Consider the following 113,132-nt stretch of genomic DNA (forward strand, 5'->3'; position numbering starts at 1 on the left):
GCGTGCTGGCGCCTCCCTCAGCCGGTGGCCGGGATGTCGGCAACCACTCCTGGACCGCGCTGCCCCTGCCCCCGCTGCTGGGGGCGGCACCGCCCTTCGTGCCGGACCTGCCCGTGTGGCACGACCGGTGAGCCTCGCCACGTGACCGGCCCGAACCGAGCTCACCGCCCATGGCCGGGTGATACCGGCGAGAGCGCTTCCGACGAGCGCAAGACGTGTCCGGATCGCCTGCCCTCCAGGCCGGCATGGGGCCGGGAACACCGCAGGCAGGTCGGCGGAACGCGCCTTCACGTCCTGCCGCTGGCCCCAACACCCCGGCGGCACTCCGGCGAGGAGCCCGCCCCCGTCCCGTCCCGCGCCTCCCACCCGGTCGGTGGGCGGCCACCACCGCGAACGCGCCCGCCCGGCCCGACACCCGGTCGCTAGGCTGGGGAGGTCCCGGTGGGGATCACGTCCAACCACCTGCAGACCGGACCGGGAGGCGCCGCGGTGCCACGACTGCGGAAGCGCGGGGGGGCCGCTGAGAGCGAGAAGCGGGCCGCCCTCGCCGGGCTGGCCTCGGCCGAGGCCGCGGTGGCCGGGGCGGCCCCCGAGACGGGGGGCTCGCCCGAGGCGCCGACCGACCTCACGGCCGCGGCGTTCTTCGACGTCGACAACACGATGATGATGGGCGCGTCGATCTTCCACTTCGCCAGGGGGCTCGCGGCGCGCAAGTACTTCACCACCGCGGACCTCGCCGGCTTCGCCTGGCAGCAGGTGAAGTTCCGGATCGGCGGCCGGGAGAACCCGGACGACGTGCGGGCCAGCCGGGAGCAGGCGCTGTCGTTCGTGGCCGGCCGGCGGGTCGACGAGCTGGTCACCCTCGGCGAGGAGATCTACGACGAGCTGATGGCCGACCGGATCTGGTCGGGCACCAGGGCGCTGGCGCAGATGCACCTCGACGCCGGTCAGCGGGTCTGGCTGGTCACCGCGACCCCGGTGGAGCTGGCGCAGATCATCGCACGCCGGCTCGGCCTGACCGGAGCGCTGGGCACGGTCGCGGAGAGCGACGACGGCGTCTACACCGGGCGGCTCGTCGGCGACCTGCTGCACGGCAGGGCCAAGGCCCACGCGGTGCGGGCCCTGGCCGCCAAGGAGGGCCTGGACCTGCGGCGCTGCACCGCCTACTCCGACTCGGTCAACGACGTCCCCATGCTGTCGGCCGTCGGCACCGCCGTGGCGGTCAACCCGGACGCCGGGCTGCGCGACGTCGCACGGTCCCGGGGATGGGAGATCCGCGACTTCCGGACCGGCCGCAAGGCCGCCCGCATCGGGGTGCCCTCGGTGCTGGGCGCCGGCGCGCTCGCCGGCGCCGTGGCGGCCGGCCTCGCCTACCGTCGCCGCAACGTCTGAGGTCGCGAGGCCCGAGAACGACGCCGTCGACGCCGCCGACGCCAAGGCCGCCGGGGGCGCCAAGGCCGGCGGTCGCTCCGACCGGCGGCGGAGGAACATCCGCAGTCGACGGACGAGGGAGACGGCGAAAGCCCACGTGCGGGCGCTGAGGAAGAAGGTCATGGCCGCGACGGTAGGGACAGCGCTCGCGCCCCGCACGACAACGGAACCCGATTGTTCGCGTGTCCAGCGAATCTGACACCTGGGGTAGCCCTCGCGGACACCACCAGTGCGGTTTTCTGCGCACAGCGTGCTAAATCCCGCGCCGGTCCGGCCGGGGCCCCGGCGAGCGCCGTCCGAGGAGCCCGGGTGCGGCTCAGCCGAGGAAGGCGTTGTCCCGCTGGGACAGCAGCCGGTAGAGCGTCTGCTGGATGGTCTCCCGCACCTGGTCGGTGAGGTTGAAGACCAGCATCGGGTCGTCCGCGGCGCCCTCGTCGTAGCCGGTCGTCGGGATGGGCTCGCCGAACTCGATGGTCCACTTCGAGGGCAGCGGGATCGCCCCCAGCGGCCCGAACCACGGGAACAGCGGCGTGACCGGGAAGTACGGCAGGCCGAGCAGACGGGCCAACGGCCGGATGTCGCCGATCTTCGGGTAGATCTCCTCCGCGCCGACGATCGAACAGGGCACGATCGGCACCCCGGTGCGCAGCGCCGCGGAGACGAACCCGCCCCGGCCGAAGCGCTGCAGCTTGTACCGGTCGCGGAACGGCTTGCCGATGCCCTTGAACCCCTCGGGCCACACCCCCACGAGCTCGCCAGCGCGCAGCAGCCGCTCGGCGTCCGGGTTGCAGGCCAGCGTGTGCCCGGCCTTGCGGGCCAGCGCCCCGATCACCGGCAGCCGGAACACCAGGTCGGCGCCCAGCATCCGGAGGTGCCGGCGCGCCGGGTGATCGTCGTGGACCGCGACCGCGGTCATCAGCGCGTCCAGCGGCAGCGTCCCGGAGTGGTTGGCGACGACCAGCGCGCCGCCCTCGCTCGGCACGTGGTGCAGGCCGATCGTCTCGACCCGGAACCACTTCTCGTACAGCGGGCGCAGCGGCGGCAGCAGCACCGACTCGGTCAGGTCGGGGTCGAAGCCGAACTCGTCGACCTCGTAGTCGCCGGTGAGCCGGCGCCGCAGGAACGCGAGCGCCTCGGCGAGCCGCCGCTCCAGCTCCGACCCCGGCGCGGACGGGGCGGGCTCGTCCGGCGGGACCAGGTCGGGCCGCAGCGGGATGACCCTGGCCCCGTCCGTCCGCTCCGCTGCGCGGTCAGCTCCACCGTGCGACGACATCCCGAATCCCCCGCTCCACCGCGGCGAGCCGCCGCGCGCCGACCAGCGGGCGCAGACCGCGCCCCGTGACGAAGTCGTCGAACGCCTGCCGGGTCGTCCAGCGCGGCGTGAACCCGAACTCCGCCCGCAGCCTGGTGGTGTCGAGAACGCGCCCGAAGTTCAGGAACCGCACCTGCTCCGGAGAAAAGTCGACCAGACGCGCGCCGCGCACCAGCCGTCCGATGGGCCCGACCGCGGCCGCCGGCACCGGCGCCGGCACCCGACCGGCCCGCCGGATCGCCTGGGACAGCATCAGGACGCCGTCGCCGCCGACGTTGAACACCCCGGGCAGGTCGTGCAGCGTCGCCCGCTCCAGCACGGCCAGTGCGTCCTCGGAGTGCAGCAGCTGCACCCGCGCGTCGTGGCCGAGCACCGTCGGCACGACGGGGAGGGCGAAGTACCTGGTCAGCACCGTGTCGACCCGCGGCCCGACGATGTTGGCGAAGCGGAGGGTCGTGACCAGGACGTCCTGGCGGCGGCGCGCGAACGCGCGGACGTAGTCCTCCACCTCGGCAGCGTCCTTGGCGTACCCCGAGGTCGGCAGGTCGTTCGACGCCATGTCCTCGGTGAACAACGCGGGGTCGCGCGGACTCGCCCCGTAGACGGCGGCGGTCGACTTCACCACGAGCCGACGCACCCGCTCGGACTTCTGGCACGCGGCGAGGAGCTGCATCGTGCCGATGACGTTCAGCTCCTTCATCGCGGAGCGGGGCCCGTGGGGGTTGGCGGTGACCGACGCGTGGACGACGGTGTCGACCTCGGCGCGGGCGATGACCTTGGCGATGAGCGGGTTGCGGATGTCGGCCCGCACGAACTCGGTGCGCCCCATGCGGCGCAGCAGGTCGGGGGGCGGCGGGACCGCGTCGACGCCGAGCACGCGGTCGACGTGGGGGTCGGCGGCGAGGCGGGCGGCGAGATGACCACCGAGGAACCTGCTCACCCCGGTGACGAGGACGATCCTGGGCGCCATGGGACTCCCTGAGCACGGGCGGTGACCAGAGGCGATGCTACCGGCCACAAGGAGTGGCAGCCGTCCGCACCACCCGCCAGGACGCCCGCCGGCGGGAGATCACGACCCGGCGGTCGGCGCCCGGCCCCGGACATCCTCCGGTCCACCCGACCGAGCGCCTTGTCGCCCCACCTGGCCGCACGAGATCATGAAATTGGGGGTTCCCCCAGATAACACCGTTTTGGACGAAACGACGGGCGACCATCGCCGTTCCGACGCCCTCCGGTCGGCCAGGCACGCCGGGGTGTCAAACCGTGCGCCCTCGTGCTCCCCGTCCGCCCCCGGGCGCCGAGCGGGGCCGCGAACGCCGCGGCCGGCGGGGCCGTGAGGCACCGCCGGCCGCTGGCTCGGCTCCGCGTCGGAAGCGAACATCCGACACAGCGCTGCCCGGACCACGCCGAGCAGCGCGCAAGCTCACTTCTTCAGCTTGCGCCGCTGCACGCGGGTCTTGCGAAGCAGCTTGCGGTGCTTCTTCTTGGACATGCGCTTGCGGCGCTTCTTGATGACGGAGCCCATACGCCGTTCCCTCGCTAGTCAGTCGTTGTCGGTGTTTGGTCCTCGCGCTCCGGCCAGCCGCTCGGCGCGCGCAGAACCAGGCACGAACGGCCTCCCAGACTACCGGTGCCCCCGGGAGATCGACGCAGACGGGGGCACCCGTCGCCGTCCGAGCGACGACGGACACCCCCGGGAAGCCCCTCAGCCAGCGCTGAAGTAGGCGTTCTCCAGGTATTCGTTGACGGCCTTCTCCGGGACTCGGAACGAGCGCCCCACGCGCACCGCGGGCAGCTCGCCGGAGTGCACCAGGCGGTACACGGTCATCTTCGACACGCGCATGATGGCGGCCACCTCGGCGACCGTGAGGAACTGCACCTGGCCGAGCCTGCCTTCGTCGGCCTCCTTGTTCGACGGCATGTGTCACCGCGTCCTTCGGCACATGTCGTGCCACCGGCTTCCCCTCCGGCGGTTCGACACGCACGTGCTCTGTCGAGAGTAGCGGGACGACTGGGACGGCTGCGACGGTCGGATACCCGCCCGGCCGTGCGACAACACCCGGTCGGTCGCGCCGACCGGGTGGCTGGTCACACGGATCGGGGGATGGCGGCCCGGGCCGCCATCCCCCGTTCGTTCATGATCAACCCCATCGGGGGTCGAGGGTTGCACGTTCCGCTGTCCGCCGGCGCCGGACGGCGGCCCGGCGGTCAGTCGCGCTCGTGCTCCCGCCCCAGCTCCTCGGAGCGGTCCCTGGCGGCCTCGATGGCGGCCAGCAGCGCCGCCCGCACCCCGTGCCGCTCCAGCTCGCGGACGGCCATGATCGTGGTACCGGCCGGCGAGGTCACCGCCTCGCGCAGCGTGACCGGGTGCTCGCCGGAGTCGCGCAGCATCGTGGCCGCGCCCACCGCCGACTGGATGATCAGGTCGGTGGCCACCGCCCGCGGGATGCCGAGCAGGATCCCCGCGTCGATCATCGCCTCGACCAGGTAGAAGAAGTACGCGGGTCCGGAGCCGGACAACGCGGTCACCGCGTCCTGCTGCGACTCGGGCACCCGCACGACCTTGCCCACGCTGCCCAGCAGCTCGGCCACCAGCGTCAGGTGCTCGGGCCCGGCGTGCCGGCCGCCGGAGATCGCGCTCATCGCCTCGCCGACCACCATCGGCGTGTTCGGCATGACCCGCACGACCGGGACGCCCTCCGGGAGCCGCCGCTCGAACAGCGCGGTCGGCAGGCCGGCGCACAGCGACACCACGAGCGTGCCCGGCCCGACCGCCGGGGCGAGCTCGGTGAGCAGGGGCTCGATGTCCTGCGGCTTGACCGCGACCACCAGGACGTCGGCCTCGGCCGCCGCGGTGGCCACGTCGGTCCCGCGGATGCCGTAGCGCCTGCTCAGCTCGGCGCTGCGCTCCGGGTGGCGCTCGGTGAACAACAGCCGGTCGGGCGCGCGTCCGGCCTGGAGCAGGCCGGACAGCAACGCCTCACCGATCTTGCCAGCACCCAGCACGGCGATGGTCGTCATGGCGAACAGGGTGCCATCGACCCCGACGGCGGCCGGCGGCGGTCAGCGCTCCTGGCGGAACGGGCGGTGCTCCGCCGGGGTCAGCGCGAGCTGCCTCGCCTGGCAGACCAGCCGCCCCGCCGCGTCCACGACCGTGAGGTCCTCGTCGAACCACTGGCCGTGCACCGCGCGGCTCCTGGCCTCCACCCGAAGCCAGCCGGGCGCCGGGCGGGCCCGGAGCAGGGCGGTCAGCTGCACCGTGGGCGACCAGCCGATCCGACCGAGGTTGAAGGTGACCGGCGGGGTGATGTCGCCCGCGGCCAGCGCGAACAGCGCGTCGGGCTCCTCCCCCCTCGGCCGGACCCACAGCCGCAGGACCGGCTCGGCCCCCGGCCGCTCGGCGAGGAAGGCCGCGGTGTCCGGGTCGAGCCGCAGGTCGCAGCCCTGGGCGACCCGGAACACCTCGGCCATCGGCGAGGCACCGACGTCGACCGCCCGTGCCGGCGGGGTGGCCGGCATGGACGGCAGGTCCGCCCACGCCGGTTCCGCGTCCGGCAACGCGCCGGCCGTGACCGTGGCGTCCACGCAGACCCGGCCGCGTTGCTCCAGCACGGCGTGGACGACGTTCACGGTGCGGCCGGTGCGGCGCACCTCGGTGCGCAGCAGCACCGGCCCCACCTCGGGCGCGTGCAGGAACTGCGCGCTGACCGCGAGCGGGTCCAGGGGAGTGGGCCCGTCGCGGTCCACGGCGGCCAGGGCCGCCCTGGTCAGCACCGACAGCAGGTAGCCGCCGTGCGGGCGGCCGCCGATCGTCCACACGGCGGACAGCTCCGCGGTGAAGCTGCCGTCGCCCAGCGGGCGCACGGCCGAGGCCGAAGAGAACGCTGCGAACGCCGTGATCGACGGGGACGCCGAGGACGCGGACGCCGACGCGGTGCGGGACGCGGGCAGCCCGGTGGTCACGACTTGCTGACCAGCGACCTGAGGAACAGCGCGGTGTTGGCCGGCTTCTCGGCCATGCGGCGCATCAGGTAGCCGTACCACTCCTCGCCGTACGGGATGTAGACGCGGACGGTCTCCCCCGCGCCGGCGAGCCGGCGCTGCTCCTCGGGGCGCACGCCGTAGAGCATCTGGTACTCGTAGCTGCCGGGCTTGCGGCCGTACCAGCGGGCCCGCTCGCCGATGACCTCGACCAGACGCGGGTCGTGCGTGGCGAACATCGGGTAGCCGTCGCCGGCCAGCAGCGCGTTCACGCAGCGGACGTAGGCCAGGTCCACCTCGTGCGGGGCGACGTGGGCGACGGTGTCCGGCTCCTTGTAGGCGCCCTTGCACAGGCGGATGCGCGAGCCCTCGGTGGCCAGCGCGGTGGCGTCGTCGAAGGTGCGGTGCAGGTACGCCTGGAGCACGCCGCCGGCCCACGGCCAGGTCCGGCGCAGCTCGCGCAGGATGCCCAGGGTGGAGTCGGTGGTCGTGTGGTCCTCCATGTCGAGGGTGACCGTGGTCCCGGCCTGCTCGGCGGCGGCGCAGATGCGGGAGGCGTTGTCCAACGCCAGCCGCTCGTCCAGCGCCTGGCCGACGGCGGAGAGCTTGACGCTCACCTCGGCCCGGTCGGCGAGGCCGTCGGCCCGCAGGCGGTCCAGCAGCTCCAGGTACGCCTGGACGGTCTTCTCGGCCTGGGCTCGGTCGGTGGTGTCCTCGCCCAGGTAGTCGAGGGTGACCGAGAGGCCGGCGGCGACCAGGTCCTTGGTCGCGGTGACGGCGTCTTCGGTGGTCTCGCCGGCGACGAACCGGCGCACGACGTCGCGGCTGACGGGGGCGGTGGCCACCAGGCGCCGGATGGTGTCGTTACCGGCCGCGGCAAGGATCAACGTGCGCAGCGGATTCACGGCCGCACTGTACGTCTTCTCGGGGGTCGGTTTCTCACCCGGTGGTACGCCGCATCCCCTGCCGGGCGCGACGGCCGTGTGCGCTGAGTGTCCGAATTGGGCAGGAAAGCGCTTGCCAGCCGCCATCCGGGGGCAAATTGTCCAACGTGGACGCTCGGACAGGCGGGGTCGAGCGCCGCCGGCGGGCCCGGGAAGAGATGTCCGACACGTGCGGGCGCGCGGGCGCGCGTCATGGCCGGGCGCTCGTCAGGGTCGGGCGAGGTGCCGGCGGGCGAAGGCCAGCGACTCGGCGAGCATCCGGGCGCGCTCCGCCCGGTCCCGCGCCTTGCGGGTGTTGACCTCCAGCACCACGGCCCCGTCGAAGTCGCCGAGCGCCAGCTCCTCGCACAGCTCGGCGCAGGGCTGGGTGCCCCGTCCCGGCACGAGGTGCTCGTCGACCGGCGCGCCCGTGCCGTCGGCGAGGTGCACGTGCGCGAGCCCGCCGCCCATCCGCTTGGCCAGTTCGAGGGCGTCGACGTGCGCGGCGGCGCAGTGCGAGAGGTCGAGCGTGTAGTTGGCGTAGCCGACGTCGGTGGGGTCCGGTGAGGGCCGGAAGCCGGAGACGCTCAGCGGGCGCCTCCTGCCGAGCGGGCGCATGGGGAACATGTTCTCCACCGCGACGCGGACGCCGTCGCGCTCCTCCAACCGGTCCACGATGCGCGGGAAGTTCTCGGCGTAGCGGCGTTGCCACCGGAAGGGCGGGTGCACGACCACCGTCGGCGCGCCGAGCTCCACCGCGGCCGAGACCGCCCGGTCCAACCGCACCTCGGGGTCGGCGGACCACACCCGCTGCGTGATCAGCAGGCAGGGCGCGTGCACGGACAGCACCGGCACCCCGTGCTTCTCGGCCAGCCGGGCGACGGCCCGCACGTCCTGGCTCACCGGGTCGGCCCAGACCATCAGCTCGACGCCGTCGTAGCCCAGCTCGGCGGCCATGGCGAAGGCCGCGCCCACCGGCTGCGGCCACACCGAGGCGCTGGACAGGCCCACCGGCACGGCGGCCCGCCGCCGCGCCTCACCGGCGCTGGAGACCGCGAACACGGCGCGGCGCGCCCCGCCCGCCCCGCTCATCTGTGGACGAGCAGCAGGGCCGCCGGCGACACGGTGACCACGAGTCCGACCAGCACCGCCAGCACCGTGGTCTGCACGTCGTCGGCCTTGCGGATCACCCGGACGACCAGCACCAGGCCGACCGTGACCACGAGCGCGGCGATCAGCGCCACCGCCGCGAACGTCTGCCACAGCCACTGGAAGCCCAGCCACAACGCGCCGCCGCCCAGCAGGCCCACGCCGAGCTGGGAGACCATCACCAGCCACTCCTTGCCCGGCGACCGCTCCTGCTCGGCCTCCGCCGCCTCGTCGAGCTCGTCGACGTCGGCGAGCCCGGCCGGCGGCTCGTCCGCGAGCGCGCCGTCAGCGTCGGCGTCGGCGTCGGTGCCGTCCGCACTGGCGCCGACATTCTCGGCGCGCTGCTCCCGAGCGGCGGGCGCGGCGGCGGCGGGCGAAACGCCCGCGGTGCCCGCCCCCGGGGCCCGGTCCGGCTCGTCGTCGTCCTCGTCGTCGAGGTCGTCCGGGTACCAGCGGGCGGTGGACGGCCCCTCGTCGAGCTCGTCATCGGGCGGCGCGGCGGCGGGGGGCTCGGCGATCCGCGGGAGTTGCTCGGTCATCGGCTCGCCGTCGCGCGCCGGTGGTGCGACAGGCGCGGGCACCGGCGGGATGTTCTGGAGCGTGCCGTCGAGCGCGGCCAGCACCCCGCCGACGGCGGTCTCGGCGACGGCGTTCGCTCCGGGCGCGTCGTCCCGGATCTGCGGGACCTGCGTCGTGTCGGTGAGGTCGTCGGGCACCCCCGCCATCCGCGGCGGCGCCTCCGGCGGGACCCCCTCGCCGGGACCGGGACCGGGGATCGGCGGGACCGGCGCGGTGTACTCGGCCGGGTTGGCGTCGTCGTACGGCACGGGCGGCAGCGGCGGGGGCACCGCCTTGGCCGCCGGCTTGGGCACGGACTTGGCGACCGGCTTGGGCGCCGCCTTCGGCACCGGCTTGCGGGTGGGCCTGGGCGCGGGCTTCGGGGCCGGTGGCGCGGGCGGCTCCGGCTCGGGGGGTGCCATCCGGCCGTGCGACGGCGCGTCGTAGTGCGGGTAGGCCGGCTGGGTGGCCGTCACCGCCGTGTCCTCGACCGGGGGCGCGGGCGGGGCCGGCTCCGGATCGGCGTCGGGCGGCACGTCGGTGATCGGCCGCATCCGGCCGCTCTCCGACAGCACCCTGCCGATGATGGCCTGCGGGGCGGTCTCGCTGGCGTCGTCGGCCCGCCGCCGACGCCGACGCGGCGCCGCCGCGCCCGGGCTGCTCCCGTACTGGGCGAGCAGCTCGGCGACGGTGCGCTGCCCCTGGTTGTCCTCCGGGCCGCTGTCCCGACTCATCGCTCCCACCGTGCCCCGTGATCGCCGGTCCGTCCAGTGACGACGACCGGGTCCTCCTCAACCCGCTCGTCGGGTCCGACCCCCGTCCCCGCCGCGGCGGTCCCCGCTCCGCCGGGCGCGGTGTGGTCGGTTCCGTTGGTGTGGTCCAAGCGGCGCAGGATGACCCCCTCGCGCAACGCCCACGGGCAGATCTCCAGCTCGGGCAGGGACAACGCGCGCATCGTGGCCTCCGCGACCAGCGCGCCGGCGACGAGCTGGTGCGCCCGGCCGGCGCTCACCCCCTCCAGCTCGCCGAGGTCGGCGGCGGACATCCGCGAGACGAACGCGATGAGCTGCCGCAGGCCGGCGTCGGTGAGCACCCGGCGCACGCGCGGCCCGGCGGAGGAGGGTGCGGCCCCGGTGAGCCGGGCCAGGGTGCGGAAGGTCTTCGAGGTCGCCACGGCGCGGTCCGGGCTGCCGGCCCGGCGCAGCTTCCTCGCCACCGGCACGAGCTGCGCGTCGAGCCAGTCGCGCAGCGCGCCGACCTCGCGTTGGCTGGGCGGGTCCCTGCGCAGCCGGGTGCGGGCCAGCCGGCCCGCGCCGAAGGGGACCGACAGCGCCAGGTCCGGGTCCTCGTCGATGCCGGTGGCCAGCTCCAGCGAGCCGCCGCCGATGTCGACGACCAGGAGCTGACCGGCCGACCAGCCGAACCAGCGCCGCGCCGCCAGGAAGGTGTAGCGGGCCTCGTCCTCACCGCTGAGCACCCGCAGCTCGACGCCGGTCTCGGCGCGCACGCGCTCCAGGACCGCGCCGCAGTTGCGGGCCTCCCTGACCGCCGAGGTGGCGAACGCCATCAGCTCCTCGCAGCCGTGCTCGTCGGCCGCGTCCCTGGCGTCGGCGACCGCGCGGACCAGCCGGTCCGCCCCCGCCGCGGTCAGCTCGCCGCTGTCGTCGATCTGCTCGGCGAGTCGGAGCACCGTCTTGTCCGAGCTCATCGGCGTCGGGTGGGCACCCCGATGTGCGTCCACCACCAACAGGTGGACGGTGTTCGACCCCACGTCCAGCACCCCGAGGCGCACGTGTCGCACGGTACCGGTCGGTTCCGTCGCGTGTGCCCAGCACCCGGAAACCGGGTGAGTCGCGTCGCGTCCGGGTGGCCGCCGCCCGTACCGCCATCGGCCCAGGCAGCGGCGCTCCCCACCGCCTGGGGACCGGTCCACGCGGGGTGACCGTCAGGACTCGAACTTGTAACCCAGGCCACGCACCGTCACCAGGTGCCGGGGCGCGGACGGGTCGGGTTCGATCTTCGAGCGGAGCCGCTTGACGTGCACGTCGAGCGTCTTGGTGTCGCCGACGTAGTCCGCGCCCCAGACCCGGTCGATGAGCTGGCCCCTGGTGAGCACCCGGCCGACGTTGCGCAGCAGGTACTCCAGCAGGTCGAACTCCTTGAGCGGCAGGTTCACCTCGCGGCCGGCGACGGTGACCACGTGCCGCTCGACGTCCATCCGGACCGGCCCCGCCTCCAGGACCTGCGGCAGCAGGTCGGAGTCCAGGCCGGGCTCCCCGCCGCGGCGCAGCACCGCGCGCACGCGGGCGATGAGCTCCCTGGCCGAGTACGGCTTGGTGACGTAGTCGTCGGCGCCCAGCTCCAGGCCGACCACCTTGTCGATCTCGCTGTCCCGCGCGGTGACCATGATCACCGGGACGGCGGAGCGCTGGCGGAGCTGCTTGCACACGTCGGTGCCGCTCATGCCGGGCAGCATGAGGTCGAGCAGCACGATGTCGGCGCCGTTGCGGTCGAACTCCTCCAGCGCCTCCTGGCCGGTGGTGGCGATCGCCGTGGTGAACCCCTCCTTGCGGAGCAGGAACGCCAGCGGGTCGGCGAAGGACTCCTCGTCCTCGACGATCAGCACCCTGGTCACAGCACTCCTCCATGGTCGACGCTGTTGGTGCCCGTCCCGCCGGGGCCGGGTTGGCCGGCGGCCGACGTGCTGGACGGGACGAGGGAGGGGGCGCGCGCCGGTCGCTCGCCGTCGCTTTGGCGGGGCTGCTCGGCGGGGGCGGCCGGGTGCTCGGCGCCGTGGGCCGGGATGCGCAGGGTGAAGGTCGACCCGGTGCCGGGCCGGCTCCACAACCGCACCTCGCCGCCGTGGTTGGCGGCCACGTGCTTGACGATGGCCAGGCCGAGCCCGGTGCCGCCGGTGGCGCGCGACCGGGCCGGGTCCACCCGGAAGAACCGTTCGAACACCCGCTCCTGGTGCTCCGGGGCGATGCCGATGCCCCGGTCGGTCACCGCGATCTCCACGAAGCCCTCGGCGGCCCGCCGGCTCACCGAGACCGGGCTGCCGGGCGGGGAGTAGGAGATGGCGTTGTCGACCAGGTTGGTCAACGCGGTGACCAGCAGGGTGCGGTCGCCGTCGACCTCCGTCCCCGACGGCTCGTCGACGGTGATCTCGATGCCCGCCGACTCGGCGGCCAGCCGGCAGCGGGCCAGCGACTCGCGGACCATCTCGTCCACGTCGACCGTGGCCAGCTCGGGCAGCCGCTCGGCGCCCTGCAGCCGGGACAACGCGATCAGCTCGGTGACCAGCGAACCCAGCCGGGTCGCCTCGTGCAGGATCTTGCCGCCGAACCGGCGCACCTCGTCCGGTTCGTCGGCGGCGTCCAGGACCGCCTCGGCGAGCAGCGCGAGCGCGCCGACGGGGGTCTTCAGCTCGTGGCTGACGTTGGCGACGAAGTCGCGCCGGGTGGCCTCCAGCCGGACCGCGTCCGACTCGTCGCCCGCGTCCACCACGACGAACCCGTCGCCGAGGGGCCGCGCCTCGCCGAGCACCGCGGCCGGGTTGCGCCCGGACAGGGTGCCGCGCTCCAGCGGCGAGAGGTCCACGTGCACCACGTCGCCGGTCTCCAGCACCTGTTCGGCGGCCTTGATCGCGCGGGCGTCGGCCCGGTTGGAGCGAACCACGCCCAGCTCCGCCGACCGCGGGTTGTGCAGCACCACGTCACCGAAGCGGTTGATCACGGCAATGCCGTTGTGCGACGAGAGCACGACCCGCTGGACCAGCTCGGCGACGGTCACCCCCGCTGGTGGGCGCGGGTGCCGGGCGCCGTGCGCCCGGCCGAGCAGGAAGGCGACGACCGCGGCGGCGAGCGCGGCGCCGAGGGTCAGGGCGAGATAGCCCGATGCGGTCACGGCCGCATCGTAAGCAGCGCGGACCCCGGTCCGACCAGTCCGAAGGGGCCATCCGTGATACCGGCGACACCGCCATCACCAGCTGTTTTGTCCCGCGTCACGCGCAGTTCACCCATTCGTGTCATCGGGGTGACGCTGCCCGGCCCAACGCGCCGTACCCCGTGCCGCCGCCGGCGTGCTCGGCGGACGGCCGCGGTGACCTGCGGGAAGTGCTGGAGCGCCGCGGCCCCCTCTGCGCTCCGCGACGGCCGCGGCCGCGCCGGGTGACGGCTGCCGACCCCGACCGGACACCCGGAGTTCCACCTGAAGTGGTGAGTGGGTGACGCTCGGGGTGTCCGAATTGGCGACGTGCCCGTGTGACACGCCGGAACGCGTCACACGGGCACGGGCGGACTCGGGAGCGGAGCGCTCAGCGCCCCTGGTTGGCGACCGCCTTGATCGCGTTCGCGGCGGCCTCCGGGTCCAGGTAGGTGCCGCCGGGGTTGGTCGGCCGCAGCTCGGCGTCGAGGTCGTAGCGCAGCGGGATGCCGGTCGGGATGTTCAGCCCGGCGATGGCCTCGTCGGAGGTGCCGTCGAGGTGCTTCACCAGCGCGCGCAGCGAGTTGCCGTGCGCGGCGACGAGCACGGTCCGCCCGGCCCGCAGGTCCGGCACGACGGCCTGCTCCCAGTACGGCAGCAGGCGCGTCACGACGTCCTGGAGGCACTCGGTGAGCGGGAGGGCGTCGCCGAGGTCGGCGTAGCGCGCGTCGGCGTCCTGGCTGAACTCGCTGCCACGCTCGATCGGCGGCGGCGGCGTGTCGTACGAGCGGCGCCAGAGCATGAACTGCTCCTCGCCGTACTCCTCCAGGGTCTGCTTCTTGTTCTTGCCCTGGAGCGCGCCGTAGTGCCGCTCGTTCAGCCGCCAGTCCCGGCGGACCGGGATCCAGTGCCGGTCGCAGCCGTCCAGCGCCAGGTTGGCCGTGGAGATCGCGCGCCGCAGCAGCGAGGTGTGCACGACGTCCGGCAGCAGGCCGGCGTCGCGCAGCAGCACACCGCCACGCCGGGCCTCCTCCTCGCCCCGCTCGGAGAGCGGCACGTCCACCCACCCGGTGAACAGGTTCTCGGCGTTCCACACGCTCTCGCCGTGGCGGAGCAGCACGAGCGTCCCGACAGCGTTTGCCATGCCTACAGCCTGCCAAACCGGGCGCGGAACGCCGGCACGACCCGCGTGCGCCGGGCGCGCCGGCGGCGCGGCCGGTCGTCAGCGGGCCGGAGCGGCCCCCTCCGCGGCCCGCAGCTCCCGGCGGAGGATCTTCCCGGACGCCGACCTCGGGATGCGGTCGACGAACTCGACCAGCCGCACCTTCTTGTGCGGGGCCACGCGGGCGGCCACGAAGGCCATGACCTCCTCACCGGTCAGGTCCGCCGCGGCGGGCTGCCGCACGACGAACGCCTTGGGCACCTCCTCCCCCGCGTCCAGGACCCCGACCACGGCCGCGTCGGCGACCCCCGGGTGGGTGAGCAACAGGGCCTCCAGCTCGGCCGGCGGCACCTGGTAGCCCTTGTACTTGATCAGCTCCTTCACCCGGTCGACGATGCGGAAGCAGCCCTGCCCGTCGACCACGGCCACGTCCCCGGTGCGCAGGAAGCCCTCGCCGTCCAGCGTCGCCCCGGTCGCCTCCCGGTCGTTCAGGTAGCCGGCCATCACGTTCGGGCCGCGCAGCAGCAGCTCGCCGGGCACGCCCGGCCCGACGTCCGCGCCGGTGTCCGGGTCGACGATCCTGGCCGTCATGTTGGGCAGCAGCAGGCCCACGGTGCCGGGCGGGATGTCGTCCCGGTCGCCGGGGATGGCGTGGCTGACCGGGCTCAGCTCGGTCATGCCGTACCCCTGCCGGACGCGGCAGCCCAGCCGGGCGCGCACCGCCGCCGCCAGTTGGGCGTCCAGCGGCGCGGCGCCGGAGAAGAGCGTCCCGAGCGCGGACAGGTCGTGGTCGTCGACCGCGGGGTGCTTGGCCAGCGCGACCACCACCGGCGGCGCGACGTAGACCTGGTCGGTGCGGTGCTCCGCGATCACGCGCAGGAACTCGGCGAGGTCGAACCTCGGCAGGGTGACCACGGTCGCGCGGTTGTGCAGCGCGTGGTTCATGGTCACCTGCATGCCGTAGATGTGGAAGAACGGCAGCACGGCCAGCACCCGGGACCGCTCGGTCAGCTGGATCACGGACTGGCACTGCACGATGTTCGCCACGAGGTTGCGGTGCGTCAGCAGCACGCCCTTGGCGTGCCCGGTGGTGCCCGAGGAGTAGGGCAGGACCGCCACGTCCCTGGCGGGGTCGAGCCGGACGTCGGGCGCGGGGGCGTCGGTGTCGAGGAGGTCGGCCAGCGAGAGGTGGCCGGCGGCCGCGTCCCCGGCGTCGGCCGCACCGCCGTCAGCGCCGTCAGCGCCGTCAGCGCCGTCAGCGATGACGACGATCTCGCTGACGCCCGCCGCCCCGGCGGCCGCGGTCGCGCGGTCCAGGAGCGGCGAGGCGGCGAACAGCAGCCGCGCCCCGGAGTCGGCGAGCTGGGTGGCGATCTCCTCCGCGGTGTACAGCGCGTTGATGGTCGTGGCGGTGGCGCCCGCGCGGAGCACGCCGTGGAAGACCACGGCGTAGTCCGGGGTGTTGGGGCTGAGGATGCCCACGACGTCGCCCCGGCCCACCCCGCGCGCCGCCAACCCGGCCGCCACCCGGTCGACCCCCGCGGCCAGTTCCCCGTAGCTGAGCGAGCGGCCCGTCACCCCGTCCACCAGCGCGGTCCGCCGCGCGTGCCCGCCCAACGCGCCGAAGAGCAACTCCGGCAGCGACACGTCCGGGACGACCACGTCGGGGAACGAGCTGCGCAGGATCACGGGCCACCTCCGGCACGGGCGGCACTGCCGCCACTGGGCACCCAATCGTGTCGGGGATCACACCGGGCGGTCAAGCTCGGCCGTTCCGAGATCGGGCCGTTACTTCGCAGACCTAAGAACACTCGAATGGAGTAGCGAAGCAGGCTTGTGGGGGCCTCCCGGCTTCTGCCAAGTTGACATCGCTCTTCGAGATCGGCTCCCACGCACTCCCCGGTCTCGCGAGGGCGAACGCCGTGGTTCGTCTCCCCCGTCGGACCACGGACCCGCCCGGATCCCGGGGTGCCCCCCGCCCATGGGATCCGCCGCGGCGGGACCTGACGCGGGGCGGCTCGAGCTCGCGACTCCCCCCTCTCTCCGAGCCGCCCCGCGCCGCCCCCCGGCGACGCGGTCCCGGTCACGACCCGACCGGCGAACACCACCGCCGCGTCACGCCTCCGGATTCGGGGCGAGGGCGGGGCGAGCCGTCCGACGCCGACGGCGGAGCACCCAGAGGACCCCGGCGGCCGGCACCCCGAGCGCCACGAGGAACGGCAGCATCGCGCCCAGCGCCGTGAGCGCAGCGCCCACGGCAGCTGTGAACGCCCGCCACCCGGCGCCCAGTCCGCCGACGAACCCGTCGGCGTCACCACCCGACGTCGGCGCCGACGCCACTCGGAAGACCACAGTGGACAGTGCGACCTGACCGGCCAGGCTCTCGTTCCTGCGCTGCAACGACTCCAGCTCGGCCTGGCGCTTGGCCAGCTCGCCCTCGACCTGCACGACCTCGGACACGGTCCCCGCGCGCTCCAGCAGCGCCCGCACCCGGTCCACGCTGGCCCGCTGCGCCGCGAGCCGGGCCTGCACGTCCACGAGTTGGTCGGTGACGTCCTCCGCGCGCTGCTCCCGGCGCACCAGCTCGCCCAGCCGGCCGAGCTCGTCGAGCACCCCGTCGAGCCGGTCCGCCGGCACCCGCAGGGTCACCCGGCCCTGACCGCCCCGCGTGTCCTCCGCGGCGGCGAAGCCACCTGCCCTGGTCCCGACCTCCCTGGCCCTGGCCACGGCCGCGACGGCGTCGTCGTGCCGCACCTCCAGCTCCGCGGACCGGATCACCCGCCGATCGGCCTGCGCGGCGGCGCGCACCGCGCCCTCACCAGGGGCCTGCGCGCCCCCCTGACCAGCGCCGCCGCCCGGGACTGCGTTCTTTTCGGGGTTCTGCCCCGGGTTCCTCTCCGGGTTCTTCCCCGCCGGCGCGTTCCCCGCCGCCACCTCGGCCCGCTGGGGCGCCGACGACGGGGAACCCGTCCCCGTGCACCCGGCCAGCCCCAGCAGGAGCACGGCCACAGCGGCCGGCCGTAACCAGCGCCCACCCATGACAACCTCCCCGTCCACCTGGCATCTCGTGGGGCCGCCAACAGGAGAGCGGCGTCCGGGGCGAGCGGAAGCGCTCACCCCGGACGCCGCCGCGTCCCACGGCACACCACACCGGTCGAGCTCCGCGGGCGAAGGAGGAGCGCTCGCCCGCGGAGGTCTCCGCCATGGGACGGGATGATCGGTGGTGATCGTTGCGGGAACCCGGGTATCGGCGGGGAAAACGGCCGGGCGGCCTACTCGGCCACGGCGCTCGGACCGCTGCCCGCCTCCTCCCGCTCGACCAGGTGGCGGAACGGCTGGAGGTTCGCCAACGACTCGCCCCGCGAGACCCGCCAGTCCCACTCGCGCCGGATCGAGGTGGAGAAACCCAGCTCCAGCAACGTGTTGAAGTCGCCGTCGGCGGCCTCCAGCACCTGGCCGAGGATCCGGTCCAGCTCGTCGGCCGTCACCGAGGGCAGCCCGATCCGGCCGACGAGGTAGATGTCGCCGGCCCGGTCGATCGTGTAGTGCACCCCGTACAGCCGGGCGTTGCGCCGCAGGAGGAAGCGGTAGACCTCCTCGTGCGCCTCGTCCGGCCGCCGGCAGACGAACGCCTCGACCAGCAACGCGTGCCGGTCCAGGACCAGCCAGCAGTTGGTCTGGAGCTTCTTCACGCCGGGCAGGGTGACGAAGTACCGGCCGGACTCCCTGCGGTCGTACCGCAGCTCGCGTTCGTCCAAAGTGGACGCGATCACCCGGTCCAGCGCGTCCCGCCGGTCCGGCCCCGCCCCCTCGGTCGCCGTCACACCGCCACCTCCTCCGGCCGCGTCGCGGCGTCGATGGCCCGCACGCGCGAGCTCGTCTCCCTGCGGAAGACCCGGGCCGCCTCCGCATAGGTTTCCAGCAGCGCCTCGGCGGTGCGATCCCAGGAGAACCGGGCGGCGTGCCCGGCGGCGCTGGCGGCCAGCGCGTCGCGCCGCCCGGGGCGCGTCACGTCGGCGAGCACACCCGCCCACTCCACCGGGTCGTGCGAGGGCACCAGGACCCCGGAGACGCCGTCGGCCACCGCCACCGGCAGGCCGCCGACCGCGGCCGCGACCACCGGCGTGCCGCACGCCTGCGCCTCCAGCGCGACCAGGCCGAACGACTCGTTGTGGCTGGGCACCGCCACCACGTCGGCCGCGCGGTAGACCTGGGCCAGCTCCGCGCCCGACCGGGGCGGCAGGAACCGGACCAAGTCCGACACGCCCAGCTCGCCGGCGAGCCGGCGCAGCGCCTGCGGCTGCTCCAGCCCGGTTCCCGACGGGCCGCCCACGACCAGCACGACGAGCCGGTCCCGCAGCGCCGGGTCGCGCGCCAGCATCTCGGCGGCGGCGCGCACCAGCACGTCCGGCGCCTTCAACGGCTGGATGCGGCCGACGAAGGCGAGCACGACCGCGTCCCGCCGCAGGCCGAGCGCGGCCCGGGCGACGAGCCGGTCGCCGGGCGTGAACCGCTCCAGGTCCACCCCGGGCGGGATGGTCGCGACCCGGTCCGGCGCGGCCCCGTAGAGGTCGACGAGCTGGGTGGCCTCGACCTCGGTGTTGGCGACCAGCCGGTCGGCCTCGGCGACGACCTGCTCCTCGCCGATCACCCGGGCGCGCGGCTCCGGGGTGTCGCCCCGCGCCAGCGCGGAGTTCTTGACCTTCGCCAACGTGTGCGCCGTGTGCACCAGCGGCACGCCCCAGCGGTCCCGCGCCAACCAGCCCACCTGCCCGGAGAGCCAGTAGTGCGAGTGCACGACGTCGTAGTGCCCCGGGCTGGAGAACGCCTCGGCGCGCAGCACACCCGCGGTGAAGGCGCACAGCTGGGAGGGCAGGTCGTTCTTGCTCAGGCGCTCGAACGGCCCCGCGACGACGTGCCGGACGGTCACGCCGGGCGCCAGCTCGGCCGACGGCGGCAGGTCCGACGAGGTGGCCCTGGTGAACACCTCGACCGCGACGCCGCGACGGGCCATCCGCACGGCGGTCTGCACGATGTAGACGTTCATGCCGCCGGCGTCCCCGGTGCCGGGCTGCTCCAACGGCGAGGTGTGCACGGACAGCACCGCGACCCGCCGGGGTCGACGGCTGCCCCCGACGGCGCGGACCGACCCGATCACCGCGTCGCCCCCGTCAGGCAGCGCCGGGCGAAGGCGGCCAGCTCGGCGTCGAACTCCGTCGGCCGCTCGGCGAACGGGGCGTGCCCGACGCCGTCCCACCAGCTCAGCTCCGCGCCCGGCACCTGCTTCGCGGCGAACTCGGCGCAGGACGGGTCCACCACCGTGTCCGCCCGGCCGTGCACGACCAGGGTGGGCACGTCCAGCGCCGACAGCACGTCCGCGCTGTCCTGCGTCCTGCGGAACAGCGCCGCCCGGACCCGCGGCGGGGTGCGCAGGGCGGCGGCGAACAGCCGCTGCCGCACCTCGCCGGGGATCTCCGGGCTGATGTCGGCGAAGAACCCGGTGAGGGCGGGCACCGCCACCGCGTAGTCGTCGGAGAGCGCGGCCGGCAGCGCGCCGCGCATCGTGGCGCCGACCGCTCCGCCCCTCCGGTCCCGCCCGATCTCCGTGATCGCGCCCACGAACACGACTCCAGCCACAGAGCCCGTGCCGTGGACGCGCAGGTAGTCGGCGACCACCAGGCCGCCGTAGGACCAGCCGACCAGCACGGCGGGCGCCCCGACGTGCGCGAGCACCGCCGCCAGGTCGTCCGCCCACACCCGCGGGTCGGCGTACCCGTCGGCCGGCGCGTCGGAGTCCCCGTGGCCGCGCAGGTCCACCGCGACCACCCGGAACTCCTCGCTCAGCACCGGGTCGGCGAGCTGGGCCCGCCACGACTCCGCCGACTGCGCCCAGCCGTGCACCAACACCACGGCGGGGGCGTCGACCGGCCCCGCCTCGGTCAGGGCCAGCCGGGCGTCCCCGGAGCCCTTCACGTACGTCCGCATGTACACGCCACCCACTCCCAGTCCGGACGTCACCTCAGAGCATCAACCGCGCGCGCGAAGCGATGCTTCCCGGGTGGGGAGTCTCACCCGGGTTCCCGCCGGCACTCCACCGGCGCCCCGTCCCCGGGGCCGCGCGTCCGCGTCCCGGCTCGGGGCTTCGCTTCGGGGCCCCGCCTCAGGGCCTCACTTCAGGGCGGACTTGGACTGCCAGGTCGGCCAGTCCAGCTGCCAGTCGTAGACGTCGAACTGGGCGGGCAACGTGTACGACGCCCCGGTCACCTCGACCGGGTCGCCGATCATCGCGCTGTTGTAGTAGGCCCTGGCGTCCGGCTCGGTGAGGTTGGCGCAGCCGTGCGAGGTGTTGGCACGGCCGATGTTCGCCCGGTTGTCCTCGTTCTCGTGGATGAACTCGCCGTGGTTGGAGAACCGGACGGCCCACTTCTTCAGCACGTTGGTGTAGCCGTACTTCGGGTTGTCGAAGCTGTGGACGTCCTTCTTCTCCATGACGATGTACGTGCCGTTCGGCGTGTTCAGGTCGGGCACGGCGTCCTTGCCGAAGCTGGCCGGGTAGCTGGCCACCTTCTGCCCGCCGCGGTAGACGTCCATCTGGTGCGTCGGCGTGTTGATCTTCACGACCTGGTTGCGGCCGATGGTGAACTCGCCCGACACGTTGTCCGCGCCCCACGACCCGTCCCCGTAGGGCACGCCGTACAGGTTGACGTTGACCTTCACCCTGGTCCCCGCCGGCCAGTAGTTCCTCGGCCGCCAGTCGACCTGGGTGCCGCTCAGCCAACCCCAGGAGCCCTCGACGGGCACCGAGGTCTCCACCTTCAGCGCCTTCTCCGCCGCGGCCCTGTCCCGCACCGGCTGGTCGAACTTCACGCTGATCGGCATGGCCACGCCGACCTCGCCCTGGTACGGGAACAACGTCGCGCGCACGGTGCTCTTCGGCTTGACCGTCGTGAAGGAGCCCTCGACCGGGGCCTCCTTGCCGTCGACGCCCTTCGCCTTGCCCGACCACGTGTAGGTCTTGGCGTACCCCAGCGGAGTGCTGGTCGACCAGCTCTTCTTGTCCGCGGCGAGCTGGCCCTCGACCGGCTTGCCCTCCGGGTTGGTGAGCCGGACCTCCTCCAGCGTCCCGTCGTTCACCGCGAGTCGGACCGGCGAGACCGGGTTGACGTCGGCGGCCCCGTTGGCCGGCTCCGCGGTCACCTTCGGCGGTGGCGCGCTCGACGTCTCCGGCGCCGTCGACCCGGACGCGCCACCGGAACAGCCGGCGACCAGAAGGGCCACCACGGCCACCGCACCCGCCAGACCGGTGCGGCCACGCCCCCTCAGAAACACCACCGACCACCTCCCATGCACGACTCGGACCAGAGTGCCCTCTTCTGATGACGTGCGACCACCTGCTTCCTATGTCAAGCATGTGGGTGGCGGTTCTCACAGGGACCCCGGCGGGCACGGCCGCCCGAGGTTGGGGAGGATGCCGCACGTGAGCTCTGATCAGCGGGTTTCCCGCCGTACCGCGGTCGTCACCGGAGCCAGCGCCGGCATCGGCGCCGCCACCGCCCGGCGCCTCGCCGCCGACGGTTTCCACGTCGTGCTGGGCGCCCGCCGGGCCGACCGGTGCCAGCGGATCGCCGAGGAGGTGGGCGGCACGGCGCTGCCGCTCGACGTGACCGACCCCGAGTCGGTGCGGGCGTTCTGCGAGCAGGTGCCCGAGGCGCACGTGCTGGTCAACAACGCCGGTGGCGCGTTCGGCCTGGAGCCGGTGGCGCGGGCCGACGAGGAGAACTGGCGGCGCATGTGGGAGAGCAACGTGCTGGGCACGCTGCGGATGACCAAGGCGCTGCTGGACAAGCTCGTCGCCTCCGGCGACGGGCACGTCGTGACGGTGACCTCGATCGCCGCGCACGAGGTCTACGACGGCGGTTCCGGGTACACCGCGGCCAAGCACGCGCAGTCCGCGCTGCACCGGACGCTGCGGGGCGAGTTGCTGGGCCAGCCGGTCCGGTTCACCGAGATCTGCCCGGGCATGGTGGAGACCGAGTTCTCCGTGGTCCGGTTCGCCGGCGACGAGGACCGGGCCGCCGCCGTCTACCAGGGGCTGACCCCGCTGACCGCCGAGGACGTCGCCGACACGATCGCGTGGGCGGTGACCCGCCCCTCGCACGTCAACATCGACCAGATCGTGCTCAAGCCCCGCGACCAGCACTCGGTCACCCGCGCGCACCGACGCTGATCACGGCGGCGGAGCGACAGGGAGGCGCCGGTGCGGCGCCTCCCTTCTTCTTGTGACGTATTTCTTGCTGGCGCATGAGTGGCAATGCCCACGGTGATGCGCGAGGTGTGGCCCGGGACACGCCGAGCTGATGGATTCCGGTCGCGGAGGTTGGTCAGTCGGTCGGGGGGCGGTGGTGGCACCGCCGTGGCGCGGGGTGATCGGGGCGGGGCGCTTCGCGCGTCTGAGTGAGGGCGGCTCGTTCTGTGGTGGCCTGTCAGAGAAAGCCGTGTCCGGCAAGTCGTTTTGCCGTGTTCGGCGGGAGTTGTCCACAGGCGCTCTGGTTGTCCACAGGGCGCGGTGATGCGGTTTTGTGGCGGGGTGGGGGCCGATAGGCTGGAGCAGGGCTCGCCCCCCCAGGGCGGGTGGGGGCTGACCACGGGTGGGGCGGACGGCTCGGTCGCCGGCTCCGCCCGACCCCGCGCCGAGCAACAGGGGCGGGGAGCGCTGCCCCGATACGTTCCCCGCCCCTGTCGTCCCGGCGTCGGACGACACCGGGACCCCCGGTCCTCGCGACAGCCGTGACCGCCGGTCACGGCTCCGCGCGCTCGGCGAGGTCCGGGGTGCGTTGGCGCGGCGGCTGCGTGCACAGCCACACGTCCAACTCCGTCAGCACGGCGGCGATCGGGTTGGCGAACCCCACCCCGCCGTCGACGGTGCCAGCAAAGTACAGGCCCACGACGCGCTGCGCGGCGTCGACGATCACCGCGCCGGAGTCGCCCCGGTCGCCGAAGCGGTCCCCGTCGGCGACGATCCGGATCTGGTCCCGGAGCGTGCGGACGCCGAGGCCGTTGCCGTAGTTGACCGACAGGGTCGCGTCGACCGAGGCGATCCGGCCGGTGGTCAGCCCGGTGGTGCGCCCCCGCTTGCGCACGGCCATGCCGACCGCGGCCGGGGCGTCGCCGTGCACCGGCCCGATCTCGGCGACGGCGTTCTGGTGCGGGCGCACCTCGGTCAGCTCGACGATCGCGCCGTCCACCCGGCTCGACAGCGCCGCCCTGGCCAACGTGCCGAAGACGTCCTGCGGGCACCGTCCACCGTCCATCCTGGACGGTTGGGCCATCGTGTCGCCGACGGCCCACGCGTCGTCCACGCAGGCCACGTGGAAGTTGGTCACCACCATCGCGGCTCCGCTGCCGCCGCGGTCCGTGACCAGGGCGCCGATCGTGCCGGCGGTGGTGTAGTCGCCGGGCCGCGGCACGTCGGGCGGCGCCAGCCGGATCGGCCGGCACGGCCCCATGCTGAGCCCGCCGACGATCGTCCGGTCCGGCGGCGGGACCGACCCCGCGTCGGCCTCCTCCTCGCCGAGCGGGATGACCGCGGGGTGCAGGACGTAGTCCTCCTCCACCACGTCGGTCGGCACGCCGTCGACCTCGGGTGGGACGAGCTGGTCGGGCGGCACCTCGGCCGCCGGGAGCTTTCGGCGCACGGCCACGACGATGGCCGGTCGACCGGTGGGCCGGCCGGCGGTCACCTTCTCACCGATGTCGACGCCGACCACGCCGGGCCGCACGATGAGGTCGTCCTCGACCCGCCGCTTGACCGGCCGGATCTCGTCCCTGCGCATCGGGTCACCCGCACTGGCCATGATGGGCCTCCTCCAGAAGCGGCACGAAACAGCACGGAGGCAATGCCGCTACCACCATGGAACACGTGCGGTAAGTACTCCGTCACCAGACGTCACCCGATCGGCCGTTCAGCCGATTGGCTGAGATCGCCGGATGGGGTACTTTTCGCAGCCTTTTCGCAACCTGGACGCGACGTTTCGTGGGACGGGGGCGTCCCTCACAGGCGACAGCCGACGAACACCGGCTCGGGGTGCAACACCACGCCGAAGGCGTCCCGCACCCCGTCCCGCACCTCGCGCGCCAACGCCAGCAGGTCCTCGGTGCACGCGCCGCCCCGGTTGGTCAGCGCCAGGGTGTGCCTGGCCGACAACGCCACCCGCCCGCCGGGGCCGGCGTGGCCGCGGCGGAACCCGGCCCGCTCGATCAGCCAGGCCGCGGACAGCTTCGTGCGCCCGGGTCCGCCGGGGTAGGTCGGCACCCGCACGTCCGCGCCCACCCTGACCGCGATCCGCCCGAGCACGTCGGCCAGCTCGGTGTCCGGCACCACGGGGTTGGTGAAGAACGAGCCGGCGCTCCACGTGTCGTGCTCGTCGTGGTCCAGCACCATGCCCTTGGCCCGCCGCAGCTCCAGCACGGCCTGCCGCGCCCGCGCCGCCGGCACCCGGGCGCCCGGCTCGACCCCCAGCGCCCTGGCCAGCTCGTGGTAGCGGATCGGCGCGGACCGGCCGTCCTGCCGCAGCGCGAACCGGGCCCGCAGCACCACGGCGCTGTCGGTTCCCTTGAGCAGGCTGGTCCGGTAGTCCAGGCCGAGCCCGGCGGCCGGCACCTGGTTGACCTTGCGGGTGCGCCGGTCCAGCACGTCGACCGAGACCAGCAGGTCGGCCACCTCGACGCCGTACGCGCCCACGTTCTGCACCGGGGTGGCGCCCACCAGGCCGGGAATGCCGGACAGGCACTCCAGCCCGCCCAACCCGCGGTCGACGGTGTCGGCCACCACGTCGTCCCAGTTCTCACCGGCCTCGACGGTCAGCTCGACGACGCCGTCGCCGACCAGGTCGAGGTGACGTCCCGTGGTCGCCACGCGCACCACCGTGCCGGCGAAGCCCTCGTCGGACACCACCAGGTTCGACCCGCCGCCCAGCACCAGCACCGGCTCACCGGCGTCGTCCAGGGCGGTGACCGCCTCGACGAGCTCCCTCGGCCGCTCGGCCAGGACGAACCGGGCGGCGGGGCCGCCAAGGCGGAGCGTGGTGTGCTCGGACAGCGGCACGGCCTGCCGAACGGCGCAGCCGGCCGCAGCGGTGCTGGACGCGCTCGGCAGGGGGGTGGTCACGACGCCCAACGGTAGCCTGCGGGGCATGGCGACCAGCACGGAGACCACGCACCGTTACCCCCGTCCGGCCGCCGAGGTCCTCTCGGCGCTGGTCGACGAAACGTACCTGCGTGCCCGGCTGGCCGCGCTCGGCGGCGCCGGCGCCGAGTTGGTCGAGCACGCCCCCGCGCCGGAGGGCGGCGGGAAGGTCGTGCTGCGCCAGGGGATCCCGGGTGACCGGCTCCCGTCGTTCGTGCGCTCGCTGGTGTCCGGCGACCTGGTCATCGAACGCACCGAGCGGTGGCGGCCGGCGGCGACCGGCGCCAGCGGAACGGTCGAGGCGAGGGTGCCCGGCGCTCCCGCCACCATCGACTGCGCGGTGGACCTCACCGACGAGGACGGCGGGTCGCTGGCCCGGGTCCGGCTGGTGGCGAAGGTCTCGGTGCCGTTCGTGGGCGGCAAGGTGGAGAAGGTGATCGTGGAGCAGGTCGGCCAGCTCCTGGCCGCCGAGCACGCGTTCACCGTGGACTGGCTCACGCGCGGCGCGCCGTGACCGCCCCGACCACCAGGAAGAAGGCCCCGCGGCTGGCCGCCGGTCGGGCGCGGGCGCTCGGCGTGCCCACCAGGGGCACGACCAACCCGAACCGGTTGCGCCGGGTGGACCGGTGGGTGGCCGGCACGCCGTGGCTGGCCGACCGGCTGCGGGCCAGCGCCGACCCGCTGGTCGTCGACCTCGGGTTCGGCTCCTCGCCGGTGACGACGGTGGAGCTGGCGACCCGGCTGCGGGTCGTGCGCCCCGACCTGCGGGTGCTGGGGCTGGAGATCGACCAGGAGCGGGTGGCCGCCGCCGCGCCGGCCGCCGACCCGCCCCGGCTGGAGTTCCGCCGGGGTGGCTTCGAGCTGGCCGGGCGTCGGCCGGTGCTGGTCCGCGCGTTCAACGTGCTCCGCCAGTACACCGAGGAGCAGGCGGCGGAGGCGTGGCGGACGCTGGTCGACCGGCTGGGGCCCGGCGGCGTGCTGGTCGAGGGGACCTGCGACGAGATCGGCCGGCGGTGCTGCTGGGTGTCGCTGGACGCCGACGGCCCGCGCACGTTCACCCTCGCCTGCCGGCCCTCCGACATCGACACCCCGTCCGACCTGGCAGAGCGCCTGCCCAAGGCGTTGATCCACCGCAACGTGCCCGGCGAACGGGTGCACGCGCTGCTGGCCGAGCTGGACGCGTGCTGGGCCGCCGCGGCCCCGTTCGCCCCGTTCGGGCCCCGCGCGCGCTGGGCGGAGACCGCGCGGCTGCTGGCCGGGCGGGGCTGGCCGGTGCTGGACAACCGCCGCCGCTGGCGGCTCGGCGAGCTCACCCTCCCCTGGTCGGTGGTCGCGCCCGCCTGAGCCGGCCGGCGCCCCGGGGCGCCGGCACGAGGCGGCGCCGCGCGCGAAGCGCGACCTAGGCTGGGGGCGTGGAGCACGCCGACTTCGTCACGGAGATCCGCACGCAGTCCGAGGCGCTGCGGGCCGCCGCGGTCGCGGCCGGCCCGGACGTGGAGACGCCGACCTGCCCCGACTGGACCGTGCGGCAGCTCGTCGACCACGTCGCCAGGGTGCACGCGTGGGTGGCCGAGAACATCGCGACGGGTGACCCGGAGAACCCGCGGCCGGCGCCCGCGCCGCCGGCGGAGTGGGGCGCGTTGCTGGGCTGGTGGGACGACCACCGCGACCGGATGCTCGACGTCCTCGCCGCCACCGACCCCGCCGCGCCCGCCTGGGTGTTCTCCCCGGTCGCACCGCCCGAGGTGGGTTTCTGGTCCCGGCGGGCCGCGCACGAGACCGCGATCCACCGGCTGGACGCCGAGCACGCCCTCGCCATGGCCGAGGGCGGCCCCCGCGCCGAGCCCCAGGTGGCCTTCGCGCCCGAGTTCGCCGCCGACGGCGTCGACGAGCTGCTGGTCCGGGTCCTGCCCTCGCACGTCACCACGTGGGCGCGCTCCCCGCTGCGGGGCAGCGTCCTGTTCCACGCGGTGGACGTGGGCCGCGCCTGGCTGGTGCGGCTCGAACCGGAGCAGTTCCCGCAGACCACCCACCACTTCGAGGGACTGGACGCCGAGGCGGGCGTGGTCGGCAACGCCGACGCCGTCTACCGCGCGGCCTGGGGCCGGCCACACCATGCGGTGACAAGTGGCGACCCGGCGCTGCTCGAGGCGGCCCGCGGCCGGTGAGGCCCGGTTGAGCTGCGAGAATCGCACGCGTGTCGCTGCCTGAACGTCGCTACGTGATCTCCTTCGGCTGCCCGGACCGGACCGGCATCGTGGCCGCCATCTCCGGATTCCTCGCCGAGTTCGGCGGGTGGATCGTGGAGGCGGCGTACCACACCGACCAGGAGACGGGGTGGTTCTTCACCCGGCAGGAGGTGCGGGCCGACTCGCTGCCGTTCGACGTGGCGGAGCTGCGCGAGCGCTTCGCCGGGGTGGCCGAGGAGCTGGGCGGCCGCACCGACTGGCGGATCACCGACACCGCCGAGCGCCGCCGGGTGGTGCTCCTGGTGTCCAAGGAGGGCCACTGCCTGTACGACCTGCTGGGGCGGGTCGCCTCGGGCGAGCTGGACGTGGACGTCCGCGCGGTCATCGGCAACCACGCCGACCTGGCCGGGATCACCAGGGCGCACGGCATCCCGTTCCACCACGTGCCCTTCCCCCGGCCGGGCGGCGACCCGGAGGGCAAGGCGGCGGCCTTCGCGCAGGTGCGCCACCTCGTCGAGAAGCACGACCCGCACGCGGTCGTGCTCGCCCGGTTCATGCAGGTGCTGCCGGCCGAGCTGTGCGTGGCCTGGGCCGGCCGGGCGATCAACATCCACCACAGCTTCCTGCCCTCGTTCGTGGGCGCCCGCCCGTACCACCAGGCGCACACGCGCGGCGTGAAGCTGGTCGGGGCGACCTGCCACTACGTCACGGCGGAGCTGGACGCCGGCCCGATCATCGAGCAGGACGTGATCCGGGTGGACCACACCGACTCGGTGCCGGACATGGTGCGCAAGGGCAGGGACATCGAGAAGGTCGTGCTGGCCCGCGGCCTGCGCTGGCACCTGGAGGACCGGGTTCTGGTGCACGGCAACCGCACCGTCGTCTTCCGCTGACGTCTTCTTCCGGGCCACCAGGAACAGCCACGGCCGCCGCGAGGGACCGCCAGGCGACGGCCGTGGCTGGTGGTCACCACCGCGTGATGACCGGCTCGCACCCGTCGGAGGAGAGTCCGGGGATCTGCCCGGGACCAGCGGGCGGACGTCCGATGGGCGGGCGGCCCGGCGGGCGAGCGCCGGCTCGTGGTGACCGGTGGCGGACAACCGCCGCGGACTCGGCGGCTCCGTTCCTGGCGAGGCCGACGAACCTCGCCAGGTTCATCCATTGTGGACTGTCCACTGAGGACTTTGAGCCGGCGGGTCGACGGTGACGCGCCCCGTCAGGACACGGGCACGCCCAAGCCCGGGAGGACCTCCGCGCCCGGGAGCGCGGCCAGGATCTCCCCGGGCACCAACAGCTTCCCGCGCCGAGTCCCGCTGCCCACGACCGTCAGCGGGGTCGCCGCGACCGCGGGGTCGACCAGCAGCGGCCAGTCGGCCGGCAGGCCGAGCGGGGTGATCCCGCCGTACTCCATGCCGGTCAGCCCGACCGCGTCCGCCATCGGCGCGAACGACGCCTTCCGCACGTCCAGCCAGCGCTTCACCGCGCCGTTGACGTCGACGCGGGTCGTGGCCAACACCAGGCAGGCCGCGTACCGCGTCTCGCCCGCCCGCTTCCCCGACACCACCACGCAGTTCGCGGAGGCCGACAACGGCACGTCGAACCGGGCGCACAGCTCGGCGGTGTCCGCGAGGGTCGGGTCGATCTCCGCCACCCCGCACCGCGCGGCGGCGTCGGCCGGCAGGGCGCGCAGCGCCTCCGCCACCGGCTCCGCGAGCAGGTCGAGCCGGTCGGTCGCGGGCACCACGCTCAGGCGCCCCGCGGCGGCGTTCTCCGTCCAGGTCGAAGTCATGGGGCCGAGCGTAGGACCAGGGCCCCGCCTCACCCCGAGAGCCCGAACGCCCGCAACGCCTCCCGGTCGAACGCGTCGAGGTCGTCCGGCTTGCGGCTGGTCACCAGCGTCCAGCCGTCCGCGTCGCAGACGACGACCTCCTCGTCCACCCACTCGCCGCCCGCGTTGCGGATGTCGGTCGCGAGGCTGGCGTAGGAGGTGAGCCGCTTGCCCCGGACCGCGTCCGCCTCGACCAGCGCCCACGGGCCGTGGCAGATCGCCGCGACCGGCTTGCGCGCGTCGACGAACGCCCGGACGAAGCGGACGGCGTCCTCGCTCTGCCGCAGCGCGTCGGCGTTCGCGGTGCCGCCCGGGATCACCAGCCCGTCGTACACGCCGGGATCGGCCTCGGCGACGGGCAGGTCGACCTCGAACTCGTCGCCGGGGTCCAGGTGGTGGACCGCCTGCACCTTGTCCGGGACCGTCGCCAGGAGCTGCGGGGTGCCCCCGGCGTCCCGGACCGCCTGCCACGGATCGGTCAGCTCGACCTGCTCGATGCCCTCATGCGACACGAGAAAAGCGATGCGGGTCTGCTCAGCCATGCGGCGGGAGTACCCGGGACCGGCCCCCGGCCAATCACCCGGTCCCCTGGTCGGGTCGGAGGACCCCGCCGGCGACGGGCGTCCGCGCGACTAGTCGAGGAAGGCGCTGATCGCCGCGCGGAGCTCCCTGCGGTGGGTGACCAGCGGCGCCGGCGAGTCGACCAGCTCCAGCCGGCCGGCGGGCAGGGCCGCCGCGGTGGCCTTCGCCACCTGCTCGGCGTGCAGCGGGTCGCGGGTGGCCCCGACGACCAGAGCGGGAGCGCGCACGGCGGCGAGGACGGCCCCGGCCTCGCCCACGTCGGCCAGCGGCACCTGGTCGGGCATCGCGCGGAGCGCCGCCCCGAGCCGGAGCAACGCGGCGCACCGCTGGTCCACGTAGTCGCCGACGGGCACGCCCGGGGGCAGTTCGGCGGCGACCAGCTCGCGCAGCGGGTCGGTGTCGCCGGAGTCCTCGGCGTGCGCCACCGCCTCGGCCAGGCGCTCCAACGCCCACACCGCGGGTGTCGCGCGGGGACGGTCGAGCACGGCCGGGAGGAGGAGGACCAACCGCTCGAACCGGTCGGGGCGCTCGGCCAGGAGTCGGGTCACGGCGCCGGCGCCCAGCGACGTGCCGATCACCCGGGTGGCGGCCACCTCGTCGGCGACGGCCAGCACCTCGGCGGCGAGCCGCGGGTAGGACCAGAAGTCGGGGGGCGCCGCCGGCGCGTCGCCGTGCGAGGGAAGCGTCACCACCACCCGGGTGCCCCGCACGCCGGAGGCGGGCACCCGCGCCTCGCCCGGCGTCGCGCCGAGCCCGGGCACCACCAGGGTGACGGGATCACCCGCCCCGTACGCCTGCCAGCGCGCGGTCACCACCGGGGACCGCGTTGGACCTCGGTCACCCGGGGGCGCACGTCCACGATGTAGACCAGCACGGCGACGAGGCCGGCGATCCAGAACATCACCCCGGCGCCGCCGAGGGAGAACAACAGCATCGCGGCGGTGCCGCCGGCGGTGATGCCCAGCCAGGCCGGCTTGGTCAGCTTGCCGGCCGCGGGGAACGCGTCGGCCCGCTGCATCAGCGCGTGCACGAAGGCGTAGATCCCGACCGGGAGCACCGCCCAGTCGATGATCAGCAGGATCAGGTGGTCCAGCCGCGGCACAGGCCCAGCGTACGGGGAAGCGCCAGGGGTGGGGAGCGGCGGAGGTCGGGCGCGGGGGCGGCGGCCCTCCCGGCGACCGCCCCCGCGCCGTCCGTCAGCTCGTGCTCCTGCCGTTCTCCTGCGCCGCGCCCGACCTGCGCCCGCCCGACTTGCGGGACGTGGCCTTGGTCACCGCCTCGGCGGCGTCCTTGTCCGCCTTCCCGTTGGCGGCGGCCGCTCCAGTCTCGGCCTCCCCCGCGGGCTCGGCGGGCTCGGCCGCCTTCGGGGGCGCGGACTCGGCGCGCTCGACCTTCGCGGGCGCGGGCTCGGCCGTGTCGGCATCCGCGCTCGGCGTGGCGCGGTCCTCGATGCCGCTCTCGGCGGTGTTCTGGGTGGAGGCGGCCACCGGCCGGGACCGGCGGGTGACCTTGCCGAGGACGTCATCCGCCAGCTCGCGGGCCTCGCCCGCGGCCTCCTCGGCGCGGTGCTGCGCGGTGTCGGCGACGGTGCCCGCCTGCTCCACCAGCCGCTCCACCTGGGGCCGCAGCCGCTCCAGGGTCTGCTCGCCCCGCTCGGCCAGGTACTCGTAGAGCTGGGTCGCCGCCTTCGCGTACGCGTCGACCAGCTTGCGCAGCTCGGCCGGGTCCAGCCGGGAGCGCAACTCGTCGAGGTCGTGCGGCAGGTCGTCGACGCTCGACCTGGCCGCCTCGGCGCGCTCGGCCACCTGCTCCCGCATCTTCTGGAACAGGCTGACCACCGAGCGCGCCGCCACGTCGCCGGCGCCCAGCACGGCCAGCAACGGGGTCCTCGCCTGCTCCAGCACGCCGCTCACCGCGGCGGCCGCCTGCTCGCGTGCCTTGCGCACGTCCTCGCCGTTCGGCATGGGATCACTCCTCGGGCTCCTGGTCGGCGGGCCGCGCCGCGGCGTTCTCCCGCCGGAAGGACTGGTAGACGTCGAGCAGCACCTGCTTCTGCCGCTCGGTGAGCTCGGGGTCGGCGAGCACGGCGTCGACGACCGGTCCGCCCTCGCGCTGCTCCAGGATCCCGGCCCGCACGTACAGCGCCTCGGCCGAGATCCGCAGCCCCTTGGCGATCTGCTGCAGGATCTCCGCGCTGGGCCGGCGCAGGCCGCGCTCGATCTGGCTGAGGTAGGGGTTGGAGACCCCGGCCAGCCGAGCGAGCTGCCGCAGCGAGATCTGGGCGTGGCGCCGCTGCTGGCGGATGTAGTCGCCGATGTTCTGGCCCAACTCGGCCACGGCCTTGCCGGCCTGTTCGACGCGTCCCACCGCTCGCCACCTCCGCACCCGACGCTACGCACGACTGCTAACTCTTGCAAGCAGACTGCTTGCGCTCCACCCCTTCGGCGGTGGAGCGAGGCCGAGCGCGTCTACGACCCGGACGCGGCGCTCGTCGCGACGCCGCTGCTGTAGGCGGTGGGTGAGATGCCGACTGTCCGGGTGAAGTCGCGAACGAGGTGCGACTGGTCGCTGTAGCCGAGCTCGGCGGCCGTCCGAGCCCAGTCGACGTCGCCACCGGCGCGTTCCAACGCCTCGTGCACCCGGTAGCGCAGGATGACCCACTTCGGGCTCACCCCGACGTAGCCCGCGAACAGGCGCTGCAACGTGCGCACGGGCACGCCGACGTCCCGCGCGAAGTCCGCGACGCGCAGGACCCCGCGATCGGAGCGGATGCGCGCCACCAGATCCATCGCGAGGTCCACCTGCGGGTCGGGCCTCGGATCGCCGAGCACCGCGTCCAGCGCCGCCACCGGGTCGTCCGCGTCGAGCACGCGGCCCGCGTCCACCGTCGTCCGCGGGACGACCCGGCCGGTCCACTCCGCCACCGGCTCCGGCCGGAACGCGCGGAACCCGCCGGGCCGGAACTGCACCCCGCGCACCCGGACCCGACCCCGCAGCGTGCGGGTGAAGAGCGAGAGGCCGACGCCGGCGATCACCGGGTGCGGCAGACCGTTCTCGAACACCAGGTTCACGGACGGGTGCGGCACGACGTGCGTCGTGTACGGCTCGTCGAGGTCGCCGTCGATCAGCCAGTAGTGCTCCAGGTACGGCCGCAGGTGCGCGGCCGGCAACACGCGGCGGAACGACACGCGGGCGAAGAGACCCTTTGCGTCGACGATGCCCCTGGTGTCGCGGCGCGGTCCGGTCACGACCGCATTCTGTCGCGTTTGTTCAAGAACGCTCCGCGACGTGCTCCTAGGTTCTCCTGCCATGAAGACCAGTTCGTTGCTCGCGGTGGCCCGCGACCGCGCGCTGCCCGTGGTCGCCGCGATCTCCGACGACCAGCTCGGCCTGCCCACCCCGTGCGCCGAGTACACGGTCGCCGACCTGCTCGACCACCTGCTGCACGTCGTCGTGGAGTTCCAGGAGCTCGCCGTGAAGCGGGACGCCGACTTCAGCTCCACCCCGCGCTACCCGGACTGGCGCGCCCGGTTCCCGGTCGAGACCGAGGCGCTCGTCCAGGCGTGGGCGACGCCGGGCGCGGACGTGGGCGTCACCGGCCTGATGGCCCTGCCCGCGACCACGGTCGGCGCGATGGCACTGCTCGACCTGACCGTCCACGCGTGGGACCTGGCGCGGGCCACCGGCCAGGACTTCACGCCCGACCAGGACGTCGTCGACGCGGTGGCGAAGCTGGTCGCCGAGATCGGCCCGATGGCGCGGGAGTCGAAGGTGTTCGGCGAGCCCCTGGACGTCGCGGCGCACGCGTCGCCCGTCGAGTCGCTGATCGCCGCGACCGGTCGTGACCCGGGCTGGTCGGCCGGCTGATGCGGAGGCCCGTCGGGGCGCCGCTCCCGTGAATTCACCGGAAACAGCGAGAAGCGAGAACGAGGCACTCCGGGCGAGACAGCACCGCATTCCCTGATCATTCGCACCGATCATCGCAGGCAGAAAAGGGAACCCGCCATTCACGGGCTGCCGCGAGCCGCGCTCCTGGCCGGCGGGTGAGGAAACAGCGACGACGAGGGTGCCCTCGTCGTCGCACCTCCTTGCGTGCCTCTTCAACAGTTCGGCAGCCACCGGGGCCGTACCGCCGAACGGATGTAGCGCCTTGCGGGTGCACTTATTGCGATGTTTGACTCCGGATATGCGTACGGTGTTGCTGGAGCTGTTCTGGCCCAGCCGCCGTGGTTCGCTCTTCGACCAGTTCTGTCGGTAGGCCGCGTCCGCACCGCGCCCGCTGCGGCACGCGGCCGTCCCCGTTCGCCCGCCACCCGCCGACAGACAGGGAGACGACTGTGTCGGTCACCGACGAACTGCTCGCCAACAACGCCGCCTACGCCGCCACCTTCTCCGGCCCGCTGCCGCTGCCGCCCGCCAAGCGCATCGCCGTGCTGGCCTGCATGGACGCCCGGCTCAACGTCTACGGCGCCCTCGGGCTCCGGGAGGGCGAGGCGCACGTCATCCGCAACGCCGGCGGCGTGGTCACCGACGACGAGATCCGCTCGCTGGCCATCAGCCAGCGGCTGCTCGGCACCCGGGAGATCCTGCTGATCCACCACACCGACTGCGGCATGCTCACCTTCACCGACGAGGACTTCAGGACGAGCATCCAGCGGGAGATCGGGATCAGGCCGCCGTGGTCGGCCGAGTCCTTCCCCGACCTGGACGCCGACGTCCGGCAGTCGATCAACCGGATCAAGGCCAGCCCCTTCGTCCCGCACCGGGACGCGGTCCGGGGGTTCGTCTTCGACGTGGCCACGGGCCGCCTCCGCGAAGTGGTCTGACCCGGACTCGTCGGCCCCGTCGGACGCGGGGGTCGTGAGCGGAGGCCGGCGTCGCGCCGGCGACACCGCTCACGACCCCCGGTCCGGTCGGTCAGCGGGCCGCCTTGAGGACCTCGACCAGGCTGGTCGCGCTGTCACCGGCCCGACCGGCCGCCACCCCTCGTCGGAAGATCTCCAGGAGCGCCGTCGGCAGCGCGGCGTCGACCCCGGCGTCAGTGGTGGTCCGGACGACGTGCTCGACGCTGGCCAACCCCATGGACAGCCGGTCGACGTCGCCGGGGTGCTCCCCGGCGACGAGCCTCGGCGCGGTGAACGCGAGGAAGTCCGGCAGTCCCTTCAGCAGGTTCGCGGCGTAGGGCAGGATCTCGTCGGCCGCGATGCCGTGGGCGTCGGCCACCGCGACGGCGTGCAGCCAACTCAGCACCGTCGTCCAGAACACGTCCATCTGGAGCTGGTAGAACAGCGCGGCCAGGCCCGGGTCCTCGCCCCGGTAGTCGGTCGCGGTCAACACCTCCAAGGCCTCCTGGTGGGCCTCGAAGACGTCCTTCGGCCCGCTGTAGAAGGTGAAGGACCCGGGCTGCCCGATGCCCGGCGGCGCGGCCTGCACACCGCCGGTGAGGTGCTGGGCGCCGTGGTCGGCCGCCCAGCGGGCGGCGTCGCGCGCCCGCTCCGGCGTGTCCGAGCTGAGGTTGACGAGAACGCGGCCGGCCAGGGCGGCCACGGCCGGTTCGAGGATCTCGTACATCGCTTGGTAGTCGGTCAGGCTGAGGACGACCAGCTCGTTCGCGGCCACCGCCGCCTCGGCCGACACCGCGAGGGCCGCGCCCCTGGCCACGAGGGCGTCCGCCCGGCTCGCGGTCCGGTTCCACACCGTCACCCGGTACCCCCGGTCCAGGAACGCGTTCGCCATCGCCTGCCCCATCGGGCCGAGCCCGATGACCGTCACCGTCCGCTCCCGCATGTCACACCCCTCTGGAACGATCGTTCTATTCAGTCGATCACGACGGTAGCAGGTGTGGATCGATCGTTCTATTCAGACAGTCCACGGTGTCGAAGCGACCCGGTCTCGAAGCGAGCCGCCATCTGTGCCACAGCCCCCGGCGGGTCGGCGGACGAGTCCCGGCAAGGGCACGCGACCTAAGCTCGGCCGGTGGGCAGGCGGGCGAGTCTCGACGTGATCGGCGTGGTGGCGCTCGGCGGCGCGCTGGGCGCGCTCGCCCGCTACGGCGTTGGCCTCGCGGCGCCCGCCCGGCCCGGGGGTTTCCCGCTCGCGACCTTCGCGATCAACCTGCTCGGCTGCCTGCTGATGGGCGTGCTCATCGTGCTGGTCACCGAGGTCTGGTCCGGCCACCGCCTGGCGCGGCCGTTCCTGGGGACCGGGTTCCTGGGCGGGTTCACCACGTTCTCCACCTACGCCGTGGACGGGCAGCGGCTGCTGGCCGCGGGGCGTGTCGGCGTGGCGCTGCTGTACCTGGTCGGCACCCTGGTGGGCGCGCTGCTCGCCGTCGTGGCCGGCATGGCTCTGACCAGGGCGGTGACCGGAACGCGCTTTTCCGAACGAGCGGGGAACGGAGGCTCGCGATGAGGTGGGCTGGCGCGGCGCTGCGGATGACGGTCTTCGTCGGCGAGGACGACACCTGGGAGCACCGGCCGCTGCACCACGAGATCGTGCGGCGCGCGCACGACGCCGGACTGGCCGGCGTCAGCGTGTTCCGCGGCATCGAGGGCTACGGCGGCTCCGACCGGGTGCACACGACCCGCCTGCTGTCCCTCGCCGCCGACCTGCCGGTGATGGTCGTCCTCGTCGACACGCCGGAGCGGGTGCGGGGCTTCCTGCCCCGGGTCGAGGAGCTGCTCGCCGGGGGCGGCCTGGTGACGCTGGACGACGTCGAGGCGATCCGGTTCACGGAGGAGCGCGGGTGACGGCGCTGCTCGTCGCGCTGGGCGCCGCGGTCGGCGCGCCCCTGCGCTACCTCACCGACCTGTGGGTGCGGGACCGGTTCGGCGCCGGCTTCCCCTGGGGGACGCTCGCGGTCAACGTCGTCGGCTCGCTCGTCCTCGGCGTGGTGTCCGGCATGGCGCTGACCGACGCCGACCCGGCCCAGGCGCTGGTCGGCGTCGGGTTCTGCGGAGCGCTGACGACGTACTCGACGTTCGGGTACGAGACGATCCAGCTGGTCGGCGCGGGCGCGCGGCGGCACGCCCTGCTCAACGCGGTCGGCAGCGTCCTGGCCGGGCTGGCCGCCGCGTCGCTCGGCGTCGCCGTGGGCCAGCTCCTCTGAGCCGCGGCGCCGGAGCGGGCGGGCGGCGACCAGCGCCGAGGACCCGACCTGGCGGCGGTCAGGAGTCCGCGCCGCCCCGCCGGTAGAGGTTGACCAGCTGGGCCAGGTGCCGCCCGGCGGTCAGCAGCGGGGTGTCGTCCCGCGCGACCTGGGCGGCCAGCTCCGCGCCCTCCAACGTGCTGATCACGGTGTGCGCCAGGTCGCGGGCCTCCTCCTCGGCGATGCCCGCGCCGAGCAGCCGCTCCCGGACGAGCCGCTGCCAGTGGGCGAACGCCTCGGCGGCGGCCTGCTGGATGTCCTGCGCGCGCCCCATCGCGCCCAGTGCGGTCGAGGTGACCGGGCACCCGTCCGCCCAGTCGGACGCGCGGAGCCCCTCGGCGAGGTTCCGGGTGCAGACGAGGATCGCCTCGGCGGGGTCGTCCTCGCTCTCGAAGGCCGCGCGCAGCTCGTGGGCGAACTCCTCGTCGCCGCGCTGGATCGCGGCGACCGCCAGCTCCTGCTTGCCGCCCGGGAAGAAGTGGTAGACCGACGCGAGCGCCGCCCCGGCCTCCCTGGAGATCTGCTTGATCCCGGTGCCGTCGTAGCCCTGGCGCTGCATCAGCCGGGAGGCGGCCCGGACGATCCGCTCGCGGGTGCCGACGTTGTCGTCCGGGTCCGGTCCCTGGTCAGCCCTGGATTCCACGCCCCGATGCTACCGGTAGAACGTTCATTCCAGTCTGTGCTACGTTCCTTCTAGATAGATCGCTCGTTCTAGAGGGAGCAGCAGTGAGCGCTCAGGCAGTGACGATCATCGGACTCGGCCCGATGGGCCGGACCATGGCGAACGTGTACCTCGACCGGGGCTACCAGGTCACCGTGTGGAACCGGACGGCGAGCCGGGCCGACGAGCTGGTGGCCAGGGGCGCCGTCCTGGCGGCCTCAGCCGAGGCGGCGGTGGCCGCGAACGAGCTGGTCATCCTGAGCCTGACCGACTACGACGCCGTGTACGCGGTGCTGGAGCAGGCCGAGGCGGCACTGGCCGGCCGCGTCGTGGTCAACCTCAGCTCGGACACCCCGGAGCGCGCCCGCCAGGCCGCCGGGTGGCTCGCGGAGCGCGGCGCCCAGCACCTCACCGGCGGCGTGCAGGTTCCGCCGTCGGGCCTCGGCAACCCCGAGTCCGAGACCTTCTACAGCGGGCCGAAGGACGTCTTCGAGGCCCACCGCGAGGCCCTGGAGGTGATCACCAGCGCGGACTACCGGGGCGAGGACCCCGGCCTCGCCGCGCTGTTCTACCAGCTCCAGATGGACATGTTCTGGACGTCGATGTTGAGCTGGCTGCACGCCCTCGCCGTGGCCGACGCCCACGGCATCTCCGCCGAGGAGCTCCTGCCCTACGCCTCGCGGACGATGGCGTCGCTCCCCGGCTTCCTCGGGTTCTACACCCCCCGGATCGACGCCGGCGAGCACGCCGGCGACGTCGACCGGCTCGCGATGGGCGTGGCCAGCGTCGACCACATCGTGCACACCACGCGGGACGCAGGTGTGGACGCCACCTTCCCGGGCGCGGTCCTGGACGTCTTCCAGCGGGGCCTCACCGACGGTTACGGCGCGGACAGCTTCACCAGCCTGACGAAGGTGTTCCGGAAGAACGCGCGCTAGTCCCCCGCACCTGTCCCGCGACGACGCGGGACGTGGTCACACCGCCCAGTGACCACGACGGTGTCGGTGACGGGACCCCGGTCGGGCCGCCCGCAGCCCCGCCCGACCGGGGTCCCACCGCGCCACCTCACTCGTGGCGCAGCGCCGTCGGGTGGACGGCCGCGCGGACCGCGGGCAGGGTCAGGGCCGTCACCAGCAGCATCAACGCGGTCACGACGACCGCCGCCGCCCCGAGGGACGCCCAGCTCACCGTGATCTCGCCCAGCTCCTTCCAGGCGAGCCCACCCGACGCCAGCAGGACCAGCCCGCCGGTGACCACCCCGGCCGGCACGGCGACGACGAACGCGACCGCGGCCAACACCGCGTTCTGCCACAGCACCGCCCACGCCTGGGCCCGACGGGGCACACCCACGGCGGTCAGGACGGCCAGCGAGCGCCGGCGCTCCCCGACCTGGTCCAGCGCCGCGACGACGAGGCTCAGCGCCGCGAGCAGGAGAACCACCCCGAGCCCCGGGAGCGCGACGTCGCGGACCGAGGTCAACCGGCGTTCGCGGGGTGTCCAGCCGGTGTGGACGTGCATCATCCGGTCGACGCGCTGCGCGACCGCCGCCACCCGCTCGGCGAGATTCCCGGCTTCCCCCTCGACGTGCAGGATGTGGACCGGCCCCCGCTCCAGCGCCGGGTTCGCCCCCGCCGCGACAACGACCGCGTCCTCCGACAGGAACATCGGCAGCGTGCGCCGGGCCGCGTCGCGGTCGGGCAACAGTTCCGTCGGAGGCACACTCCACGGCACTCTCGCGCCGGTCTGGTCCCGCAGCACGACCGACTCCCCCACCAGCGGCATCTCACCCTGATGCCACGCCTTGCCCGCCCGGCAGTCCCGCACCCCCATCCCGGCGAGGGCGTCGCACTCCAACACGATCACCTGGGGCAGCCAGCGAGCCTCGGCGGCGTCCCTCGCCACCGGAACGAGCACGCGCACCCCGGTGACCGACCGCACGCCGGGTATCTGGAGGACGTCCCGTCGCACCTGGTCAACCACGCCCCCGCTGCGGAGGTCGGTCGGAACGGACACCGCGACCCCCGCGTCCGCGTGCCTCGTGGTGAAGGAGGTGTCCGCACGCTCGCCGGTTTCCAGCATCACCTGCAGGGTGAGCCCGCTGGCGATGACGACGACCAGGCCGGCCAGGATCCGCGGGCTGGTCGTGTCGTGCCGCAGGCGGCGCACCGCGAGCAGCACCGGCAGCGCCCCCGGACGCCACCGGCGGGCGAGCAGGTCGACCAGCCACGGCGCCAACGCCGCGCAGCCCACGAGGACCAGCACGACGGCGATCGCGAGCATGTTCTCGACCCACGTGAAGCTCCGGACGAACAGGTGCCACCGCCGCGCCACGCCGAGGAGCGCCACCGCGCCCAGGGCCGCCAGGGCCAGCCGCCACCACAGGCGACGTCGGAGCGGGGCGCCGCGACGCACGCTGGCCAGCGCCACCTCGCCGCCGCGACGGAGTGCGGCCAGCGCCGAGCCGAGCGCGACCACCGGAACCAGCAGGATGATCGCCACGGCCCACGGCCACCGGGGAGCCAGGTCGGCGGGGAAGAACCCGGTCCCCGCCACCTCCACCACGCGGGCGAACGGCCGGCCCGCGAGGAAGAGCCCGGCCCCGAGGAACGATCCGAGCAACGCGCCGAACACCGCCTCGCCGGCCGCGATCCGCCTGATCTGCGCCGGGCCCGCGCCGACGAGCCGGATGGCGGCGAGGCGGCGGTCCCTGCCCGCGGCGCCGATCCGGGTGGCCGCCACGACGAAGATCGCGATCGGGGTCATGACGACGGCGACGGCCGCCGTGACCAGCAGGCGGGCCACCTCGTCCGGATCCGCCGCGCCGGGCACGCCGCCGAACCGCGTCACGGGGGACAGCCCGCTGTCGCGGTTCGCGCGGTCCGGCCCGACTCCCGCGTAGAACCACAGCTCGTGGGGTTTACTCAGCGCCTCCTCACCGACCAGGCCGATCACCCGTTCCGGGAACCGCTGCCGGATCAGCTCGTCCTGGCCGGCGAGCTCCGCGAGCGCGGGGGACAGGTAGACCTCGCCGGGGCCCGGCAGGCGCGGGATGCCGGGCGGCACCGGCGCGCCCGGCCCGGCCGCCGCCAGCTCCACGCCGGACACGAGGTGGCCCCGCCAGGTGGAGTTGAGCGCGCGAGCCCACAGCCGCACGGTCTCGGCCCCCTGCCCGGGGTGGGTGAGGTCGACCGGCGCCCGGGCGTCCTCCCGCTCGTGCTGGGCCTGCCGGGCGGGGCCGACGGAGGCGGCGAGCAGCAGCACCGCGGTGGCGGCGCCCACCCCCACGGCCATGAGCAGGGCACGCCCCCACGAGCCCCGACCGCCCCCGACGGTCAGTCGGACCCCGAGCAGGACGTCAGCCCACCACCGGCCGACACGGTTGGCCATCCTCAGCTCCCTCGCCCCGTTGGTCGGCCCCTGGCCGGCGCGGAGGGGTCGGTCCGGCCCCGAACCGGACGGACCCCTCCCCGCCGGCGGCACCCCACCCGCCGATGTGGTGCCGTTCGCCGCGCGCCGGCCCCCTGCCGCGCGCACGGCCGCTCGTCGCCCCCGACGAGCGCGTCTGTGTTCGTTCGGTCAGCGTTCTCGGGCGGCGCCGCCGGTCGCCCCGCCCTCCGCCGACAGGTCCCTGGTCCGGCCGTCCCGGACGACCACCTCGCGATCGGAGTAGGCGGCCACCCTCGGCTCGTGGGTCACCAGCACCACCGCGGCGCCCGTCTCGGCCGCCGCGGCCACCAGCGACCGCATGACGTGCTCGCCGTTGAGCGAGTCCAGCGCGCCGGTCGGCTCGTCGGCGAACACCACCCGGGGACCGGTGACCAGGGCCCTCGCCATCGCGACCCGCTGGCCCTGCCCACCCGAGATCTCGCCGGGCCGCTTGCCGGCCAGGTCGGCGACCTCCAGCCGGTCCAGCCACTCCCGGGCCCGTCGCTCCGCCGCGCGCCGGTCCATCCCGCCGAGCCGCGACGGCAACGCCACGTTCTCCAGGCAGGACAGCTCCGGCACGAGCTGGCCGAACTGGAAGACGAACCCGAACTCGGACCGGCGCAGCGCGCTGCGCCGCGTCTCGGACAGAGCGCTGATCTCGGTGCCGCGGTAGCGCACCACCCCGGCGTCGGGCACGAGGATCCCCGCGAGGCAGTGCAGCAACGTGGACTTGCCCGATCCGGACGGGCCCATCAGAGCGATGATCTCACCGGGGCGCACGCTGACCGACGCGCCGGCCAACGCCGGCGTCGGGCCGAAGGACTTGCGCAGGCCGACCGCCTCCAGCAACGGGGCGGCGTCGTCCTCCTCGGGCTTCTCGGACTCGTGGGTCCCGGCCGCCGGGTGCGTCGCCGAGGTCACCGCCGCACCTCCGCGGCGAGCTGGTCGAGCCGGGCCGCGGTGAGCTCCAGCCAGCGCAGGTCCGCCTCGAGGTGGAACAGCGCGTGGTCGCAGACGAGCTGGTCGGCGAGGTCGCCGCCGGCCTTGCGCCGGGTGAGCTCGCGCATCAGCCGCAGGTGCGCGGACCGCTGGGAGTCCAGGACCTCGGTGGCGGCGCGGCCGCTCATCAGCGCGAGGACGACCTTGGCGTACAGCGTGTTGTGCAAGTACGGCTCCGGGTTCTCCGGGGTGCCGAGCCACTGCTCCACGTCCGTGATCCCGGCGTCGGTGATGGCGTACCGCTTGCGTTCGGGCCCGCCGCCCGGCTCGACGCCCTCCACCTCGACGAGCCCGTTCCGCAGCAACCGGGACAACGTCGAGTAGACCTGCCCGTAGTGCAGCGGGCGGTCCTGACCGAAGCGCTCGTCGTAGGCGCGCTTCAGGTCGTACCCGTGACGCGGACCGCCCTCCAGCAGCCCCAGCAACGTGTGCCCGATGGACATGGACCCGACTCTACACGTCGTGTATACACTCGGTCTATACACACGGTTCATATCCGGGCGCGGGTGAGTCGCCACCGCGATCCACGCAGGTCAGAGCCGGGATGAACGAGGACGACAGGGGACGTGATGCGGCGCTTTCTCCGCCTGCTGACGAGCGCGTGCCTCACCGCCGTCGTGGTCGGCACGATCGGTGCCGCGGCCCTGCTGGTGCCCCAACCGCCGTCCGGCCGGACCGACGCCCTCGTCGTGCACGAGCTCGTGCCGGTGAGCCACGGGGGCCGGTGCGGGTCGGACCCCGCCCACCGCGACGTGGGGGCGCGCGGCCTGGAGCCCCGCGCGGCCGACGCGTGGGCGCGGGTGGTGAAGGCCGCCAGGAAGGCGGGAGTGCACCCCTGCGTGCACAGCGGGAAACGCGGCCAGCGGAAGCACCTCGCCGACCGCGATCGCCGCGTGGCACGACCGAAGCCGACCGCCGCGAACTCCGCGCGCGGATCGGCGCACCGGCGCGGCCTGGCGGTGGACGTCTGGCCGGCGAGCGCCGCTTCCTGGCTGGCGTCGACGAAGGGCGAGTTCGGCTGGTGCCAGCGACAGCCGGACGCCCCCTGGCACTTCGAGTACGACCCGCGCTGGGCGACGGGGGGATGTCCCGCGCCCGGGGCGGCACGGCACCCGACGCACCAGCCGAACCCGGCGCGCGAGCCGGGCGCGCCGGGGTCCGACCAGGCGACGGCGGGGGTCACGCCGGTTCCGGCGTGCCGCGGCCGGAGTGTGCCCGAGCCGCGCCCCTGACGACGGGCGTCAACGGACCTCGACGGGGCACGGCCCGGGCGCGCCGGGCGAGGATCAGCCCGCGACCAGGCAGAAGGGGTGGCCGGCCGGGTCCGCGTAGACGTTGAACCCCGACCCCGGCTCCAGCTTCCTGATCTCCAGCGGCCGCGCGCCGACCCGCAACGCGTGCTCGTGCCCCGACACGAGGTCGTCGACGTCGATGTCGAGGTGGAGCATCTGCTGGCGCTCCGGGTTCGGCCACGTGGGCGGCTCGTAGTTCGGCGACCGCTGGAAGCACACGCTCGGGCCGCCCGCGGGGTCGTGCAGGGTGACCCACTCGTCGTCCGCCCCGCCCTCGATCGTCGGCCAGCCGAGCAGCGCGGAGTAGAAACGCGCTAGCTCCAACGGATCACGGCAGTCCAGCATGACCCCGTTCACCTTCAGGGGTCGGGATGCGACAGTCATCGGCCCTCCTCGTCACGGTGCGTGTTCCAGGGTGCCATAACCAGTAATAAGCGTATGGTGGTTACCACGGGCGCACAACCCCCGTTCCCCCTACAGTGGTGTTGTGACTGGCCTGGCTGCCGGCGTCCACGTCGAACCGCTCGCCGACTGGGACGTCGAACAGGACATCGATCTGGTGCTCGCCTTCCTCAACACGTGCGATGTCGAACACGGCACGGACACGCTCTCCGCCGAGGACACCTGGCGGACGTGGGCCCTGGGCCGTGATCTCGGCCCCCCGCCCACCTCGGCCAGGGCGCGACCGGTCAGGGACGCGTTGCGGGCCACGGTCGCCGGGGACGACCCGACCGGGACGACGAGCTGGTCGGTTCGGATCGACCTGCTGGAGGGCGTTCCCATGCTGACCGCCGCGGACGCCCTGGGCACCGTGCTCGCCGCCGCCTACCGGCTCGTCCTCACCGGGCACTGGGCGCGCATCAAGATCTGCCCGGCGGAGGACTGCCGCTGGGCGTTCTACGACCGCTCGCGCAACCGGTCGCGCACGTGGTGCTCGATGCGCGTGTGCGGGAACCGCGAGAAGGCCCGCAACTGGCGGGAACGCGCCCGCAGCGCCACAGCGCGGTAGCGGGAGCGCTAACACCGACTGTCCCCGGGCCGGGCGGTGGTTCCGACCGCCGTCCGGCCCCACACCGCCGGGTGGGATCACCACCCGCCCGGGCGGCCGGGGGAGCGGGTGTCGCGAGGCCCGCCTCCCAGGCGGCATGACCGACCTCCCCCCGCACTCCTCCCCACGCCCCGAGCGCGAACGCCGCGAACCCGACGAACTCGGTGAGCTCGGTGAGCTCGGCGAACTGGTCGCCGCGGCCCGCGCCGGCGACCACGACGCCTGGCGCCGCCTGGTGGACCGCTTCGCCGGCCTGGTCTGGACCGTCGCCCGCCGCCACCGCCTTCCCGCCGCCGACGCCGACGACGTCTGCCAGGTCACCTGGCTCCGGCTGGCCCAACAGCTCCCGGCGCTGCGGGACCCGTCCCGGCTGGCCGCGTGGCTGGTGACCACGACCAGGCGGGAAGCGGCCAGGGTCCGCACCGCGCGCCGCCGCGAACACCCCGTCGAACCCGACCTGGTGCCGGCGTCCTCGGTGGACGGACCGGAGGACCAGGTCCTGCGGAACGAGGACGATGCCGCGCTGTGGCGGGTGTTCACCCGGCTTCCCGAACGCTGCCAACACCTTCTGCGCACACTCGCCGTATACCCGGAGACGAGCTATGTCGATCTCGCACGGGCGTTCGGCCTGCGCCCCGGCAGCGTGGGGCCGGCCCGCACCCGCTGCCTCCGCGCGCTCCGCGGCCTGATGTCCGAGGCGGGGCTGCTTCCCGAGCCCGCCGCCGCGGGGGCGCGCCGGTGACCGCCGATCCTCTGTGGGCGTTGCTGGATCTGCTCCGTCGGATCGACCCCGTCCCCGAACGCGTTCGCGCTGTGGCACGGGTGGCGGTGCGCGAGGCCGGCGCACCGGCAGGCCTCGCGCTGGTCGCCGACCACGATCTGGGTCGTGACACCGGAGTCCGGTCGCGAGGCATTCGACGACAGTGGGAGTTCGCCGGCGCGGGGACCGGCCTCGCGGTGCAGCTCACGACGTCCGCCGACGGAACGCTGGAGCTGGTCGGACTGGTGACACCGGCGAAGGCCACGGTCACGGCGCGGACACCGAGCCGGAGCATCGAGACCGACGCGGACCCCGTCGGCTGGTTCCACGCCCGTGGTGTCCCCTCCGGACCACTCAGCCTCGTCGTCCACCCGCCGGGCGGGGCGCCCTCGGCGACACCGTGGATGGTGGCCTAGTGCCGGGCGAGGCGGAGCGCCTGCGTGACCTCGCCAGACGCCAGCCGGACCTCGTGCTTCCGCGCGCCGGCGCACTGGCCGAGGCAGGGGACCCGGACGTGCGCGTGGTCGCCCGGCACGCGCTCTGCCTCGCCCACGCGGAACGGGGAGAGGTCGCGGCGGCACGCCGGGCGGGGCTGCGCGCGTTGGCCGAGGCCCGTCGGGCGGGGGCCGCACGTCGTGTCGTCGAGATCCAACTCTCCTTGGCGTGGCTGGACATCGAACGGGGAGTACCCGGCGCGGACCGCCTGGCCGCGCTGTGGCACCGGCTCGACGGCGAGGAGCTGGGCCGAGCCCGTTGTCTGCTGGGTCTGGGCCTCGCCGCACGCGGACAGCACGCGGCGGCAGTCGCGGAGTTCACCGCCGCCCTCCCCCACCTCCGTCGGAACCGCTGGTGGTTGGCGAACCTGCTCGGCGCGCGGGGCATCGCCGCCGCCTACCTCGGCCACCTCGGGCCGGCCGAGGACGACCTGTCCCGGGCGAGGGCGCTCTGGGCGGACGCCGCGCAGCCCCTGCGCGCGGCCTCCTGCCTGCACAACACCGGGTTCGTCGCGTTGCTGGGCGGCGACGTGCTGCGCGCGCTGTCGTTGTTCGACGCCGCGGCCCGCGACGGTCTCGACCCGGCACGGCGGCCGGAGATCCTGTTGGACCGCGCCGAGGCGCTCCACCTGGCCGGACTCGACGGCGAGGCCACGGCGGCGCTGGAGCGGGCCTGCGCGCTCCTGACCGCGGCCGGCCGTCCGGCCCGGTTGGCCGAGGCCCGGCTCGCGCTGGCCCGGTGCGCGCTCCGGACGGGCCGGCCGGAACCGGCCGCGACCGCCGCCGGTCAGGCCCTCGCCGCCTTCCGGAGCCAGCGGCGCGGCTCCTGGGCCTCGGTCGCGAGCTCCGTCCTGCTGCGCGCCGAGCTGGCGCGGGGTCGGCTGTCCGTTCTCCGCATGGCCGGCCGAACCGCAGCGCGGTGCGAACGGCAGGGTTGGCACGTCGCCGCCGCGGAGCTGCGGCTCGACGCCGCGCGGACGGCTGTCGTCGTCGGTCACCACGCCCTTGCCCGTCGCTTGTTGGCGAAGCTCGCGGCGAACGGGACACCGGGGCCGGCGCCACTGCGCGTGATGGCGTGGCAGGCCAGGGCGCTGCTCGCCGAGCTCGACGGAGATCACCGACGCCTGGTGCGCGTGGCCGGACGCGGACTTCGGGTGCTGGCGGAACGAATGCCGGCCCTGAGCCTGGTCGAGCCTCGAACCCACGTCACCGGGGCGGTCGTCTCGCTCGCCGACCACGCCCTCACCGCGTTGTTGTCCTCGCGGCGGGTCGACAACAACGCGGTGCTGCGGTGGACGGAACGGCGGCGCGTCGCCCTGCTGTGCCGGCCTCCCCTGCGGCCACCGGACGACGCCGAGCTGGCCGCGGAGCTGAGCACGCTGCGTGCCGCCGTGGCGGAGGCAGGGCTCACCGAGGAACTCGACCCCGCAGCGCGAACCGCCGTCGTGCGACAGGAACTGCGGGTGCGCCGACGGGCACTGGCGATCTCCGGAGCCGGAATGATGGGCCGGCCACCGACAACCCGCGAGCTGGAGAGCGCGCTGGGTCCCGCGACGCTCCTCAGCTTCTTCGTCCACAGTGGACTCCTGTACGCCGTCGCACTCGCCGCCGGCCGAACCCGGCTCCACCGCCTCGGGTCGGCGGCCGAGATATCAACCCACGTGCGGCAACTCCGGTTCGCCCTGTCGCACAAGACAACCGCGCGGATCTCCCCATTGCAGCCCGCGGCGATCAGGGCGGCGGAAACCCTCACGAGCTGGCTGGACCACCGCCTGCGACCCGTGCTGTCCGGCGACGCGCCGTTGGTCGTCGTGCCCACCGGCGCACTCCACGACCTCCCCTGGGCCGCACTGCCTTCCTGCCACGGCCGCCCGCTCACGGTCGCGCCGTCCACGTCCGACTGGCTCCGCGGCCTGTCCACCCCTTCCGGACGACCTGGACGCGCGGTCTGGGTCGAAGGCCCTGGCCTCGCCCACGCCGAGCGGGAAGTGATCGCGCTGCACCAACGGCACGGCGGACGACTCCTCACCGGCAAAGCGTCCACAGTGGACAGAGTCCTGCAGGCCGGGGCAGGCGCGCGGGTGCTCCACGTCGCGTCGCACGGAACGTTCCGCGCCGACCAACCGCTGTTGTCGCACCTGGACCTGGCCGACGGCCCGCTCTACGCCTACGACCTCCACCGCCTCCGGCGGCCGCCGCGCCTCGTCGTGCTCTCCGCGTGCGAGGTCGGCGCGGTCGACGTGCGCGTCGGCGACGAGTTGCTCGGCCTGACCTCCGCACTCCTCGGCGCCGGTGCCGCTACGCTTGTCGCCAGCGTCCTCCCCGTCCGGGACGACCAGGTTCCGGACCTGATGACGACGCTGCACGACGAACTGCGGAGAGGCCGGACACCGGCGGAGGCCCTGGCGAACGCGCAAGCCCGCCACGGACACCTCGGTTTCCAGTGCCTGGGCGCCGGCCTCTCTCCGCTCGGCGGCGATCACCGGCGCCCGCACCAGCGACCTTAGTTCACCTCTCGTTCACCTGCCGTTAACCTCAAGTTCAGATCTTGCGCGCCTACTTCCGCAGCGCCGCCAGCCGGTCGACCGCCTCGGAGAGCACCTCGTCCCGCTTGCAGAAGGCGAACCGCACGAGGTGCCGCCAACGCTCCGGCTCGTCGGTGAACACCTGCACCGGAACGGCGGCCACCCCGGCCAGCTCCGGGAGCTGACGGCAGAACTCCAGGCCGTCGGCGAAGCCCAGCGGGCGGATGTCGGCGCAGACGAAGTAGGTGCCCTCGCTGCGCCGCACGCCGAACCCGACCTCGGCCAGGCCGTCGGCCAGCCGCCGCTGCTTGTCGGCCAGGTCGCCGCACAGCCGCTCCACCCACGGCCGCTCCTCGCGCAGCGCGTGCGCGGTGGCGAACTGCAACGCCCCCGGCCCGACGAAGGTGATGAACTGCTTGGCGGCGCGCACCGCCGCCACCAGCTCGGCCGGCCCGGTCGCCCAGCCGACCTTCCAGCCGGTGACGCTGAACGTCTTGCCCGCGCTGGAGATGGTCACGGTGCGCTCGAACATCCCGGGCAGGGTGGCGATCGGCACGTGCCCGCCCGGGGTGAAGACCAGGTGCTCGTAGACCTCGTCCGAGATCACCATCAGGTCGTGCTCCCGGCACACCTCGGCGAGGGCGGACAGCTCCTCCCGGGTGAACACGGCCCCGCACGGGTTGTGCGGGGAGTTCAGCACCAGCGCCCGGGTGCGCGGGCCGATCGCCGCCCGCACCGCGGCGACGTCCAGCCCGAACCGCCCGGTCTCCGGGTCCTCCGCCAGCGGGACGCCCCGCCGCTTGGCCCCGGCCATCGCCACCGCGGCGGCGTAGGAGTCGTAGTACGGCTCCAGCAACACCACCTCGTCGTCCGGCTCGACCAGCGCCATCAGTGACGCGGCGACGGCCTCCGTGGCCCCCACCGTGACCAGGACCTGGGTGTCCGGGTCGAGGTCGATCCCGTAGCGGTCCCGCTGGTGGTCGGCGACGGCGCGGCGCAGCTCGGGCACGCCGGGGCCGGGCGCGTACTGGTTCATCCCGTTCCGCAGGGCCTCGCTGGCGACCTCGATCATGCGCTGGGGCCCGTCGGTGTCCGGGAACCCCTGTCCCAGGTTCACCGCGCCGGTGCGCTGGGCCAGCGCGGTCATCTCCGCGAAGATCGTCGACGTGAACGGTCGCAGCCTGCTGCTCAGGGGCGGCTTGTGCACGGCACGTGATACTGCCAGCTTCTCCCGGCGGCGCAGAACCGCATCAGGTGACAATCGGGACGTGCACCAGCTCACCGCGGCCGAGGTCGAGAAGCGACGTGGACTACGTCGGATGAAGGCGGTCGCCACCGGCTTCCTGCTCGTGGCGTCCGTCGTCTACGCGGTGGCGCGCTGGCAGGAGTCGGCGGGCGCCGCCGCCTGGGTCGGCTACCTGCGGGCCGCGGCCGAGGCGGGCATGGTCGGCGCCCTCGCCGACTGGTTCGCCGTGACGGCGCTGTTCAAGCGGCCGCTCGGCCTGCCCATCCCACACACGGCGATCATCCCGACCCGCAAGGACGCGCTCGGGCAGAGCCTGGGCGACTTCGTCGGCGCGAACTTCCTGTCCGAGCAGGTGGTGCGGGACAAGCTGCGCCGGGCGGGGGTGGCCCGGCGGCTCGGGGCGTGGCTGGCCCGCCCCGAGCACGCGGAGCGGGTGACCTCCGAGCTGGCCACCGCGGTCCGGGGCGTGGTCGCGGTGCTGCGCGACGAGGACGTGCAGGCGGTGTTGGAGCACGCGATCGTGCGCAAGCTCGTCGACCAACCGTGGGGACCGCCGCTGGGCCGGGTGCTCGGCCAGGTCATCGCCGACGGCAAGCACCACCGCCTGGTCGACCTGCTCTGCGACCAGGCGTACGAGTGGGTCAGGGACAACCACGAGTCGGTGCTCCGCGTGGTGTCCGACCGAGCGCCGTCCTGGTCGCCCCGGTTCGTGGGCGAGCTGGTGGGGGACAAGGTCTACACCGAGGTGCTGTCGTTCGCGTGGGCGGTCAAGACGGACCAGAGCCACCCGATGCGCCAGGCGCTGGACAAGTTCCTCGTCGAGTTCACCGACAACCTGCAGCACGACCCGGAGACCATGGCCCGCGCCGAGCAGGTCAAGCAGCAGGTCCTGGAGCACCCCGAGGTGCGCGACCTGGTCGGCTCGGCGTGGGGCACGGTGAAGCGGATGATCCTGGACGCCGCCGAGGACCCGTCGAGCGAGCTGCGCCGGCGGGCGCGGGACGGGCTGCTCTCGCTCGGCGGACGGCTGGAGTCGGACCCGGCGCTGCGGGAGAAGCTGGACGGCTGGCTGGAGGGCGCCGCCGCCTACCTGGTCACCAACTACCGGGCCGAGATCACCACGCTGATCACCGACACCGTGGAGCGGTGGGACGCGGCGGAGACCTCGCAGAAGATCGAGCTCCAGGTGGGCAGGGACCTGCAGTTCATCCGCATCAACGGCACCGTGGTCGGCGCGCTCGCGGGCCTGCTCATCCACACGCTCTCACAGCTCTTGCTCTGAGCGCCCCACCAGTCCCGGAGCTTTCCCACCAAGATCACTCTGGGTGCAGCCCCCACCCGCCCTGGGGGGCGAGCCCCGCGTCCAGCCTATCCGTCCACAAGAGCGCGCCCAAGAAGACAGCGCTCCCCTGTGGATAATTTCGGGTGACTGTGGACAACCTCGCCGCGCCGGGCCTTCGCTCGCCGCGCTTTGGTTGCCCACCAAGCACTCCCGGCCGCAACGGGGTTTACTGGCAACCGACGAATCCGGAGGGCCGACGAGCATCACGGTCCACTGAGGACGGACAGACCGGGGAGGCTCCCTCCACAGAGGACATTCCGGCGACGACCGCGTCACTCGTCCCAGTGAGGGAACGCTCGGTGACGCTCACCCCCGGCACGGCCACGGACGGTGGCTGTCGGCCGCCTTTCCGGGTGTTCCTCGCCGTCAGCCCTCGCGAACCCGCAGGCCAGGGCCAACCATGAAGCATCGGTAGAGTTCGGGCACTCGTGACGAGACCGGGTTGGGCGACGGGTGGTGGTGGCGGTGAGCGGCACCGGCACTGCGCGCGGCTGGGGAGAGAGGCTGCGCGTCGCCGTGCTGCGGTTGGCCGCCGTCGGCGGGTTGACCGCCGCCGCCTGGCTGACCGGCGCCGCCGCCGCGTCCGCGACCGAGGCACCGGTCCGCGACGGCTCGTCGAGCCCGGCGGTCGTCGCGGAGCAGGACGGGCGACCGGCGGAAGCTCCGGCGCGGGCCGGTGTCCACGGTCACCGGACCCCCCATGACCACCAGAAATCCCACGGCCCCCGTCTCCAGGGCCACCCGGCGGAGGCCAGCCGCCAGGTCGGCGCCGACCACGGCGTTCCCACCCCCGTCGGCGGCGTCCTCGGCGGAATCACGAGCGTCCTCACGAACGGCGCCCTCACGAACGGCGGCGCCGCCGGGGTCGCGAAGGCGAGGCCCGAGACGGCCCCGGTGGCGACGTTGTCCCGGCTGGCCCCCCTGGTCACCCTGAAGTCCCTGCCCCACCCGGTCCACCACGCCGCCGGCGCCAGCCTGGAGCGGCTTGAGGGACGGCTGGCCGAGCTCCCGACGTCCGCACCGCTGCCCGGGTTGGGCGCCCCCGCCTCCCCTCCGCCGGACACCGCCGCGCACGTGCTCGGCGACGAGCACGGCGACTACAGCGACTACGGTGACTACGGCGCGTATGGCGAGTACGGCACAGCCGCGCCGCCGCCCCACCACCGGTACGAGGCCGCGTACCCCGGCCCCGGGCCCCGGCCGGTCGGCCGACCAGCGCCCGCCACCGGCCCGCACCCGGCCACCCCCTCCCGACCCGGCCCACAGCCGGACTTCGCCGCCGAGCCGGGGGACACCCCCACCGCGCACCAGGTGGACCTCCCCGGACCGCCGGCCCCGTCAGCCCCCGTCGCGCCGTCGTCGGCCGCCGAGGACGAGACCGCCATCCCGCGCTGGACCGCCCCGTCCCGCGCCGCCCGTCCGGAGTCGACGGCCCCGGACAGCGGCCAGGAGAGCGCCGACGGCGCCCTCGCGGACAGCGACAGCCGGTCGCCGCTGCTGCCCGACCCGCCTCCTCGCCCCCTGCCCTCGCCCTCCTCCCTGGCGAGCGGCGGCGGCCAGGAGGGCGGCGGGGCCCGCGGCGTCGCGGGCGTGCTGTCCCACCAGCCCTCGGTTCCGGAACCCGCCGGAGCCAGGGCCGAGCGGTCGGCAGGAACGGCCGCCGTCGGCGGGTTGCCCCGCCGCCCCGTCACCTCGCCCGACTGATCGCGGCCGCCGCCGCGGCACGGCGTGCGCCGGTTCGCGTCCCGCGTTCCCGGCACGTCTCCCGACCGGTTCGACCACGGTCCCCCCGCGGCCCCGCCAGTTGAGGAACCCGACCCCGCGATCCCCCGCGTGCCCCCGGCGCAGCCAGCGCCGGACGGCCCCGAACAACCGGGACCGGCGCACCAGTCACGTCCCCCGGGTGAGCCGCCCCGGACGGGTGGGGCAGTCACGCTCCACTCAGCAGGACCCGTCCCGACCGACCGCGCCCGGTCGGAGACGGGATCTGGCCCCGGCGTCGCGATGCCCCCGCGGCGCCGGGGCTGCCGACCCGACACTCCCCGGGACCGCCCCCGGTCGACGAGGAGACGGGATCGGCTCGACGGTTCCCGCAACGGGACGTCACGTCGTCGGGCACGACGAGGGGCCGTGCCCGACGGCGAGAGAGGTGGCCTCCACCCCGGTGGAGGCCACCTCTTTCCCGTCTCACCAGGACGAGCGCGCCCCGGTCTCAGGTCACCGGCAGCTCCGCGAGCGGCACCTGCTCCGCCAGGAGACCCGGTCCGCCCACCGAGGAGGCGGCCACCGCCAGCCGTCGCGCCGCCTCCACCAGTTGCTCCTCCGCCAGGGTGAACGGAAGACGGACGTAGTGCTCCAGCCCGCCGGTGACCGCGAACCGCGAGCCCGGGGCGACGTGCACCCCCAGCCCCTCGGCCGTCACCGCCAGTCGGGTGCTGACCGGACCGTCGAGCCGGCACCACAGCGCGAGACCGCCGACCGGCGTGGGAATCTCCCACCCCGGGCACCGAGCCCGCAGCTCCGCGATGAGCACGTCGCGGAGGCGGCGGAACTCCCGCTGACGGCACTCCACCACCCCCGGCAACACGGCGAACAGCTCGCTGAGCACGACCTGCTCCAGCACCGGCGAACCGAGGTCCAGCACCGGGCGGACCGCGACCATGCGCCGCACCAGGTCGGCCGAGGCGCGCACCCACCCCAGCCGCAGTCCGCCCCAGTACAGCTTGCTGGCGGACCCCGCGCTGATCACCAGGTCCTCCGCGAACGCGGCCAGCGGGGGCGCGCCGCCCACGCCCGGTTCGAGGGCCAGTTCGGCGAGCGTCTCGTCCACGAAGACCGGCGTCCTGGTCCGGCGCAACGCCGCCCCGAGCCGCTCCCGGCCGGCCGCGTCCAGGTAGCCGCCCGTCGGGTTGTGGAAGTCGGGCATGAGGAAGGCCAGCCGTGGCGCGGCCTGCCGGAGCACGACCTCCAGACCGTCGAGGTCCCAGCCCTCGTCGGTCATCGCCACCGCGACCGGGCGCGCGTAGCTGGCCCGCACCGCGTCGATGGCGTTGGGGTAGCTCGGGTTCTCCATCAGCACGCGGTCGCCGGGGCCGACGAGCATGCGCAGCGCCAACGCGAACGCGTGCTGCGCCCCGTTGGTGATGAGCACCTGGTCGGCATGGGTGGGCAGCCCCCGGGCGGTGTACCGCTCGGCGATCCGCTCGCGGAGTTCGAGCAGCCCCTGGGCGAGGTACCCGGGCTGGGCGAACTCCGCGGGCATGCGCCGCCGGGCCGTGTCGAGGGCCGTGGCCAGCTCGGGAAGAGCCGGCGGAGACGCGCAGCTCAGGTCCAGCACGTCGGACGCGGACACCGGCTGTTCCCGGCTGGGCCGGTCGGCCGCCACGGGACGGGCGATCCACGACCCCGCGCCGCGCCGGCTGGCCACCACCCCGTCGTCCCGGAGCCGGTCCATCGCGGTGGTCACCAGGGTGCGGCTGGCACCCAGCGCCTCGGCCAGCTCGCGTTCGGCGGGCAGCCGCGTGCCCACGGTGAGGCGGCCGTCGAGCACCAGCACGCGGATCGCGCCCGCGAGGTCGGCCGAGCCCCGCCGGCCACCCTGCCGCCAGGCCCCCAGCAAGCGAGCCAATGTGGCACCGGAGACCCGACCACCGGGGGAGAACGTCGGTTCCATAAGGCCAATTATGCGGAATTGGCTCTTCAACAACCCTCGGGTGGCCATCTTTGATGGCGCCATGGCTGGTTCCGACTTCTCCCCGCTGCCCGTGTCCGACCGGCCCGTGCGCCGGCTCCTCCAACTCTTCGGCGGCCTCACGCTCTACGGCGTGGCGATGGGCATGCAGGTGCGGGCGGAATTGGGCCTGGACCCGTGGGACGTGCTGCACGAGGGTCTGGCCCGGCGGACGGGGCTGAGCTTCGGGCTGATCACGGCGCTCACCGGCCTCGTCGTGCTGTTGCTGTGGATCCCGCTGCGGCAACGCCCTGGCATCGGGACCGTCTCGAACGTCGTGATGATCGCCCTGTCGGTGGACCTGACCCTCGCCCTGCTGCCCACGCCGTCGTCGTTGCCCGTGCGCATCGGGCTGCTGGTCGCCGGCGTGGTGCTCAACGGGCTGGCCAGCGCCGCGTACATCGGGGCGCGCCTCGGACCCGGCCCCCGGGACGGCCTGATGACCGGTTTCTGCGCACGCACTGGGTGGTCGGTCCGGTTGGTGCGCACCGGGATCGAGGTCACCGTGCTGGCCGTGGGCTGGCTGCTCAGCGGGACGGTCGGGGTGGGGACCGTGTTCTACGCGCTGGCCATCGGCCCCCTGGTGCAGGTGTTCCTGCCCCGCGTCGCCGTGTCCGCACCCACCACCGCGCCGGTGCGTACGCTCGCCTGACATGCCGCGCATCGAGATCGCCGAGCGCCCCGGGAACGAACGCACCGAGGACCGCGTGGTGGTCCTCCCGAACGCCGTCGCGTTGCTGGACGGCGCCACCACCCTGCTGCCGACCGAACACGACGGCGGCTGGTACGCCGACCGGCTCGCCGAGGCCCTGCGGCCCCGACTGGCCAACGAGCCGGAGACCGACCTGGCCGACCTCCTCGCGTCCGCGATCGGGGAAGTCGTGGCCGCGCACGGGCTTCGCCCCGGAGAGTCGCCGTCCAGCACGGTGGCGCTGGCCCGCTGGAACGAGGAGCGGGTGGAGGGGCTCGTCCTGGCGGACAGCCCGGTCGTGGCCTTCACCGACGGCGACACCCACGTGCTGGCCGACCACAGGCTGGCGCGGGTGCCGCGCCCCACCACCCGGTGGCCGCGACCGCGGCCGGGCGGCGGGTTCGACGACGACCACCTGGCCGCCCTGGTCGCCTCAGCCCGGTGGGTGCGGACGTGGCGCAACCGCGAAGGCGGGTACTGGGTGGCGGAGGCGGACCCGGCCGCCGCCCACCGGGCGGTGCGCGCGAGCTGGCCCCTGTCCGACGTGCGCGCCGTGGTCATGGCCAGCGACGGCGTGTCCTGTGGGGTCGACGAGTACGGCGTCTTCGCCGACTGGTCTGCCCTGCTGGCCTGCGCCGAGCGGCACGGCCCCGAAGCCGTGTTGGACCAGGTGCGGGCCGCGGAGGTCAGCGACCCGGACGGCCAGCGGTGGCCGCGCGCGAAGCGACACGACGACCAGAGCCTGGCCGTGATCCGCTTCGCGTGAGCCGTCTCCAGCCCGTGGGCGCGGTCGCCTCGCCGTCGTCCGCCCCACGGGCGGGGCCGCGCCCCGTCACTCCCCGACGAGGGGCCGCAGGAGCTGGAGGAGCTGCCGCCGTTGCCCGCTGGTGAGCGCGGCCAGCACGGCCTCGCCCTCGTCGATCCCCCGGTGCAGCCGCGCCACGACCGCCTCCCCCTCCGCCGTGAGCACGACGCGCTTGACCCGCCGGTCCCTCGGGTCGGGCTGCCGCCCCACCAGGTCCTTGGCCTCCAGGCGATCCACGATGCCGGTGATGTTGGAGGCGTCGCAGTGCAGGTACTCCGCGAGCACGCGCATCGGCGTCGGCTCCCGCAACCGGGCCAGCAGCCCCGCCTGCTGCGGGGTGAGACCGAGTTCCTGGGCGGCCGCGACGAACTCGGCCTTCAGGCGGTCGGCGACGCTGACGAGCACCCCGAGCAGCTCGATCGACAGGTCCCCGTCCGGCTCGTGCTCCATGCCGTCAGCCTAGCGATCACTTGACGTGCTCAAGGAGTTGCGGTGATGATCAAGACAACTTCCCGTGCCGTCAACAACCTTCGGCGGGTCAGCGGCGTCCGCCGGCCCACCCGCTCGGCGCCTCACTCACGACTTCACTTCCAGTCCAAGGAAAAACAGGCCAGAGCGGCCGAGGTGAGCGCTCGGACACCGGTCAGCAGAGCGCCCTCGGGGTCCGGCGCGAACGCCGCGTTGTGCGGACCGGGCAGAACGCGCAACTTCGCGAGGCCCACCCCCGGTGTCTCGTTCCACCGCTGACGCGCTGTCCCGCCGAAGAACCAGTAGCAGTAGGGAACTGGTGCTCCCCCATACCTCCCCGGCCCCGGCAGGCCGTAGTACGCGAAGTCCTCGCTGCCCATCACCGGCTCGACCTCGATGACCGAGGCGAGCCCGAAAACCTCTTCGTGCACCGCGCCGATCAGGTCGTCGAGCTCGGAATCGTTGCGAGTCAAGGGGAACAGGGCCGAGGTGGTGACATCGGGGTCGCGCGGGCAGCCAGCGGCCCGCGCCTCGGCCCGCGCGATCCGGCGGACGGCCGCCACCACCCTGTCCCGGATCGCGTCACCCCGCGTCCGGATGTTGACCAGGAGGCGCGCCTCGTCCGGGATCACGTTCGCCGTCGTGCCCGCCCGCAGGGCGCCGACCGTCACCACGACCGGCTCCCCGGCGGGCACCTCCCGGGAGACGATCGTCTGCAACCGGGTCACCAGGAAGGCCGCGGCCACCACCGGATCGACCGCGGCTTCGGGGAACGAACCGTGCCCACCCCGCCCGAAGATCCGTATCTCGATCGTCAGCGCCGCCGACAGCACCACATCCGGGTTGTGCGCCACCACGCCCACGGGCAGTGCCTGAACATGCTGCCCCAGCACCACATCGGGCTTCGGGAAGCGGGCGAACAGCCCGTCGGCCAGCATCGCGACAGCGCCCTCCGCCGTCTCCTCCGCCGGCTGCGCGACAGCGAGCAACGTGCCCGCCCACCTGTCCCGCGCACGGGCCAACGCCTCCACGACACCCACCAGCACAGCCGCGTGCACGTCGTGGCCACACGCGTGCATCACGGGAGTCCTGCTCCCATCGGGGAGCGTCCCCTCCACCCGACTGGCGTAGGGCAGCCCGGTGCGCTCGGCGATCGGCAGGGCGTCCATGTCGCCCCGCACCATCACGACTGGCCCGTCACCGTTGCCGAGCAACCCCACAACGCCGGTGCCACCCACCCCAGCCGTGACCCGCAGGCCGGCCGCCGAGAACCGCTCCGCGACCACCGCCGCTGTCCGGCGCTCCTGCCCCGACAGCTCGGGATTCCGGTGCAGGTCCTCGTACAACTCCCGCAGCCCGGGAAGCCGCTCCGCCAGGTCGGACAACACGTTCCCGGCACGCTCCGCCGCGACTCGCGCGATCCCGCGCACCTGCCCGTCGCCCCAACCCTGGCCGGAACCGGACACGGCCTCCCGGCGCTCCACGACCCGACCCTAGGACCGCGCACCCCCACCCGCGCGGCGATCAACCACCCTCCGGCCCGGCCAGCTCGGTGTGCTTCCGCGCGTTCCCCCGTGCCAGCTCGACCGGGTACCGCGACTGGTTCCGGTCGATCTTCGCGTGCCCCGCCGCCACCAGGTCGATCCCGCAGACCGAGCACAACCTCGCCAGGTAAAGCAGGACATCAGCGGCCTCGTCCGCGAGACGCTCCCGCAACCGCCCGTCGGCGAGCCCCTTCGCGATCTCCTCACCCCGCAACCACTGCAACTCGGCGACCAGCTCGCCCACCTCACCGGCAACCGCCATCGCGAGGTTCTTCGGCGTGTGGAACTGTCCCCACTCCCGCGCGGCGGCGAACTCCTCCAACCGCCCCACCAACTCCTCGAACGACCCCATGCCCCGCACGGTACGGACCCGGCGGAGCACCGGGCCGGCGCGACGGCCAGAACGACGGCCTCACCGCTGCGGTTCGGGATCGTCCAGCTGACGTGACAAGTCCACGGTCGTGATGACCTGACGCGTTCCGATGAACTTCCGCATCAGCAGAAGCCCGGCGTCGTGCGCTTCACGGCTGGTGTGGCTCGCACACGCGTCGGCCAGAACCCACGGTGTCAGGTTCCGCTCGAAGGTGTCGACAGCCGCCTTCAGGACGCAGCACTCCGTGTCTATCCCGCACAGGTACAGGTCCGTCCACCCGTTGTCACGGACAAGAGCGCTTCCTTCGTCCGTGAAGAAGCTGTAGACCCGCTTGTCGACAACGGCGTTCGCCCTCTCGGCGTACGGCGCGAGCTCGTCGACGATGTCGATCTCCGGGCGCTCCCGGAGCCTCGTCCACCCCAACAGACGCTCGAAAGGGCTTCCCTCGTAGTTGAGGTAACGGGTGAAGACGGCGTCCCCGCCGTTGGCCTGCCAACGGGACACCAGATCCACGAGGACCGGCACGACCGGACGCGACGTCTCACTCACGAACCCGTTCTGGGCGTCAACGACAACGAGCACAGCCTTGCGTCCAGGCACCTGACTCCTCCGCCCACGTCGCACGCCGTTCCACTGGCGCACAAGATGCCACGGCGAACCGCGTGTTCCCGGGATCTCACCTGGCGCGCTCCGGCGCTCGCGATGCCGTGGAGGGCGCTGGGGTTGGTTCGGACCGGAAAGCTCCGACGCCCGGCGCACCGCGGCGAGGCCTCGCCCTGCGTCGTGACAGGCATCACTACCTCGTCGTCAGCATCTCGAAGCCGCACCGGTGATCAGGTCACCGACATCAGCGGGAGATCGTTCGGGGAGATCACCCGGCGGTCCAGGAACTCCACCTGGGACGGAAAGCGACTGAGACCCCGGACACGACGAAGGGCCGCCCAGACATGGGCGGCCCTCGGTGTTCCTGCTGCTTGGGTGTGGTGGCCAGGGGCGGGGTCGAACCGCCGACCTTCCGCTTTTCAGGCGGACGCTCGTACCAACTGAGCTACCTGGCCTTGGGCGGCCGGCCTCCTGGCCGATCGCTGTGGCGACCCCGACGGGACTTGAACCCGCGACCTCCGCCGTGACAGGGCGGCGCGCTAACCAACTGCGCCACGGGGCCTCGTGGCATTTCTATTGTAGTGCGTGCCCCCAACGGGATTCGAACCCGCGCTGCCGCCTTGAAAGGGCGGAGTCCTAGGCCGCTAGACGATGGGGGCTTGACCTTCGCGGCGTCCCGGTCCGGTCACTCCCTCCAACGGCTGCCCGTTGGAAGCATCGAAAGCTTAGAACACGATCCCGCCAAACACCAAAACGGGGGGTGGGCTCCCCCTCCCGGGTGGACGTTTGCGCAGGTGAGAACGGGGTTGCCGGGCCAGGGGGCGGTCGAGGATGCTCGGCTCGTGGATCACTTCCCGCTGCGCGGACGGGTGGCGCTGGTGACCGGCGTCAGCCGCCGGATCGGCATCGCGTACGCGCTAACCCGCAGGTTGGCGGCCCTGGGAGCGGATGTCCTCGCCCATTCCTGGGCGCCGCACGACGCCGAACACCCCTGGGGCGCGGACCCACTGGGCGAAGAAGGTGTTCTGGGTCACCTTCGCGGCGAGCTGCCGGCGGGGGCCGGGCGGGTGGTGGGCCGCTCGGGCGACCTCGGCGATCCGGCGGAGCCCGCGGCGGCCGTGGACGCCACCGTCGCGGAGTTCGGCGCGATCGACGTCGTGGTCGCCACCCACGCGCGGTCGAGCCTCCAGGACCTGGCCTCGATGACCGTCGCGGAGCTCGACGCCTGCTGGGCGGTGAACGTCCGGGGGACGTTGCTGCTCGCGCAGCGCTACGCGGAGGCGCGCGACCATTCCCGCCCCGGCGGCCGGCTCGTCTGGTTCAGCTCGGGCCAGCACCTGGGCCCCATGCCGAACGAGCTGCCCTACGCGGCGAGCAAGGGGGCGTTGCAGCAACTCACCGCGAGCCTCGCGGCCGAGTTCGCGCCGCGCGGCGTGACCGTCAACTGCGTCAACCCCGGCCCGGTGGACACGGGGTACGCGGACGAGGCGCTTCACGACTGGGTGTCGCGACGGATGCCGTTCGGCCGCTGGGGCCGGCCGGACGACGTCGCGGACCTGGTCGAGTGGCTGGTCAGCGACGCGGCGGCGTGGATGACGGGACGGACGCTCGACCACGACGGCGGGTGGTCACTGCACCTGCACCGGTGAGACGCCGTGCCGCCACTCCCCCGTCCAGTCCGCCAACCAGTCCTCGGCCGCGATCCCCGGCAGCACCAGGGGCCACACCTCGCGGGTGCGCTGCACGACGTCCGTGCACCGGTTCAACGAGCAGGAGATGATGCGCGCGCCGACCAGGGCGGCGTTGAGCACCCGGGCGGCGACGGCGGGGCTCACCCCCTCGCGCAGCAGGCCGGCCCCGGCGGCCTGGTCGAACATCTCGAACAGCACCCGTTCCCAGAGCGGGTACGGCGACGGCAGCTCGTTGTCGACCACCCGGCTCTCACTCGACAGCCGTAGCCCGGCGCGGACCACGGTGTCGGTGGCGACGGCGCGCACGAGGTCGTCGATGATGCCGACGAGCGTGCGCAGCGGGTCGAGGCCGCGGTCCACCCACCGCTGGTAGAGCTCCGGCCAGACCGCCTCCTGGGCGTGGACGAGCGCGGCGGCGAGCGCCTCCTTGGACGGGAAGTGGAAGTAGAAGGCGCCCTTGGTGACTCCGCTGCGTCGCAGGATCGCGCTCAACGGGGTGGCCGCGTAGCCCGCGCGGTCGAACTCCTCTGCGGCGGCCGTGAGGATGGCGTGCCGGGTGGCGTGTGCCCGGTGCTGCTGCGGCATTGCGGCTCCGGCTCGTCGACGCGATCGGGGATGTCGGCGATGGGATCGACGTCGGGGACCCCACGACAGGGGGAGTCGACCAACGCACATGATCACCAGCGGTACGTGAAGTTACCGGCTATCCCCGGTGGACGCACACGTTCACCACAACGCAGTAATGGTCGTTGACTGTCTGGCGACACGCTGTGACAGCGGTCGCCGTTGCCGAAGAAGGCGACCGGTCGGTATTTTTCTGCCGTGCCCGCGCTCGCAGGCGCGCCCCCGGGGGGTGTGCGCCTCGGCGCGTCGCACGTGGCGGGGCGACCGGCGTCGGGATCGCCTCGCACGACCGGGGTGAGGTGGGGGGCGTGGCCCTCCGACCCGGAGGTCGACGCCACCCCCACCTCCTCCGGCACACCGGGAACACCGACCGGCGCGGCCGTTGTCGGGTCAGTCGGCCACGCCAGTCGGGGATGTGGTCACCGTCGAACCGGGGGAACACCCTCCGCGTCCGGCACGAGTCCGAGCATCTCCAACAACGCTCGGCAGTCCTCCGCGTCGAGCGCTCCACGCGCGACCGCCATCCGGGCGCGGTGCACCTGTTCGGCTGAGATCCGGGACGGCTCACCCGACCGTTGCGCCGGCACCGCCGGCCCCGGCCGGGAGACCGACTCTTCCTGTTGCCACAAGAACTTCCGCACGTCCAGCGACCCGCTCACGACGCCTCCCCGACTTCGACTTCGGGCACAAGCTATCTACCGGCCCGGACCCCCGCAGCCCCCCGCAGAGTGATTCAGTAACGACCCTGCGTAGTCGCACGCGTGGCCCGCGCAGGCCGTCGGCCGTCCCCTGTGGACGCTGGTCCCACGGGGCGCGCCGGCGACGGAGAACCAACCGGATCCGTCAACGCCGTCGCCTACCTACCCAGGGGTCCGGGACGTCAAACGACGGTTCGAGCCAGCCCGAGTCCTCCTCGTCGTCCGGGGAGGCCCAGCGGACCAACGGCGGGGGCGGCGCGACGGGAGCGGTGGCGGCGGGCAACGCGGCGCCGAACCACGTGGGCGGCCCCGAAGGCGCCTCGGGCGGTGGCGGCGGTGGTGGCGGCGGCACGGCGGCCGACTGGCCGCCCGCCCGCACCCACAGCGGCGGCGTCCGGGGGCGCGGACCCCGCGAGACGGGCGCGTCGGCCGCCCGAACCCGCACCCACCGCCCGTCGTTCCGCCGCCCGTCGCTCATGCCGGCTGCGACGTGAGGTGCTCGGCACTGGTTCCCCCGATCGGGAACCACCCGTCCGTGGGCTTCGTCGGAGGGCACGCCGATCGGGGGCGAAGGAGGAGGCGACGTGGCCGAGGGCACCGGACGGAGCTTCGCCGCGCTCAGGGCGAAGGTCGACCAGGTCGACAACGGGCTGTTCGCGCTGCGCGGGGACCTGGCCGATCGGGTGGTGACCGCGCGGGACGACGGCGACCTGGTGGAGATCGGGGTGTCGTCGACCGGCGAGGTCGTGGAGGTCGCGGTGAACGCCGCGCTCGTCGGCCACGTCGCCCCTGCGGCGCTGGCCGACGCCGTGCTGCGCGCGGCCCGGCGGGCGCAGCAGGAGGCCCGCCGTCTGGTCGCCGACCGCACCACCTACCACCTGGGCGCCTCGACCACGTCCGGCGACACCGCGTAGCGGGCTCGTCGACGCGAGTAGGCCCAAGTAGGAACGACAACCCGGAGGAGGGGTATGTCCGGCTTCGAGATGAGTCCCGAGCACCTCGGGCGCGCGATCGGCGACATCGACAGCGCGGTCGCGCGCCTGGAGGAGGCCCAGCGAACCCTGGACGGCGCGAAGGGCGATCCGAGCGCGTTCGGGGTCTCCGACGAGGGCGCTGCTCTCGGCGGCAAGTGGAACACGGTGGTCGAGGCGCGCCAGCGGGAGGTGGCCGAGGAGATCGCGGCCCTGCGCGACCTCCAGGTCGGGCTGGACGACGCGCTGCGGGAGTACGAGGCCGCCGAGCGGGAGAACCGCGCCGCGGCCGACGCGGTGTCCGGAGGTGCGCGATGAGGATCCCCGCGGTCGCCGACGCCGCCCAGGGCGTCGACCACCTGCGCGCGGCGTCCGAGCGGATCAACGGCGCCAACCCGGTCGAGGCGCTCGAGCTCGTCGACTGCGACCCACCCGCCGTGCGCACGCGAGCGCAGGAGGCGCTCAAGGCCGCCAGGCTTGTCGGAGAGGCCGCGGACATCGCGCACCGGGCCGTCAGCGGAGCACTGCAGGGCTGGCGGGGCCCGGCCGCCGACGCGTTCGCCCGCGCCGGCGGCGACACGGTGGACAACCTGCGGCAGACCCGGCAGCGCACGCAGGACACCGGCGAGGCCGGGCTCGGCATCGCCGACCGCCTCGACGAGATCACGCAGGAGACCTCGCGGCGTTCGACGGCGATCGCGCAGGCCGTCGACGGGGCGTGCGACGTCGTGCTGCGGAGCGACCCGGCCGACCCGAACTTCGTGCCAGCCGCCCAGGCGGTGAACGGCGCCGTGAACGATGTGATCACGGTGTGCGAGAAGGACGTCACCGAGGTCGGTCACCTCGGCGCGGTGCTGGACGGGCTGGCATAACGGCGCCACCAGCGGAAGAACGGCCCCGACGTGTGCGCGTCGGGGCCGTTCTCGTTGTCGCGCAAGGAGTTTCTCAGTTCTCTCTGGTGTCCACAGTGTCCGGCGAGCGGGTCCACAGTGGTGGGAGCGTCGCCGCCCGCGCCCTCCGTCGATCATTAGCGAGCCGAACGATGCTGCGAGAAGCTGACGACAAGACCGTTTCCGCGAGCAATTTGAACCAACTCTCTCCCCAAGGGCGGCAGCGCGTGCCACAATCGCCTCGCTGACACACCCCCGGTCAGCACCTGTGGAGATCCCCTCCGGCCCCCGCGTTCCTCCCCCTGGCGCGGGGGCCTCTCCATGTCCGCCCCGGGGCCGCTCGGGTCGGGCCCGCCGGCCGGACGGGAAAGTGGCGCAGGACACAGGGGGCTGGCGCGCCGCAACCGAACCGTTATCGTTTCCGCCGTGCCTCTAGGACTGACCAAGATCGGCAAAGCCGCCAAGGCCAAGGCCGGACGCCACCACCAGCCGGAGTCCGCGCAGGTCACGGCCGCCGAGCCGGACCGGGACCTGGACTCCTACCTGGCAGCGCTGGCCCCGGAGTCCGAGGTGGAGACCACCGGCTCCGGGAGCCGTTTCGGCAACGCCCAGGTGTACCAACTCCGGCTGTCGCTCAAGGCCAACGAGCGGCTGCGCCAGCTCGCCGAGGAGCGGGAGAGCTCGCCGCTCGCGCTGGCCACCGAGTGGATCATGCAGCGGCTGGAGCAGGAGACCCACGAGCCGCGCGCCGCCTGGAAGACCTACCCCAACCTCCGTCCCGTCGGCGAGCCGCTGCCGGAGGAGACCCCGGCCGGCGACGAGGCCGAGTGGGAGACCGCCCGCCACGAGTGGCGGCTCTGACGCTTGTCGCCGCGGTGACCCGGGTACCCGGAGCCGGTGGCGACCCGGGGACACCAGCGCAGCGCGGCCGACTTCCTGCCTCCTGACGCCGACGACCTCGACCAGCTCCGCGGCGCCGCGGCCGGGTGCCGGGGCTGCGACCTCTACCGCGACGCGACCCAGACCGTCTTCGGGGACGGCTCGCCGGACGCCCGCGCGCTGCTCCTGGGCGAGCAGCCCGGCGACCGCGAGGACGTGGCCGGCGAACCGTTCGTCGGACCGGCGGGCCGGCTGCTCGACCGGGCGCTCGCCGAGGCCGGCATCTCCCGGGACCAGACCTACCTGACCAACGCGGTCAAGCACTTCAAGTTCGTGCCACCGGAGCGCGGGAAGCGGCGGCTGCACAAGCAGCCCAGCGCGGCCGAGGTGGCGGCGTGCAAGCCGTGGCTGGTGGCCGAGCTGCGCGTTGTCCGCCCCGAGGTCGTCGTGCTCCTCGGGGCGACGGCGGGCAAGGCCCTCTACGGCTCGTCGTTCCGGGTGGGGGACCGCAGGGGCACGGTGTTCGCGTTGCCCGAGATCGAGGGGATCGAGGGCCTCGCGGTCGCCACGGTCCACCCCTCCTCGGTGCTGCGGGCCGACGACCGGGACGCCGCGTACGCCGCCTTCGTCGCGGATCTCGCCGTGGTCGCCGAGGTTCTCGCCCACTGATCTCGTCGGCGAGGACCGGTGCGCGACGGCGCCGGCGCGTTCCAGGACGCCGTCTTCTTCCCCCGCACGCCATCTCGCGGCGATCCGGCCGGGAAACCCCGACGCCGTGGGAAAGTCGGAGGTCACTCGGCCGGTGTTTTCTCCCGGCTTCCGCTCTTCCGAGTGACCCGCTGCCACCCGGTTCTGTCGGTCCCGCGTGGGATGTTTGAAGTGGGGGTTCCCCCAAAAACCAAGCCCTGTAGTGCACAGAGGTGGTGCCTGAGTGAGGGGTGCCGGGCGCGGGGGCGACCGGGCTGGCTCGACCCAACGGGCGCGGACGCCGCCGGGGCTTCGGTCTGGAGAGGATCGACCGGAACCGCCGTCCGGGCCGGGATGTGGGTGCGCTCGGGGTCGAAGAGCGACGCGGAATCCCTGCCCCAGGCCGTAGTCCGCGCGCCTTCCCCGGCAAGCGCCGCTCGGGACTGTTCCCCTCGTGTGATCAATTACCTTCAGTGAGCAAGTACCGTCCGGAGCCATGGGTGGCCAGACTCGCGGTGCCGGGTGGCGAACCGTCGCGACGATCACCGCAGGGCTTCTCGCGCTGAGCGCGTGCACCTCCACCGACACCCCGGAACCGGCCTCCTCCGCGCCCGCCCCCGTCGTGCGGCCCGTGACGTGGACGCCCTGCGGGTCCGGGGCGGAGTGCGGCTCCGTCGAGGTCCCGTTGGACCACGGACAACCGCACGGCGGCAAGGCGCGCGTCGCGCTGGCCCGGCGTCGCGCGGCCGATCCCGGACAACGCCGGGGCGTCCTGCTGGTGGCGCCGGGCGGCCCCGGGGAGTCCGGCGCGCAGATGGTGGCGATGGAGCCGGACCGGTTCACCCCCGCCCTGCGGCAGCACTTCGACCTGGTCGGCATCGACCCCAGGGGCGTCGCCGCCTCGACCGCCGTGCGCTGCCCCCGGGCGGAGCCGACCGACGTGGCGCCCGAGGACGCCGAGGAGTTCGAGCGCATCCGCTCGGCCGGCGAGCGGTTCGCGAAGGGGTGCGCGGAGCGGACCGGCGAGCTGGTGCGCCACCTGGACAGCCGGACGTCCGCGCGGGACGTCGAGCTGGTCCGCCGGGCGCTGGGCGAGGAGCAGGTGAGCCTGTACGGCTCCTCCTACGGGACGCTGCTCGCCGCCAGCTACGCCGAGCTGGAGCCGCGCCGCGTGCGCGCGATGGTGCTCGACGGCGTGGTGGACCGGGCGACGCCGCTGGACACCGCCGTCGCCAGGGAGGCCGCCGTGCTCGACGAGGTCTTCCGGGACTTCACCGTGTGGTGCGGCCGCACCGCCGAGTGCGCCCTGCACGGCAGGGACGTGGGCGCGCTGTGGGACGACCTGGTCGCCAGGGCGAAGCGGGCGCCGATCCCGACCTCGACCGGCCAGGGGGCCGACGACGAGGCGTTGCTGACGGCCGCGTACCGCCTGCTGTACTCGTCCAGGAACTGGCCGGCGCTGGCCGAGTCGGTCAAGCTCGCCGTCGAGGGGGACGCGGGGGCGTTCGTCGACCCGGCGGAGAGCCCGTCGGCCACCGCGTCGGCCGCCCCGACCTCCGTGGTCCACCCGGCGCCGGACCCGGAGTACGACCAGGACGGGCTGCACGCGGCCGTGGTGTGCGCCGACCGCCCGCCGCCCTTCCGAGAGCGGGACCGCATCGACGAGCTGGCCAGGAGGGTGGCCGGGGAGGCGCCCCGGTTCGGCGCGCACGTGGTGTGGAGCCAGTTCCGCACCTGCCTGGGCTGGCCCGACCCCGGCGACCGGGCGAGCGGTCCGCTGCGCGCGCCCGGGCTGCCGCCCGCGCTCGTGCTGGGCTCGAACGGCGACGTCGCGACGCCGCTGCTGGGCGCGAAGGCCGTGGCCGAGCAACTGCCCGGCAGCGCGGTGCTGGTGCTCGACGCGGACGAGCACGGCACCTACGGCGGGTTGTCGACCTGTGTGGACACGGCGGTGGAGCGCTACCTCGTCGACGGGGCGTTGCCGCCGTCCGGAACCACGTGCGCGGTGTCCTGACGGCGCTGGGGTTCTCGCGAGCGCCGGCGTGGCCGCTCGACCTCGGGTCGCGCCGTTCGCAGGCGGTCGGGCCCGGCTCGTGGTCCCCCTTTCTGGCGGGGACCACGAGCCCGTGCCGGCGAAGCCGCCTCCGGACGACAGAAATGTCCACTGTGGACATATCAGGGCCGGACCAACGACAGCGCAAGGAGATCCGAGCGCTGCCGGCATGACGACACCGACGGCCTCCCCACGCCCCGCTGGATCGGGATCAGGCGCGCAGTCCGGCCAACAGCGCGTTGACCCGCCCCTCGACGTGCGCCACCGTCTCGGGATGGGTCAGCACGTGCAGCCGGCCCTCGGCCACGGCGACGAGGATGGTCTCGGCGGCCTGCTCGGGCTCGATCGCCAACCGCATCTGCTCGGCGAAGACCGCGTTCAACCCTTCGACCAGCCACGCCGGCTGCTCCGGCCGTTCCGCCAGGCCCGCCGGCCGGTTCCGGTCGGCCTCCAGGATGCGGGTGCGCACCATGCCCGGGCAGGCCACGGTGACGCCCACCCCCGGCGCGAGGTGCCCCAGCTCGGCGCTCAGCGTCTCGGACAACGTCACGACCGCGTGCTTGGTCGCGTTGTACGGCGCCATGAACGGCGGGCTGGTGAGCCCGGACAGCGAGGCGATGTTCACCACGTGCCCCCGGCGCGCCTCCACCATGTGCGGGACGAAGGCGCGAATGCCGTTGACGACCCCGCCGACGTTGACCGACCAGACCCAGTTCCAGTCGTCGACCGGGATCGTCCACGCCGGACCGCCGCCCCCGCCCACCCCCGCGTTGTTGACGAGCAGGTCGACCCGGCCGAACCGGTCCAGCGCCGTGGCGGCGAGCCGGTCCACCTGGGCGGGATCGGCGACGTCGGTGACCACCGGAAGCGTCCGGTCCCCCAGGGCCGCGGCGGTCTCCGCCAGCGGCCGCTCCTCCACGTCGGCCAACACCACGCGCAGCCCGCGCGCGACCAGAGCCGCGGCCAACGCCCTCCCGATCCCGCTGGCCGCGCCGGTGACGACCGCGACCTGCCCTTCCTCGAACCTCATCCGCTCCTCCTCTCCGCCGCCGAGCGCGTCCGCTGGAGCGCCGCGGCGAACGCCGTCAGCTCGCCCTCGTCCCAGTCGTCGCCCACCACCTCGTCCGCGAGGTGCCGCGCCCGCTTCCGCGCCTCGGCCAGCAACTGCTCGCCCCGCGGCGTCAGCACGGCCGGCCCCAGCCGCGCGTCCCGCTCGTCGCGCTCCCGGGTGACCAGGCCGAGCCGCTCCAGCGGAACCAGCGCCCTGGTGACCCCGGACGGGGTGAGCCCGACCTGCTCGGCCAGCTCGACCCGCCGGATGCGCGGGGACTCGCCCAGCCGGAGCAGGATCACGAAGTCGGTCAGGCCCAGCCCCAACACGGCGAGATCCGCGTCGAACCGGCGCACCACCGCGTTCCGCGCCGACAGCAGGCGCAACAACAGGGTGAGGTGGTCCTCCCGCTCGCCCATGCCCGCCCTCCCTCCCAAATAGGTGACTACTCAAAGAGTACGCACGCGAATCGGGACGGCAACGTCTTTTCCCAGGAGCGCCGGAGCGGCCGGCGGAGACGACCCGGCGGATATCAACTTCGGGAGTTCGGGCCGGAGCCCCGCCCAGGCCCAGGCCTCGGACCCGCGAGCGTTTGCCCGCGCCGACGGCCGGCGCGAGGATGGCGCGTGAGCCAGGCCACAGCGGAGGGCGCCGGCCGGCGGCTCGCGGCGCACGGCGACGGCGGGCCGGACCACCTCGGAAGGGGGTCGCGATGACCACGGTGACCCGCGCCCCCGTCGAGATCCACCCCGGGGGAGAGCACCGCCCGCCCCGGGGTTCCCGGCTCGTCGCCCTGCTCCGCACCACGGACCCCAAGCAGATCGGGCTGCTCTACCTCGTCACGTCGTTCGGGTTCTTCCTCGTCGGCGGGGCGATGGCGATGCTGCTGCGCGGCGAGCTGGCGCGGCCGGGGCTGCAGTTCCTCTCCACCGAGCAGTACAACCAGCTCTTCACCATGCACGGCACGGTGATGCTGCTGCTCTACGCGACGCCGATCCTCTTCGGGTTCGCCAACTACGTCCTGCCGCTGCAGATCGGCTCACCGGACGTGGCGTTCCCGCGGCTCAACGCGTTGTCCTACTGGCTGTTCCTGTTCGGTGGGATCACGGTGCTGTCAGGCTTCCTCATGCCCGGTGGGGCCGCCGACTTCGGCTGGTTCGCCTACACCCCGCTGTCCGGCGTCCAGCACTCGCCGGGCATGGGCGGGAACGTGTGGGCGGCCGGGTTGATCGTGAGTGGCCTGGGCACGATCCTGGGCGCGGTCAACATGTTCACCACCGTGGTGTGCCTGCGGGCGCCCGGCATGACGATGTTCCGGATGCCGGTCTTCACCTGGAACATCCTCGTCACCAGCCTGATGGTGCTGCTGGCCTTCCCCGTGCTCACCGCGGCCCTGTTCGCCCTCCTCGCCGACCGGCACCTGGGAGCGCACGCGTTCGATCCGGCCAACGGCGGCGCGATCCTGTGGCAGCACCTGTTCTGGTTCTTCGGCCACCCCGAGGTCTACATCGTCGCGCTGCCGTTCTTCGGCATCGTCACCGAGGTCATCCCGGTGTTCAGCCGGAAGCCGATCTTCGGCTACAAGATGCTGGTCGTGGCCACGTGGGCGATCGCGGCCCTGTCCATGATCGTGTGGGCGCACCACATGTTCGCCACCGGCGCGGTGCTGCTGCCGTTCTTCTCGCTGGCCACGTTCCTCATCGCGGTGCCGACCGGGGTCAAGTTCTTCAACTGGTCGCTGACGATGTTCCGGGGCCAGCTCACCTTCGAGACCCCGATGCTGTGGGCGGTCGGCTTCCTGCTCACGTTCCTGCTCGGCGGGCTGTCCGGGATCGTCCTCGCCTCGCCGCCGCTGGACTTCCACGTCACCGACACGTACTTCGTGGTCGCCCACTTCCACTACGTGCTGTTCGGGACGATCGTGTTCGCCACATTCGCCGGCATCTACTTCTGGTTTCCCAAGATGACCGGGCGGCTGCTCGACGAGCCCCTGGGCCGGCTGCACTTCTGGGCCACCTTCCTGGGGTTCCACGCCACGTTCCTGGTGCAGCACTGGCTCGGCTCGCAGGGCATGCCCCGCCGGTACGCGGACTACCTGCCCACCGACGGCTTCACCGCGCTGAACACGGTCTCCACCGTCGGCGCGTTCCTGCTCGGCGCGGCCACCCTGCCGTTCCTGTGGAACGTCTTCCGGAGCTACCGGTACGGCACGCGGGTCGACGTCGACGACCCCTGGGGGCACGGCAACTCCCTGGAGTGGGCCACCTCCTGCCCGCCGCCCCGGCACAACTTCCTGGCGCTGCCCCGAATCCGCTCCGAGCGCCCGGCCTTCGACCTGCACTACCCGGCGTTGGCGGTGCGGCAGCAGCCGGACGCGCACCCGGGGGTGCGGAAGCTCCACGAGGCCGAGTGATCCGGCCGGCGCGCGGGGCGGCCGCGAGCGCGCCGCCCGGGCCGTGGCGCGGGCCGACGTCGAGCTCTGACCGGCGGTTCCACCGCTCACTCGGCAGGGGGATCGCCTGGAAGAGCCTTCACCACCCCGTTGCCGATCCGTGCTCCTCGGGGCCGGGCCGGCGGCCCTAGGCTCCCGCTCACACGCGGAGATCACCGCGTGTGAGCGGGAAGGGGACACAGGGTGACCAACCCGAACTTCCAGGAAGCGGAGATCGCCGACCTTGGCGACCTCGAGGAGTTCGACGAACTCGACCTGGACGACGAGGAGGACGAGGACGACGACTGAGCCGCGTCCTCGCGCACGGCCCCCGGGGCCAGCGGGCCCCGGGGGCCGCGTCGCGCGGTCGGGCCGGCGTCCGCCGGGTCTTCCCCACCCCACGGACGCCGACCCGTCGCCATGGTAGCCAATCCTCGAACCTCTGTTCGACAGGCCGACGGGGTGACCGACGTCGCCGGACCGCCGCCACCGGCGGGCCGGCAACGGCCACCACCGCGCCCGACGAGGTGCCATGCTTGGCGCGGCGACGATGGAGCCGGGACCGGCGAGGAGCCCGTGTCCTGGTGGAATCGGGGGACATCCACGCGAGCGAGGGAGAAACCGGATGGCCGACAGGTACGACGGGGTCTCCGGGCACATCGAGCGGCACCTGGGCCGGATCCGGGACGCGGAGTCGCCGACCCTGCACGGCCCGAACCAGGGGTACACGCTGGCGGTGTACGAGCACCCGGAGTACGACATGGTCTCCGCGATCAGCAACGGGGTCTGCTTCCAGCAGGTCGACTCGATGCTGCCCGAGGAGTTCGTCTGCACCCTGCAGTCCGACCAGGAGGAGATCGCCGCCTTCCTGGTGAACGTGATCTGCGAGATGGTCGTGCGCAGCGGCCAGGGCCTGGAGTTCGACCAGGCGGTGGAGAACACCCAGCCGCTGGTCCCCGACACCAGGATCCACGGCGTGCTCGCCTCGCCGCACCCCTACCTGAGCACCGACTTCGACGTCTTCCACGACGCGTACGGCGAGCCGGCGCTCCAGATCATCACCCTGGTGCCGATCACGTTCGCCGAGGCCAAGTACGTCGAGCAGTTCGGAGCCGACGCCGTCCGCAAGATCTGGGAGGCCAGGGAGACCGACCTCCTCGACGTCTACCGCTCCTCCTCCATCTAGGCGGCGTCGTGCGGGTGCGGGCGTTGCACGACTGGCCGCGGTCGCCGGCCGAGGCCGAGGCGATCCAGGACCGGCTCCGCGCGGCGGTGCGCGTGACCGGCGAGCTGAGCGGGGTGCGCGCGGTCGCCGGGCTCGACGTCGCCTACGCCAACGACGGCAGCGACGATCTCGTGGCCGCGGTGGTCGTGCTGGACGCCGACACGTTGGAGATGGTGGACAGCGCCGTCGTGGCCGGGACGTCCACGTTCCCCTACGTGCCGGGGCTCTTCGCGTTCCGCGAGCTGCCCGCGCTGGTCGACGCGCTGGAGCGGCTGACGACCACGCCCGACCTGCTGGTGGTCGACGGGCAGGGCGTCGCCCACCCCCGGCGCTTCGGGCTCGCCTCGCACCTCGGCGTGCTCACCGAGGTGCCCAGCATCGGGGTGGCCAAGACGCCCCTGGGCCGCTACGAGCCGCCCGGACCGCGCCGGGGCGACTGGACGCCCCTGCTCGACGGCGCGGAGGTCGTCGGCCGGGCGTTGCGCACCCAGGACGGCGTGCGCCCGGTGTTCGTCTCGGTGGGGCACCTGGTCGACCTCGACACGGCCACCGACCAGGTCCTGCGCCTCGCCCCGCGCTACCGCCTGCCGGAGACGACGCGCCAAGCCGACCACCTGGGCCGCGCCGCCCTCGTCCGCTGACCGTCGGCCACGGCGAGCACCGCTGCCACCCCGCGCGGGTCGCTTCCTCCGCCCGGAGTCCGGAGCTGGGCCGAACGGAGGCGGCCAGCCAGGCGAATCCCCGGGAGGGTGCCCGCCACCCGCCCGGCTTCCTCTAGCCTTGTCTGCGGGCCGCTAGCTCAACTGGCAGAGCAGCGGACTTTTAATCCGCGGGTTCAGGGTTCGAGCCCCTGGCGGCCCACCAAAGCCCCTGGTCAGCGACCGGGGGCTTCGGCTTGTCAAGATCACAGCCATACGAAACCCCGCCCGCGCGGCGACGCGAACCGCACCCGGACGAGCCCGGAGTGACGCCGGACACGTCGGTGTCAACGGGCCGTCAACATGGCGCGGCGGATCGTCATGACCGTGTCCGGAGGGACGCCAGTCCGGCCCGCCGGCCGCTGTGCTTGTCCCGCACACACCCCACCACCGGGGAGGACGCGGTGTCCCTCGCAGATCTCCTGCCGTCCATGCGGAGCATGGTGCAGTCCCGACTCGAAGAGAACGTGTGGCCAGGGGGAACGACAGTCGACGAGCGCGGTGAGCTCCTGGTTGGTGGCCACCGGGTCACCGAGCTCGCCGGCCGGTTCGGCACCCCGCTCCAGATCGTCGACCTCGCGGACGTGCGCCGCCGCTGCCGGGCGTACCGGGCGGCGCTGCCCGGCGCCGAGGTCGCCTACGCCAGCAAGGCGTTCCTGTGCCGGGCGGTCGCCCGGCTGGTCGACGCCGAGGGCCTGTCGCTGGACGTGTGCTCGGCCGGGGAGCTGGCGGTGGCCAGGTCGGTCGGCTTCCCCGGCTGGCGGGTCCTGCTGCACGGCAACGCCAAGACCCCCGAGGACCTCAAGGCGGCGCTCGCCCACCGGGTCGGTCGGATCGTGGTCGACTCGCTGGACGAGGTCGACCACGTCGCCGCGCTGGCCAGGGACCGGCAACGGGTCCTCGTCCGGGTGACGCCGGGCGTGGACGGCGGGACGCACGCGGCCGTCACCACCGGCGTGGAGGACCAGAAGTTCGGCTTCCCGCTGAGCACCGGGGCGGCCGCGGCGGCCGTCCGCCACGTGCTCCGCCAGCCGAGCCTGCGGCTGGTCGGCCTGCACACGCACCTCGGCTCCCAGCTCCGCAGGGTCGCCGACTTCGAGCTCGCCGCGCGTCGACTGGTGGCCCTGCTCGCGGCGGTGCGCGACGAGCACGGGCTGGAGCTGCCGGAGCTGAACCTGGGCGGCGGCCACGCCGTGCCGCAGCTGCCCGGCGAGGACGACTTCGACCTCGCCGGCTTCGCCCACCGGGTGCGCGCCGCCGTGCACGACGAGTGCGCCAGGCACCGCCTGCGGCCGCCCCGGCTGACGGTCGAGCCGGGGCGGGCGCTGGTCGCGTCGGCCGGTGTGACGGTGTACCGGGTGGTCGCGGTCAAACACGCCGTGCGCACCTTCGTCGCCGTCGACGGCGGGATGAGCGACAACCCGAGGCCCGCCCTGTACGGAGCGCGGTACCTGGTGCGCATGGTCGGCCGCCCGCCGGCCGCGCCGCTGCGGACGGCCACCGTGGTCGGTCGGCACTGCGAGGCCGGCGACGTCATCGCCAGGGACGTCCCGCTCCCCGCCGACGTCCGCGCCGGCGACGTGCTCGCGGTCCCGGGCACCGGCGCCTACCACCACTCGCTCGCCTCGAACTACAACCTCGTCGGCCGCCCGCCCGTGGTGGGCGTGGACAACGGCGCGGTCCAGCTCCTGGTGCGCAGGGAGACCGAGGAGGACCTGCTCCGCAGGGACGTCGGGTGAGGCGGACCCCGACGCCGTCAGCCGCGCCGCCCGGTCCCCCGAACCGGGCGGCGCACCCGTCTACCGCTGGTCGTCGTGCCGGAGCCGGGAGGGCCAGACGAACCACAGGAACGCGTAGAGCGTTCCCGAGACCCCGCCGAGGGCGACGGCCCACCACCCGCTCAGCACGACGTCGGCCACCAGCGCCACCGCGCCGGTCATGGCCGCCGCGAGCAGGGCGAGCCCGGCCAGGGCGAACCGGTTCGCGGCCCGGACGATCTGCTCCCGGCGCCCGTGCCGGAAGAGCAGCCGGTGCCAGGCGGCCGGCGCGGTCAGGAGCGCGGTCGCGCCGGTGGCCAGCATGACGGTGACCAGGTGCAGGGCCCGCTGGAAGGGGGAGGCGTCCCGGAACGGCTCGGTGAAGGCCGCCCCGAGCAGGAAGGCGAAGAGGATCTGCACGCCCGCCTGGGCGACCCGGAGCTCCTGGAGCAGCTCGTTGAGGTTGCGGACGAGGCGCTCCCGGTCGTCCGCCTCCGGCTCGCTCACCCGGCGACCATCTCCTCCCGTCTGGGGTCCTCCTGCACGACGGGTACCCGGCGCACCCGTTCGTGCCACCCCAACGTGGTGACCATGCCGACGACCAGCGCGAAGCCCAGCCACTGCGTCACGGTCAGGTGGTGGCCGAGGACGCCGACCCCGATCACCGCGGCGGTCGCCGGGAAGGCCAACTCGGCCAGCGTGGCCCGCGAGGCCGGGGTGGAGCGCAGCCCCAGGTAGTACAGGCTCAGCGCGAGCAGGCCCGGCACGACCGCGAGCAGCACCAGGCCGGTGGCGTTGCCCCACCCGACGGCGACCGGCGCGCCCTGGAGCCACACCACGACGGCGGCCGCCGGCAGACCGGCGGCGAACCGCAGGACGGTCACCTCGCGGGGCGCGAGGCTCCGGCTCACGTAGCGGCCCAGCACGGTGCCGCCCGCCCACAACGCGGCCGCGCCCACCGCCAGCAACGCGGCCCGCGCCGCGGTCACGCGGACGTCCAGCGGGTCCGGGAAGGTCAACAGCCACGCGCCCACCAGCGCGGGCACCGCGAACACGAAGTAGCCGGCGCGCACCCGCTCCCGGAGCAGGACGTACGCCGCGAGCACCGCGAAGACCGGTTGCAGCTTCTGCAGGACCAGCGGGGTCACCGCGTCGCCGACCCGGAACGCGGCGGTGAACATGGCGGTCGCGGCCGCGGAGGAGCCGGCGCCGATCGCCACGACCGCGAGCCACTCGCGTGGCGAGCAGCGGCGCAGCGCGCGGAGCGCGGCCGGCAGCCACGGCAGGAGGAGCACGAGGACGATCACGTGCTCCCAGAACACGACGGTCGCGGCGGGCAGGGCGTCGGCGAGGGGTTTGCGGAGCAGGCCGTCGGTCCCCCAGAGGGCGGCCGAACAGGCCACCAGCCACGTCCGGTCGGCTGAGGACACTTTCTTTCCGAGCATCGCATCACCGTATGCAGACAAAACTGCCACTGATCGTCCTTACGGGTGGTACCCGACCGAAGGACGTGCGCGATCCTCGTCACCAGGCCAAGGATGGCCTCATGCGTCGCAACTCCACCCTCGCCGCCCTGTTCGGCATGGGCGCTGCGCTCACCCTCCTCACCGCCGTCCCCGCCTCGGCCTCGATCCCGGACCTGTCCGAGGCCCCCGGCGGGGGCGGCGCCGTCGTCGCCCGCGGCAGGTTCGAGCCCTACCGGGCCGGCGCCAAGGCGATCACCTACGACCAGAAGCTCGTGAAGGCGGGGTCCCGCGCGACCGTCTACGCGTACCCAGCCCCGAACAACTCCACGAGCGTGATCCTGATCACCCGCGGACTGGTCCCGCACCGCGGGTACGGCGCGCACGCGCACGTCAACGCGTGTGGCGCCACCGGAGCCGCCGCCGGTCCGCACTACCAGAACGTCGTCGACCCCAAGCCGGGGACGTCGACCGACCCGGCCTACGCCAACCCCCGCAACGAGGTCTGGCTGGACTTCACCACGGACGACGACGGCAACGGGATCGCCGTGACCACGGTGCCCTGGCGGTTCACCGACCGGCACGCCGGGTCGGTCATCATCCACGAGCACCACACGCACACCCACCCGGGCCACGCCGGCCAGGCCGGCGACCGGCTGGCCTGCATCACGGTCCCGTTCTGATCCGAGTTCCCCGGTCCGAACCCCCGGTCAGCACCGCTGACCAACACCGAAACCATCCGCGGTCCGGGGTCGGCGCCACGCCGGCCCCGGACCTCTCGTCCGGCCGTCGGACCTCGCGGCGACGCCCGGCCGGGCCCCGCGAAGCCGGGGGCGGGTGAGGCCTTGGCCACAGCACCCCGGCGGAGGGGCGACGAGCACCGGCGCGCGGCAGCGACAATGGACGGATGCCCAGCACCGCCACGCTTCCCGTCCCGGTGACGGCGCCGCTGAGGATCGGCCGCTACGAGGTCGATCCCGCGGTGGTGCTCGCCCCGATGGCCGGCATCACCAACGTGGCGTTCCGCCAGCTCTGCCGGGAGTACGGCAGCTCCCGGTCGCTCTACGTGTGCGAGATGATCACGGCCCGCGCGGTGGTCGAGCGCGACCCGAAGACGATGCGGATGATCGCGTTCGGCCCGGACGAGCACCCGCGCTCGATGCAGCTCTACGGCGTCGACCCCCGCACGATGGGCGAGGCCGTGCGGATCATCGCGGGGGAGGGCCTCGCCGACCACGTGGACATGAACTTCGGCTGTCCCGTGCCCAAGATCACCCGCAAGGGCGGCGGCTCCGCGCTGCCGTACAAGCGGCGGTTGTTCGCCGCGATCGTGCGCGAGGCGGTGCGGGCGGCCGAGCCCGCCGGCATCCCGGTCACGGTGAAGTTCCGCATCGGCATCGACGACGAGCACCACACGTTCCTCGACGCCGGCCGCCTCGCCGAGGCCGAGGGCGCGATGGCCGTCGCGCTCCACGCCAGGACGGCGGCGCAGCGGTACTCCGGCACCGCCGACTGGTCCGCCATCGCGCGGCTGAAGGAGGCCGTGACGACGATCCCGGTGCTCGGCAACGGAGACATCTTCTGCGCGGACGACGCGCTGCGGATGGTCCGCGAGACGGGCTGCGACGGCGTCGTGGTGGGGCGCGGCTGCCTCGGCCGACCCTGGCTGTTCCGGGAGCTGCAGGCGGCGCTGCGCGGTGAGCCGGTCCCGGAGGGGCCGGCCCTGGGCGAGGTGGCCCGCGTCCTGCGCCGCCACGCCGAGCTGCTGGTCGCGCACCTGGGCGCCGAACGGGGAGTCCGGGACCTGCGCAAGCACATGGCCTGGTACCTGCGCGGCTTCCCGGTGGGCTCCGACCTGCGGCACGCGTTCGGCCTGGTGTCGACCCTCGACGAGCTGGACGACCTGCTCGCCCGGCTCGACCACGCCGCGCCGTTCCCGAAGGACGCCGAGGGGCCGCGCGGCCGGCAGGGCTCGCCGGCGCGCGTCGTGCTGCCCGAGGGCTGGTTGGACGACCCCGAGGACCTGACCGTCCCGGCGGGCGCGGAGCTGGACCACTCAGGCGGCTGACGGCGGCCCGGCCCGGCACGTCGGCACGGCCCCGGCACGTCGGCACGGCCCCGGCACGTCGGCACGGCCCCGGCACGTCGGCACGGCCCCGGCACGTCGGCACGGCCCCGGCACGTGGGCACGGCCCGGAACCCGGCGAAATCCGCGCCGTCAACCCCCACGCCGAAACTCGGCGTTGTTTCCCTCTCTCCGGAGGGCACAAAGACGAGGCCGACAAGACACTCGGGTGTTTGGTGTGTTTTTGCTGACATCGGGCCGGGGCTCGGCGGCTGGCGGAACGCCGGGCGGGACATGTCCGGCGGGGTGGCTCACCTCCGCTGCCGACGCCCCGCTTTGTCGTCCGACTTACCCCGGCGAGTTCGGCGATCGCGCGGTCGCTCCCGACCCACCATTTCCCGCCGTCTTGGCAATTGCCACAGACACTCGGCGGGCCGGAAGTGGGGGTGGGCCGGATCCGAGTCATCCTCGGGTGCCGGGCCGAGGGGTCTGCCACGCTGGGGCCATGACGAGCCGGGGACGTGCGGCGGGCGTCCTGTTGGCCCTGACGGCGGTGGCCGCCGCCCCGCTCACCGGCTGCACCGCCGCGGTGCCCGGCGAGGCCCGGCCCGTGCTGCTGACCGAGGGTGACCGGCGCCTCGTCGAGGGGTACTTCGAACAGGCGAACCACGCCGCCGACCGGGGCGCCGGCGAACAGGCCGCGTTCTTCCGCCGCACCCAGCACCCCGACGCCCAGGACCGGCTCTGCGACCTGCGCGGCCTCACCGTGCGGATGGAGCCGGCGCTGACCACCCTCCGGCCGGACCCCGAGTGGAGTCCCGCCGGGCGGACGGGGAACCCCAGGGGCATGGTCTACGTGGTAGCCGTCACACTGACCGCCCGTCGGGAGGGTGCCACGCTGGGTAGTCAAATCGCGTCCAAGCACATCGCGGTACTCGATGGAGCGGCCTACGGCTTCGCCCCCTGCCCGAGTTGACGGCGACCGGGCGGACGAGCCGGAGGGACGCCCGGGAGGGAGACCGGACAGCACGGTGGCGACCAGCGCGAACCGGGTCGGCGCACCGGAAGGGGCGGCCACGAGGCGTACCAGCGCGCTGCTCCGCCCGGGTGTGCCGCCACCGGTCCGTCCAGCCCCTTCGGCCGCGTCGGCCACCCGGACGCCGGGCGACGGAGATCACCGAGAGTCACCAGATCGGAGCAGTGGGAGGTCAACCGGTCGAGCGAAATCCGGCACGCCGGCGTCCCGCTCGCTCAAGGGTTCCGCCCTGTGCGACGACACCACGGACGTAGGGAGGTGAGAGCGGTGACCGTGCTGCGGCCCGACATCGCCGACTCGGACGACGTGCGGGACGGCGTGGTGCCCGAGGCGCGGGCCGACGGCGCCCTCCCGCCGACCGCGCCGGAGACCGGCAGCACCGGTCTCATCCAGCTCCACGAGTCCATCGCCGCGTTGCTCGCCTCCCGCGGCCAGTGGCGCCAGGCCTACCAGCACCTGCGCTCGGCCCTGGACCTGCTCTACGCCGACCAGACCGAACCGCCGCACGTGCCGGAACAGCTCCGCAGGGAGGTCGACCGGCTGCGCAGGGAACACGCCGAGGCCCGCGAGCAGAGCCTGCGCGACAGCCTCACCGCCAGCTACAACCGCCGCTACCTCGACCAACGGCTGGTCAGCCTGCTCGCCGAGGAGGCGACCCACCCCACCGGGCTCGGCCTGGCACTGGTGGACCTCGACTGGTTCAAGCAGGTCAACGACACCTACGGGCACCTCGTCGGCGACCGCGTGCTGCAGCGCGTCGTCGAACTCCTGCAGGACGGGCTCCCCGAGGGCGCGTTCTGCGCCCGGTACGGCGGGGAGGAGTTCGTGCTCGTGCTCCCCGGCATCGACGCCTCCACCGCGATCGCGGTCTGCGACGCCGCGCGCGCCCGGGTGGAGCACTACCCGTGGCAGCAGCTCGGCCCCGGCCTGCGGGTGACCGTCAGCGTCGGGCTGGCCCACAGCTCCCCGGGCAGCCGCGCGCCCGCCGGGCCGGAGCAGACCCTGCTCCAGGCCGACGGGCTGCTCTACGCCGCGAAGCGCTCCGGTCGCAACGCCGTCGCCTACCGGCACAACGGGCGGGTCCGACTCGCCGGCGCCGCTGCGGGTCGCCGGGCCGTGGCGGAACCCCGCGCCGTCGGTTACTAACCCGGCCTTTTCCACGAAGCGTGATCGCGTGATCACGGATTTGCATCCGCCGGTGGGTGGGGACGATTCGCCCGGACGGACCGACACGGTGCGTATTTGCCCGTACGGAAAGTGAACATATTTCGATGGGTGGTCGTCAGTAGTGGACACCATCCGTACTATCGCGTTCATCAAGCGATCTGATCGTGACGGAACCGGTACGGGTCGCTCCACGTCCACAACGCGTGCGCGGCGTAGGGAGCGCACCACCGCTGACCGTGAAAGGGAAGGGAGACCGAGTGCCGGACGACCCCCGTGACGGCTTCGGCTCCCGCCGTTCCCGCGACGCCCGCGACCCCGGACAGGACCCCGCCGAGCAGGCGCGTGACGCCGCCGGGTCCCGGGAGGGCCGGCGGGCGGAGCGCCGCTACGAGGAGCCGCCCACGGGCCGGCGCCGACGCTCCCGCGAGGACTCCGGCGGCCTGAGCGTGTCGGACCTGCTCGCCAAGCACGGCACCGGCCAGCACCCGATCCCGGGCCCGCCCGGCGATGAGCCGCCCCGCCGGGCCGAGGAACCGCCCAGCCGCCGCGACCTGTCCGCCCCCGCCGCGGGCCGCCCGCGCCGCGCGGCGGACGAGCCCAGCAGACCGGCCATGCCCGCGCCGGGGACCCTCCCGCCCGCCGGTCGCCCCCGACCGGTCGACGAGCCGAGCCGGCCGGCCATGCCGGCTCCCGGCCCGACCCCCCGCCGCCGCGGCGTCGACGAGCCCAGTCGGCCCGCCATGCCGGGCCCGGGCACCGTCCCTCCCCCCGGCCGGGGCCGTCCCGTGGACGAGCCGAGCCGGCCGGCCATGCCGGCTCCCGGCCCGCCCACCGGGGGACGCGCGCGGCGCGGTCAGGTGCCGGGCGCCCCCCAGCCTCCGACGCCGCCCGCGCCCACCGCCGGGCCGACGCCGCCGCCCGTCCCCCCGCGCGGCCCCCAGCCGCCCGTCCCGGAGGAGCAGGCGGGCCGGCCGGGAGCGCCCGCCACCCCGCCCCGCGGCAGCGGGCCGCGCCCGATGCCGACCCGCAAGCGCCCGGCCGGCCCGGGCGGCCCCGGTGAGCGCGTCCGACAGACTCCGCCGACTCCGGCGCCCCCTCCCGGCACCCCTCCGGCGCCCGGCGTCCTCGACGCCCTGACGGGCGAGGACCCCACGCCGTCCCGGCCCGTGCCGCAACCGCCCCGCCCCACGCCGCCACCACCGGCTCCGCCCGCCGGAGCCGCGCCTGGGCGGCGCGCGCCCGGCCCGACCGGCACCGGCGTGGGCCCGAAGCCCGCCGGACGCCGGGGCGTCGTCCCGCCCCCGCCCGGCCCCGCGCCGGAGGAGGTCACCCAGGAGGTCCCTGCGGTCGTCGACGGCCCCCAGGACGCCGAGGAGCGGCACGAGAAGAGCAAGAAGATCGACGCCACGCTGGCCCGCTTCTCCGCGGTCCACGACGAGGCGTTGGAGGCCGAGCAGAAGAAGCGCAACCGGCTGACCCGCTTCATCAAGCGCGACGACCTGCCCGACCTCGACGCGGCCGTCGAGTCGCCCTCCTCCGAGGAGGAGACGACGCTCCTCCCCCCGGCCACCGACGAGCCGCCGGCCGGCGGCAAGGGGACCAAGGGCGCCGGCAAGGCCGCGGCGGCCCCGGTCGCGGCCAGCGGCACCGACGGCGACAAGGCGGCCGAGAAGGACGCTGAGGACGCCGAGCCCGACCCCGCCGAGGAGAAACGCCGCCGGGTCCGGCGACGGGCCGTGCTGGCGGGCAAGGGCTTCGCCATCGCCGCCGCGGCGCTGGTGTTCGTCGCCAGCGGCATCGGCTGGGGCGGGATGCGCTGGGCCGACAGCCAGGTCCGCAAGGTCACGGCCCTGGACCCCAACTCGGCGGACATCCAGGACAAGGACAAGCAGCTCGGGGACGAGAACTTCCTGCTGGTCGGCTCGGACACCCGGGCTGGCGCGAGGCCGGAGGACCACGTCGGCACCCAGGCCGACGCCAAGGGCGCGCGCTCGGACAGCGTGATGATCGCGCACATCCCGCAGGACCGGTCCCGGATCGTCGTGGTCTCCTTCCCGCGCGACCTCGAGGTCGACCTGCCCGAGTGCGACGAGTGGAACTCGGACACCGGCAAGCTCACCGGCAAGAAGTCCAAGGCGGTGAAGAACGCCAAGATCAACGAGGCGTACGCCGCCGGCGGCCCGATGTGCACGAACAAGGTCGTGCAGAAGATCAGCGGTCTGGCGATCAACCACTTCCTCGGCGTGGACTTCCACGGGTTCAAGGACATGGTCAACGCGGTCGACGGCGTCGAGGTGTGCATCCCGAAGCCGATGATCGACGAGAAGCTGGGGCCGATCTTCCCGCAGGCGGGCAAGAAGGTCCTCCGGGACAACGACGCGTTGAACTTCGTGCGGGCCCGCTACCTGACCAACGACCCGACCTCCGACTACGGTCGGATGAAGCGGCAACAGCAGTTCCTGTCCTCGCTGCTGCGCAAGGTCATGTCCAGCCAGGTGCTGCTCGACCCCGGCAAGCTCACCTCGTTCGTCCGCGAGCTCGGCAAGAACACCTTCGGCGACAACGTCGGCGCCGACCAGCTCCTCAACCTCGCCCAGTCGATGCGCGGGGTGTCGGCCGGCCAGATCACCTTCGTCACCGTGCCGACCGTCGGCGAGGCCAACAAGCGCGGCAACGAGGTGCTGCGCGTCAACGACACCCGCGCCCTGTTCCAGGCGATCATCGACGGCACGCCGCTGCCGGGCGAGAAGCCGGCGCAGAAGGGGCCGACGCCGGCCCAGGCGCCGCCGGCCGCCACCGGCGGTCCGGTGGACCCGAAGACGGTCAAGGTGCAGGTGGTGAACGGCACCAGTCAGGGCGGTGTGGGCAAGGAGACCGCGGACCAGCTCGCCGCCCAGGGTTTCACCGTGGTGATGCGGCGGGACGGCGAGAAGACCGACAAGACGGTGATCCGCTACTCCGGCCAGCGCGCCGACCAGGCCCGCGCGCTCAAGTCCGCGGTGCCCAGCGCGCAGCTGGTCGAGGACCCCTCGCTGGGAGGCGCGATCCAGCTCGTGATCGGCGCGAACTTCGACCGCAAGGTGATCAAGCCGGGCAGCGAGCCGCCGCCGGGCGACCAGAAGGCGGGCGGGGAGCAGAAGCCGACGGCTGGCCCCCTGCCGAAGGACCTGTCGACGGTCAACGCCGCCGACACCGGCCCCTGCGGCTGAGGAAGATCCCGGGAGATCAGCGGGCGATCAACGCAGGCCAGAGTGGGTGCGAACACGGCTCCGACACCTCTGGTTCACTGTGGGTTCACCCGAACATCGCGTCTCCGCGACCGATGACCCGTAGCCTTGGGACATGCGTGAGGCTTACCACGAGCAGCTCCAGGACCTGGCCGGCGAGCTGGCGACGATGTGCGACATGGCCGCCACCGCGATGGAGAAGGCCACCAGGTCCCTGCTCGACGTCGACCTCGGCCTCGCCGAGGAGGTCATCGGCGACGACGTGAAGGTCGACGAGGAGCGCGCGCGGAGCGAGGAGCACGCGCTGGCGCTGCTCGCGTTGCAGTCGCCGGTCGCGACCGACCTGCGCATCGTGATCACCACCCTGCACGCGGCGGAGAGCCTGGAGCGCATGGGCGACCTCGCGCAGCACGTCGCCAAGGCGACCCGGCGCCGGCACCCGCAGCCCGTGCTGCCCGACCAGGTCCGGCCGTACTTCGCCGAGATGGGCCGCGTCGCCGTGCACCTGGCGCGGCGGGCCGAGGAGGTCATCCGCACCAAGGACATCGACCTCGCCCGCCAGCTGGAGGACGAGGACGACGCCATGGACGACCTGCACCGGCACCTGTTCTCGGTGCTGATGGACAAGGAGTGGCCGCACGGCACCGCCGCGGCCGTCGACGTCACCCTGCTCGGCCGGTTCTACGAGCGCTTCGCCGACCACGCCGTGTCGGTGGCCCGGCGGATGGTCTTCGTGGTGACCGGCAAGATGCCGGGCTCCGAAGATCAGCACTGACCCAACACCGACCGGTGCTGATCCGCACTGACCAGCACTGACCAACCCGCCAGCGCTGGACCACCCCTGGCCAGCTGGCTGGCGCGGACGGGCACGACCTCACGGCGCTGCCCGGCGTCTGCACGACGCCGGACAGCACGGCCCCGGCCCACCAGTCGCGGGACCACGACGAAACGCCCCTCGCACCGACCGGTGCGAGGGGCGTCGTGTCGCGGCCCGCTGTGCCGACTCCCGCCGCCGGGAGCCAGCCGACGGGGATCAGCCGAAGCGGCCGGAGATGTAGTCCTCGGTGGCCTTCTGGCTGGGGTTGGAGAAGATCTTCTCGGTGTCGTCGACCTCGACCAGCCGGCCGGGCTGACCCACACCGGCCAGGTTGAAGAACGCGGTCTGGTCGCTGACCCGCGCCGCCTGCTGCATGTTGTGCGTGACGATGACGATCGTGTAGTCCTGCTTCAGCTCCGTGATCAGGTCCTCGATCGCCAGCGTGGAGATCGGGTCCAGGGCCGAGCAGGGCTCGTCCATCAGCAGCACGTCCGGCTGCACGGCGATGGCGCGGGCGATGCACAGCCGCTGCTGCTGACCGCCGGAGAGGCCGCCGCCCGGCTTGTCCAGCCGGTCCTTGACCTCCTCCCAGAGGTTCGCGCCCCGCAGCGACCGCTCGCACACCTCGTCGAGCCGCTTCCGGTTCTTCACCCCGGCCAGCCTGAGCCCGGCGACCACGTTGTCCCTGATCGACATCGTCGGGAACGGGTTGGGCCGCTGGAACACCATGCCGATGGTGCGCCGCACCTCGACCGGGTCGACGTTGGCGGCGTAGATGTCCTCGCCGTCCAGCAGCACCTGGCCCTCGACCCTGGCCCCCGGCGTCACCTCGTGCATGCGGTTGAGCGAGCGCAGCACGGTCGACTTGCCGCAGCCCGACGGGCCGATGAAGGCGGTGACGCTGCGCGGCGGGACCGACAGCGTCACGCTGTCCACGGCGTGGAACTTGCCGTAGTAGATGTTGACGTCCTTGATGTCGATGCGCTTTGCCATCGCTGGTTCCCGCCCGCTCACTTCTTGATGGCCGACAACCGCGAGATGACGGTGGCCAGCAGGTTGAACAGCATGATGATCAGCACGAGGGACATCGCCGCGCCCCACGTGCGGTTGAACCCGGCCGTCTCGGGGTTGGCGAACTGGTCGTTCATCAGCAGCGGCAGGTTCGCCTGGTTGCCGTCGAAGACGTTCAGGTTGATCGAGGACGCGTAGGCGCCGACGATCAGCGCGGGCGCGGTCTCGCCCATCACCCTGGCCAGGCCGAGCATCACGCCGGTGACGATGCCGGACATCGCCGTCGGCAGGACGATCTTCACGATCGTCTTCCACTTCGGCACGCCCAACGCGTACGACGCCTCGCGCAGCTCGTTGGGCACGATCCGCAGCATCTCCTCCGTCGTGCGGATGACCACCGGGATCATCAGCAGCAACAGGGACAGCGACACCGCGAAGCCGCTGCGGCCGAACCCGAGGATCGAGATCCACAGCGCGTAGACGAACAGGCCGGACACGATCGAGGGGACACCGGTGAGGATGTCGACCATGAACGTGGTGAACCGGGCGAGCCGGGTGCCCGCGCCGTACTCCACGAGGTAGACGCCCACCATCACGCCCACCGGCACCGACAGCAGCGCCGTGGACAGGGCCTGCACCACCGTGCCGTAGATCGCGTGGTACGCGCCGCCCCGGTCGTCGTAGGGGCGCAGCCCGTACAGCGAGTGCGTCCACCAGTCGGCGCTCAGGATCGGCTGCAGGCCCTTCTGCACCACCGACCAGAGCACCCAGACCAGCGGGACCACGGCAACGAGGAAGGCCAGCGCCACCAGGGTGGTGGCCACCGCGTTCTTGATCTTCCGGCCGGCGCCGATGCCCTGGAAGGCCGGGCCGGTGGCCGGGCGGTGCAGGTCGGTTGTCGCGGTCGTCATGCGGACCCCTTCCTCCCCGCGACGATGGTCCGCGCCAGGGCGTTGACCGCGAAGGTCAGGGCGAACAGGACCAGACCGGCCGCGATGTAGGCACCGGCGGTGAGCTCGTTGTTGAACTCGCCGGAACCCAGGGCGATCTTCGAGGCGATCGTCGCGCCGCCGTCGAAGAAGCTGAGCTTGGGCGCCGCGTTGGTGCCCGACAGGATCAGGTAGAGCGCGACGGTCTCGCCCAGCGCGCGGCCGAGGCCGAGCATGGAGGCGCTGACGTAGCCCGCCTTGCCGAACGGGATGACGGTGGTGCGCACCATCTCCCACTTGGTGGCGCCCAGCGCCAGCGCGCCCTCGATGTGCTCCTTCGGCGTGCGCTCGAAGACCTCGCGGCTGACCGCCGTGATGACGGGCAGGATCATCACCGCGAGGACCACCCCGGCGGTGAAGACGTTGCCCGCGCCGCCGATCGACACGTTGCCCGGGGCGAACAGCGGCACGAAGCCGAGGTTGCGGCTGAGCCACTCCGCGACCGGCACCAGCGTGGGGCCGAGCACCTTGATGCCCCACAGGCCGAAGATGATCGACGGCACGGCGGCCAGCAGGTCCACCACGTAGGCGAACGGGCGCGCGAGCCGTCGCGGCGCGTAGTGGGTCAGGAACAGCGCGATGCCCAGTGACACCGGCATCGCCAGCGCCAGCGCCAGCACCGAGGTGGCGACGGTGACCCACAGCAGGTAGAGGATGCCGAACTGGAGGCCGTTCGGGTCGGTGGTGTTCCAGACCCCGCTGGTCAGGAACCCGACCTGGTTCGCGCGCAGCGCCGGCACCGCCTGCAGCAGCAGGAACAGGCCGATCGCCGCGATCAGCACGACGATGAACGCGCCGGAGCCGACGGCGGCGCCGCGGAAGACGCGGTCGCCGGGACGCCGGACCGGGGTGGATGCTGGCTCGCCCTGGGCGGTGTTCGCGGTGGAGATGGGACCCTCCGGAGTGTCCGGTGAGCTCGCGGCACCGCCCCGCGACGGCTCCAGTGTCCCGTGGGACACCCGCGCCCGACGGGGCGTCTCCTGGGCCGACGCGGAGCGGTCCGCCAGCGTCGAGTCGCTCATGGCGTCTCGTTCAGTCTCGCAGATGACGGGTGGTTCGTCCGGGCTCAGGCAATCGCCTTGACGGCGTCCTGCAGCTTGGTCCGGAACTCCTTCGGCAGCGGGACGTAGCCGACCTTGGTCAGGTTGTCCTGGCCGGGGCCGGCGGCGGTGCCGAGGAACGCCTTGACGGCCTTGGTGGTGTCGGCGTCGTAGCCCTTGGAGCAGACCAGCTCGTAGGTGACCAGGACCAGCGGGTAGGCGCCGGCCTCCTTCGAGGCGTACAGGGCGTCGAGGTCGATGACCATGTCGTTGCCCTGGCCCTTGATCTTGGCCGAGGCGATGGCCTTGCCGGCGGTGGCGTCGGTCAGCTCGACCGGGCCCGCACCGCTGTCGATCTTGGCCACGCCGAGCTTGGCGCTCTTGGCGAAGGAGCTCTCCACGTAGGTGATGGCGCCCTCGGTGGCCTTGACGCCGTCGGACACGCCCTGCGACTTGGCCTTGCCCTCGCCGACGCCGCCCTTGAACTGCTTGCCGCCGCCCTGCGTCCACGCGCTCTTGGCCGAGGCCTGCAGGTACTTCTGGAAGTTGTCGGTGGTGCCGGACTCGTCGGACCGGAAGAACACCACGATGTCCTTGTCCGGCAGGTTGGCGCTGCCGTTGAGCGCCTTGATGGCCGGGTCGTTCCACTTCTTGACCTGGCCGTTGAAGATCTTGGCCGTGGTCTCCGGGTTCAGCACGAGCCCGTCGACGCCCGGCAGGTTGTAGGCCACGGCCACCGGGCCGAAGACCAGCGGCAGGTGCCACGCCGGGTTGCTCTGGCAGCGCTCGGCGGCCTTGGCGACCTCGTCGTCCTTCAGCGGCGAGTCGGTGCCGCCGAAGTCCACCTGCTTCGAGGTGAACTGCTTGATGCCGTTGCCCGAGCCGGTCGGGTTGTAGGCCACGTCGAAGCCCTGGCACTTGGCGGCGTAGGCGGCGACGAACTCCTGGATGGCGTTGGTCTGCGCCGACGAGCCCTCGCCCGTGAGCTGCTTCTTGCCGCCGCAGTCCACGTTGACGCCGCTCGCGGCGCCGCTGCCACTCTGCGCCGGGGCGTTGTTGTCGCTGCCGCAGGCGGAGAGCAGGAGCGCGCTGGCGGCCGCGAGACCGAGCGCAGCGCCGTGCCGCTTGATGTTCACCAGGATCCTCCACAGCTGGGGAAGGCGGGGTGTTGTCGCGGCCGGTCTACCTCCCGCGACCGCTGCGCCGGACGCTAGGCAGGGCGGGTTGACGTGCGCCGGTTTCCAGGTGAACGAAAAGTGAACAAGGCCGACCGGGTGAGGATTGACCCCTCTTTGGTCTGATCCTGTGCCCGGCCTGTGACCTGGTGCTATGCGTTCCGTGACAGAGGGCTCACTGTTCGGGTTAACGGGCGTACTGCGCGTCGGTGTCCCAGTGCCGGAAGCCCAGGCGCTGGTACACCGCGATCGCGGGCGCGTTGTCCGACTCGACGTAGAGCATCACGGCCGGCAGACCCGCCGCGCGCAGGTGGTGCAGGCCGGCCAGGGTGAGCGCCTTGCCCAGCCCGCCGCCCTGCGCGTCCGGGTCCACCCCGAGCACGTAGACCTCGCCGATCGGCTCCTCGTCGGCGTGCACCTTCGTCCAGTGGAAGCCCACCAGCCGCTCACCGGCGGCGGCATCCCCGCCGTTCTCGCCGTTCCCGGTCGTGCGCACGGCGAGCAGGAACCCGGCGGGGTCGAACCACGGCTCCGCCTCGCGCGCCCGCACGTCGGCGACGGTCCAGCCGCCCTGCTCGGGGTGCCAGGAGAACGCCCGGTTGTTCACCTCGACCACGGCCGACTCGTCCTGGTCCACCACGAAGGGCCGCAGCCGCACGCCCTCGGGCAGGCTCGGCGCGGCCAGCGGCTCGTCGAACTCCATGCGCATCCGCCACAGCGCCCTGACCTGCCGGAACCCGTACCGCTCCGCCAGGCGGACGGCGCCGGGGTGCGCGCCGTGCGTCCAGATCCGCAGCGCGTCCCGGCCCGGCGCCAGCGCCACGAGGCCGTCCACCAGCGCGGCGCCGAAACCGCGCCGGCGCAGCTCGGGGCGCACCACCAGCTCGGCCACGGCCGGCGCGTCCCCGCTCCCCGGCTCCAGGTGCGCGTAGCCGGCCAGCCGGCCGTCCGCGTCCCGGACGAGCAGGTGCCGCGACAGCTCCGGCGCGGGCTCGACGTCCGGCCGCAGCCGGAGCCGCACGTGGTCGGACACCGGGGACACCCGGTCGGCCGCCACCGCGGCGTCGATCAGCCCCACCACGTCGGCCGAGAGCTCGGAGTCGAGGACGTCCCGCCATTCCCGCTGCACCACGGCCCCGACGCTAGTCGACGCGCCGCGCGGGTCGCGCGTGCCGATGATCACGGCGGTGCCCCGGTCGGGTGACAGCTCCGGTGACAACTCCGGCGACGGCGCGCCCGCCGGCTCCGACCGCCGGCGGCGGGACCGACCCGATCGAGGGGCTCAGCGACCGGACCGGAGGAACGCCGCCTCGTCCGGGAAGTCGACGAGGTCCGCCACCGGCTCCGCCGCGCGGCCGCCCCTCGGCGGCCGGACGAACTTGTAGCCGACGTTGCGCACGGTCCCGATCAGGCTCTCGTGCTCGGGGCCGAGCTTCGCCCGCAGCCGCCGCACGTGCACGTCCACCGTGCGGGTGCCGCCGAAGAAGTCGTAGCCCCACACCTCCTGCAGCAACTGCGCGCGGGTGAACACCCGGCCGGCGTGCTGCGCGAGGTACTTGAGCAGCTCGAACTCCTTGTAGGTCAGTTCGAGCGGGCGGCCGCGCAGCCGGGCCGTGTAGGTCGCCTCGTCGATCACCAGGTCGCCGAGCTGGAGGGCGCCGTCGCCGCCGCGGTGCGCGGCGGCCCTGCGGGAACGGACCAGCCGCAGCCGGGCGTCCACCTCGGCCGGGCCGGCGGTCGGGAGCAGGATCTCGTCCACGCCCCAGTCCGCGCTCACCGCGACCAGGCTGCCCTCGGTGACCACCGCGACGACCGGCACGTCCACACCGCTGTTGGCCAACAGCCGACACAGGCCGCGCGCGCCCACCAGGTCGCCGCGCGCGTCCACCAGCACCGCGTCGTGCGGGCCCGCCTCCAGCAGGGCGGAGACCTCGGGCGCCAGCGGACGCACGGTGTGCGGCAACAACGCGAGTGCCGGCAGCACCGCGTCCGGCTCGGGATCGTGGGTCAGGAGCAACAGGTCGGCGCTCATCCGGGCCGCCTCCTCCCCGCCGCGGCCGCACCGCGGACGCTCGTGCCGTGCAAGGGGCGTGGCTCCGTTGCCAACAGCTGTCGGGCAGGATACCCGCCGTGACCTGCGGAAGCCCAGCGCCCGCCACCCGTTCCGTGGCCGTGTTCACAACCGACCGGGTACGCCTGGCCGGCGTGGTCGTGGCCCCCGGGCACGAGCTGGCGGTCGTCGTGGGGCACGGCTTCACCAACAACGTCTCCCGCCCGGCGGTGCGCCGCGTCCTCCACCGGCTCGCGCGCGGCCGGACGGTCGTCGCCCTCGACTTCCGGGGACACGGTCGATCCGGCGGCCGCAGCACCGTGGGCGTCGACGAGGTGCTGGACCTCGCCGCCGGGGTCGACCTCGCCCGGCGGCTCGGGCACGACCGGGTCGCCACGCTCGGCTTCTCGATGGGCGCCTCGGTGGCGCTGCGGCACGCCGCGCTCGCCCCGCCGGCGGAGCGGCCGGGCGCGGTGGTGGCGGTCAGTGGCCCCGCGCGCTGGTTCGAGCGCGAGACGCCGCCGATGCGCCGGCTGCACTGGCTCGTGGAGGAGCCGGCCGGCCGCGTGCTGGCCAGGGCGCTCGGCGTGCGGCTGGGGGCGGCGTGGCGGGACGTGCCGCCCAGCCCCGTGGAACTGGCGCGGCACGTGCCGCCCACCCCGCTCCTGCTCGTCCACGGCGACCGCGACCACTACTTCCCGGTCGCGCACGGTCGGTCCCTGCAGCTCGCCGCCGGCGGGGACACCGAGCTCTGGCTGGAGCGCGGGATGCGGCACGCCGAGTCCGCCGCGACCCCCGACCTGGTAGACCGGATGGGGGCGTGGCTGGACGCCAACACCCGCCGATCCGCGGATCCCCGACAGGACGGACACGTCGCGTGAAGAAGCTCGTCATCGCACTGCTGGTGCTGCTCGGCCTGCTGGTCGCCGCCGACTTCGGCGCGGCGGCGTTCGCCGAGTACCAGCTGTCCAAGAAGCTGCGGGCGGAGCTGAAGCTGACCGACGACCCGGACGTGCGGGTCAACGGCTTCCCCTTCCTCACCCAGGCGCTGGCGGGCGACTACCGCGAGATCGAGATCCGGGCCAACCGGGTGGCCTTCGGCCAGTTCCGCGACCTCGGGCTGGTGGCGACCGCCCGGCACGTCCGCGCCCCGCTGTCCGGCCTGGCCTCCGGGTCCGCCCGGGTCGTGGTGGACGAGGTGGACGGGCAGCTGGAGGTCAGGGCCAACGACATCGGCCGGATGATCGAGATCCCGGACCTGCGGATCGAGCCGGCGCCGGAGGAGGTCGCGGCGGTGGCCGGGGCGGCGGGCAAGCCGCCGGCCGGCGACCGCACCACGGCCGGGGTCCGGCTGACCGGCAGCACGGAGCTCGCCGGGCAGAAGATCCGGGCGACGGTGACCGGCGTGCTCACCCTGCTCGACAACCAGATCCAGGTCACGCCCAGGGAGACCAAGATCGACGCGGGCGGCGGCGCGTTCTCGCTGCCGGAGGCGATGAAACGGCAGGTCCTGAAGACCTTCACGTTCCGGCTCGACCCCGGCGGCCTGCCGCTCAACGCCCAGCCGACCGAGGTCGCCGCGCAGAACGGCGCGCTGGTGATCCGGGGCAAGGCGACGAACGTGACCCTCGGGGGTGGCTCGACCCGATGAGCACGGGCTGGTGGGCGCTGCTCGGCACGGTGGCGGTGACCCTCGCGCTGGGCACGCTGCACCGCGTGCGCGAGGGCCGGGTCCGGCGGAAGGAGAGCGCGGAGGTGGCGGTGGCGGAACCGGAGGGGTTGCTGGAGGGGCTGCCGGAGGCGGTGCGCGCGGCGCTGGGGGGCGGCGTGACGCTGGTCCAGCTCTCGTCCACCTTCTGCGCGCCGTGCCGGCACGCCCGGGTGCTGCTGTCCGACCTGGCCGGTCGCACGGAGGGGCTGCGGCACGTCGAGATCGACCTCACCGAGCGGCCCGAGCTGGCCCGGCGGCTCGGCGTGCTCCGCACCCCCACCACGCTCGCGCTCGACGCCGCCGGGCGCGAGCTGTTGCGGGTGAGCGGCGTCCCCAGGCGGGACGCGCTCCTGGACGCCCTGCGCCCGCACCTTCCCGGCTGACCGACCCGGGCCGGCCGCAGGGGGCCACCCGCTCCAGGCCGGGTCCCGCCCTTCGGCCAGCCGGCCGCGCCGAAAACATCGGCCAGACAACGCTTCTTCGCGAAAACAACGAGCGCCGCCGGGCCGCCACCCGGCCCCGGAGAGGCCCGTCGCCGGGAATCCCCCTACCGGCCGTAGGCCAGTTGTTCCATCTGGTGGACGCCCCTCCCAGTGACAAGGAGGGTTCGGTAGCCTCCGACCCATGCACTGGCTGTTCACGAAGCGACGCGCGGTCGACCTCTGCCGCGTCTTCAGCAGCCTGTGTCCGACGCGCTGACCCGGCGGTCGGCCCGACGGTGACGCGCGCCGCGCTGAGGCAGGAGCGCGACCCGGCCGATAACCGCCGCTGACGGACTTTCCCCGTCCACCGTCAGGAGGTCATCGTGTCCGCAGACCACCCCGTCGACCCGACCCCGTCCGACGCCCCGTCACCCTCCGCCGGCCGGACCCGGCCCAACCGGGCCGACCAGCCCGTCGACCCCCGGGGTCCCCGCTTCACCGCGTGGATGACCAGCGCCGTGCTCGCCGTGGTGCTGGTCACCGGGAGCTGGCGCCTGCTCGCCGCGCAGGCGGTGATCTTCGCCCTGTGCGCCTTCGTCAGCCTCCGGCTGAACCCGTACGGCCTGCTCTTCCGCAAGGCCGTGCAGCCCCGGCTCCGCCCGACGACGGAGCGCGAGGCGACGCCGCCGCTGCGCTTCGCGCAGGGCGTCGGCTTCGCCTTCGCCCTCGTCGGCGTCGTCGGCTACGCCTCCGGGTTCACCGCGCTCGGGGTCGTGGCCACGTCCGCGGCCCTGGTCGCGGCGCTCCTCAACGCCGCCTTCGGGTTCTGCCTCGGCTGCGAGGCCTACCTCCTGATCCGCCGGCTCGCGCCGGCACACCGCCACCAGACGTCCTGAACCGCGAGTTAGGGAAGAAGGAGCGCTCGATGAGCCGTGAGAACGTCCTGGTCTCGGCCGAGTGGGCCGAGCAGAACCTCGACACGCCAGGGGTGGTGTTCGTCGAGGTGGACGAGGACACCACCGCCTACGACGGTGGCCACATCCCGGGCGCCGTGCGGGTCGACTGGCGGACGGAGCTGCAGGACCCGGTGCGCCGCGACTTCGTCGACCGCGCCGGCTTCGAGAAGCTGCTGTCCGCCAAGGGCATCGCCAACGAGGACACCGTCGTCCTGTACGGCGGCAACAACAACTGGTTCGCCGCCTACGCGTACTGGTACTTCCGCCTGTACGGGCACCAGAGCGTCAAGCTGCTCGACGGCGGCCGCAAGAAGTGGGAGCTCGACGGCCGCCCGCTGACCAGGGACGCCGTCGAGCGCGAGGCGACGACCTACCAGGCCCAGGAGCAGGACGCCTCGATCAGGGCGTTCCGGGACGAGGTCGTCGACGCGATCGGCGCCAAGAACCTGGTCGACGTGCGGTCGCCCGACGAGTTCGCCGGCAAGCTGCTCGCCCCCGCGCACCTGCCGCAGGAGCAGGCGCAGCGGGCGGGGCACATCCCGTCGGCGATCAACGTGCCGTGGAGCAAGGCGGCCAACGAGGACGGCACGTTCAAGAACGACGACGAGCTGCGGACGATCTACGGCGAGGCCGGCCTCGACGGGTCGAAGCCGACCATCGCCTACTGCCGCATCGGCGAGCGCTCCTCGCACACCTGGTTCGTGCTCCACGAGCTGCTGGGCCACGAGGACGTGAAGAACTACGACGGGTCGTGGACCGAGTACGGCTCGCTGGTCGGCGTGCCGATCGAGGTCGGCGCCGGGAAGGAGTCCTGACGTGAGCGGATGCGGTGCCCCGGAGCAGTCGGCCGCGTTGCCGGCCAACGTGGACCCGGGCAAGGAGATCGTGCTGACCGGCAGGGTGCTCGCCGACGGGCAGCCGGTGGGCGGGGCGTTCGTGCGCCTGCTGGACGCGGCGGGCGAGTTCACCGCCGAGGTCGTGTCCTCGCCGGAGGGCGACTTCCGCTTCTTCGCCGCGCCCGGCGCCTGGACCGTGCGGGCGCTGCACCGGTCCGGCCGGGGCGAGACGGCGGTCAGCGCGGACGGCCCCGGCCTGCACACCCTGGAGGTCGCGGTCGCCTGAGGCGGACCCGCGTTCCCGGCGTGACGGGGCCCGGATCACCCGAGGGTGGTCCGGGCCCCCGCGCGTGGCGGGCCGGGTGGTTCGGCGGTGAGCGGAACCTCACTGCCCCGGCCGGCCCCGTCCGCCGTTATCCTCGGCAGGTGCTGCACTGGTTGTTCACCGCCCTGATGGTGCTGGTCGTCGTGCTGACCACGTGGTTCGCCGGCTACGTGGTCTTCCGGCTCTTCGCCGACCAGCGCTGACCCCCAACCCCCAGCGAGATCATGACTGAGACCCCTGGCCAGCCCGTTCCCGGCAGCGGCGACGCCGCGTTGCGCGCCGCCGCCGAGCGTGCCGCCGCCACCCGCGACCGCAACCTGCCCCAGTTCGACGACCTGCCGGTCCCGCCGGACACGGCGAACCTCCGGCAGGGCGCCGACCTGCACGAGCAGTGCCTGTCGCTGCTGCCGCTGGTCGGCGTGTGGCGCGGGGAGGGCGAGATCGTCTACCCGACCATCGACGGCCCGTACCGGTTCGGCCAGCAGGTGACCTTCGCCCACGACGGCCGTCCGTTCCTCTACTACGAGGCGCGGGCCTGGCTGCTGGACGAGAACGGCGCGGTCGTGCGGCAGGCGGCCCGCGAGGTCGGCTGGTGGCGGCCGCAGCCCGACGACACCATCGAGATGCTGCTCGCCCACTCCACGGGCGTCGTGGAGATCTTCTACGGCCGCCCGCGGGGGCAGACGGCCTGGGAGCTGGCCACCGACGCCGTGGTGCGGACCGCGACGGCGCGGGACGTCACCGCGGCGCAGCGCCTGTACGGCATCGTCGAGGGCGGCGACCTGGCCTACGTCGAGGAGCGGGCGATGTCCGGCCAGCCGATGCAGCCGCACGCCTCGGCGCGCCTGCGTCGCGTCGTCGGCTGACACCGGCCTCCGCCGGACCGGCCGACCCACCGGGGTCGTCCACATCGGACACCTCCCGGTTCGCGCCGGCCAGTCCGCGTTGGCCGTCCTGGTGGGCGGGTGCTGACACGGCTGCCACAGCGGCGGTGCCGGCGCGCTCGTCCACTTCGGCCTCGGCGACGAGTGGGAGTTGAGCGTTCCGATCTCGTCCTGTCCGGGGCGCGCGTGAGCGCCGGCGACATGCTGGCGACATGTTGTGACTCGGGACGGCAGGAGAGCTTTCCCACGCTGATGTCGAGCTCGCGCCCGGCCCCAGGCCGCCCGGAGCGGCGTCAGATGTACTCGGCCTCGTACAGATCGGCCAGCACGGCCTGCACCTCGCGGGCCCGCTCGGGGTTGGCCAGCGCCTCGCCGTCCAACGTGTGCACCCGGGTGATCCGGCGGACGCTCGAGGTCAGGAACAACGCGTCCGCGGACCGCAGGTCCTCGACCCGCAACGGCTCGACCTTCGTGGTCCACCCGGCGCGCTCCGCGCCGCGGAACAACGCGCCCTGGGTGGTCCCCGGCAGCACACCGCTGCTCGGCGGCGTGGTCCGCAGGGTGCGCTCGTTCACCACGACCACGGTCGACGTCGGCCCCTCCAGCACGGAGCCGTCGGAGGCGACGAAGACGACCTCGTCCGCGTCGTGCGCCTGGGCGTACCGGACAGCGGCCATGTTCACGGCGTAGGACAACGTCTTGGCGCCCAGCAACAGCCACGGCGCGCGCTCCGCGTGGCCCGGGGCGAAGCCGCGCTCCAGCGTGATCGCCGAGACGCCCTCGGCCCGCTGCCGGCGCACGCCCTCCCCGATCGGCAGCCCCATCGCGTAGGCGGTGGTGGAACCGTCACCGAACTCCGGGCCCCGCGTGTAGACGAGCTTGAGGGCCATCTCCTCGCCCACCGGCCAGGCGTCGATCACCGCGCGGACGCAGCGCCGCCACGCGTCCAGGTCCGGCTCGGGCAGGTCGAGCATGGCCGCCGACCGGGCGAACCGGCCCAGGTGGGGCTCCAACTCGCGCGGCCGGCCGTCGACCACCAGCACCGTCTCGAACACCCCGTCGCCGCGCAACGCACCGAGGTCGTCGGCGCGCAGCAGCGGGGCCTCCGGGTCCAACAGGCTTCCGTCCAGGCCGGCGAGCACGCGCATGAACCCACACTACGACCCGCCGAACGGCCGGCGCAGCCGGCCGCCGACAGCGCTAAGCCGGTGGTGGTGGACGAGCCTACGATCAGGGCGTGGACACCAGCCTGCGGCGCACGCTGCACGAGCGGGGCATGCGGATGACCCCGCAGCGGCAGTTGGTGCTCGACGCGGTGCGCGACCTCGAGCACGCCACACCCGAGCAGATCTGCCAGCACGTCCAGCGGACCGCCCCCACGGTCAACATCACGACGATCTACCGCACACTCGACCTGATGGAGCGACTCGGCCTGGTGCGGCACACCCACCTCGGCCACGGGGCGCCCGTCTACTCGGTCGAGGACCACGAGCACGTGCACCTGGTCTGCCACCGCTGCGGCCACGTGGACGAGGTGCCGTGCGAGACGCTTTCCGGCCTGGTGGAACAACTTCGCCACGACCGGGGGTTCAACCTGGACGCCACCCACGTCGCGCTGCACGGCGTCTGCGCCGGCTGCGTGACCACACCCGACAAGCCCGGAGAACCGACGTGATCTCACCGCTCCTCGCCCGACCCGGCGCGGTCGCGCCGCCAGAGGACTCGCCGGACGCCGGCGTGCCCTGGCACTTCGGCGACCCGCTCGCCGAGCAGCGCTCCGCCGCCCGCTCCGCCGTGGTGGTGGACCGCTCACACCGCACCGTGCTCGCGGTGTCCGGCGAGGAGCGGTTGAGCTGGCTGCACACCCTGCTCACCCAGCACCTCACCCAGCTCCCGGACGGGGCGGGCACCGAGGCGCTGGTGCTCGACGGCAACGGCCGGGTCGACTGCCACCTCGTGCTGGCGCACCTGGACGAGCGGGTCTGGCTGGACGCCGACCACGGCGCCACGACGACCGGGGCGCTGCCGCCCGCCGCCCCGCAGCCGGTGGGCGCCTACCTGGACGCGATGCGGTTCTGGTCCAAGGTCGAGGTCACCGACGAGTCCGCCGACTTCGCGCTGCTGACGGTGCTCGGCCCGAACGCCCCCGAGCTGCTCGCCGCGGCGGGCGCGTCCGCGCCGACCGAGCGGCTCGCCGTGGCACCGGTCGCGGGCGGCGGCTGGGTGCGGCGCATGCCGTGGCCGCGCCCCGCCGGCTACGACCTGCTCGTGCCCAGGGCCGCGCTGGTCGACTGGTGGGAGCGGCTGGAGCACGCCGGCGCCCGCCCCGCGGGGAGCTGGGCGTTCGAGGCGCTGCGCGTGGAGGCGCTGCGGCCGAGGGTCGGGCTCGACACCGACAACCGCACCATCCCGCACGAGGTCGGCTGGATCGGCGGCGCGGTGCACCTGGAGAAGGGCTGCTACCGGGGCCAGGAGACGGTCGCCCGCGTGCACAACCTCGGCAAGCCGCCACGTCGCATGGTGCTGCTGCACCTCGACGGCTCGCCCGAGGTGCTGCCCGAGCCCGGGGACCCGGTCAGCCTGGACGGGAAGGCGGTGGGCCGCGTCGGCACCGCCGTCCTGCACCACGAGCTCGGCCCCATCGCGCTGGCCCTGCTCAAGCGGTCGGCGCCGATCGACGCGCAGTTCGCCGCCGGAGCCGAGGACCGCGTCGTGGCCGCGGCGGTCGACCCCGACTCGGTGCCCACCGACACCGGTGAGCCCCCGGGCCGTCAGGCCATCCGCCGGCTCCACACCTGAGTCGGCCCGAGCCCACGACGACCCGCCCGTGACCCCGTGGTCCGGGCGGGTCGTCGTTTCCGGCGCCGCGCGCGTCCACGCGTCTGTGCGTCCACGCGTCCACGCTCGTCACCGAGTCGCCCGGCCGCCGTGGCCGCGCGGGCCGCTGCGCCGGATGGGGGACATGGGGTGCGGGCGACCTTCGGAGGAGGTCGCCCGGTCGTTGGCTGTGCCAGGATCGGCCACATGGCAGAGACGCCTGGTCGGAGCGAGCCGCGCGGCGCGATGTCGGGGAGACCCGGCGCGCACGGCACGTTGATCACGGTGGCCCCCACCGGGGCCGAGCACGCCAAGGCCGACGTCCCGAACCTGCCCGTCACCCTGGACGAGCTGGTGCGCACCGCGCAGGACTGCGAGCGCGTGGGCGCCGCCATGATCCACGTGCACATCCGCGACGAGAAGGCGCGGCCCACGCTCGACCTGGGCCGGCTGCGGGACACCGTGGCCGCGCTGCGGTCGGAGACCAACCTGGTCGTGCAGCTCTCCACCGGGGGCGCGGTCACCGACCAGGAGGAGGACCGGCTGCGGGTGCTCGACGCCCAGCCCGACTCGGCCTCCTGCACCATGGGCACGGTCAACTTCGGGGACGACGTGTTCCTGAACCGCTGGGCGTTCGTCGTGGAGCTGCACCAGCGGATGCGCGAGCGCGGCATCGTCCCCGAGTACGAGATCTTCGACCTGGGGCAGCTCGCCGCGTTGCGCCGGCTGCTCGACGAGCACGGCCCGCCCGCCGGCGGACACGTGCACGTCGACCTCGTCATGGGGGTTCCCGGCGGCATGCCGGGCGACGCGGAGACGCTGGTCGCCGCGCTGCGCCTGCTGCCGGAGGGCGCCACCTTCTCCGCCACCGGCGTCGGGCGCGCCTCGCTGCCGGTCCTGTTCGCCTCGCTCGCCGCCGGGGGCCACCTCAGGGTGGGCATGGAGGACACGCTGTCCTACGCGCGGGGCGAGCGGGTGCGGGACAACGCCCAGCTGGTGGCCAGGGCCGCCGGGCTGGCCCGCGTCGCGCAGCGCCCCCCGCTGACCCCCGACGAGGTGCGCGCGATCCTCGGCGTCCGGCAGCCCGCCGGCGCCACGTCCTGATCCGGACAGCTCACCACCGAGGAGCGACGAAGTGTTGGCTGCTGGCCGCGGAGTCCCGCAGGATGGACACGTGATCGAGGTCCGTCCCGGCGGGCGGCGGCGCATCGACCGCGTACTCGCCCCGGGCTACACCGAGGGCGTCGAGCGGCGGTCGCTCGGCGACGTGCGGGCACTGCGCGACGAGGCCGCGCAGGAGGAGACCGACCTGTCCTACCTGCGTCGGCTGTTGCACGCCCGGATCGACATCGTGCGGGCCGAACAACGGCGACGGGTCGAGGGCGGCGCCAGCTCCGTGGTGGAGCAGCTCGCCGGCATCCTCGCGGTCAACGCCGTCGGGCCGGCCACCGGCTCCGGCCGGTACCAGACGATGGAACCGTCCCGGGCCGAGGCGCACCGCCGGCACGTGGAGGCCCTGGTCTCCGACGTGGACTTGTCGGACGTCACAGCGCTGTCGGATGGCAAGCTGGAGGACGCGCTGCGCGCCTACACCGCCGAGGAGGAGTCGGTCTCGCAGCGCCGACGCGAGGTCCAGGTGGTGGTCGACCGGCTCAACGCCGAGATCGCCCGCCGGTACCGGGAGGGCCAGGCGTCGGTCGACGAGTTGCTCGCCGCGGAGCGCGCCCCACGCGATTCCGAGGAGGGCTGAGGCAGGGGAGGCCACCATTACCGCGACGCACACGCCGGACTCGGTCGAGCTGGTCGAGCTGGTCCGCAACGGCTTCCGGGAGGGCGTGCACCGCGGGACGGTGGTCCTGCTCGGCCCCGACGGCGAGGTCCGGCAGGCGCTCGGCGCGCCGGAGCGGCCGATGTTCCCCCGGTCGTCCAACAAGCCCTTCCAGGGGCTGGCGATGCTGCGGTGCGGCCTGGACCTGCCCGACGACGCCGACCTCGCCCTGGGCTGCGCCTCGCACAGCGGCGAGCCGGAGCACGTCGAGCGCGCGCTGGCGATCCTGCGCAAGCACGGGCTGGACGAGGACGCGCTGGGCTGCCCGCCCGACCTGCCCGGACACGAGCCGAGCCGAACCGAGCTGCTGGCCCGCGGCGGTGGACCCCGGCGCGCGGCGATGAACTGCTCCGGCAAGCACGCCGCCATGCTCGCCACCTGCGTGCAGCGCGGCTGGTCCACCGAGGACTACCTGGACCCGGCGCACCCGCTCCAGGTCGCGGTCCGCGAGACCGTGGAGGAGCTGACGGGCGAGCCCGTCGCCGCGACCGCCGTCGACGGCTGCGGCGCCCCGCTGTTCGCCTTCTCGCTCACCGGCCTCGCACGCGCGTTCGCGGCCCTGGTGGCGGCGGAGCCGGGCAGCCAGGAGCGACGGATCGCCGACGCCATGCGCGCGCACCCGTACCTGGTCGCCGGCACCGACCGGGAGGACACCCGGCTGATGCGGGCCGTGCCCGGCCTGCTGTCGAAGGCCGGCGCCGAGGGCGTGCACGCCGTGGCCCTGCCCGGGGTGGGCGCGGTGGCCGTGAAGATCACCGACGGCGCCGCGCGCGCCCGGCTGCCGGTCACCGTGGGCGCGCTGCGCGCGCTCGGCGTGCCGACGTCGCCGGAGCTGGCCGCCCTGGCCGAGGAGACCGTCCTGGGCGGCGGCCAGCCGGTGGGCACCGTCCGCCTGCTGCCCGGCGTTCTCGGCTGATCCCGACCCTGCCCTCCCGCGGCCTGGAAAATTCCCTTCAGGTCGTGCGGGAGCGCTGGGTAGCGTCCGTCCGTGTCGAACGGGCCGGGTCCTCGCCGACGCTGGCTCGTGCTGGCCGTCGGAGCCGCGGCACAGGGTGTGAACGCCGTCGGGTTCCTCGGGTTGCCCGTGCTCACGCCCCAGCTCCGCGACCACTTCCGACTGGACCTGCCGGCGGTCGGCCTGCTGCTCGGGGCCGTCAGCCTGGGCACGGTGCTCGCGCTCGTGCCGTGGGGAGTCGCGACCGACCGGTTCGGAGAACGTCCGGTGATGTTGGTCGGCCTGCTCGGCTCGGCTGCCTGTCTCGGCGGGGCCGCGCTGGCCACCGACGTCGTCGTGGTCGGCGCGGCCCTGCTCGGGCTCGGCCTGTTCGGGGCCAGCGTCAACGCCGCCAGCGGCCGGGCCGTCATGACCTGGTTCGCCGACGGTCGACGCGGGTTGGCCATGGGGGTCCGCCAGACCGCGACGCCGCTGGGCGCCGCGCTGGCCGCCGTGTCGCTGCCGACCCTGGCCGCGCGGTCCGGCGTGCCGGCGGCGTTCGCGGCGCTGGGCGGTCTGACCACGGTCGTGGCGCTCGCGGTGGCGCTGTGGGTTCGGGAACCGCCCGGCGCGGTGCGCGCGCCCCGGCGGAGGAGGGTCGCGAGGGTCGGGGGCGGCGACCAAGTGCTGCGCTCACCCCGGCTGTGGCGGCTGGCCCTGGGCAGCGGGTTGCTCGTGGTTCCCCAGTTCACGGCGTCCGCGCTGCTGGTCGAGTTCCTGCACGACCACCACGGGCTCTCCGCCGGCTCGGCGGCGGTGGTGTTGGGCGTCGCCCAGGTGCTCGGCGGCGCCGGGCGGCTCGGCACGGGGCTGTGGTCGGACGCGTCGGGGAGCCGGCTGGGGCCGCTGCGGGTGCTGTCGGCCCTCGTCGCCGCCGGGTTCCTCGCGGGCGCCCTCGTGGACAGCGCGCCGGTGGGGCTGGTGGTGGCCACGCTGGTGCCCACGGCGGCGCTGGCGTTGTGCTGGAACGCGCTCGCCTACACGGCCGCCGGGGAAATGGCGCCGAGCGGGCGCAGCGGCACCGCTCTGGGGCTCCAGAACAGCGCCAACTTCGCGAGCGCCGCTCTCACGCCGGCAGCGGCGGGTTGGGTCGCCACGCACGTGTCCTGGCCGGCGGCGCTCCTGCTGGCCGCCGGCAGCGCCGCGGCGGCCCGTCTGGTCCTGCACGGCCTGCGCGAGGGCAGTGGTTGAGGTGCCGGGTGCGCCGCTTCAGGCTCCAGCTGGTCCTGCGCTGGCGAGAGCCCCGGCGCCGAGCTCCACGCGCGGAACACCAACTTCACTCGAAGGCGTAGATCAGGGCTGAGTCGCGCGACCCAGGGCTTGGCCAGGGGGTCCCCCCTTTTTCAGCGTCTCGGGGAGGTCTGACAGTTCGGGGTAGCTCGGACACCCTCGGGTGGGTGAAAGCGGCGAGGTGCGCGCACTGAGCGACGACCAGCGGGGCGCGGGGACGACCGGACCGAGCCACACCTTTGGGTGAATTCGCAGCCTGGCACCACCGCTGTGAACAGCGCCGACGGACCACTCCTCTGGAGACAGCCCCCACCCGCCCTGGGGGGCGAGCCCTGCTCCAGCCTATCCGCCCAGCACGGAGCGTCAAAGTTCTTCACACTCCGCTGTGGATAACTCGGGCACCTGTGGACAACTCGGGGTCAGGGCAGGATCACCGCAGGTCAGCGGTAGACCAATCCCGGAAAGCAGCGCGGGGCGGTCCACATCGGGAGCTCGAAGCAGGGCACAGCACCGGGGAAGGTGACACCCGACGGGACGCACCACCGGAGCGTCAGCCGCCCGAAAGCCGACCGCGCGAGACACCAGCGCGTGCCCAGCTAGTTGAAGCGCTCCCGTTCCGCCACGTCGGCCCAGAAGTCCCGGAGCCGCTCGTACAGCTCCGCGACCTCGTCGACATCCCCCGCCTCAAGGGCGTCCACCGCCGCGTGCACGTCGTGGGCCGACGTGTCGGCGAGCAGCTGGGCGTCGTCGAGGAGCTGGACGAGGCCGCCGTAGTCCAGCTCGACGGCCGAGTGCGGGTGGAAGTGCTCCAGCCAGCGCCCGGTGTCCCGCAGCACCTTGGCCGGGCCGTCCTCGCCGATCGCCTTCCGCACCACGCCGTAGGCCCGGCTGACCCGCCGGCGCGCGTCCGCCATCGCCATCCGCCAGCAGACCCGTCGGCGCGGGTCGTCCTGCGGGGCGAGCACGACCTGCCGGGAGTCCGGGTCGACCAGCGCGAACCAGGGCAGTGGCACGGTCCAGGTGGAGGAGACCACGTGGACGGCGCCCGAGGTCAGCTCGGACATCACGGCGGAGGCGCGGGCGCGGACCGCGTCGGCCGAGACCGGCAGCACGAACTCGCGCAGCGGGACCGGGGCGGTGGCCAGGAAGCCCACCAGGGCCGCCGCGGAGCGCGGCCGGACGTCGAGGGGGCACACGAGCGGACCCGGCCCCACCTCGGCCGGGTCCTCGGCCTCGCCGCCGGTCTCGTCGACCTCGTCGCCGCCAGTGGGCACCTCCGCCGGGTCGAGCACGAGGACGTCCACCGGCGCGTTGGGCGCGGGGCTGCCGTCGGCGAGCTCGCCCGGCAGCAGTCTGGGCGGGACGGCGAGCTGTGCTCTCAGCCACAGCTCGCGTTCCCGGTCTCCGGCGTCGGCGGGGTCCAGGTTCCTGGTCCGCAACGCCTCTTCCACCCGTTGCCGCAACGGAGCGTCAATCACGGGCAACGGTTCGTACACCCTCAGGTAGGCGACGAACGGACGCGGCACCCGGGCATACTCGCACGAGCCGAGGAACGGGGGCAGGCGCGGTGCCCTACGGGACGCTTCGATCAGGTCAGGGACCTTGGGCGGCAAGCCCGGGCCTCCCGCTCGCGCGGTCGGCGCGACGGACGACGGTGGGGAGCCGAAGCGTTCCCGACCAGGGGTCAACCGCCGCGCGAGGGCGTTCCGGCATCCTGTGGGGCCTCTCGCTCTGGGCCGTTCGCCCAGGCAGGAGGGGCCACTCGCACCCGGACCCGGCCGCCCGCCGGTGGGGCGGAAGCGACGCGTGTGGGCTCGCGGGAAAAGGGACAATCGTCACTCGGGGGCGTCCCCAACGGGACATCACGCCCCTCCGGGCGGTGCCGCGTCGCGTCAAACCCCGTCGGCACGGTACGGTAGTTACCAGGAGAAGTTGTCGAGACCGAACGGGGCCGCCGTTTCCCCCGGCCGCCCCGTCCCTGTGCGAGGGGGTCGAGCCATGGGGCGCGGCCGTGCGAAGGCCAAGCAGACGAAGGTGGCCCGAGAGCTCAAGTACAGCTCCCCCGCCACGGACTTCGAGGCCCTGCAGCGGGAGCTGTCGGGTGGCAAGTCCTTTGGCGACAAGCAGGACGACGACCGTGAGGACCCGTACGACGACGGGTACGACGACTGGCGCCGTTGACCCCGCTGCTCTCCTCGTCGACCTGACGGTCGGCACGGAGCGACAGTCGGTCTCGGCACGTCGTCCTGCCTTCCCGGGTTCGTTCCTCCCCCGGCCTCCGGCCGGGTTGGCACGCGCCCGGGTGGGGCAAGGATCGCGATAGCCACTCGGGCGGAAGCCACCTGCCCGGGACGACACGTCAGCGCGCTGGGTGCGGCTGGGCCTGGAACAACCGCGTCCAGCGCGCTGAACGGCACTTGAGAGTTCGGGACGGTGTTCGGAGCTCGGACGTCCGGGGTTGCCCGGGCGACGAGGACCCGGGAACGGCCCGGCACCGCTGGCGACAGCGGCGCCGGGCCGTTCTCCACCTCCGGGCCGGCGGTCGCCGCCGGTCACGCCCGCCCGACGTACCTCCGTTGGCGTCGCTTGCCGTCCCGGTGCCCGGCGTGCCCGGACAGGTGCTCGGGAACGCCCACCTCCCACCACGCACCCGTCTCCGTCCAGGACGACGGGTGGGTGCGGACCACGACCACCGCCGGCCGGCGCTCGGCCACCGCCACCTCGCGGGCCTTGCGGTAGGCCGCCGGCAGCTCCGCGAGATCCCCCACCGACAGGACGGAACAGCCGAGGGCCGTCGCGTGCCCGGCGAAGTCGACCCGGGGGCGGCGGCCTTCCTCGTGCTCCGAGCGGCAGTCGTCGTACATGTTGTTGAACGCCCCGCCGCCCTGCGAGGTCTGGAGTCGGGCGATGACCGCGTAGCCGTCGTTGTCGCAGACCACGGCCACGAAGCCGTGCCCGGCGAACGCCGCCGAGTACAGCTCGGAGTTGAGCATCAGGTAGGAGCCGTCGCCGAGCAGCGTGGTGACGACGCCCCCGGGGTGGGTGCGCCCCCGGGCCATCGCCGCGCCCCAGGCGCCGGACAGCTCGTAGCCCATGCACGAGAAGCCGTACTCGACGTCCATCGTGGCCGGGCCGGTCGCGCGCCACCCGCCGACCAGCTCGCCGGGCAGGCCCCCGGAGGCGGTCATGACGTAGTCGTCCGGCCCGGACAGCTCGTTGACCACGCCCACGACCTGCGCGTAGGTCGGCGGACGGCCGGGCGTCGGCTCGCGCAGGCGGTCGAGGTGCGCGTCCCACACGGCCCGCTCGGCCGCCGCGCCGGCCGTCCAGTCCGGGTCCGCCCGGTGGTCGCCGAGCGCCGGGCCGAGCTCCCGCAGGCCCTCCGCGGCGTCGCCGACGACCGCGAGCGCGCCGTGCTTGACCGCGTCGAACCGGGCCGCGTTGAGGGTGACCAGGCGCGCCTCGGGGTGGAACACGGTCCACGACGCGGTGGTGAAGTCCTGGAGCCGGGTGCCCACGGCGAGCACCAGGTCGGCCCGCGCGGCGAGCGCGTTGGCCGAGCGGGAGCCGGTGATGCCGAGCGGGCCGGCGTGCAGCGGGTGGTCGTGCGGGACCAGGGTGCGCCCGGCGGTGGTCTCGGTGACCGGGATGCCGTGCGCCTCGGCGAACTCCAACGCCTCCCGACCGGCTCCGGAGTAGCGGACGCCGCCGCCGAGCACGAGCAGCGGCCGACGGGCGGAGCGCAGCGCGGCGGCCGCGTCGGCGATCTCGCGGCGGTCGGGACGGGGTCGGGGGACCCGGTGCACGACCTCGCGGAACAGCTCGGTGGGGAAGTCACCCGTCTCGACCTGCACGTCCTGCGGCAACGCCAGCACGACCGGGCCGCAGTCGGCCGGGTCGGTGAGGACCCTGGCGACCTGGGGCAGGGTGGCGAGGAGCTGCTCGGGGCGGGTGATGCGGTCGAGGTACCGGCTGACCGCGCGGAACGCGTCGTTGGCGGTGGCTGTCGGGTCGTCGAAGTGCTCGACCTGCTGGAGCACCGGGTCGGGCGCCCGGCTGACGAAGGTGTCGCCGGGCAGCAGCAGGACCGGGAGGCGGTTGGCGTGCGCGACGCCCGCCGCGGTGACCATGTTCAACGCGCCGGGGCCGACGGAGGACGTGGCGACGCCGACCTGGCGGCGGTGCGTCGCCCTGGCCTGCGCCACGGCGGCCAGCGCCATGCCCTGCTCGGTGTGCCCCCGCCAGGTCGGCAGCTCGTCCCGATGCTCGTGGAGCGCGGTGCCCAGGCCGAGCACGTTGCCGTGCCCGAAGATCGCGAACACGCCGGGGAACAGCGGGGCCTCGCCGCCGTCGAACAGTTCGGTGCGCTGAGCGGCCATCCACCGGACGAGGGCCTGCGCGGTGGTGAGGCGAACTTCGCTCATGGCCGGCCTTCCCGGACGCGCCCGGCTGCGGAGGTGACCGGGCAGCGGGGGTCGGGGGGAACGCTCGCCCAGGTGTCGCGGACCCAGCCGTGGGCGGGGTCGTCGCAGAACGCCATCGAGCGTTCCGCGCCCGGCCCGGCCAGCACGTTCAGGTAGTACAGGGGGTAGCCGGGGGCCGCGACGCACGGGCCGTGGTAGCCGCGCGGGATGAGGAAGACGTCGCCGTCGCGCACCACGACGTCCTCGTCGATGACGCCGTCGTCGGTGTAGGTGCGGTGCAGGCCGAACCCCTCACGATCGGGTGTCACGCCGTCGCGTCCGGCCACCCGGAAGTAGTAGATCTCCTCGTTGGCCACCGGGCACGGCTCGCTGTCGTCGTGCTTGTGCGGCGGGTAGGAGGACCAGTTGCCGTCGGGCGTGATCAGCTCACAGGCGTTGAGCTTGTCCGCGTGCTCCCACACCCCAGGCACGCCGAAGTTGGTCACCTGCCGGGTGGCGTTCCCGGCGCCCCTGACCTCGACCGGCACGTCCTCGGCCGGCCCGTATCCGGGGCGCAGCCGCCGGCCGCACCGGGCCATGGGCAGCGCGAGCTCGCAGCCCCCGGCGCTGGTCAGCACCACCTCGGCGTCCCGGGGCACGTAGGCGAAGTCGGTGACCCTGGTGAACACCGACTCCCGACCGGCGAGCTCGAACCGCTCGCCGTCGACCTCGACGACGCACCCCCCGGCCAGCGGCAGCACGAACGCCTCGAACTCCCCGGTGCGGACGGTGCGGGACGCGCCCGCCACCAACCGCAGCACGCGCAGCCCGGTCCACGTCCACCCCGCGTCGTCCGGGGCGAGCAGGACCGGGTCGTCGCCGTCGGCGAGGCTGCCGTGCGGTCGGTGCAGTTTGCTGTCGGTCACGCGGGGACCTCCTCGGAACGGGCGGAGCGGAGCACCTGGGCCGCGGCCTCGACGGCGGCCGCCACGTCGCCGTGCGGCGGGTAGAGCAGCGCCCGGCCGACGACGAGCCCCCGCGCCGCGGGGTGGCGCAGCGCGGCGCCCCACGAGGCGAGGTCGGCGGCCGGGTCGGGCGAGGGAACGCCGCCGAGCAGGATCACCGGCAGCGTGGTGGCGCCCAGGACGGTGTCCGGCGCGCTCGGCGCCGGCAGCTTCAACCAGGTGTGGGCCGAGGTGCGCCCGAGGCCGCCGGCCACGGCGACGGCGCGGGCCAGCGACGTCGGGTCGCGCCGCAGGACCAGCCGGCCGGCCCCGTCCCGGGCGTGGGGCAGGGGTTCGACCATCGCCATGAGGCCGCGGTCGGCCAGCTCGGACACCGCGTGCGCGCAGGACTGGAGCGTGGGCACCGTGCCGGGGTCCTCGTCCACCAGCCGGAGCAGCATCTTGCCGCCGTCGAGCCGGCAGGCGGCGATGGCGTCGGCGTCGTAGCCGGTGAACCGGTCGTCGACCTCCCAGTCCGCGCCGGCCAGGCCACCCCGGTTCATCGAGCCGATCACGACCCGGTCGTCCAGCGCGCCGAGCAGGAGCAGCTCCTCCACGACGTCCGGGGCGCCGAGCACGCCGTCGACGGCGGGGTTGGCCAGCGCGACCAGCAGCCGCGCGAGCAGGGACCGGCGGTCGGCCATGGCCGTGGGGTCGTCGCCGACGCCGAGCGCGCCGCGGGCCGGGTGGTCGGCGGCGACCAGGAAGAGCGTGCCGCCGGCGGAGAGCAGCCGTTCTCGGCGACGGCGGGCGGCGTAGGCCCTGGCGACCGCGCCGGGGTTGGTGGCCCTGGTCTCCAGCAGTTCGGCCCAGTCGGCGTCGCTGATGGCGGGCGTCACGAGAGGAACTCCTCGATCTCGTCGAGCGTGGGCATGGCGTCGGCGCAGGCCAGCCGGCCCGCCACGAGGGCGCCGGCGGCGTTGGCGTACCGGGCGACGCGGACGGGGCCCCAGCCGGAGAGCAGGCCGTGGGCCAACGCCCCGCCGAAGGCGTCCCCGGCACCCAGTCCGCAGACCACGTCCACCGGTCTGGGCGGAACCGTCCACACGCCGTCCCGGGTGGCGACCAGGACGCCGTCGCCGCCCTTCTTCACCACCGCCAGCTCGACGCCCCGGTCCAGCAGACGGCGCGCCGCCTCCTCCGGGTCCGCGACGCCGACCGCGACCTCCACCTCGGTCCGGTTGCCGACGGCCACCGTGACGTGGTCGAGCATCCAGCCGATCTCCCGGCGGGCGGTGGCCACGTCGGGCCAGAACACCGGCCGGTAGTCCAGGTCGAGCACGGTGTGCGCGCGGCGCCCGCGGTGGCGCAGGATCTCGCGCTGCGTCGCCCGCGCCGGCTCGGCGGACACCCCCGTTCCGGTGACCCACAGCAGGGGGACGTCCCGCACCACGTCCCAGGGCACGTCCTCGGGCCGGACCGTGAGGTCGGGCGCGGTGGGCAGCCGGTAGAACACCAGCGGCGGGTCGGCCGGCGGGTCCAGCGCGCAGAACACCACCGGGGTGAGCAGGCCGGGCTCGGTGCCCACGTGGCTCGGGTCGACCCCGAAGCCGCGCAGCGCCTCCCGCACGTACTCGCCGAAGCCGTCCGGGCCGACCTTGGTCAACACCGCGCCCCGCCGACCGAGCCGCGCGGCCGCCACCGCCACATTGGTGGCGGTGCCGCCGAGCGACTTGGCGAAGGTGCGCACCCCGGCCAGCGGGACCCCGCTCTGCTCGGGGTAGAGGTCCACACCGACCCTGCCGACGGTCAGCACCTCCAGGTTCACGACATCCACGCCTTCCTGGCTCGTCCGTTCCGTTCCCGTGTTCTTCGTGCTCCCCGCGTTCCCCTGTTCTCCGTGTTCTCCGTGGACCTGGCACTCCGGGCTCGGCCCGTCCGCGCCCCGGGGCGAACCTCGGTGCGACCACTCGCCGACCTGGCGGTAACGCTCACCGTTCTCACCCGTCCGAGGCCCTCGCGGAGCGCCGAAACTGTCGGTCCTCTGCGGGACTCTTAGAAAAGGGGGTCCCCCTAGAACCAGGCCCTGGGGTCGCGTGACCAGAACTCTGGGGTGACACGACGGAGGGTGGTCGCGGTGACTCCGCGCGCCGCCGGCCCGACGCCACTTCCCGGCTCGGCACCTCCCGGTCGTCATCTCCGCGGTTGTCAGTTGTGTCCACGTCAGATGCGCGCACCGCTGGCGCGCCTCATCCGCCGCTCTCCGGAGGGTGGGCCGGGCGGTGCCGCACCGCGGAGCGGTTGGACGCCATCGCCCCTCCCTGTCCCCTGCTCAGCCCAACCCGGCGAGGAGCTCGCGCAGACACGCGAGGCTGCGCGCGGTGTCGCGGCGCGGCCGGGCGGCCTCCTCGGCCCCGTCGCCGGACAGCGCCGTGTCCTGCTCCAGCACGTACCAACCCTGGTAGTCGGCGGCCGTCAGGGACGCGACGATCGCGGCGACGTCGACGTCGCCGTCCCCCAGCGGGGTGTAGATCCCCTGGCCGACCGCCTCGGTGTAGGTCAGCTCCCCGGCCCGGACCCGCTCGGCGACGGCGGCCCGCACGTCCTTGAGGTGGACGTGGCCGACGCGGTGCGCCCAGCGGGAGGCGACCGCGGCCGGGTCGCCCCCACCGATCAGCAGGTGGCCGGTGTCCAGGCAGATCGACAGGTCCGAGTCGGAGAGGAAGCGCTCGGTCTCCGCGCCGGTCTCCACGTGGGTGCCGACGTGCGGGTGCAGCGCGGTCGTCAGACCGTGCCGCGCCGCCGCCTCCCGCACCGCCGCCGCCGTGGCGACCAGGGTCCGCCACTGCCCGTCGGTCAGCCGGGGCCGCTCGTCGTAACCGTCCAGCCCGGTCGACGCGGCCAGCACCAGCACCTCGGCGCCCCCGGCCGCCAGCACCCGGGCGACGCGGTCGGCCTCGGCCAGGCTTTCCTCGACCCGGTCGGCCTCGTGCAGCACGACGGGGAGGAACCCGCCGACCAGGCCCAACCCGTGCCGGGACAACACGGCGCGCAGCCGCTCCGGGTCGCTGGGCAGGTAGTCGGGCGGGCCCAGCTCGGTCGCGGTGAGCCCCAGCCCGGCCATCTCGGCGAGCACGGTCTCCGGGTCGAGGACGTGCCCCCACCCCGGCACCTCGCACACGCCCCAGGAGATCGGCGCCCCGGCCACTCTCGGCGTCGTCGCCATCACGCCACCCCCACCGGCTGCTGCCGCCCGACGCGGACCGGGAGCCCGCTGCGTCGGGACTCCTCACACGCCTCGGCCAACCGCAGGCTGACCAGGCTCTCCCTGGCGGGCGACGGGTTGGCCGCACGGCCCGCGACGACGTCCAGGAACACCGCCAGCTCGTTGCGGTAGGCGCGGTGGAACCGCTCGGGGAAGCCCGGGTAGGCGTCGCCGACCCGGGGTCCGCCCGGTTCCAGCGAGGTGAGGGGCGTGCGGTCGTCCAGGCCGACGACCAGGGTGTCCCTGCTGCCGAAGACCTCCGTCCGGCAGTCGTAACCGAGCGGGTCGTGCCGCCCGGCGGTGAGCAGACCGTGCGCCCCGCCGGCGAAGCGCAGCACGGCCACCGCGTTGTCCACGTCGCCGACCTCGGCGAACGCCTCGTCCACGAGCACGGAGCCGGACGCGTAGACCTCGACGACGGGTTCGCCGACCAGCCACGGCACCGCGTCGAGGTCGTGGATCAGGCAGTCCCGGAACAGGCCCCCGGAGGTCGCGACGAACTCCAACGCGGGCGGGGTGGCGTCGACGCACACGGCCCGCACCAGGTACACCCGGCCGACCTCGCCGGCGCGCAGCCGGCGGTGCAACTCCACCACCGCCGGGTCGAACCGCCGCTGGAAGCCGACCAGCACCTCCACCCCGGCCCGGTCGATCTCGTCGACCAGCCCCCGCATCGTGTCCAGGTCGTCGGCGAGCGGCTTCTCGCACAACGTCGGCACCCCGGCGGCCACGGCTCGCCGCAGCATCTCCGGGTGCGTCGGGGTGGGCGCCGCCAGCAGCACGCCGTCGCTGGCGGCGAGCAGGCCGTCGAGGTCGGCGACGGGCCGCGCCCGACCCCCGAGCCCGGCCGCCACCACCTCGGCCCTGCCGGGGACCGGGTCGAACAGCAGCACCTCGTCGAGCTGGTCCAGCGCGGCCAGGTTGGCGGCGTGCATGGCGCCGATCCGACCGACCCCCGCGACTCCGATCCGCATCCGCTGCGTCTCCGTCCTGGTGGGAGGGCGCTTCTGTTGGAGCTCTGTTAGAGCGCTCTACTGATGAGAGCGCGCTAATGCTGTAGCCTGCGTCACAGCAGTGTCAAGGGTCACATCGGGGAGAACCCAGAAGTAGGCCGAAGGAACTGGTCGGGAGCCGGGGCGGGGAGGAAGCGGTGGGTCGTCCCACCATGGAGGACGTCGCCCGACGCGCGGGCGTCTCGCGGGCACTGGTCTCACTGGTGATGCGCGGCTCGCCCAAGGTCAGCGAGCGACGACGCGCCGCGGTGCTGCGCGCCGCCCAGGAGCTGGGCTACTCCCCGCACGCCATGGCCCGCTCACTGGCCAGCCGCACCTCGACCGTGCTCGGCGTGATGGTCTCCGACCTGCACAACCCGTTCTTCGCCGAGGTCGTCGACGGCCTGGACGAGGTGGCCAGGAACCAGGGCTTCGACCTCATCATCAGCACC

Annotated in this window: 116 protein-coding genes and 4 tRNA genes (2 of these 120 running past the window's edge); 56 read left to right on the forward strand and 64 right to left on the reverse strand. The window is 73.9% G+C overall.

Annotation, left to right across the window (positions count from 1 at the left end):
- On the forward strand, positions 1-131 hold the final stretch of the coding sequence (locus tag BUE43_RS35560) for a DUF5667 domain-containing protein (RefSeq protein ID WP_073479440.1). 1,333 nt of this gene lie to the left of the window's left edge; 131 of the gene's 1,464 nt are visible here — the last part of the coding sequence; its start codon lies off the left edge, out of view; the stop codon is at positions 129-131.
- A gap of 358 nt (positions 132-489) precedes the next feature.
- Complete coding sequence (locus BUE43_RS01135) at positions 490-1,392, forward strand: HAD family hydrolase (protein ID WP_073480161.1); 903 nt, start codon at positions 490-492, stop codon at positions 1,390-1,392.
- Positions 1,393-1,747: 355 nt separating this feature from the next.
- On the opposite strand, the gene BUE43_RS01140 is transcribed toward BUE43_RS01135, so the two are convergent.
- The 19 genes from BUE43_RS01140 to BUE43_RS01230 all read right to left on the reverse strand — a co-directional run bounded on the left by BUE43_RS01140 (position 1,748) and on the right by BUE43_RS01230 (position 21,718).
- Complete coding sequence (locus BUE43_RS01140) at positions 1,748-2,704, reverse strand: lysophospholipid acyltransferase family protein (protein ID WP_073479441.1); 957 nt, start codon at positions 2,702-2,704, stop codon at positions 1,748-1,750.
- On the reverse strand, positions 2,682-3,713 hold the full coding sequence (locus tag BUE43_RS01145) for an NAD-dependent epimerase/dehydratase family protein (RefSeq protein WP_073479442.1): 1,032 nt from the start codon (positions 3,711-3,713) through the stop codon (positions 2,682-2,684). The genes BUE43_RS01140 and BUE43_RS01145 overlap by 23 nt, the downstream gene beginning before the upstream one ends.
- Before the next feature lie 453 nt (positions 3,714-4,166).
- A complete protein-coding gene (locus BUE43_RS01150) occupies positions 4,167-4,268 on the reverse strand; it encodes a 30S ribosomal protein bS22 (protein WP_018684825.1) in 102 nt (33 codons plus the stop codon).
- A 180-nt stretch (positions 4,269-4,448) separates the two neighbouring features.
- Complete coding sequence (locus BUE43_RS01155) at positions 4,449-4,664, reverse strand: helix-turn-helix domain-containing protein (RefSeq protein WP_073479443.1); 216 nt, start codon at positions 4,662-4,664, stop codon at positions 4,449-4,451.
- Between the two features lie 287 nt (positions 4,665-4,951).
- On the reverse strand, positions 4,952-5,764 hold the full coding sequence (gene proC / locus BUE43_RS01160) for a pyrroline-5-carboxylate reductase (RefSeq protein WP_073479444.1): 813 nt from the start codon (positions 5,762-5,764) through the stop codon (positions 4,952-4,954).
- Between the two features lie 42 nt (positions 5,765-5,806).
- Positions 5,807-6,643 (reverse strand): thioesterase family protein, encoded by an 837-nt coding sequence (locus BUE43_RS01165; RefSeq protein WP_073480162.1) that lies wholly within the window; start codon positions 6,641-6,643, stop codon positions 5,807-5,809.
- Positions 6,644-6,702: 59 nt separating this feature from the next.
- Positions 6,703-7,629, reverse strand: a complete 927-nt coding sequence (locus BUE43_RS01170) for a proline dehydrogenase family protein (protein WP_073479445.1) — start codon at positions 7,627-7,629, stop codon at positions 6,703-6,705.
- Positions 7,630-7,875: 246 nt separating this feature from the next.
- A complete protein-coding gene (locus tag BUE43_RS01175) occupies positions 7,876-8,739 on the reverse strand; it encodes a sugar phosphate isomerase/epimerase family protein (protein WP_083959217.1) in 864 nt (287 codons plus the stop codon).
- The gene (locus BUE43_RS32495; RefSeq protein ID WP_083959218.1) at positions 8,736-10,088 is read right to left on the reverse strand and encodes a hypothetical protein; all 1,353 of its coding nucleotides are present in this window, start codon (positions 10,086-10,088) and stop codon (positions 8,736-8,738) included. The genes BUE43_RS01175 and BUE43_RS32495 overlap by 4 nt, the downstream gene beginning before the upstream one ends.
- Positions 10,085-11,146, reverse strand: a complete 1,062-nt coding sequence (locus tag BUE43_RS01185; RefSeq protein WP_073479446.1) for a Ppx/GppA family phosphatase — start codon at positions 11,144-11,146, stop codon at positions 10,085-10,087. The genes BUE43_RS32495 and BUE43_RS01185 overlap by 4 nt, the downstream gene beginning before the upstream one ends.
- Before the next feature lie 153 nt (positions 11,147-11,299).
- On the reverse strand, positions 11,300-11,989 hold the full coding sequence (locus tag BUE43_RS01190; protein WP_073479447.1) for a response regulator transcription factor: 690 nt from the start codon (positions 11,987-11,989) through the stop codon (positions 11,300-11,302).
- Positions 11,986-13,260: a sensor histidine kinase gene (locus BUE43_RS01195; protein WP_073479448.1), complete on the reverse strand. Its 1,275-nt coding sequence runs from the start codon at positions 13,258-13,260 to the stop codon at positions 11,986-11,988. Before BUE43_RS01195 ends, BUE43_RS01190 begins: the two co-directional genes overlap by 4 nt.
- 409 nt (positions 13,261-13,669) lie before the next feature.
- Positions 13,670-14,422, reverse strand: coding sequence for a phosphoglyceromutase (locus BUE43_RS01200; RefSeq protein ID WP_073479449.1), 753 nt, complete (start codon positions 14,420-14,422; stop codon positions 13,670-13,672).
- A 78-nt stretch (positions 14,423-14,500) separates the two neighbouring features.
- Positions 14,501-16,129, reverse strand: coding sequence for an AMP-binding protein (locus BUE43_RS01205; RefSeq protein ID WP_073479450.1), 1,629 nt, complete (start codon positions 16,127-16,129; stop codon positions 14,501-14,503).
- Between the two features lie 426 nt (positions 16,130-16,555).
- Positions 16,556-17,479: a DUF4349 domain-containing protein gene (locus BUE43_RS01210; RefSeq protein ID WP_073479451.1), complete on the reverse strand. Its 924-nt coding sequence runs from the start codon at positions 17,477-17,479 to the stop codon at positions 16,556-16,558.
- A 233-nt stretch (positions 17,480-17,712) separates the two neighbouring features.
- On the reverse strand, positions 17,713-18,264 hold the full coding sequence (locus BUE43_RS01215; RefSeq protein ID WP_083959219.1) for a type III secretion system chaperone family protein: 552 nt from the start codon (positions 18,262-18,264) through the stop codon (positions 17,713-17,715).
- Positions 18,261-19,595, reverse strand: a complete 1,335-nt coding sequence (gene mshA / locus BUE43_RS01220) for a D-inositol-3-phosphate glycosyltransferase (RefSeq protein ID WP_200797365.1) — start codon at positions 19,593-19,595, stop codon at positions 18,261-18,263. Before mshA ends, BUE43_RS01215 begins: the two co-directional genes overlap by 4 nt.
- On the reverse strand, positions 19,595-20,425 hold the full coding sequence (locus BUE43_RS01225) for an alpha/beta fold hydrolase (protein ID WP_073480165.1): 831 nt from the start codon (positions 20,423-20,425) through the stop codon (positions 19,595-19,597). Before BUE43_RS01225 ends, mshA begins: the two co-directional genes overlap by 1 nt.
- A 183-nt stretch (positions 20,426-20,608) precedes the next feature.
- Complete coding sequence (locus tag BUE43_RS01230) at positions 20,609-21,718, reverse strand: L,D-transpeptidase (protein ID WP_234995472.1); 1,110 nt, start codon at positions 21,716-21,718, stop codon at positions 20,609-20,611.
- Between the two features lie 199 nt (positions 21,719-21,917).
- Between BUE43_RS01230 and BUE43_RS01235 the strand changes: the two genes are divergently transcribed.
- Positions 21,918-22,667, forward strand: coding sequence for an SDR family NAD(P)-dependent oxidoreductase (locus BUE43_RS01235; protein ID WP_234995473.1), 750 nt, complete (start codon positions 21,918-21,920; stop codon positions 22,665-22,667).
- 571 nt (positions 22,668-23,238) lie between these two features.
- Here BUE43_RS01235 and BUE43_RS01240 read toward each other — a convergent pair.
- Together BUE43_RS01240 and BUE43_RS01245 are read right to left on the reverse strand one after the other, a co-directional pair.
- Positions 23,239-24,294, reverse strand: a complete 1,056-nt coding sequence (locus tag BUE43_RS01240) for a chymotrypsin family serine protease (protein WP_073479454.1) — start codon at positions 24,292-24,294, stop codon at positions 23,239-23,241.
- Positions 24,295-24,491: 197 nt separating this feature from the next.
- Positions 24,492-25,607, reverse strand: coding sequence for a UDP-N-acetylmuramate dehydrogenase (locus BUE43_RS01245; protein WP_234995474.1), 1,116 nt, complete (start codon positions 25,605-25,607; stop codon positions 24,492-24,494).
- A 25-nt stretch (positions 25,608-25,632) separates the two neighbouring features.
- On the opposite strand from BUE43_RS01245, the gene BUE43_RS01250 reads away from it, so the two are divergent.
- The 4 genes from BUE43_RS01250 (at position 25,633) to purU (ending at position 28,707) form a co-directional block, all read left to right on the forward strand.
- The gene (locus BUE43_RS01250) at positions 25,633-26,139 is read left to right on the forward strand and encodes a DUF2505 domain-containing protein (protein ID WP_073480169.1); all 507 of its coding nucleotides are present in this window, start codon (positions 25,633-25,635) and stop codon (positions 26,137-26,139) included.
- Entirely contained in the window at positions 26,136-26,969 is an 834-nt protein-coding gene (locus BUE43_RS01255) for an SAM-dependent methyltransferase (protein WP_083959220.1), read from the forward strand. Before BUE43_RS01250 ends, BUE43_RS01255 begins: the two co-directional genes overlap by 4 nt.
- Positions 26,970-27,037: 68 nt before the next feature.
- Positions 27,038-27,793: a maleylpyruvate isomerase N-terminal domain-containing protein gene (locus BUE43_RS01260; RefSeq protein WP_073479455.1), complete on the forward strand. Its 756-nt coding sequence runs from the start codon at positions 27,038-27,040 to the stop codon at positions 27,791-27,793.
- A gap of 29 nt (positions 27,794-27,822) precedes the next feature.
- The gene (purU, locus tag BUE43_RS01265; protein ID WP_073479456.1) at positions 27,823-28,707 is read left to right on the forward strand and encodes a formyltetrahydrofolate deformylase; all 885 of its coding nucleotides are present in this window, start codon (positions 27,823-27,825) and stop codon (positions 28,705-28,707) included.
- A 323-nt stretch (positions 28,708-29,030) separates the two neighbouring features.
- Here purU and BUE43_RS01270 read toward each other — a convergent pair whose 3' ends face one another.
- The 7 genes from BUE43_RS01270 to BUE43_RS01300 form a co-directional block, all read right to left on the reverse strand.
- Complete coding sequence (locus BUE43_RS01270) at positions 29,031-29,603, reverse strand: YbaK/EbsC family protein (RefSeq protein WP_073479457.1); 573 nt, start codon at positions 29,601-29,603, stop codon at positions 29,031-29,033.
- 29 nt (positions 29,604-29,632) lie between these two features.
- Complete coding sequence (locus tag BUE43_RS01275) at positions 29,633-30,184, reverse strand: type 1 glutamine amidotransferase domain-containing protein (RefSeq protein ID WP_073479458.1); 552 nt, start codon at positions 30,182-30,184, stop codon at positions 29,633-29,635.
- A 90-nt stretch (positions 30,185-30,274) separates the two neighbouring features.
- Positions 30,275-31,036, reverse strand: a complete 762-nt coding sequence (locus BUE43_RS01280) for an alpha/beta fold hydrolase (RefSeq protein ID WP_073480171.1) — start codon at positions 31,034-31,036, stop codon at positions 30,275-30,277.
- Positions 31,033-31,326, reverse strand: a complete 294-nt coding sequence (locus BUE43_RS01285) for a DUF2516 family protein (protein WP_073479459.1) — start codon at positions 31,324-31,326, stop codon at positions 31,033-31,035. The genes BUE43_RS01280 and BUE43_RS01285 overlap by 4 nt, the downstream gene beginning before the upstream one ends.
- Positions 31,327-31,420: 94 nt before the next feature.
- Positions 31,421-32,188 (reverse strand): hypothetical protein, encoded by a 768-nt coding sequence (locus BUE43_RS01290; RefSeq protein ID WP_073479460.1) that lies wholly within the window; start codon positions 32,186-32,188, stop codon positions 31,421-31,423.
- Positions 32,189-32,192: 4 nt separating this feature from the next.
- A complete protein-coding gene (locus BUE43_RS01295; RefSeq protein WP_073479461.1) occupies positions 32,193-32,591 on the reverse strand; it encodes a helix-turn-helix domain-containing protein in 399 nt (132 codons plus the stop codon).
- A 101-nt stretch (positions 32,592-32,692) separates the two neighbouring features.
- The gene (locus BUE43_RS01300; RefSeq protein ID WP_073479462.1) at positions 32,693-33,472 is read right to left on the reverse strand and encodes a helix-turn-helix domain-containing protein; all 780 of its coding nucleotides are present in this window, start codon (positions 33,470-33,472) and stop codon (positions 32,693-32,695) included.
- A gap of 61 nt (positions 33,473-33,533) precedes the next feature.
- Here BUE43_RS01300 and BUE43_RS01305 point away from each other — a divergent pair, with 61 nt between their 5' ends.
- Positions 33,534-34,091, forward strand: a complete 558-nt coding sequence (locus tag BUE43_RS01305; protein ID WP_073479463.1) for a TIGR03086 family metal-binding protein — start codon at positions 33,534-33,536, stop codon at positions 34,089-34,091.
- Positions 34,092-34,561: 470 nt separating this feature from the next.
- The gene (locus BUE43_RS01310; RefSeq protein ID WP_073479464.1) at positions 34,562-35,050 is read left to right on the forward strand and encodes a beta-class carbonic anhydrase; all 489 of its coding nucleotides are present in this window, start codon (positions 34,562-34,564) and stop codon (positions 35,048-35,050) included.
- A gap of 91 nt (positions 35,051-35,141) precedes the next feature.
- Here BUE43_RS01310 and BUE43_RS01315 read toward each other — a convergent pair whose 3' ends face one another.
- Positions 35,142-36,083, reverse strand: coding sequence for an NAD(P)-dependent oxidoreductase (locus BUE43_RS01315; protein ID WP_327083418.1), 942 nt, complete (start codon positions 36,081-36,083; stop codon positions 35,142-35,144).
- A gap of 117 nt (positions 36,084-36,200) precedes the next feature.
- Here BUE43_RS01315 and crcB (BUE43_RS01320) point away from each other — a divergent pair, with 117 nt between their 5' ends.
- Genes crcB (BUE43_RS01320) through crcB (BUE43_RS01330) form a run of 3 tightly spaced genes read left to right on the forward strand, consistent with a single transcriptional unit; the run spans position 36,201 to position 37,332 of the window.
- On the forward strand, positions 36,201-36,635 hold the full coding sequence (gene crcB / locus BUE43_RS01320; RefSeq protein ID WP_073479466.1) for a fluoride efflux transporter CrcB: 435 nt from the start codon (positions 36,201-36,203) through the stop codon (positions 36,633-36,635).
- Positions 36,632-36,973 carry a DUF190 domain-containing protein gene (locus BUE43_RS01325; protein ID WP_073479467.1) on the forward strand — a complete coding sequence of 114 codons (342 nt, stop codon included), beginning with the start codon at positions 36,632-36,634 and terminating at the stop codon, positions 36,971-36,973. The genes crcB (BUE43_RS01320) and BUE43_RS01325 overlap by 4 nt, the downstream gene beginning before the upstream one ends.
- A complete protein-coding gene (gene crcB, locus BUE43_RS01330; RefSeq protein ID WP_073479468.1) occupies positions 36,970-37,332 on the forward strand; it encodes a fluoride efflux transporter CrcB in 363 nt (120 codons plus the stop codon). Before BUE43_RS01325 ends, crcB (BUE43_RS01330) begins: the two co-directional genes overlap by 4 nt.
- Positions 37,333-37,390: 58 nt before the next feature.
- Here crcB (BUE43_RS01330) and BUE43_RS01335 read toward each other — a convergent pair whose 3' ends face one another.
- A complete protein-coding gene (locus BUE43_RS01335) occupies positions 37,391-38,014 on the reverse strand; it encodes a TetR/AcrR family transcriptional regulator (protein WP_073479469.1) in 624 nt (207 codons plus the stop codon).
- Between the two features lie 83 nt (positions 38,015-38,097).
- Between BUE43_RS01335 and BUE43_RS01340 the strand changes: the two genes are divergently transcribed.
- A complete protein-coding gene (locus BUE43_RS01340) occupies positions 38,098-38,970 on the forward strand; it encodes an NAD(P)-dependent oxidoreductase (RefSeq protein ID WP_073479470.1) in 873 nt (290 codons plus the stop codon).
- Between the two features lie 127 nt (positions 38,971-39,097).
- On the opposite strand, the gene BUE43_RS01345 is transcribed toward BUE43_RS01340, so the two are convergent.
- The 3 genes from BUE43_RS01345 to BUE43_RS01355 form a co-directional block, all read right to left on the reverse strand.
- Positions 39,098-41,419, reverse strand: coding sequence for an FtsX-like permease family protein (locus BUE43_RS01345; protein ID WP_073479471.1), 2,322 nt, complete (start codon positions 41,417-41,419; stop codon positions 39,098-39,100).
- Positions 41,420-41,608: 189 nt separating this feature from the next.
- Complete coding sequence (locus BUE43_RS01350) at positions 41,609-42,307, reverse strand: ABC transporter ATP-binding protein (RefSeq protein WP_073480172.1); 699 nt, start codon at positions 42,305-42,307, stop codon at positions 41,609-41,611.
- Positions 42,308-42,375: 68 nt separating this feature from the next.
- Positions 42,376-42,900 (reverse strand): PadR family transcriptional regulator, encoded by a 525-nt coding sequence (locus BUE43_RS01355; protein WP_073479472.1) that lies wholly within the window; start codon positions 42,898-42,900, stop codon positions 42,376-42,378.
- A 126-nt stretch (positions 42,901-43,026) separates the two neighbouring features.
- Between BUE43_RS01355 and BUE43_RS01360 the strand changes: the two genes are divergently transcribed.
- Positions 43,027-43,689, forward strand: coding sequence for a M15 family metallopeptidase domain-containing protein (locus tag BUE43_RS01360; protein ID WP_143173892.1), 663 nt, complete (start codon positions 43,027-43,029; stop codon positions 43,687-43,689).
- Positions 43,690-43,743: 54 nt separating this feature from the next.
- Here the strand turns inward: BUE43_RS01360 and BUE43_RS01365 are convergent, their stop codons facing one another.
- Complete coding sequence (locus BUE43_RS01365; protein WP_073479474.1) at positions 43,744-44,133, reverse strand: VOC family protein; 390 nt, start codon at positions 44,131-44,133, stop codon at positions 43,744-43,746.
- 103 nt (positions 44,134-44,236) lie between these two features.
- On the opposite strand from BUE43_RS01365, the gene BUE43_RS01370 reads away from it, so the two are divergent.
- The 4 genes from BUE43_RS01370 to BUE43_RS01385 all read left to right on the forward strand — a co-directional run bounded on the left by BUE43_RS01370 (position 44,237) and on the right by BUE43_RS01385 (position 48,558).
- Positions 44,237-44,758 carry a CGNR zinc finger domain-containing protein gene (locus BUE43_RS01370; RefSeq protein ID WP_083959222.1) on the forward strand — a complete coding sequence of 174 codons (522 nt, stop codon included), beginning with the start codon at positions 44,237-44,239 and terminating at the stop codon, positions 44,756-44,758.
- Between the two features lie 136 nt (positions 44,759-44,894).
- On the forward strand, positions 44,895-45,539 hold the full coding sequence (locus tag BUE43_RS01375) for an RNA polymerase sigma factor (RefSeq protein ID WP_083959223.1): 645 nt from the start codon (positions 44,895-44,897) through the stop codon (positions 45,537-45,539).
- On the forward strand, positions 45,536-45,973 hold the full coding sequence (locus BUE43_RS01380) for a hypothetical protein (RefSeq protein WP_073479475.1): 438 nt from the start codon (positions 45,536-45,538) through the stop codon (positions 45,971-45,973). The genes BUE43_RS01375 and BUE43_RS01380 overlap by 4 nt, the downstream gene beginning before the upstream one ends.
- Positions 45,973-48,558 (forward strand): CHAT domain-containing protein, encoded by a 2,586-nt coding sequence (locus BUE43_RS01385; protein WP_083959224.1) that lies wholly within the window; start codon positions 45,973-45,975, stop codon positions 48,556-48,558. The genes BUE43_RS01380 and BUE43_RS01385 overlap by 1 nt, the downstream gene beginning before the upstream one ends.
- Before the next feature lie 49 nt (positions 48,559-48,607).
- On the opposite strand, the gene BUE43_RS01390 is transcribed toward BUE43_RS01385, so the two are convergent.
- Positions 48,608-49,783, reverse strand: a complete 1,176-nt coding sequence (locus tag BUE43_RS01390; protein WP_073479477.1) for a pyridoxal phosphate-dependent aminotransferase — start codon at positions 49,781-49,783, stop codon at positions 48,608-48,610.
- Positions 49,784-49,895: 112 nt separating this feature from the next.
- Here BUE43_RS01390 and BUE43_RS01395 point away from each other — a divergent pair, with 112 nt between their 5' ends.
- Positions 49,896-51,104, forward strand: a complete 1,209-nt coding sequence (locus tag BUE43_RS01395) for a DUF445 domain-containing protein (RefSeq protein WP_083959225.1) — start codon at positions 49,896-49,898, stop codon at positions 51,102-51,104.
- A gap of 525 nt (positions 51,105-51,629) precedes the next feature.
- A complete protein-coding gene (locus tag BUE43_RS01400; RefSeq protein ID WP_143173893.1) occupies positions 51,630-52,868 on the forward strand; it encodes a hypothetical protein in 1,239 nt (412 codons plus the stop codon).
- A gap of 508 nt (positions 52,869-53,376) precedes the next feature.
- Here the strand turns inward: BUE43_RS01400 and yczR are convergent.
- Positions 53,377-54,885, reverse strand: coding sequence for a MocR-like transcription factor YczR (yczR, locus tag BUE43_RS01405; protein ID WP_456114858.1), 1,509 nt, complete (start codon positions 54,883-54,885; stop codon positions 53,377-53,379).
- Between the two features lie 13 nt (positions 54,886-54,898).
- Here yczR and yczE point away from each other — a divergent pair, with 13 nt between their 5' ends.
- Positions 54,899-55,546 carry a membrane protein YczE gene (gene yczE / locus BUE43_RS34005; RefSeq protein ID WP_073479481.1) on the forward strand — a complete coding sequence of 216 codons (648 nt, stop codon included), beginning with the start codon at positions 54,899-54,901 and terminating at the stop codon, positions 55,544-55,546.
- 1 nt (position 55,547) lies between these two features.
- On the forward strand, positions 55,548-56,351 hold the full coding sequence (locus BUE43_RS01415) for a protein phosphatase 2C domain-containing protein (RefSeq protein ID WP_073479482.1): 804 nt from the start codon (positions 55,548-55,550) through the stop codon (positions 56,349-56,351).
- Positions 56,352-56,417: 66 nt separating this feature from the next.
- Here BUE43_RS01415 and BUE43_RS01420 read toward each other — a convergent pair whose 3' ends face one another.
- From BUE43_RS01420 to BUE43_RS01450, 7 genes are all read right to left on the reverse strand, one after another.
- Positions 56,418-56,840, reverse strand: a complete 423-nt coding sequence (locus BUE43_RS01420) for a MarR family winged helix-turn-helix transcriptional regulator (RefSeq protein ID WP_073479483.1) — start codon at positions 56,838-56,840, stop codon at positions 56,418-56,420.
- A gap of 134 nt (positions 56,841-56,974) precedes the next feature.
- Positions 56,975-58,342, reverse strand: a complete 1,368-nt coding sequence (locus BUE43_RS01425) for an amidohydrolase (protein WP_234995476.1) — start codon at positions 58,340-58,342, stop codon at positions 56,975-56,977.
- Positions 58,343-58,382: 40 nt separating this feature from the next.
- Positions 58,383-58,754 (reverse strand): nucleotide pyrophosphohydrolase, encoded by a 372-nt coding sequence (locus BUE43_RS01430; protein WP_073479484.1) that lies wholly within the window; start codon positions 58,752-58,754, stop codon positions 58,383-58,385.
- Between the two features lie 60 nt (positions 58,755-58,814).
- Entirely contained in the window at positions 58,815-59,375 is a 561-nt protein-coding gene (locus tag BUE43_RS01435; protein WP_073479485.1) for a cysteine hydrolase family protein, read from the reverse strand.
- Between the two features lie 381 nt (positions 59,376-59,756).
- A tRNA-Phe gene (locus BUE43_RS01440) sits at positions 59,757-59,833 on the reverse strand.
- Between the two features lie 30 nt (positions 59,834-59,863).
- A tRNA-Asp gene (locus tag BUE43_RS01445) sits at positions 59,864-59,940 on the reverse strand.
- Between the two features lie 24 nt (positions 59,941-59,964).
- Positions 59,965-60,037, reverse strand: a tRNA-Glu gene (locus tag BUE43_RS01450).
- Positions 60,038-60,220: 183 nt separating this feature from the next.
- Between BUE43_RS01450 and BUE43_RS01455 the strand changes: the two genes are divergently transcribed.
- The gene (locus BUE43_RS01455; RefSeq protein WP_200797334.1) at positions 60,221-61,027 is read left to right on the forward strand and encodes an SDR family oxidoreductase; all 807 of its coding nucleotides are present in this window, start codon (positions 60,221-60,223) and stop codon (positions 61,025-61,027) included.
- Here BUE43_RS01455 and BUE43_RS01460 read toward each other — a convergent pair.
- From BUE43_RS01460 to BUE43_RS33205, 3 genes are all read right to left on the reverse strand, one after another.
- Entirely contained in the window at positions 61,007-61,654 is a 648-nt protein-coding gene (locus BUE43_RS01460) for a ScbR family autoregulator-binding transcription factor (protein ID WP_073479487.1), read from the reverse strand. The genes BUE43_RS01455 and BUE43_RS01460 overlap by 21 nt on opposite strands.
- A 458-nt stretch (positions 61,655-62,112) precedes the next feature.
- The gene (locus BUE43_RS01465) at positions 62,113-62,352 is read right to left on the reverse strand and encodes a hypothetical protein (RefSeq protein WP_073479488.1); all 240 of its coding nucleotides are present in this window, start codon (positions 62,350-62,352) and stop codon (positions 62,113-62,115) included.
- A gap of 184 nt (positions 62,353-62,536) precedes the next feature.
- Positions 62,537-62,869: a hypothetical protein gene (locus tag BUE43_RS33205; protein ID WP_143173894.1), complete on the reverse strand. Its 333-nt coding sequence runs from the start codon at positions 62,867-62,869 to the stop codon at positions 62,537-62,539.
- 106 nt (positions 62,870-62,975) lie between these two features.
- Here BUE43_RS33205 and BUE43_RS01475 point away from each other — a divergent pair, with 106 nt between their 5' ends.
- The 6 genes from BUE43_RS01475 to BUE43_RS01500 all read left to right on the forward strand — a co-directional run bounded on the left by BUE43_RS01475 (position 62,976) and on the right by BUE43_RS01500 (position 67,832).
- The gene (locus tag BUE43_RS01475) at positions 62,976-63,305 is read left to right on the forward strand and encodes a YbaB/EbfC family nucleoid-associated protein (protein WP_073479490.1); all 330 of its coding nucleotides are present in this window, start codon (positions 62,976-62,978) and stop codon (positions 63,303-63,305) included.
- 54 nt (positions 63,306-63,359) lie between these two features.
- Positions 63,360-63,680: a hypothetical protein gene (locus tag BUE43_RS01480; protein ID WP_073479491.1), complete on the forward strand. Its 321-nt coding sequence runs from the start codon at positions 63,360-63,362 to the stop codon at positions 63,678-63,680.
- Complete coding sequence (locus BUE43_RS01485) at positions 63,677-64,234, forward strand: hypothetical protein (RefSeq protein ID WP_073479492.1); 558 nt, start codon at positions 63,677-63,679, stop codon at positions 64,232-64,234. Before BUE43_RS01480 ends, BUE43_RS01485 begins: the two co-directional genes overlap by 4 nt.
- A gap of 444 nt (positions 64,235-64,678) precedes the next feature.
- Positions 64,679-65,113: a hypothetical protein gene (locus tag BUE43_RS01490; RefSeq protein ID WP_073479493.1), complete on the forward strand. Its 435-nt coding sequence runs from the start codon at positions 64,679-64,681 to the stop codon at positions 65,111-65,113.
- A gap of 36 nt (positions 65,114-65,149) precedes the next feature.
- Positions 65,150-65,800 (forward strand): UdgX family uracil-DNA binding protein, encoded by a 651-nt coding sequence (locus tag BUE43_RS01495; RefSeq protein ID WP_083959226.1) that lies wholly within the window; start codon positions 65,150-65,152, stop codon positions 65,798-65,800.
- 514 nt (positions 65,801-66,314) lie between these two features.
- Positions 66,315-67,832 carry an alpha/beta hydrolase gene (locus tag BUE43_RS01500; RefSeq protein WP_073479494.1) on the forward strand — a complete coding sequence of 506 codons (1,518 nt, stop codon included), beginning with the start codon at positions 66,315-66,317 and terminating at the stop codon, positions 67,830-67,832.
- A gap of 250 nt (positions 67,833-68,082) precedes the next feature.
- Here the strand turns inward: BUE43_RS01500 and BUE43_RS01505 are convergent, their stop codons facing one another.
- Together BUE43_RS01505 and BUE43_RS01510 are read right to left on the reverse strand one after the other, a co-directional pair.
- On the reverse strand, positions 68,083-68,901 hold the full coding sequence (locus BUE43_RS01505; RefSeq protein WP_073479495.1) for an SDR family NAD(P)-dependent oxidoreductase: 819 nt from the start codon (positions 68,899-68,901) through the stop codon (positions 68,083-68,085).
- Entirely contained in the window at positions 68,898-69,341 is a 444-nt protein-coding gene (locus tag BUE43_RS01510; RefSeq protein ID WP_083959227.1) for a MarR family winged helix-turn-helix transcriptional regulator, read from the reverse strand. Before BUE43_RS01510 ends, BUE43_RS01505 begins: the two co-directional genes overlap by 4 nt.
- Before the next feature lie 293 nt (positions 69,342-69,634).
- On the opposite strand from BUE43_RS01510, the gene ctaD reads away from it, so the two are divergent.
- The 5 genes from ctaD (at position 69,635) to lysA (ending at position 75,015) form a co-directional block, all read left to right on the forward strand.
- Positions 69,635-71,335 (forward strand): aa3-type cytochrome oxidase subunit I, encoded by a 1,701-nt coding sequence (ctaD, locus tag BUE43_RS01515; RefSeq protein ID WP_073479496.1) that lies wholly within the window; start codon positions 69,635-69,637, stop codon positions 71,333-71,335.
- A gap of 643 nt (positions 71,336-71,978) precedes the next feature.
- Positions 71,979-72,539 (forward strand): suppressor of fused domain protein, encoded by a 561-nt coding sequence (locus tag BUE43_RS33210; RefSeq protein ID WP_073479497.1) that lies wholly within the window; start codon positions 71,979-71,981, stop codon positions 72,537-72,539.
- 23 nt (positions 72,540-72,562) lie between these two features.
- On the forward strand, positions 72,563-73,219 hold the full coding sequence (gene nfi, locus BUE43_RS33215; RefSeq protein ID WP_234995477.1) for a deoxyribonuclease V: 657 nt from the start codon (positions 72,563-72,565) through the stop codon (positions 73,217-73,219).
- 147 nt (positions 73,220-73,366) lie between these two features.
- A tRNA-Lys gene (locus tag BUE43_RS01530) sits at positions 73,367-73,442 on the forward strand.
- A gap of 238 nt (positions 73,443-73,680) precedes the next feature.
- On the forward strand, positions 73,681-75,015 hold the full coding sequence (gene lysA / locus BUE43_RS01535) for a diaminopimelate decarboxylase (RefSeq protein ID WP_073479499.1): 1,335 nt from the start codon (positions 73,681-73,683) through the stop codon (positions 75,013-75,015).
- A 60-nt stretch (positions 75,016-75,075) separates the two neighbouring features.
- Here the strand turns inward: lysA and BUE43_RS01540 are convergent, their stop codons facing one another.
- Positions 75,076-75,540 carry a DUF6328 family protein gene (locus BUE43_RS01540; protein WP_073479500.1) on the reverse strand — a complete coding sequence of 155 codons (465 nt, stop codon included), beginning with the start codon at positions 75,538-75,540 and terminating at the stop codon, positions 75,076-75,078.
- Complete coding sequence (locus BUE43_RS01545) at positions 75,537-76,478, reverse strand: DMT family transporter (protein ID WP_073479501.1); 942 nt, start codon at positions 76,476-76,478, stop codon at positions 75,537-75,539. The genes BUE43_RS01540 and BUE43_RS01545 overlap by 4 nt, the downstream gene beginning before the upstream one ends.
- Before the next feature lie 101 nt (positions 76,479-76,579).
- Here BUE43_RS01545 and BUE43_RS01550 point away from each other — a divergent pair, with 101 nt between their 5' ends.
- The 6 genes from BUE43_RS01550 to phoU all read left to right on the forward strand — a co-directional run bounded on the left by BUE43_RS01550 (position 76,580) and on the right by phoU (position 84,766).
- The gene (locus BUE43_RS01550) at positions 76,580-77,179 is read left to right on the forward strand and encodes a hypothetical protein (protein WP_073479502.1); all 600 of its coding nucleotides are present in this window, start codon (positions 76,580-76,582) and stop codon (positions 77,177-77,179) included.
- A 224-nt stretch (positions 77,180-77,403) separates the two neighbouring features.
- Positions 77,404-78,564 (forward strand): tRNA dihydrouridine synthase DusB, encoded by a 1,161-nt coding sequence (gene dusB / locus BUE43_RS01555; RefSeq protein WP_073479503.1) that lies wholly within the window; start codon positions 77,404-77,406, stop codon positions 78,562-78,564.
- 502 nt (positions 78,565-79,066) lie between these two features.
- The gene (locus tag BUE43_RS01560; protein ID WP_073479504.1) at positions 79,067-79,537 is read left to right on the forward strand and encodes a hypothetical protein; all 471 of its coding nucleotides are present in this window, start codon (positions 79,067-79,069) and stop codon (positions 79,535-79,537) included.
- Between the two features lie 327 nt (positions 79,538-79,864).
- Positions 79,865-80,743 carry a GGDEF domain-containing protein gene (locus BUE43_RS01565; protein ID WP_073479505.1) on the forward strand — a complete coding sequence of 293 codons (879 nt, stop codon included), beginning with the start codon at positions 79,865-79,867 and terminating at the stop codon, positions 80,741-80,743.
- A gap of 278 nt (positions 80,744-81,021) precedes the next feature.
- On the forward strand, positions 81,022-83,973 hold the full coding sequence (locus tag BUE43_RS01570; RefSeq protein WP_073479506.1) for an LCP family glycopolymer transferase: 2,952 nt from the start codon (positions 81,022-81,024) through the stop codon (positions 83,971-83,973).
- A gap of 133 nt (positions 83,974-84,106) precedes the next feature.
- Positions 84,107-84,766: a phosphate signaling complex protein PhoU gene (phoU, locus tag BUE43_RS01575; protein ID WP_073479507.1), complete on the forward strand. Its 660-nt coding sequence runs from the start codon at positions 84,107-84,109 to the stop codon at positions 84,764-84,766.
- 258 nt (positions 84,767-85,024) lie between these two features.
- Here phoU and pstB read toward each other — a convergent pair whose 3' ends face one another.
- The 6 genes from pstB to BUE43_RS01605 all read right to left on the reverse strand — a co-directional run bounded on the left by pstB (position 85,025) and on the right by BUE43_RS01605 (position 91,055).
- Entirely contained in the window at positions 85,025-85,801 is a 777-nt protein-coding gene (pstB, locus tag BUE43_RS01580; protein WP_073479508.1) for a phosphate ABC transporter ATP-binding protein PstB, read from the reverse strand.
- 17 nt (positions 85,802-85,818) lie between these two features.
- Positions 85,819-86,730, reverse strand: a complete 912-nt coding sequence (gene pstA, locus BUE43_RS01585; protein WP_073479509.1) for a phosphate ABC transporter permease PstA — start codon at positions 86,728-86,730, stop codon at positions 85,819-85,821.
- Positions 86,727-87,830, reverse strand: a complete 1,104-nt coding sequence (gene pstC, locus BUE43_RS01590) for a phosphate ABC transporter permease subunit PstC (protein WP_073479510.1) — start codon at positions 87,828-87,830, stop codon at positions 86,727-86,729. The genes pstA and pstC overlap by 4 nt, the downstream gene beginning before the upstream one ends.
- Positions 87,831-87,874: 44 nt before the next feature.
- On the reverse strand, positions 87,875-88,984 hold the full coding sequence (pstS, locus tag BUE43_RS01595; RefSeq protein WP_073479511.1) for a phosphate ABC transporter substrate-binding protein PstS: 1,110 nt from the start codon (positions 88,982-88,984) through the stop codon (positions 87,875-87,877).
- Positions 88,985-89,210: 226 nt separating this feature from the next.
- Positions 89,211-90,152, reverse strand: coding sequence for a mycothiol synthase (mshD, locus tag BUE43_RS01600; protein WP_083959337.1), 942 nt, complete (start codon positions 90,150-90,152; stop codon positions 89,211-89,213).
- A gap of 153 nt (positions 90,153-90,305) precedes the next feature.
- Positions 90,306-91,055: a winged helix-turn-helix domain-containing protein gene (locus BUE43_RS01605; RefSeq protein ID WP_073479512.1), complete on the reverse strand. Its 750-nt coding sequence runs from the start codon at positions 91,053-91,055 to the stop codon at positions 90,306-90,308.
- A 134-nt stretch (positions 91,056-91,189) separates the two neighbouring features.
- On the opposite strand from BUE43_RS01605, the gene BUE43_RS01610 reads away from it, so the two are divergent.
- From BUE43_RS01610 to BUE43_RS01640, 8 genes are all read left to right on the forward strand, one after another.
- A complete protein-coding gene (locus BUE43_RS01610; protein ID WP_073479513.1) occupies positions 91,190-91,954 on the forward strand; it encodes an alpha/beta hydrolase in 765 nt (254 codons plus the stop codon).
- Positions 91,951-92,724: an LmeA family phospholipid-binding protein gene (locus tag BUE43_RS01615; RefSeq protein ID WP_073479514.1), complete on the forward strand. Its 774-nt coding sequence runs from the start codon at positions 91,951-91,953 to the stop codon at positions 92,722-92,724. The genes BUE43_RS01610 and BUE43_RS01615 overlap by 4 nt, the downstream gene beginning before the upstream one ends.
- On the forward strand, positions 92,721-93,167 hold the full coding sequence (locus tag BUE43_RS01620; RefSeq protein WP_073479515.1) for a TlpA family protein disulfide reductase: 447 nt from the start codon (positions 92,721-92,723) through the stop codon (positions 93,165-93,167). Before BUE43_RS01615 ends, BUE43_RS01620 begins: the two co-directional genes overlap by 4 nt.
- 241 nt (positions 93,168-93,408) lie before the next feature.
- Positions 93,409-93,483 carry a putative leader peptide gene (locus BUE43_RS35870; RefSeq protein ID WP_407697088.1) on the forward strand — a complete coding sequence of 25 codons (75 nt, stop codon included), beginning with the start codon at positions 93,409-93,411 and terminating at the stop codon, positions 93,481-93,483.
- Positions 93,484-93,589: 106 nt separating this feature from the next.
- Positions 93,590-94,102: a DUF4395 domain-containing protein gene (locus BUE43_RS01625; RefSeq protein ID WP_083959229.1), complete on the forward strand. Its 513-nt coding sequence runs from the start codon at positions 93,590-93,592 to the stop codon at positions 94,100-94,102.
- 29 nt (positions 94,103-94,131) lie between these two features.
- Positions 94,132-94,977, forward strand: coding sequence for a sulfurtransferase (locus tag BUE43_RS01630; protein ID WP_073479516.1), 846 nt, complete (start codon positions 94,132-94,134; stop codon positions 94,975-94,977).
- Position 94,978: 1 nt separating this feature from the next.
- On the forward strand, positions 94,979-95,284 hold the full coding sequence (locus BUE43_RS01635) for a DUF1416 domain-containing protein (RefSeq protein ID WP_073479517.1): 306 nt from the start codon (positions 94,979-94,981) through the stop codon (positions 95,282-95,284).
- 263 nt (positions 95,285-95,547) lie between these two features.
- Positions 95,548-96,189 (forward strand): heme-binding beta-barrel domain-containing protein, encoded by a 642-nt coding sequence (locus tag BUE43_RS01640; RefSeq protein ID WP_073479518.1) that lies wholly within the window; start codon positions 95,548-95,550, stop codon positions 96,187-96,189.
- A 311-nt stretch (positions 96,190-96,500) separates the two neighbouring features.
- Here BUE43_RS01640 and BUE43_RS01645 read toward each other — a convergent pair whose 3' ends face one another.
- The gene (locus BUE43_RS01645; RefSeq protein WP_073479519.1) at positions 96,501-97,355 is read right to left on the reverse strand and encodes an aminodeoxychorismate lyase; all 855 of its coding nucleotides are present in this window, start codon (positions 97,353-97,355) and stop codon (positions 96,501-96,503) included.
- A 128-nt stretch (positions 97,356-97,483) separates the two neighbouring features.
- On the opposite strand from BUE43_RS01645, the gene BUE43_RS01650 reads away from it, so the two are divergent.
- The 6 genes from BUE43_RS01650 to BUE43_RS01675 all read left to right on the forward strand — a co-directional run bounded on the left by BUE43_RS01650 (position 97,484) and on the right by BUE43_RS01675 (position 103,037).
- Positions 97,484-97,882: a Fur family transcriptional regulator gene (locus BUE43_RS01650; protein WP_073480180.1), complete on the forward strand. Its 399-nt coding sequence runs from the start codon at positions 97,484-97,486 to the stop codon at positions 97,880-97,882.
- Complete coding sequence (gene ygfZ, locus BUE43_RS01655) at positions 97,879-99,006, forward strand: CAF17-like 4Fe-4S cluster assembly/insertion protein YgfZ (RefSeq protein WP_073479520.1); 1,128 nt, start codon at positions 97,879-97,881, stop codon at positions 99,004-99,006. The genes BUE43_RS01650 and ygfZ overlap by 4 nt, the downstream gene beginning before the upstream one ends.
- Positions 99,007-99,231: 225 nt before the next feature.
- On the forward strand, positions 99,232-100,128 hold the full coding sequence (locus tag BUE43_RS01660; RefSeq protein ID WP_234995478.1) for a beta-keto acid cleavage family enzyme: 897 nt from the start codon (positions 99,232-99,234) through the stop codon (positions 100,126-100,128).
- A 70-nt stretch (positions 100,129-100,198) separates the two neighbouring features.
- Positions 100,199-100,774, forward strand: coding sequence for an RsiG family protein (locus tag BUE43_RS01665; protein ID WP_073479522.1), 576 nt, complete (start codon positions 100,199-100,201; stop codon positions 100,772-100,774).
- Between the two features lie 49 nt (positions 100,775-100,823).
- Positions 100,824-101,768: an asparaginase gene (locus BUE43_RS01670; RefSeq protein ID WP_268844408.1), complete on the forward strand. Its 945-nt coding sequence runs from the start codon at positions 100,824-100,826 to the stop codon at positions 101,766-101,768.
- 72 nt (positions 101,769-101,840) lie between these two features.
- Positions 101,841-103,037 carry an MFS transporter gene (locus BUE43_RS01675; RefSeq protein WP_073479523.1) on the forward strand — a complete coding sequence of 399 codons (1,197 nt, stop codon included), beginning with the start codon at positions 101,841-101,843 and terminating at the stop codon, positions 103,035-103,037.
- 635 nt (positions 103,038-103,672) lie between these two features.
- Here the strand turns inward: BUE43_RS01675 and BUE43_RS01680 are convergent.
- Positions 103,673-104,602, reverse strand: a complete 930-nt coding sequence (locus BUE43_RS01680; RefSeq protein WP_073479524.1) for a DUF8083 family protein — start codon at positions 104,600-104,602, stop codon at positions 103,673-103,675.
- Between the two features lie 472 nt (positions 104,603-105,074).
- Here BUE43_RS01680 and BUE43_RS01685 point away from each other — a divergent pair, with 472 nt between their 5' ends.
- Entirely contained in the window at positions 105,075-105,257 is a 183-nt protein-coding gene (locus tag BUE43_RS01685) for a DUF3073 domain-containing protein (protein WP_073479525.1), read from the forward strand.
- Positions 105,258-105,628: 371 nt separating this feature from the next.
- On the opposite strand, the gene iolD is transcribed toward BUE43_RS01685, so the two are convergent.
- The 6 genes from iolD to BUE43_RS01715 form a co-directional block, all read right to left on the reverse strand.
- Complete coding sequence (iolD, locus tag BUE43_RS01690) at positions 105,629-107,500, reverse strand: 3D-(3,5/4)-trihydroxycyclohexane-1,2-dione acylhydrolase (decyclizing) (RefSeq protein WP_073479526.1); 1,872 nt, start codon at positions 107,498-107,500, stop codon at positions 105,629-105,631.
- The gene (gene iolB, locus BUE43_RS01695) at positions 107,497-108,405 is read right to left on the reverse strand and encodes a 5-deoxy-glucuronate isomerase (protein ID WP_073479527.1); all 909 of its coding nucleotides are present in this window, start codon (positions 108,403-108,405) and stop codon (positions 107,497-107,499) included. Before iolB ends, iolD begins: the two co-directional genes overlap by 4 nt.
- Positions 108,402-109,322, reverse strand: a complete 921-nt coding sequence (locus BUE43_RS01700) for a Cgl0159 family (beta/alpha)8-fold protein (protein ID WP_073479528.1) — start codon at positions 109,320-109,322, stop codon at positions 108,402-108,404. Before BUE43_RS01700 ends, iolB begins: the two co-directional genes overlap by 4 nt.
- The gene (gene iolC / locus BUE43_RS01705; RefSeq protein ID WP_073480182.1) at positions 109,319-110,251 is read right to left on the reverse strand and encodes a 5-dehydro-2-deoxygluconokinase; all 933 of its coding nucleotides are present in this window, start codon (positions 110,249-110,251) and stop codon (positions 109,319-109,321) included. Before iolC ends, BUE43_RS01700 begins: the two co-directional genes overlap by 4 nt.
- 504 nt (positions 110,252-110,755) lie before the next feature.
- On the reverse strand, positions 110,756-111,649 hold the full coding sequence (locus BUE43_RS01710; RefSeq protein WP_073479529.1) for a TIM barrel protein: 894 nt from the start codon (positions 111,647-111,649) through the stop codon (positions 110,756-110,758).
- On the reverse strand, positions 111,649-112,662 hold the full coding sequence (locus BUE43_RS01715; protein ID WP_073479530.1) for a Gfo/Idh/MocA family protein: 1,014 nt from the start codon (positions 112,660-112,662) through the stop codon (positions 111,649-111,651). The genes BUE43_RS01710 and BUE43_RS01715 overlap by 1 nt, the downstream gene beginning before the upstream one ends.
- A 176-nt stretch (positions 112,663-112,838) precedes the next feature.
- On the opposite strand from BUE43_RS01715, the gene BUE43_RS01720 reads away from it, so the two are divergent.
- Positions 112,839-113,132, forward strand: partial view of a LacI family DNA-binding transcriptional regulator gene (locus BUE43_RS01720; RefSeq protein ID WP_073479531.1) — the start only. The gene runs 702 nt beyond the window's last position; only the first 294 of its 996 coding nucleotides appear in the window; the start codon lies at positions 112,839-112,841; its stop codon lies off the right edge, out of view.

The sequence above is a fragment of the Streptoalloteichus hindustanus genome (assembly GCF_900129375.1).
GTDB classification, from domain to species: Bacteria; Actinomycetota; Actinomycetes; order Mycobacteriales; family Pseudonocardiaceae; genus Streptoalloteichus; species Streptoalloteichus hindustanus.

Coding starts and splice junctions, on each gene's coding strand:
- BUE43_RS01645 (WP_073479519.1), bottom strand. CDS start 97,355: ATGCGCGTGCTCGCCGGCCTGGACGGAAGCCTGTTGGACCCGGAGGCC.
- yczE (WP_073479481.1), top strand. CDS start 54,899: ATGGCTGGTTCCGACTTCTCCCCGCTGCCCGTGTCCGACCGGCCCGTG.
- BUE43_RS01485 (WP_073479492.1), top strand. CDS start 63,677: ATGAGGATCCCCGCGGTCGCCGACGCCGCCCAGGGCGTCGACCACCTG.
- BUE43_RS01140 (WP_073479441.1), bottom strand. CDS start 2,704: ATGTCGTCGCACGGTGGAGCTGACCGCGCAGCGGAGCGGACGGACGGG.
- BUE43_RS01200 (WP_073479449.1), bottom strand. CDS start 14,422: ATGGCAAACGCTGTCGGGACGCTCGTGCTGCTCCGCCACGGCGAGAGC.
- BUE43_RS01375 (WP_083959223.1), top strand. CDS start 44,895: ATGACCGACCTCCCCCCGCACTCCTCCCCACGCCCCGAGCGCGAACGC.
- yczR (WP_456114858.1), bottom strand. CDS start 54,885: ATGGCCACCCGAGGGTTGTTGAAGAGCCAATTCCGCATAATTGGCCTT.
- BUE43_RS01500 (WP_073479494.1), top strand. CDS start 66,315: ATGGGTGGCCAGACTCGCGGTGCCGGGTGGCGAACCGTCGCGACGATC.
- BUE43_RS01250 (WP_073480169.1), top strand. CDS start 25,633: ATGGCGACCAGCACGGAGACCACGCACCGTTACCCCCGTCCGGCCGCC.
- phoU (WP_073479507.1), top strand. CDS start 84,107: ATGCGTGAGGCTTACCACGAGCAGCTCCAGGACCTGGCCGGCGAGCTG.
- pstA (WP_073479509.1), bottom strand. CDS start 86,730: ATGACGACCGCGACAACCGACCTGCACCGCCCGGCCACCGGCCCGGCC.
- BUE43_RS01210 (WP_073479451.1), bottom strand. CDS start 17,479: ATGGGTGGGCGCTGGTTACGGCCGGCCGCTGTGGCCGTGCTCCTGCTG.
- BUE43_RS01545 (WP_073479501.1), bottom strand. CDS start 76,478: ATGCTCGGAAAGAAAGTGTCCTCAGCCGACCGGACGTGGCTGGTGGCC.
- ctaD (WP_073479496.1), top strand. CDS start 69,635: ATGACCACGGTGACCCGCGCCCCCGTCGAGATCCACCCCGGGGGAGAG.
- BUE43_RS01640 (WP_073479518.1), top strand. CDS start 95,548: ATGACTGAGACCCCTGGCCAGCCCGTTCCCGGCAGCGGCGACGCCGCG.
- BUE43_RS01430 (WP_073479484.1), bottom strand. CDS start 58,754: ATGGGGTCGTTCGAGGAGTTGGTGGGGCGGTTGGAGGAGTTCGCCGCC.
- BUE43_RS01270 (WP_073479457.1), bottom strand. CDS start 29,603: ATGACTTCGACCTGGACGGAGAACGCCGCCGCGGGGCGCCTGAGCGTG.
- BUE43_RS01290 (WP_073479460.1), bottom strand. CDS start 32,188: ATGCCGAACGGCGAGGACGTGCGCAAGGCACGCGAGCAGGCGGCCGCC.
- BUE43_RS01685 (WP_073479525.1), top strand. CDS start 105,075: ATGGGGCGCGGCCGTGCGAAGGCCAAGCAGACGAAGGTGGCCCGAGAG.
- BUE43_RS01355 (WP_073479472.1), bottom strand. CDS start 42,900: ATGTCCATCGGGCACACGTTGCTGGGGCTGCTGGAGGGCGGTCCGCGT.
- BUE43_RS01560 (WP_073479504.1), top strand. CDS start 79,067: ATGACGAGCCGGGGACGTGCGGCGGGCGTCCTGTTGGCCCTGACGGCG.
- BUE43_RS01460 (WP_073479487.1), bottom strand. CDS start 61,654: ATGCCGCAGCAGCACCGGGCACACGCCACCCGGCACGCCATCCTCACG.
- proC (WP_073479444.1), bottom strand. CDS start 5,764: ATGACGACCATCGCCGTGCTGGGTGCTGGCAAGATCGGTGAGGCGTTG.
- BUE43_RS01360 (WP_143173892.1), top strand. CDS start 43,027: ATGCGGCGCTTTCTCCGCCTGCTGACGAGCGCGTGCCTCACCGCCGTC.
- BUE43_RS33210 (WP_073479497.1), top strand. CDS start 71,979: ATGGCCGACAGGTACGACGGGGTCTCCGGGCACATCGAGCGGCACCTG.
- BUE43_RS01630 (WP_073479516.1), top strand. CDS start 94,132: ATGAGCCGTGAGAACGTCCTGGTCTCGGCCGAGTGGGCCGAGCAGAAC.
- BUE43_RS01275 (WP_073479458.1), bottom strand. CDS start 30,184: ATGGCTGAGCAGACCCGCATCGCTTTTCTCGTGTCGCATGAGGGCATC.
- BUE43_RS01325 (WP_073479467.1), top strand. CDS start 36,632: ATGAGGTGGGCTGGCGCGGCGCTGCGGATGACGGTCTTCGTCGGCGAG.
- BUE43_RS01395 (WP_083959225.1), top strand. CDS start 49,896: ATGAAGGCGGTCGCCACCGGCTTCCTGCTCGTGGCGTCCGTCGTCTAC.
- BUE43_RS01155 (WP_073479443.1), bottom strand. CDS start 4,664: ATGCCGTCGAACAAGGAGGCCGACGAAGGCAGGCTCGGCCAGGTGCAG.
- BUE43_RS01550 (WP_073479502.1), top strand. CDS start 76,580: ATGCGTCGCAACTCCACCCTCGCCGCCCTGTTCGGCATGGGCGCTGCG.
- BUE43_RS01480 (WP_073479491.1), top strand. CDS start 63,360: ATGTCCGGCTTCGAGATGAGTCCCGAGCACCTCGGGCGCGCGATCGGC.
- BUE43_RS01715 (WP_073479530.1), bottom strand. CDS start 112,662: ATGCGGATCGGAGTCGCGGGGGTCGGTCGGATCGGCGCCATGCACGCC.
- BUE43_RS01650 (WP_073480180.1), top strand. CDS start 97,484: ATGCGGATGACCCCGCAGCGGCAGTTGGTGCTCGACGCGGTGCGCGAC.
- pstC (WP_073479510.1), bottom strand. CDS start 87,830: ATGAGCGACTCGACGCTGGCGGACCGCTCCGCGTCGGCCCAGGAGACG.
- BUE43_RS01150 (WP_018684825.1), bottom strand. CDS start 4,268: ATGGGCTCCGTCATCAAGAAGCGCCGCAAGCGCATGTCCAAGAAGAAG.
- BUE43_RS01365 (WP_073479474.1), bottom strand. CDS start 44,133: ATGACTGTCGCATCCCGACCCCTGAAGGTGAACGGGGTCATGCTGGAC.
- BUE43_RS33205 (WP_143173894.1), bottom strand. CDS start 62,869: ATGAGCGACGGGCGGCGGAACGACGGGCGGTGGGTGCGGGTTCGGGCG.
- BUE43_RS01145 (WP_073479442.1), bottom strand. CDS start 3,713: ATGGCGCCCAGGATCGTCCTCGTCACCGGGGTGAGCAGGTTCCTCGGT.
- dusB (WP_073479503.1), top strand. CDS start 77,404: ATGCCCAGCACCGCCACGCTTCCCGTCCCGGTGACGGCGCCGCTGAGG.
- BUE43_RS01240 (WP_073479454.1), bottom strand. CDS start 24,294: ATGGCCAGTGCGGGTGACCCGATGCGCAGGGACGAGATCCGGCCGGTC.
- BUE43_RS01415 (WP_073479482.1), top strand. CDS start 55,548: ATGCCGCGCATCGAGATCGCCGAGCGCCCCGGGAACGAACGCACCGAG.
- BUE43_RS01420 (WP_073479483.1), bottom strand. CDS start 56,840: ATGGAGCACGAGCCGGACGGGGACCTGTCGATCGAGCTGCTCGGGGTG.
- BUE43_RS01505 (WP_073479495.1), bottom strand. CDS start 68,901: ATGAGGTTCGAGGAAGGGCAGGTCGCGGTCGTCACCGGCGCGGCCAGC.
- BUE43_RS01660 (WP_234995478.1), top strand. CDS start 99,232: ATGGCAGAGACGCCTGGTCGGAGCGAGCCGCGCGGCGCGATGTCGGGG.
- BUE43_RS01305 (WP_073479463.1), top strand. CDS start 33,534: ATGAAGACCAGTTCGTTGCTCGCGGTGGCCCGCGACCGCGCGCTGCCC.
- iolD (WP_073479526.1), bottom strand. CDS start 107,500: ATGAGCGAAGTTCGCCTCACCACCGCGCAGGCCCTCGTCCGGTGGATG.
- pstB (WP_073479508.1), bottom strand. CDS start 85,801: ATGGCAAAGCGCATCGACATCAAGGACGTCAACATCTACTACGGCAAG.
- BUE43_RS01710 (WP_073479529.1), bottom strand. CDS start 111,649: ATGGCGACGACGCCGAGAGTGGCCGGGGCGCCGATCTCCTGGGGCGTG.
- BUE43_RS01605 (WP_073479512.1), bottom strand. CDS start 91,055: ATGAGCGCCGACCTGTTGCTCCTGACCCACGATCCCGAGCCGGACGCG.
- BUE43_RS01620 (WP_073479515.1), top strand. CDS start 92,721: ATGAGCACGGGCTGGTGGGCGCTGCTCGGCACGGTGGCGGTGACCCTC.
- BUE43_RS01510 (WP_083959227.1), bottom strand. CDS start 69,341: ATGGGCGAGCGGGAGGACCACCTCACCCTGTTGTTGCGCCTGCTGTCG.
- BUE43_RS01175 (WP_083959217.1), bottom strand. CDS start 8,739: ATGAGCGGGGCGGGCGGGGCGCGCCGCGCCGTGTTCGCGGTCTCCAGC.
- BUE43_RS32495 (WP_083959218.1), bottom strand. CDS start 10,088: ATGAGTCGGGACAGCGGCCCGGAGGACAACCAGGGGCAGCGCACCGTC.
- BUE43_RS01345 (WP_073479471.1), bottom strand. CDS start 41,419: ATGGCCAACCGTGTCGGCCGGTGGTGGGCTGACGTCCTGCTCGGGGTC.
- BUE43_RS01225 (WP_073480165.1), bottom strand. CDS start 20,425: ATGCGGACGTACGTGAAGGGCTCCGGGGACGCCCGGCTGGCCCTGACC.